Genomic DNA, 111229 nt, shown 5'->3' with positions numbered 1-111229 from the left:
GTAGCACGCCCGAAGATCGACACCGACACCTTGACCCGCGACCGGTCGAAATCGAGTTCCTCCACAATGCCGTTGAAGCTCGCGAACGGGCCGTCGAGCACCTTGACCGAATCGCCGATTTCGAAATCGACCTTGATCTTCTGCTTGGGCGCAGCGGCGGCGGCTTCGTCTTTGGTGTTGAGCATCCGCGCGGCTTCCGCCTCGGGGATCGCTTGCGGCTTGCCGTTCGGCCCCAGGAAGCCGGTAACCTTGGGCGTGTTCTTGACGAGGTGATAGACGTCGTCGTTCATGTTGAGCTTGGCGAGCACATAGCCCGGCATGAATTTGCGCTCGACCAAAATCTTTTTGCCGCGGCGCGCTTCGGTGACCGTCTCGGTCGGGACTTCGATTTGCTCGACGAGCTGGTCGAGGCCCATGCGGGTCGCCTCCGACATGATCGAATCGCGGACCTTGCCCTCGAAACCCGAATAAGCGTGGATGATGTACCAGCGTGCCATGGTGTTTTGGTCTCTTACTTTGCGAGGCTGAGCAGCAGGGCGATGACCGCCTCGAAGCTGGTGTCGATCACGAAGAAGAACAGGCCGAGAATGGTCGTCATGATGACGACCATGATGCCCGTCGTCAGCGTCTCACGCCGCGTCGGCCACACGACCTTCTTGGTCTCGGCCTGAACCTGACGGAAGAATTCGAGGGGGGTCGTCTTTGCCACGGTGCCTGCACTCTTGTTGTAACGCTTGTTCCGGACATGGGCCCGCCGCCCGGACCTGCCAAGGCCCGATGACGAAAATTCCCGATGTCGGAATGGATACGGTCTAACAGGGGGCCGTGATGGGAGCAAGTCCCATCACGTCGGACGGCCCAGGGGCCGCCGCCCGGCCTTGCGGCGTCTCGCGGGTCAGCTTCGCTGATCGCGTGCGCCTTCAGGCCTGGCAGGGGAGCTCGGACTCGAACCGAGGGCCTTCGGTTTTGGAGACCGACGCTCTAACCAACTGAGCTACACCCCTATCAGCGGCGTTCGTTAGCGTGCCGCCGCGTGGCCCGCAAGCGGCTTTACGCAGCGGCGCGGTCGCTCCAGTCGCGCTGTGCGAGGCTGCGCGCTTCGGCGACGGGGAGCGGGCGGCCGAAATAATAACCCTGCACCTTGGTGCAGCCGAGATCCTGCACCATGCGGTGCTCGTCCTCGGTCTCGACGCCCTCGGCGGTGGTGGCCATGCCGAGGCTCTGCGCGAGCGCGACGACGGCGCGGATGATCGCGATCGCCTCGGGGACTTTCTTCGACGCGCCGATGACGAAGCTGCGGTCGATCTTGATCGTCGAGAATTTGGTGCGGCTGAGATAGCCGAGCGAGGAATAACCGGTGCCGAAATCGTCGAGGCTGAGGCGGACGCCGAGGCCGAGAATGCGCTCGAGCACCTTCACCGCGCCGGTATCGTCGCGCATGAACACGCTCTCGGTCACTTCGAGCTCGAGCCGGCTGGCGGGCAGGCCGCTGTTCGCCAACGCCGAGGCAACGATCGCGACGAAGCCGGGATTGTGCAATTGTTCGGGCGAGACGTTGACCGCGATGCGCGTTTCGCCGGGCCAGGTTGCGGCCTCGGCACAAGCCGAGCGCAGCACCCATTCGCCGATCGGCGCGATCAGCCGCGCATCCTCGGCCAGCGGGATGAACTTGGCAGGGGAGATCGAGCCGAGTTCGGGATGCGTCCAGCGTACCAGCGCCTCGAACCCCTTCAGGCTGCCGGTGCCGGCATCGACGACGGGCTGATAATGCACGTCGAGTTCGTCATTGCTGAGTGCCTTGCGCAGGGCTTGTTCGAGGATGCGGCGTTCCTCGGCGGCGACGTGCAATTGCGGTTCGTAACAATGATACATGCCGCCGCTCTGATCCTTCGAGCGATACAGTGCGAGATCGGCCGAGCGGATGAGCATTTCCGCGGTCGCACCGTCGCGCGGGCCGAATGCCACGCCGACGCTGGCACCGGTATAAAGCGTGTGCTGATCGAGATCATAGGGCTTGGCGAGGGCATCGACGATTGTCTGGGCGAGGCGTTCGACGCGCGCGCCGTCGCCCGCATCGCGCACGACGACCGCGAATTCGTCGCCGCCAAGCCGCCCGATCAGCTCGTTCTCGCTCATCAGCGCAGTGAGCCGTTCGGAGACGCGGCCGAGCAAGCGGTCGCCGATCGGATGGCCGAGCGAATCGTTGACCGCCTTGAAGCGATCGAGGTCGATCATCATGAAGGCGCAGCGGCTGCCCCATTTGGTGGCATCGGCCATTGCGCGCCCCAGCGTTTCGTTGATGTGCAAACGGTTGGGCAGGCCAGTTAGCGTATCGAAACGCGCCATGCGGTTGATCTTGTCGGCCGATTCGCGCTGTTCGGTCACGTCCGATCCGACACCGCGAAAGCCGATGAACGCACCGCGTTCGTCGACGCGCGGGTTGGCAGCGATTTCGAACCAGCGTTCGGTGTCACCGACCCGCACCGGCAGCAACACGCCGCTGAACGCCACGCGTCCTTTGAGGTGCTCGCCAAGCGTGCGCAGGCCCGCCGAGAAATTGCCGGCCTCCCAGGTCGGGCCGGCCAGCACTTCGAGCAGCGCCTTGCCGTTGATGCTGACAGGATCGAGCCCGACCGAATGCGCAAAGCGCGGCGAGGCGCGCACGATGCGGCGTGCGGCATCGGTTTCCCACAGCCAGTCGGCACTATGATCCTGCGCCTCGCGCAGCAGCAAGCTGATCGTTTCGTCGCGTTCGGCGAGCGAGATTTCGCCGGCGCGGATCACCACCAGCGCGCGCGCGCGGGTGAAGCAGCCGATCATCAGCAGCGCGGTAAACAGCAGGATCGAAGCCGCCAGCACCGGCCCGCCGACGAGGAAGAGCATCGCCGCGATCGCCGTGCCGAGGATGCCCAAAAAGCTGAGCGTCGCCAGCGGAAGCGCTGCCATCGCAACGGCCGAGGCGGTCATCAGCACCGACAGCACGATCCACAGGCCGAGCGCGGTGGTGCTATCGGCGGTCGCGCCGAAGGCGAGCGGCGGCACCGACCAGACGGCCGCGAGCGCGATCCCCTCCAGCACCGTGTCGCGCACATCACCCAGTGTGGCGCTGCTGGCGGCGCGGTGGCGCGCGGCAAGACGACGGAAAGTCACTGCCACCGCCACCGCCGCGACGACCGCGCCCCAACTCGCCATCGCCCACAACGGCGCGGCGTGTTCAAGCAGGAGCGTCACCAGCGCCGCGCCGATGAGATTGGCGGCAAGCAGGAAAAAGGCGAGCTGGCTGCCGGCATGCAATTGCGCGGCGCGGATCGGCGCCCAATCGGTCGTGTCGGCAGGATCGTACAGGCCGAGCAAGGCTCTGGCGTCGATTCGCGGCATGGCGAATTGCGAGGTCGGTTCGGTGCGCACGATGCCGGGCTTAGCGTAGAAGCGTTAGCGGATCGTTATAGCGGGCAGCGATGCCTGAAATTCGAATGCGCGCCGACACCATCGATCATGTCGATCAAGCGAACGTGATCGGCAGCCTTAGAAAAGTCCTTCCGGACGGCGATTCGGGTGGCAGCGCGCCGGCGCGGATGTTGACTTGCAGCGACGGCAGAATCAGCGTTGGCGCGGCCAGCGTCTTGTCGCGCGCTTCCCGCATTGCGACGAACGCATCCTCGTCGGTGTTCCCAGAAAGATGGATGTTGCCTGCCGCTTCCGCAGCTACGGTCGTCTCCCACTGGTACTCCGCGCGGCCAGCGGGGAGATAATCATGGCCCACGAAGATCCGCGTCTCAGGCGGCAACGCCAGAATTCGCTGGATCGAGCGATAGAGCGTTCGCGCATCGCCGCCGGGGAAATCGGCCCGCGCGGTGCCATAATCCGGCATGAACAGCGTATCGCCGACAAAGGCGGCATCGCCGATCAGATAGGTGTTGCAGGCCGGTGTGTGGCCGGGCGTGTGCAAGGCTCGAATTGTCAACGTGCCCAGCGTCAGGCAGTCGCCCTCGCGCAGCAGGATATCAAACTGGCTGCCGTCGGTTGCCACGTCGTCGGCGTCGAACATCGGCGCAAACACCTTTTGGACATCGGTAATGTGCGCGCCGATGACCAGCGCGGCAGCCGTTTTGCGCCGCAGATAGTCGCCTGCCGACAGATGGTCGGCATGGGCATGCGTTTCCAGAATATAAGCGAGCGTCAGCCCCTGGCGGGCAATCACGTCCAGCAGCGCATCGGCCGAGGTGGTCGCCAATGTCCCGCCTTTCGGCTCGAAATCGAGCACGGGATCGATAATCGCGGCCGTTCCGGTCGGGGTGTCGACGACGAGGTGGGTTGCGGTGAAGGTCGCCGGATCGAAAAAGGTCTGGACGCTGGGGTTCATCAGGAAGCTCCTATCTCCAGTAATATAAGAACTTGCTAAATTAGATTCAATGCATATATTTGCAATATGGTCGATCTCGCCGCCTTTGACGTGTCCCGTTTTGAAGAGAGCGCTGCGGCGGCGGCCCGCCTGCTGCGCGCGCTCGCCAATGAGCGACGCTTGATGATTCTGTGCCAATTGTCGGCGGGTGAACGGTCGGTGGGCGCATTGCTCCCGCTCATCGGCCTGTCGCAATCGGCGTTGTCGCAACATCTGGCGGTATTGCGCAGCGACGGGCTGGTGGCGACCCGGCGCGACGGTCTCGCAATTTACTATCGGATTGCCGATCCTGCCGCGGCCCAAGTGATGGCGACGCTCGCCGCGATTTTCTGTCCCGATGATGTGGAGACATCCAATGTCCAAGACCCTGATCGCGCTGACACCTGATGCCGTCGAGGAGCGGGTTCGGCAGGGCCACGCGCTGCTGATCGACATTCGCGAGGAGGACGAATTTGCGCGCCGGCATATTCCCGGAGCCGTGTCGCGTCCGCTGTCACGGTTCGAAGCGGTGGCGTTGCCGGAGATGGCGGGGACCGATGTCATCTTCACCTGCCGATCGGGCATGCGCACGGCCGCCAATGCGGATCGGCTGGCTGGCCGCATCGGCGGCAAAGCCTATGTCCTAGACGGGGGTCTTGATGGCTGGGCGCGCGCCGGATTGCCGGTCGCGGCCAATCGCAAGGCCCCGCTGGAAATGATGCGGCAAGTGCAAATTTTCGCGGGCTCGCTCGTGCTGACCGGGGTGCTTCTGGGGTGGCTGGTATCGCCCTATCTCTTCGGTTTGTCGGCCTTTGTCGGCGCTGGCCTGACCTTTGCCGGGATCAGCGGATTTTGCGGCATGGCCCGATTGCTCGGCTATCTGCCGTGGAACCGCTCGGTCGCGGCCTAGATCGTGGACGTTGCAAGCATATCCTATCCCGCCGCGATTGTCGGCGGCGCGGTCATCGGCCTGCTGCTGTCGGTATTCGGCGGGGGTGGATCGGTGCTGGCGACGCCGTTGCTGCTCTACATCGTCGGCGTGCGGGATCCGCATGTGGCGATCGGCACGTCGGCAGCAGCGGTTGCGGCCAATGCTGCGCTCGGCCTGTTGGTGCAGGCGCGCGCAGGTCGGGTGAAATGGCCCTGCGCTTTTGTGTTTGGCACCGCCGGCGTGACCGGATCGCTAATCGGCGCGCATGTCGCCAAGCAGATCGACGGTAGCCAGCTGTTGATCTGGTTCGCGCTGGCGATGGCGCTGGTCGGTGGATCGATGCTGCTGCCGCGTAAGGCAGATGGCGATGCGAGCGTCCGCTTGACCACGGCGTTGACCTTCAAGCTGGCGCCAGCGGGAGCGGTGACGGGGCTTGCCGCCGGATTCTTCGGGATCGGTGGTGGCTTCCTGATCGTGCCGGGGCTGATGGCGGCAACGGGCATGACGCTGGCAAACGCCGCGGCGTCGTCGCTGGTGTCGGTCGTGTTGTTCGGCGCTGCGACCAGCGCGAGCTATGCGATGTCCGGTTTGGTCGACTGGTCGCTCTTTGCCGCGTTGCTTGGCGGCGGGGCAATCGGATCGGTGATCGCCATTCCGGTCGCGCGGCTGCTCGCAGACCGCGCGGCGGCAGCGCGAACCGCTTTCGCCATCTTGGTGCTGGCAACCGCCGCCTATGTCACGTGGCGCGCGCTGACATAGGCGGGCAGCGCGACAGGGCGCCGAGGCGGCTTACGCCGCCAGATCGTACGGCTTGATATCTCCGTTCAAATACAGGTTCCGCGCCTTGGCGCGGCTTAGTTTGCCCGAGCTGGTGCGTGGCAGCGTGCGCGGGGGGATCAGTTCGATCACGCAATTCATGCCGGTGACCGAGCGAACGCGTTCGCGGATTTCATCGCGGAGGCGGACGCGTTCGGATTCGTCGGAGGTGCGGCACTGGACGAGCACGGCGGGGGTTTCCTCGCCGCCCGGCGTGGTGATCGCGAAGGCGGCGATGTCGCCGGCCTTGAAGCCGGGGAGCTGCTCGACCGCCCATTCGATGTCTTGCGGCCAATGGTTGCGACCGTTAACGATGATCATGTCCTTGGCGCGGCCGACGATGTAAATGTAGCCGTCGCTGAGATAGCCCATGTCGCCGGTATCGAGCCAGCCATCGACAAGGCACGCATCGGTCGATTCCGGATCGCGGAAATAGCCGACCATCACCGATGGACCCGAGCACCAGATCTTGCCGATCGCGCGCTCGGGCAGGGGGGTGCCGTCTTCTTCGCGGATCTGGACCTTCATGTCCTTCACCGGCTTGCCGCAATTGACGATCGCGCGGTAGCGTTGCGGGCGGTCTTCTCCCGCCGCGACACCGGAGAGTTGCGTTTCCTCGACCAATTCTACGCGGATGCCCTCGGTCGGCGGCATGATCGACACGGCGAGCGTCGCCTCGGCGAGGCCGTAGCTCGGCAGGAAGGCGCTGGCTTTGAAGCCGGCTTCCTCGAACGCATCGACGAAGCATTGCATCACGTCGGGGCGGATCATGTCGGCGCCATTCCCGGCAAGCCGCCAGCGCGACAGGTCGAAACGTTCGGACGCCTTGGTCTGGCTCGACATGCGGCGCGCGCAAATGTCGTAGCCGAAGGTCGGCGAATAGCTGATCGAGGTGCCGGGGTTGCGGCTGATCATGTCGAGCCACGCAAGCGGACGGCGGGCGAAATCCTCGGTCTTGAGGTAATCGGTCGACACCTGATTGGCGACCGGCGAGAGGAAGCAGCCGACCAGCCCCATATCGTGATACCAAGGGAGCCACGAGACGCAGCGGTCGCTGTCGATCAACTGCATACCGTGCGAATGCGCGGCGAGATTGTTGAGAAGCGCGCGGTGCGTGATGACGACCCCGTGCGGGAAGCGCGTCGATCCGCTGGAATATTGCAGATAGGCGATGTCGCTGCCTTTTGCCTGCGGCAGATCGACCGGCGGGGCGGGGCGAGTGACGAGTTCGGACCAGTCGACCCCGGTGACGCCCGCCGCGCGGGCGGCATCGCCGCCCATCTCTGCGAGTTCGGGCGGATAGATCAGCAGCGTGGGATCGCAGCTCGAGAGCTGCACGCGGAGCTGTTCGATATACGAATCGCGCCCGCCGAAGCTGGTTGGGAGCGGCAGCGGGACGGGCCAGGCACCGGCGTAGACGGTGCCGAAGAACAGAGCGGCGAAATCGGGGCTGGTTTCCGCGACGATCGCGATGCGATCCTCGGGCTTGATCCCGGCGGCGATCAGCCGTCGCGCCATCGCCAGCGCGTCGTCGCGCAAGGCGGCAAACGGATAAGCCCGCGACAGCGTGCCGCGCGCATCATGGAAGTTCAGCCCGCGCGCTCCGCTTGCCGCATAATCGAGCGCTGCCCCCAGCGTGTCGAAATCAGCGAAACGTCGTGCCAGCGTATCGGCGGTCGGGGTACCGACCACGTTCGGCGCGGCTGGCCCCGGTGTCGCCACCGAGGTCTTCCGCGTATCCGCTACATCCATCATCATCAGTGTTTGCGCCCTTGATCGCGACCGTTCGCCGACGGCCGCGCCTAATTTTTCGACATACACCCCTGCTTATGCCCCCAACCTGAGCTGGGCGTTCAAAATCGAGTTCGACTGTGGCACAATGATGGCGTCATGTTCCATCCAGCAAAGAACCGTTCGAAATCAAGAGAGATACGTGCCGTGCCGCCGTTGGATGCGGCAGCGCTTGATCGGCTTGCGCTGCGCTATGTCGAGCGGTTCTCGACAACGCGGAGTCGCTTGGCGCAGTATCTGGTGCGCAAGATACGCGAACGCGGCTGGGACGGGGACCCGGCGGACCCGGCGGCGCTGGCCGAGAAGCTGGCCGACCTCGGCTATATCGACGACCGCGCCTTCGGCGAGGCGCGCGCGGCGGCGATGGGACGGCGCGGGCTGGGCAAACGCCGCGTCACCGGCGCGTTGCATCAGGCGGGGCTGGTCGAGGAGGATCGCGAAGCAATCGTCCCGGCGGTCGAGGATCGCGCGTTGGAGACGGCCATGGCGTTTGCGCGGCGGCGGCGGATCGGTCCGTTCGCTTCCATCCGCGCCGAGCGCCCCGAGCGCGAGAAGCACATTGCCGCGATGATTCGCGGCGGTCATGATTTTACGCTGGCCCGGCGGATCGCGTCGCTCGGGCCGGGTGAAGCGCTGGAATCGAGCGACTGATACGTCCTCGTTTCGTGCGAATTGTGTGCCTATCGGCTGGGCCTGTATCGCTTTTTGCGTCCGTACATTGTCCATGCTAGCATCTTTGGCGGGGGATAATTCGTGATGCGGAACGAAGTCATTCCGGCGCTTGACGGCATCGACCGCGAGGGCGCAGCGGGTTGTGACGCGGCGGCGGCGGATTCGTCGGCGCGCGTTTACACCGGTATGCTCAAATGGTTCGATATGACCCGTGGTTTCGGCTTCGTCGTGGCCGATGATGCGACCGTCGGCGACATCCTGATCCATTTCTCCGTCTTGCGCCCGCATGGGCGACGCAGCTTGCCCGAGGGCGCGCGGATCGAATGTCTGGCGGCGGTGCGCGAGCGCGGACTGCAAGCCAGCGAAATCCTGTCGATCGACCTGAGCGACGCGGTCGAACCGCCGATCCGGTCGCGCAGCGATGGTGTGCGCGGCGATTCGGCAGCGTTGATCGAACAGGCGGGGCCGTTCGAGCCGGTGACGGTCAAATGGTTCAATCGGCTGAAAGGCTATGGTTTTCTGCTGCGGTCGAGCGATTCGAGCGATGTCTTTGTCCATATCGAGACGCTGCGCCGCGCCGGGATCGAAGACATCGAACCGGGACAAGCGTTTCAGGCGCGCATCGTCGAGCGCGACAAGGGGCCGTTGGCCGTGATCGTCGAAGACGAAGAAGGCTAAAGGCAGATGATGGCAGTTCGATATGCGGCTTTGCTGGCACTCGCCGCGCTCGCCACTACGGCGGGGTGTCGGGGTGGGACTGACACGGCAGCCGTCGCCGAAGCGCCGAGCGGCACGATCGCGCTGACCATCACCGGCAGTAAGGGCAAACACGCCTTCGCGGTTGAACTCGCGAAAACCGCCGATGAGCAGGAGCGCGGACTGATGTTCCGCACCGATATTCCGCAAGATGGCGGTATGCTGTTCGCGCCCTATCCGCCCGACGGCGGACCGCCGCGCGCGGCCAATTTCTGGATGAAGAACACGCCGAGCCCGCTCGACATCCTGTTCATCCGCCCCGACGGTACGATCGCGCGGATCGCGGAAAACACGGTGCCGCAGTCCGAAACGCCGATCCCCTCGGGCGAGCCGGTGAGCGCGGTGCTGGAGCTGCGCGGCGGGCGCGTGCTCGATCTCGGCATCGCCGAGGGCGACCGGGTAAGCTGGGCAGGGCGGCCGGGTTAGGCTCCTCGACTCGGGAATCGCGGTTGAAGGCGGCGCGGCGGCGCGCTAAGCGCGGTGCCATGGGCATCAACCTCAATCCCTTCACCTGGTGGAATGGCGCAACCATCGGCACGGCGTTCGGCCTGCGCGGCAAGGCGCGGGTCGGCGAAGACGCGCTGGGCAACGTCTATTATCAGGGCGGCAGCGACACGGCGGGCAACCCGCGCCGCTGGGTCATCTATAATGGCCCGAACGATTCGAGCCGGGTCGCGCCCGAATGGTTTAGCTGGCTGCACCATCAAGTCGATGACGTGCCCGACCGCGCGCTGCCTGCGGCGCGCGTGTGGCAATTGCCGGCCGAGCCCAACCTAACGGGCACGGTCGCGGCCTATCGCCCGCGCGGCGCGCTCGAAAAGGGTGGCGTCCGCGCCGCCGCCACTGGCGATTATGAAGCGTGGGTCCCCGACGCGTGATCCGGACAGGCTGGCGCACCGCAATGCTGGCCGCCACGTTGCTCGCCGCTGGTTGCGGGGCGACCAAGCCCGTTGCACCCGATGCGAAACCGACGCCGGTCACCGCGCTCGACGCCGACACTAGTGCGAGCAATATCGTGACGGTCGATCTTGGCGGCGGGGTCGATCCGAGCTACGGCGCAACGCCAATGGCGGAACGCGTCGCGACGCTCGGGTTGCTCAACAAGCGCAATGGCGCGGCGCGCGACGTCGTGTTGAAGCCGGGCAAGGCGATGCGGATCGGCGACGTCGTGGTGCGGCTGCGCGCGTGCGAACGGACCGCGCCGTGGGAGCAGGAGCAATATACCGGCGCTTTCGTACAGGTCGATGTGCAGGGCAGTGACGCGAGCTGGCGCCGGGCATTTTCGGGGTGGCTGTTCAAGGAACGCCCCGCGCTCAATGTCGTCCAGCATCCGATCTACGACGTGTGGATCAAAAGTTGCGCGATGACCTTCCCGCTCGGCGGACCCGATTCGGTCGCGGGTGGCGGTGCCCCCGGTTCCAACGACACGCCACGGTCGAGCGCGAAGAAATCGCCAGCCGCCGTGGGTGACGCCCCCGAGCCGACCACGCCCGAAATTGCTGCGGACAATGCGACGAGATAATCGGCGCGGCTGATCTCGATCGCGCCCAAAGAGGCGAGGTGCTCGGTTAGAAATTGGCAGTCGAGCAAGGTGAAGCCGCCAATACGAAGCCGGGCGACGAGCCATGCCATCGCGACCTTCGACGCATCACGCGCGCGGCTGACCATGCTTTCGCCAAAAAAGGCGCGGCCGAGCGCAATGCCGTAAAGCCCGCCCGCCAGCAGGTCGCCTTCCCACACCTCGATCGAATGCGCGAAGCCCATGGCGTGGAGCTGGTTGGTAACGCGTTCGATCGGCGCATTGATCCAGGTATCGGGACGGTTGGCGAACGATTGCGCGCAAAGTTCAAGGATTTGTGGAAAGGCGTGGTTGGCGGTGACGCGGAAACGGTCGCTGACGAGCGTCTTTCGTAGCGAGTGCGACAGATGGAAGCCGTCGAGCGGCAGGATCGCGCGCTCGGTCGGCTCGACCCAATAGACGTCCGCGGCATCGCGCCCGTCCGCCATCGGGAAGACGCCGACCGAATAGGCCCCCAGCACCAATTGCGGGTCGAGCGGGGGGATCGGGTCTGGGTCGTCTTCGGGCGGCGGCGTCACCCCTGCGGTCATTGGGCGATGCGACGCTCGATCGCTTGCCACAGCTGTGCGAACGCTTGCGCGCCGGCCGATCGCGCGGCGAAGCTGCCGACCGGGGCGCGGCGCGCGGTCACCTGTTCGATCAGGCTTGCCATCGGGATGACGGGCCAATCGGGGTGCCGCGCCAGCGCATCGGCATGCAATTTGCGCCGACGATCGACCATCGAGTGGACTGGCATAACCTGTGCCTTCGAGCCGAGATGCTTGAGCACTTCGGCGAGTGCGCGTTCCGAGAGCGGGGAGGGGATGACGGGGACGACGATCAGATCGGCGGCGCGCATCACCTGGTCGCTTGTTTCGGTCAGGCCCGGCGGGCAATCGAGCAGGATGCGATCATAATCCTTGCGCAAGCCGGTCAGCAGTTTTTGCAGCCGCTTTTTCTTATCGAGTTCGTGGAACAACAGGTCGAGCCCGCGCAGCGACGCATCCGCGGGCAGCAGATCGAGCCTTGGCGTCGCTGTCTTTTCGATCAGTTTGTCGGGTTCGACATCCTTGGCGAAGACCGACTGCGCCTGGTCCTTTGCTCTGGCTTCGGGTTTGGCCGCGAGCAGGAAGCTCGACGCGGCTTGCGGATCGAGATCCCACAAAAGGGTGCGCCGCGACGATGCCGTCGCGGCGACCCAGGCGAGATTAACCGCGAGCGTCGTCTTTCCAACGCCGCCCTTCAGACTGTAGATCGCGATCGTCGACACAAACGAACCCTTCTTTTACGAACGGCCAATGTGGCGGATGCCGATGCGCGGTGCAATCGGCGGAATTATCCGACCTTGCAGAGCTGTGCTGGCTTGCCCGGCTCGGTCAGCGTGACCGCCTTGGGATTGCCGGTCAGCTCATAGCCATCAGCCTTGAGCGGATCGCCGGCCTTTTCGGCGGTCAGCTTGACCGGGGTGCCGTCCTTGCTGATCTTGACCAGAACCTGCTTGTCGCCCTCGAAGAAGGTAACGAAGGCGAGGCTGTTATCCTTGCACCGCATGCTGACATCGGCCGTGATCGACGGCGGGAGTTCGACCGGCGCCTTGTTGGCAAGGACCGATGCCATCGGATCCGGCGCGACGTTCGTCACTTCAGTCGGCTTATTGTCACAGGCCGAGAGCGCGAGCAGCGCGACGGCGACGGCGGGGAGGATGCGGATGGTCATCCGATTTTCTTCGCTCACGCGGCATCGGGCGTCAAGACTGTAGCTTACCCTAGGGGCCCGGTTTTTTGCGTTGCAACAATTTTGTAACGTAACGGTCATCTTTGTTCACGGACTTGAAACGGTCCGGCAGGCGTGAAAGGCTGTGCCTCAAGATTTAGGGAGTGCGGGAATGGTGGCGAAAATTACCAGCTACGCGGCGTTCTGGCCTTATTATTTGCGCGAACATGCCAAGCGGGAAACACGTGCGGTCCATTATGCCGGGACCGCGCTGACCTTCGTGTTGCTGGCGGTGGCGATCGTGGCCGGAGGATATTGGTGGGCGGCGCTGCCGATCGCCGGATATGGTTTTGCCTGGGCCGCACATTTCGGGGTTGAGAAGAACCGTCCGGCGACCTTCACCTATCCTTTATGGTCGCTGGCGAGCGATTACCGGATGTTCTTTTTGTGGGCGAGCGGACGGCTGGGGCCGCATTTGCGCGCGGCGGGGATTGCCTAAAGCGCCTGCACGACGTCGGTGTGGGTGAAATCATCGCCTTTGAACAGCAACGGCTGGCTGGTCGCTTTGGCGAGCGCGTAGGAGAAACAGTCGCCCAAGTTCAATTGCGCTGGGTCGCCCGATCCGTGCCCATAGCGGCGATAAGCCGCGTGGCCGATCTGTCCTTGCGCGATATCCACAGGTTCGATGCCAATCTCAAATTCGCGCATGAGATCGTAAAGCGCTTCTGTTCGGTCGTCCTCGCGCCGGGTCAAGACGGCGGCGAATTCGATCCACGAGCCAGCAGAAATGCGGCAGTCAGTCGAGTCGAGTGTGGATCGGCGTGCAAAAAGGACCCCCTTAGCGGGGTGATCGGCGTCCAACAGGGACCCCTCATTTCGATGGTTTAGACAGCAGCCTGGGTATTCTCAGGCTGCGAGATCGGGATGTTGGTGGTGGAGACTGTGGTTCGGGTTCGGCGCGAGTACGCCGGCGGCAAGCCGATCAAAGCGATCGCACGGGATCTTCGATTGTCGCGCAAGGTGGTGCGTAAGGCGATCCGGGCACCGGAAGGTTCGTTCGATTATCATCGGTCGGTGCAGCCGCTGCCGCGGATCGGACCATTCCAGGCGCGGCTCGATACGCTGCTGACCGAGAACGAGGTGCGGTCGCGGCGCGACCGGCTGCGGATGACGCGCATCCATGATCTGTTGCTGCGCGACGGCTTTGAGGGATCGTACGATGCGGTCCGGCGCTACGCCACGCGCTGGGCTGCGGCGCGGCGCAAAGACCCTGGAGACGGCGTGGCGGCGTTCATCCCGCTGCTGTTCAAGCCTGGCGAGGCATACCAGTTCGACTGGAGCCATGAGGATGTAGAGATCGCGGGCAAGCCGATGCGCGTGAAGGTCGCCCATGTGCGGTTGTGCGCATCGCGGGCGGTCTACGTCCGGGCCTATCCGCGCGAGACGCAGGAGATGCTGTTCGACGCGCATGCGCGCGGCTTCGCCTTCTTTGGAGGTGTGCCGCTGCGCGGCATCTACGACAACATGAAGACCGCGGTGACGACGGTGTTTGTGGGCAAGGAGCGCGTGTTCAACCGTCGCTTCCTGGTGATGGCCGACCATTACATGGTCGAGCCGACCGCGTGCTCGCCAGCCGCCGGTTGGGAGAAGGGGCAGGTCGAGCACCAGGTGCAGACGCTCCGAGGTCGCCTCTTCAAGCCACGGCTGCGGTTCGCCAGCCTGGAGGAACTGAACGGCTGGCTGGAAGCCGAGTGCTGGCGCTGGGCGGAGATGCATGCGCACCCCGAGCACAAGGAGATGACGGTCGCGCAGGCCTTGGAGTTGGAACGGCCCGCGCTCCAGCCGATGCTCGCACCGTTCGACGGCTTCCACGAGACCCAGCATGCGGTGACCGGGACCTGCCTAATCAGCTTCGACCGCAACCGCTACTCGGTCGCTGCCAAGGCGGTGCGTCGTGCGGTCCAGGTCCGGGCCTATGCCGACCGGATCGTCGTGCGGATGGGTGACGAGGTGATCGCCGATCACCCCCGGTTCTTCGGTCGCGACCGGACGATCTACGACCCTTGGCATTATCTGCCGGTACTGGTGAACAAGCCTGGTGCGCTGCGGAACGGGGCACCGTTCCAAGGCTGGGATCTACCGCCCGCGCTCGCTCGGCTGCGCCGCAAGCTTGGCAGCAACGACGATGCCGATCGGCGGTTCGTCCGCGTACTTGCGGCCGTCCTCAGCGATGGACTGGATGCCGTTGAAGGTGCCGTTCGCGAAGCGCTCGACGCCGGCGCGGTCAGCGACGAGGTAATCCTCAACATCCTGTCACGGCGGCGAGAGCCGCCCCGGCCCGCATCCATCGTCACGCCTGAGGATCTGGCGCTGCTGCACCCGCCGATCGCCAACTGTGCTCGATACGACAGCCTGCGAGGTCTTCATGCAGCGGCATGAAATGATCGACGCGATGCGCGGGCTCGGCCTCAAAGGCATGGCGGGCGCGTTCGACGAGGCGGTCACCACCGGGGTCCAGCGCAAGCGCACCGCGATGGAGATCCTGAGCGATCTGTTGCGCGCCGAAGGCGCGCATCGCCACGCCGCTTCGATCCGCTACCGCATGACGGCTGCCAGACTGCCGGTCCTAAAGGACCTCGACGCGTTCGTGTTCGAGAACACCCCGATCAACGAAGGGCTGGTGCGCTCGCTTCACGCAGGCTCGTTCCTTCCAGGGCGCCGCAACGTCGTGCTGGTCGGGGGCACCGGCACCGGCAAAACCCACCTCGCCAGTGCGATCGCCGCCAGCGTCATCCGCGCCGGTGCCCGCGGTCGCTACTTCAACACCGTCGATCTGGTGACGCAGCTCGAGGAGGAGACGCGGATCGGCAAGGCTGGCGCGCTCGCGGCCCAGCTGCGTCGCCACGAGCTCGTGGTGCTCGACGAGCTTGGCTATCTGCCGTTCGCCCGCTCGGGCGGCCAGCTGCTGTTCCACCTGATCAGCAAGCTCTACGAGCACACCTCGGTGATCATCACCACCAACCTGACGTTCGGCGAATGGCCCAGCGTGTTCGGCGATCCCAAGATGACGACCGCGCTGCTCGACCGCATTACCCACCACTGCGACATCGTCGAAACCGGCAACGACAGCTGGCGCTTCAAGAACCGCAGCTGATCCCAGCACGGTCGGCAGAAAGAGCCGTTCGCGCTGCTCGCGCCTCCGGTCGGGCTACGCCCTCCCTAAGCCGCAAGCAGCGCGAATGTGCGCCCAGCATCGACGCCCGCAGCGCCATAAGGGGGTCCCTTTTGGACGCCGATCGGGGGTCCCGGTTCGACGCCTATTTACAGAGTCGAGTATCGCACCAACGAACGCCGGTCGCTCCGGCTCGTCGAGCAGGATCGCCATGATCGCCGACGGGTCGATGATCAAGCGAACGACCCATCCTCGTTGTAAATGCTATCCATGATTTCCTTGGACGTCTTGCCGACCCAGTCCGGCGGCAAGTTGCGCCCAAAGTCGCCGATGATGTCATCGATCCGACGAATTTTTTCCGCGCGCGCCGCGAGATGGTGCTGAAAGTCTCGCTGGAGCGCTCCCTTCACGACCCCCGTTACAGATTGGCCGGTGGCCTTCGCCAGATCCCGTGCCAACTGGACCGTTTCCGCGTCCTTGATGTTGAGTTGCACGCCCATTCTACCTCCGGGAGCACCGACTATACCATCGCTCGCGCTTGCTCGCAACAAAGCGAGTATGGCTTGCGGCGGGTGGCGCACCACGCCATCTGTCGCAAATGGCAACGCTTCCAAACACACTCGCCCTGATCGGCAACACACCGCTGGTTTTCCTCAAAGGTCCGAGCGACGCCGCCGGTGCCGAGATTTACGGCAAATGCGAATTCGCCAATCCCGGCGCCTCGATCAAGGATCGCGCCGCGCTCGGGATCGTCGAGGATGCCGAGGCGCGCGGGCAGATCGCGGCGGGCGGCACCTTTGTCGAGGGGACAGCGGGCAATACCGGGATCGGGCTCGCACTCGTCGCCAATGCCAAGGGCTATAAGACGATCATCGTGATGCCCGAGACGCAAAGCCGCGAGAAGATGGATACGCTGCGCGCCTTGGGGGCCGAACTCGTGCTGGTGCCCGCCGCGCCTTATTCAAACCCGGCCCATTTCGTCCACACCTCGCGCAGGATCGCCGAGGAAACGCCCAATGCAGTTTGGGCCAATCAGTTCGACAATATCGCCAATCGCAAGGCGCATATCACGGGAACGGCCGAGGAAATCTGGGCGCAGATGGATGGGCGGATCGATGGCTTCACGTGCGCGGCGGGCACTGGCGGGACGATCGCCGGGGTCGGCATGGGGCTGAAGGCCAAGGACGAGACGGTCTGCATCGCGCTCAGCGATCCATATGGCGCGGCGTTGTACAATTATTATGCGCATGGCGAGTTGAAAGCGGAAGGATCGTCGGTTGCCGAAGGGATCGGGCAGGGGCGGATCACCGCCAATCTGGAAGGCGCGCCGATTGATACGCAGTTCCGCATTTCTGATGCCGACGGGATGGGATGGGTGACGCGGCTGCTGGCGGAGGAAGGGCTGTGCCTGGGGCTTTCGTCGGGGATCAACGTGGCGGGCGCAGTGTTGCTCGCGCGGCATTTGGGGCCGGGCAGCCGGGTCGCAACGATCCTGTGCGACACCGGGTTTCGCTATCTCTCGACGCTCTACAATCGAGGATGGCTCGAGGCAAAAGGGCTGGCGGTGCCGCCGTGGCTGGCCTCGGCCTAAAGGCTGGCATCGACAATCGCATCTTAATGCGTTACATTTATGCCACAGCCTATGAAAATTATCGCACAGCACCCGCAAAGGGAAGCAGGCCAGACAACCCAGCGCGTTAAGGTCGGCATGATCGGCCTCGCTGCGGTCGTGCTCCTTATCGGTCTCGCGGCCGCCATTTTCGCGACGATGAACCACGACCGCGGTGTCGCCGCGATCGGGAGTGCCCGTCCCGAGGTCGTGTCGGCGATCGTTTCGGGCAATAGCGCCGATCCAGTCACCGCGACCAAGGAACCGCTCGCTGAGTTGGGCGTCGCGCCGAGCGCGACGACGACCAGCAATACCGCCCAACCGCAGCCAAACGCCACCACCACGCGGCAATGACCTCGAATCGGATTGGTTCGACGGGGATTTTGCGGGAAAATGCCCCGCATCGGACAGGTGCGGTCGGGTCGACGCGGGCTGGCGCTACGATCTCTTCGAACACACCGGGAACAAGTTGATATGTCGCGACAAAAATCGCGGGAGAATTTAAGGAATTAAACCTAGCTCCCCGTCATTCCCCGGCTTTCCCCTTGTATCCCCGGTAAATCACGTGTTAACTCTGCTTCTAACAGGGGCAGACTCATCTCGCCTGCGCGACAGTGCGCTGAGGTTCGCAACGGATGCGATTCTCGGGACGGGAGAGGTTTGCCCGGCAGTGCGGGGTGGGCGTGGACGAACGCAGCGAATATCAGGGAGACGGTCTTGGCCTTGTCGATGACAAAGGCCGGGTCGCAATTCCTGCCTCGCTGCGACAGGCGCTGGCGGCCAACTCCCCGCGCCCCGATGGCAAGGATGGTGGCACGATCATCGTCGGTGTCCATCCCAAGCAGACCTGCCTGCGCGCGTACGACCCCGCCTTCGTCAAGATCCTGAAAGCCAAGGTCGAGGCGCGCGAGGCGCTGCATACTGGCGAGGATGGCGAACCCAATTACAATTTCAAGCGGCGCGGCGCGAGCGGCGAGCAGGCGCCGTTCGACGGATCGGGCCGTTTCATCATGCCGCCTTTTCCGCGCGATTATGCCGGGATTGGCGAGCATGCGTTTTTTTGGGGCACGTTCGACTGGATCGAGATCTGGGACCCGGCGACGCTGATCGCGGCGACCGATGTCGATCCGGTGATGCAGGCCGCCTGCCGCTTCCATTGCAAGCAGAAGGGGATCGCGCTGTGATTCCCGCAAATCCTGTAAGCGACGCGCCGCATGTGCCGGTCTTGCTGGCCGAAGTGCTCGACGCGCTCGCCATCGCCCCCGGCGAGGTCCATGTCGACGCGACTTTCGGCGCGGGCGGCTATACGCAAGCGATGCTGGCGCGGGGCGCGCGCGTGTTCGCGTTCGATCGCGATCCCGATGCGATTGCAGCGGGTGCAGCGATGGTCGCCGGGGTGGACGGCGCGTTGACGTTGGTGCCCGCGACCTTTTCAGCGATGGACGCCGAACTTGCCGCGCGCGACGCCATGCCGGTGCAGGGCGTGACGATGGATATCGGCGTGTCGTCGATGCAGCTCGACCAGGCCGAGCGCGGCTTTTCGTTCCAGTCCGACGGTCCGCTCGACATGCGGATGAGCCAGGAAGGCCTGAGCGCCGCCGAGTTCGTCAACGAGGCCGACGAAGCGCAGATCGCCCATGTCATCAAGGAATATGGCGAAGAGCCGCGCGCACGCCGCGTGGCACAGGCGATCGTCTACAACCGCCCGATCACGCGCACCGGCGAACTCGCACGGATCGTACGCAAAGCGCTCGGCTATAAGCCACATGACAAGAAGGACCCGGCGACGCGGACCTTTCAGGCGATCCGCATCCATATCAACCGCGAGCTGGGCGAGCTGGCCGACGGCCTTGCTGCGGCGGAGCGCGTGCTCGCGCCGGGCGGTCGGCTGGCGGTGGTGACGTTTCACAGCCTCGAGGACCGGATGGTCAAGCGGTTCCTGCGCGAACGCAGCGGCGCGCTGCCGTCGGGATCGCGGCATTTGCCCGAAGTGGCGGCGGAGCACGCACCGAGCTTCGAGCTGGTCGGGCGCGGGGTACGCGCCGACGACGACGAGATCGCGCGCAACCCGCGCGCCCGATCCGCCACGCTGCGGACGGCAACGCGGACCGGTGCCGCCGCGTGGCCGGAAAAATCTGTGACAGAGGGAGCGATGTGATGCTGGGTCTGGCGTGGAAGAGTCTCGGATGGTTCTTGGCCGGCGTTGCCGTCGCGCTCGGCTTCTTGCTGGTGCCGCTGCAGGTGGCAGCCGAGCGCAAGAAGCTCGATCGTACCGCGAGCGAGATCCTGCGCGCCAAGCGCGATATTCGCGCGCTCGAAACCGAATTCGATACCCGCGCGAGCCTGGCGCAGCTCGACAAATGGAATGCTGAATCGCTCGGCATGGTGGCACCCGCCGCCGACCAGTTCGTTGCGGATGAGGCGGCCTTGGCCTCGATCGAGCCGACGGCAACCGGCGTTGGTCCGCAAATGGCGTCGTTCGTGCCGGCCGCGCCGGTTTATGCCGGAACCAGCCAAGCGCCGGTTGCGGAGTCAGCGGCCCCCGCTGCACCTGCACCTGCACCGCGCAGCGCCATGGCGGTGGCTGCCGAGCCTCAAGCACAGCCGGCGTCGCGGCCCCGTGTCGAGGCGCGCCCCCGCGCAGCGCTGGCGTCGCTCGACCGTGCGTTGCTCGATGACAGCGTGATCGGCGATTTGCGCAGCGGTGCCCGCGCGGAAATTGGGCATCAACGATGAATATGCTCGTCGCCCGCCCGATTTCGGCGCGCCGCTCGACCGATCAGCGCCACGCGCTGGTCGCGGTCGCGCATGTGCGGCTGATGATGCTGATGCTGCTGATCATCGCGGGTTTCCTGCTGGTCATCGGGCGGATCGCGTTGCTCGGTTTGCTCGGCACACCGGCGGGTGCGGCGACGCTGACGATCAATCCGGTGGTGCGTGGCGATATTCTCGACCGCAATGGCCAGCCGCTGGCGCGGACGATCGAAGCGTGGACGATCGGTGTTAGGCCGCCTGAATTGCTCGGCGACCGGCAGGCATTGGCCGGGCAATTGGCGGCGCTGATGCCGGCGCACGATTCAGCCTGGTATCTCGACCGCCTGAACATGAAGGGCAAGTTCACCTATCTGGAGAAGCACGCCTCGCCCGCGTTGGTGAATCAGGTCCATGCGCTGGGCGAGCCGGGGATTGTCTTCGCGCGCGAGCCCGAGCGGCTGTATCCGCAATCGACGCTGGCGGCACACGCGCTCGGCTATATCGGGCCGACGGCGACTGATCCCAGGATCCTCGGCCGGGCCGGAATCGAACGCGCGTTCGAGGCGCGGCTGACCGATCCGCGGCTGCGTGGCCAGCCAATTTCGCTGTCGATCGATTCGCGCGTGCAGGCGGCGATGGAGAGCGAGCTCGGCCGGGCAATGGTGTCGTTCAAAGCGAAGGACGCAACCGGCGTGGTGCTCGACGTGCGCACCGGCGAAGTGATCGCGATGGTGTCGCTGCCCGTCTACAATCCCAACAAATTGAGCGGCACCAGCATCGATGCGCTGCGCAACAATGTGACGCAATCGGTGTATGAGCTGGGCTCGACTTTCAAGCCGATCACGATGGCGGCAGCGATCGAGAGCGGCACGGTGACATCGATGGCGCGGCGGTTCGATGCCACCGTGCCGATCAAGGTCGGGCGCTTCACGATCCATGACGATCGCGGCGACGAGCAGAAGCGTTGGTTGAACATCCCCGAGACGCTGATTTATTCGTCCAACATCGCGACCGCGCGGATTGCGGAAGAGATGGGCAAGGACAAACTGACCGCGATGTTCACCGCAATGGGGTTTGGCGAACGCCCGTCGATCGAACTGCGCGAGCGGGCCGGGCCGATCTGGCCGACCTATTGGGGCAATACGACGCTGATGACGACGGCGTTCGGGCACGGCATTGCGGTGACCCCGCTGCATCTCGCCAACGCCTATGCGACCTTGGTCAATGGCGGCATCTGGCGGCCCACGACGATGTTGAAGGTCGCACCCGGCGCAGCACCGGCCGGGCGGCGGGTCCTCTCCGAAGCAACCAGCGCGCGGATGCGGCAATTGCTGCGGATGGTTGTCCTGCTCGGCACTGGCAAGAAAGGCGAGGCACCGGGCTACCGCGTTGGGGGCAAGACCGGCACCGCCGAAGTGGCGGGGGCGGGCGGCTATTCGAAAAAGGCCAACGTATCGACCTTCGCCGCTGCCTTCCCGATGGATTCGCCGCGCTATGTGGTGGTCGCCATGCTCAACTCACCGGTCGGCAATGCCGAATCGTTCGGGCTCACCACGGCGGCGTGGACCGCGGCACCTGTCGTCAGCCGGGTGATCGCGCGGACCGGATCGCTGCTCGGCGTGACGCCCGACATGAAGCGCGATATCGACGTGTCCGATTTGACGCCGCTGGTGTGGCACGGCGCGGGCGACCGCAAGAACGCGGAATGAGGCTCAAATGAAACTCGGTGCGCTGACCGGCGGGAGTGAAACAGCAACCGTGACGGGCTTCGCGATCGACCACCGCAAGGTCGCGCCGGGCGTGGTGTTCGGCGCGTTTCAGGGTGCGGTCGTCAATGGCGAGGACTTCATCCACGCGGCGGTGGCGGGCGGCGCGATCGCGGTCGTCGCGCGCCCCGAAGTGACGGTCGATGGCGCGGTGCACATGGCCGATGCCGTACCGCGCCGTAGATTCGCCGATCTTGCCGCGCGCTTCTTCGCGCCATTCCCGCCGGTAGCGGTGGCGGTGACGGGCACCAACGGCAAGACGTCGACCGTCGAGATGGTACGGCAATTGTGGCGGATGACCGGGTTTCACGCCGCCTCGATCGGGACGCTGGGCGTAACGACCGGCGACGATCGCGTCTCGACCGGGCTGACCACGCCCGATGTCGTGACGTTCCTGTCGAACGTCGCAGGGCTGGCGCGCGAGGGCGTGAGCCATGTCGCGTTCGAAGCATCGAGCCACGGCCTGTCGCAATATCGCACCGAGGGCTTACGCGTCTCGGCGGCGGCGTTCACCAATCTCAGCCGCGATCACCTCGATTATCACGGGACGATGGCAGCGTATCTCGAAGCGAAGCTGCGCTTGTTCAGCGAAGTCGTGGTCGATGATGGCGTTGCCGTGGTGTGGGCGGACGATGTCGTGTCGGCGCGCGTTGCCGAAATCGTTCGCGGGCGGGGGCTGCGCCTGATTTCGGTCGGGACCACGGGCGAGACGCTCAGGCTGGTGTCCCGCGATCCTACCTTGCTTGGGCAGGGGCTGGTGATCGCGGCCGAGGGCAAGACGTATAAGGTGAACTTGCCGCTGATCGGTGCCTATCAGGCGGCGAATGCGCTGACCGCGGCGGGGTTGGTGATCGCGGGCGGTGGCGATATCGCGGCGACGCTGGGCAATTTGGCGCGGTTGCAGCCGGTGCGCGGGCGACTCGAACGCGCGGTGATCGGGCAGAGCGGCGCGCCGGTCTATGTCGATTATGCGCACACGCCCGATGCGCTGCAGGCGGCGATCTCGGCGTTGAAACCGCATGCGGGCGGGCGGCTGATCGTGGTGATTGGCGCCGGCGGCGACCGTGACACGGGCAAAAGGCGCGCGATGGGCGCAGTCGCGGCGGCGATGGCAGACGTCGTGATCGTGACCGACGACAATCCGCGTTCCGAAGACCCGGCGGTCATTCGCGCGATGGTTCTGGAAGGCGCGCCGCACGCAACCGAGATCGGATCGCGGCGCGATGCGATCGGCGCGGCGATCATGCAGGCGGGGCCGCAGGATATCGTGCTGATCGCGGGCAAGGGGCATGAGCAGGGCCAGATCGTCGGCGATCTGGTCTTGCCGTTCGATGATGTCAGCGTGGCGCGGGAGATGGCGGCGTGAGTGGCCCCGTATTCCGTCACCCCGGACTTGATCCGGGGCCCATGCCGCGGCTTGATGCGCTGTTCGAAATCTCTGGTGCTGCGCTCGCGGCACGATGGGCCCCGGATCAAGTCCGGGGTGACGGTTATGTTTTGGGAGGGGGCGAATGACGCCTCTCTGGACCTCAGCCGACATCGCCGCCGCAACCGGCGGCACGGCCTCCTCGGCCTTCAGCGCCACCGGCGTCACCTTCGACTCGCGCGAAGTCGCACCCGGCGACCTGTTCGTCGCGCTGACCGGGGAGGCGACCGACGGGCATCGTTTTCTGACCCAAGCGTTCGATCGCGGCGCGGCGGGGGCGCTGGTGTCGCAGGACTGCGCGCATCCCTCGGTGCGGGTGCACGACACAATGGCCGCTCTGGAAAACCTCGCGCGGGCCGCCCGCGCGCGGACCTCGGCCAAGATCATCGGCGTCACCGGATCGGTCGGCAAGACGGGCACCAAGGAAGCGCTTTTCGCCGCGCTCGACCGTGGCGCACGCGGCGAAGCGCATCGCTCGGTCAAGAGTTACAACAACCATACCGGCGTGCCGCTGAGCCTCGCGCGGATGCCGGCCGATACGCGCTTCGGCGTGTTCGAGATGGGGATGAACCATGCGGGCGAACTTGCGCATCTGACGACGCTGGTGCGGCCGCACGTCGCGATCATCACGACGGTCGCGTCGGTGCATCGCGAATTCTTCGACAGCGAGGAAGCGATTGCGGACGCTAAAGGCGAGATCTTTCAGGGGTTGGAACCCGGCGGCGTTGCGATCGTGCCGTATGACAATATCCACCGCGACCGGCTGATCGCCGCCGCGGCGCCTCATGCCGCGCGCACCGTCACCTTCGGGCTCGAAAAAGGCGCGGACGTACGCGCGATCGAAACGATGCGAACCGCGAGCGGGGGCACGTTCGTTACGGCGCGCGTGGGGACGCGCGAATTGAGCTTCACGATCAGCCAGCCGGGGCTGCACTGGGTGTCGAACTGCCTCGCGCTGCTGGCCGCCGTCGATGCGGTCGGCGGTGATCTGGCACTCGCCGGGCTCGCGCTCGCCGAGCTGGGCGGATTGGCCGGACGCGGGGCGCGCTTTGCGGTGCCGGTCGGGACTGGCGAAGCGCTGATCATCGACGAAAGCTACAATGCCAACCCATCTTCGATGCGCGCGACGCTGGCGGTGCTGGGGGCTGAGCAGGCCAAGCGGAAAGTCGTCGTGCTCGGCGAAATGCGCGAGATGGGTGAGGAAAGCGACGCCTATCATGCGGCGCTGGCCGAGCCGATCCTGGCGGCGGGCGTTCGAGCGGGTATTTTGGTCGGTAAACGGATCGCGCCGCTTGCCAACGCGCTTGAGGGCGAGGGCGATTTCGTCCATGTGCCCGATGCCGCTGCGGCGCGCGTCAGCCTGTCCGCGATGCTGGCACCCGGCGACGCGGTGCTGATCAAGGGATCGAACGGCGTAGGGCTGGCGGCGCTCGTCGCGGCTTTGCAAGGCGGAACACTGTAATGCTTTACCTTCTGGCCGAATATCTGGGTTTTCCCGGGCTTTTGAACCTGATCCGGTATCAAAGCTTCCGCACCGGCGCGGCGGTGGCGACGTCGTTATTCCTGGGGTTGTTGATCGGCCCGCGTTTCATCGGGTGGCTGCGCGTGCGGCAAGGCAAGGGCCAGCCGATCCGCGCCGATGGCCCGCAAACGCACCTCGCCAAGCGCGGCACGCCGACGATGGGCGGGTTGATGATCCTCACCTCGATGGTGTTTTCGATCCTGTTGTGGATGGATTTGTCGAGCCCGTACGTGTGGGCGTGCACTTTCGTGACGCTGGGGTTTGGCGCGATCGGTTTCCTCGACGATTTCGACAAAGTGCGCAAAGCGAGCACGGCGGGCGTATCGAGCCGCTTGCGGCTGATCGGCGAATTCGTGATCGCGGGCATCGCCGCGACGCTGATCGTGCAGCAGAACGGCACGGAACTGTATTTGCCCTTCTACACCGGATCGGTGATCGATCTGGGCTATTTCTACATCGTGTTCGCGGCGTTCACGATCGTGGCGTTCGGCAATGCGGTGAATTTGACCGACGGACTGGATGGCTTGGCGACGATGCCGGTGATTATCGCGAGCGTTGCGTTCATGCTGATCGTCTATCTGGTCGGGCGCGCCGATTATGCGCATTATCTCGGCATCCCGCACGTGCCGCATGCCGGCGACCTGGCGATCTTCTGCGGCGCGATCGTGGGGGCGGGGCTTGCCTTCCTGTGGTTCAACGCGCCGCCGGCCGCCGTGTTCATGGGCGACACCGGCAGCCTTGCGCTCGGCGGGGCGCTCGGCACGATCTCGGTCGTCGCGCATCATGAAATCGTGCTCGGCATCATCGGCGGGCTGTTCGTGGTCGAGGCGATGAGCGTCATCATCCAGGTGTTCTTCTACAAGCGCACCGGCAAGCGCGTCTTCAAGATGGCGCCGATCCACCACCATTTCGAACAGCTCGGCTGGAGCGAGCCGACCGTCGTGATCCGGTTCTGGATCATTGCGTTCGTGCTGGCGCTGGCGGGTCTTTCGACGTTGAAACTGCGGTGATCGTCTCGCCCCTATGGCGCGGCAAACGTTACGCTGTGCTGGGGCTTGCGCGGTCTGGTGCGGCGACCGTGCGCGCGTTTTTGGCGGGTGGGGCGAGTGTGGTGGCGTGGGATGCCAAGAACGAGGCTCGTGACCGTTTGGCTTCCATGTTCCCCGGCGAAGGCCGGGGTCCAGGCGGACAGGTGCGGATTTTTGAGGGGGGCGGCTCCGAAGCCGCTGATGGGTCGCAACTGGACCCCGGCCTTCGCCGGGGAACGTTGGAAGTAGCGAACCTCGAAATGGATGACCTCGCTGAATTCGATGCGCTTGTCGTTTCGCCGGGCGTGCCGCTCAATACCGACCACGTCGCGTCGCTCGCTCGCGCCGAAAGCACCCCGATCATCGGCGATATCGAACTCTTCGCCCAGGCCCGCGCATCGCTGCCGCCGCACAAGGTCGTGGGCGTTACGGGCACCAATGGCAAATCCACCACCGTCTCGCTGATCCACCACATCCTGCAGACCGCAGGGATGCCGTCGCGGCTGGGCGGCAACATTGGCCTGCCGATCCTCGAGCAGGAGCCGTTGCCCGCGGGCGGGGTCTATGTGCTCGAACTGTCGAGCTATCAGATCGACCTGACGCAAACGCTCGATTGCGATGTCGCGGTGTTGCTCAACATCACGCCCGATCATCTCGACCGCTATGACGGGTTCGAGGCCTATGCCGCCGCCAAGGCGCGGCTGTTCGCGATGCAATCGAAGGGCCATGCGGCGATCATCGGGATCGGCGATGCCGCCTCGGCGCAGATCGCACGCAGCTTGTCGGCGCGGGGCGAGGACCTGACCAAGATCGCGCCCGGCGTATGCATGGTGCAGCCGCTCTCGCCGAGCCTGGCCGGGCCGCACAATTTGCAGAATGCGCTCGCGGCGATCAACGTCTGCGAGGCGCTGGGCGTGCCGCATGCGGCGATCGACGCCGGGCTGCTGAGCTTCACCGGCCTGCCGCATCGGATGGAGCGCATTGCCACCAAGCACGGCGTCGCGTTCGTCAACGACAGCAAGGCAACCAACCCCGAATCGACCGCGCCCGCGCTGGCGGCGTTCGATCGGATCCACTGGATCGTGGGCGGACAAGCCAAGAGCGACGATCTCGATTCATGCGCACCGAGCTTCGGTCATATCGTCCGCGCCTATACGATCGGGACATCGGGCGCGATATTTGCGGACATTCTGGGCGGGAAGGTGCCGGTCGAGGAAAGCGGGACGCTGGCCGCCGCCGTCGCCGCCGCCGCCGCGAACGCCCGGGCCGGGGACACCGTCCTGCTGTCGCCCGCGTGCGCCTCGTTCGATCAGTTTCGCGATTTCGAGGATCGCGGCGACCAGTTCCGCACTCTGGTGGAGGCGCTGCCATGAGCGCCCCCGCGCCGAAACTGTGGACGAGCATGAAGGGTCGCGGCGGTCGCGGGGATCGTACCGCGCTGGGCATGTGGTTCTGGGATATCGACCGGGTGCTGCTGCTGCTGACGCTGCTGCTGATCGCGGTCGGGCTGATCGCGGTCGGGGCGGCGTCGCCTGCTGCTGCGACACGCTATTCCGGCGGCAAGCATATCGTGCCGCCGCTCTTTTATTTGTGGTGGCAGTTGATCTGGATCGGCGTGTCGCTGCCGATCCTGCTGGTGGTGTCGATGTTGCCGGTTCCGCTTGCGCGACGCCTCGCATTGTTCGGGACGGTCGTCTGCCTGGTCCTGCTGATGCTGGTGCCGGTGATCGGGGTGGAGAAAAACGGCGCGACGCGCTGGATCAACCTTGGCATTTCGCTGTTGCAGCCCTCCGAGTTCCTCAAGCCCTGCTTCGTCGTGACGGTAGCGTGGCTGCTGTCGATGCGCGCGCAGGACGCGGCGTTGCCGGTGGTGACGATGACCGGCGGGATGACGGCCTTGGTCGCGTTTCTGCTGATGCTGCAGCCCGATTTCGGGCAGACCGTCGTGTTCTGCGCGGTGTGGATGGCGTTGCTGATGATTTCGGGCACGTCGCCCAAGGTGATGGCCGGGCTGATCGCGGCGGTTCCGGCCGGGTTGCTCGCGGCATACATGTTTTACGGGACGGCGCGGGCGCGGATCAACGCCTTCCTGTTTCCCGAGGCCGAGGGGATCGGCGCGGCCGACCATTTCCAGACCAATGCCGCGCACGATACGATCACGGCGGGCGGCTGGCGCGGGACCGGGCCGGGCGGCGGATCGATGAAATTCCGCCTGCCCGAGGGGCAAACTGATTATATTTTCTCGGTGATCGGCGAGGAGTTCGGGCTGATCGCGTGCATGATCATCGCGATGCTGTTCCTGGCGATCGTCGTGCGGGTGTTCGTCAAATTGCTTGACGAGCAGGATGAATTTCGGCTGTTCGCGGCCGCCGGGCTCGCCACGCAATTCGGCGTGCAGGCGTTGATTTCGATGGCGGTCAACACCGGCCTCGCCCCGTCCAAGGGCATGACCTTGCCGTTTATCAGCTATGGCGGATCCTCGCTGATCGCCTTGTCGATCGGCATGGGCTTGCTGCTGGCCTTCACGCGGCGCAATCCGTTCGTTACGCGCTCCAAATACATTGCGCATTCAGGGGCGCATCGGAGCGGCATATGACGGCGAAACATTTCGTATTGGCAGCGGGTGGGACCGGCGGCCACATGGTTCCGGCGGCGGCACTCGCGACCGAACTGATCAAGCGCGGGCATTATGTTGCGCTGGTCAGCGACGAACGCGGCGTGCGCTTTCCCGGCCTGTTCGAGGGGATCCAGACGCACATCCTGCCAGCGGGGCGACTGGGCGGCGGGCCGATCGGTTATGCCAAGGCGGCGTCGGCAATGCTCAAGGGCCGCGCGATGGCGATCCAGCTGTACAAAGGCTTCCGGCCCGATGCGGTGATTGGCTTTGGCGGATATCCCGCCCTTCCGGCTTTGCTCGGTGCGTTTCATCAGGGTATTCCGACGGCGGTGCATGAGCAAAATGCCGTGCTGGGCCGCGTCAACCGGCTGGTTGCGGGCAAGGTGAGCGCGATCGCGACCTCTTATGCCGACGTGCAGCGGCTGTGGCCGAAGCATCGCGGCAAGACGCATCTGGTCGGCAATCCGGTGCGCGATGCGGTGCTGGCGCTGCGCAGCAAGCCCTACCCGCTACTGGAGGAAGACGGCATTTTCCGCGTGCTGGTGACGGGCGGCAGCCAGGGCGCGAGCGTGCTGAGCCAAGTCGTGCCCGATGGCCTGTCGCTGCTGCCGGTCGCGTTCCGGCGGCGGTTGCAAGTGACACATCAGGCGCGGATCGAGGATATCGACGCGTGCCGCGCGAAATATAAGGAGCTCGATATCGCGGCCGATCTCGCGACCTATTTGCCGGACATGCCCGAGCAACTGGCGTGGGCGCATCTGGTGATCGCGCGCGCGGGTGCATCGACGCTGGCGGAACTGACCTGTGCGGGGCGACCGGCGATCCTGGTGCCGTTGCCAAGTGCCACTGACGATCATCAGACCGCAAATGCCAAGGAAATGACCTCGGCCGGGGGCGCGCGGACGATCGACCAGCGCGGCTTCACTCCGGTCGAACTCGCCAAGCAAATGCAGCGGCTGGGGCTCGATCCTGAAGCGCTGCAAAATGCGGCGGGGCGCGCGCGGGCGTGTGGGCGGCCCGATGCGGCGCGCGACTTGGCCGATCTGGTCGAGAGCCTGGGGGATACCGCCGGCGACATGCCGATTGGCAAGCCGCAACCGATCAAGGAAGCTTTCGCATGAGGGGCGTAGCAACCGACATCGGCACGATTCACTTCGTCGGCATTGGCGGGATCGGCATGTCGGGCATCGCCGAGGTGATGAAGAATCTCGGTTATACAGTGCAGGGCTCCGACGTGGCGGAGGGCTATGTCGTCGAGGGGCTGCGCGCCAAGGGCATTCCGGTCGCGATCGGGCATAGCGCGGACAATCTCGGCGATGCGGCGGTGATCGTCACCTCGACCGCGATCAAGCGCGGCAATCCCGAGGTGGAAGCCGCGCTCGAACGGCGGATCCCGGTGGTGCGGCGCGCGGAAATGCTCGCCGAGCTGATGCGGCTGAAGTCGACCGTCGCGGTCGCGGGGACGCATGGCAAGACGACGACGACCTCGATGGTCGCCGCGCTGCTCGATGCCGGCGGGGTCGATCCGACCGTGATCAACGGCGGGATCATCAACAGCTACGGGTCGAACGCGCGGCTCGGCGCGAGCGACTGGATGGTGGTCGAGGCCGACGAGAGCGACGGCAGCTTCCTGCGCTTGGACGGGACGATCGCGGTAGTCACCAACATCGATCCCGAACATCTCGATCATTATGGCTCGTTCGACGCGGTCAAGGATGCGTTCGTCGAGTTCGTTGAGAACGTGCCCTTCTACGGCGCTGCTCTGCTGTGCCTCGATCATCCCGAGGTGCAGAACATTATCCCGCGCGTCCGCGATCGCCGCGTCGTGACTTATGGTTTTTCGGCGCAGTCCGACGTGCGCGGGGTCAACGTTACCCCGATCCCCGGCGGCAATCGCTTCGAAGTGATCGTCCGCCACCGCGACGGGACGAGCCGCTCGATCGAGGGGATCGAGATGCCGATGCCGGGGCGGCACAACGTCCAGAACGCGCTGGCGGCGATCGGCGTGGCGCTGGAACTCGGCATTGACGATGCGACGATCCAGCAGGGCTTTGCCAAATTCGGCGGCGTGAAGCGGCGCTTTACGAAAGTCGGGGAGACCGGTGGCGTGACGATCATCGACGATTACGGGCACCACCCGGTCGAGATCCGCGCGGTGCTGTCGGCGGCGCGCGAGGGCGTCGAGAACCGTGTGATCGCGGTGGTGCAGCCGCATCGCTATTCGCGGCTCGGCGATTTGATGGAGGATTTCCAGGGCGCGTTCAACGATGCCGATATGGTGTTCGTGGCGCCGGTGTATGCCGCGGGCGAAGCGCCGGTCGAGGGCGTCGATGCGGCAGCCTTGGTCGATGGGCTGAAGCGCCGCGGGCATCGCTCGGCGACGACGATTGCTGGTCCCGAGGCGCTCGCCGTGGCGCTGGCGGGCGTGGTGCAGCCGGGCGATATGGTCGTGTGCCTTGGGGCAGGGGATATTACCAAGTGGGCGGCCGGGTTGGCAGCGGGTATTGAGGCGGCACGATGAACCGTGGCGCAACCTCTTCTTCTCCCCTCCCCTTCAGGGGAGGGGCTGGCGGTGGGGCCGTGCCTCAAGCCGAAGGCGCGATCGAGGCACCGCCCCACCCCAACCCCTCCCCTGAAGGGGAGGAGCTTGCGCGTGTCGAAGGCCGCCTCACACCCGGCGGCCCGCTCGCCCCGCTCGTCTGGTTCAAATCGGGCGGCAGCGCGCAGTGGTTGTTCGAACCCAAGGACGTCGCCGACCTCAGCGCCTTCCTCGCCGATCTCGATCCAGCAACTCCGGTGATGCCACTCGGCCTCGGCTCGAACATGATCGTGCGCGATGGCGGTGTCCCCGGCGTGGTGATCCGGCTCGGCAAGCCGTTCGCCAAGGTTGAGGCGACCGATGCGACCACCTTGCGCTGCGGCGGCGGGGCGAGCGGCATTTTGGTGTCCTCGACCGCGCGCGATGCCGGGATCGCTGGCGTCGAATTCCTGCGCTCGATCCCAGGCACGGTCGGCGGGTTCGTGCGGATGAATGGCGGCGCGTATGGGCGTGAGACCAAGGACATTCTGGTCGAGTGCGACGTGGTCCTGCGCTCGGGCGAGCGGCAGACGTTGCCGCTCGAAGCGCTTGGCTACACCTATCGCCATTCCACCTTGCCCGAAGGCTGCGTCGTCGTCGGTGCGACCTTCCGTGGTTCGCCGGGTGAGTCTGCCGCGATCCAGGCCGAAATGGACCGTATCGCCGCCGCGCGCGAGGAATCGCAGCCGCTGCGCTCGAAGACCGGGGGCTCGACCTTCAAGAATCCTGACGGCCACAAGGCCTGGGCGCTGATCGATGCTGCCGGGTGCCGGGGCTTGCGGATCGGTGATGCGCAGGTGAGCGAGAAGCATTGCAATTTCCTGCTCAACTTGGGGAATGCCACGAGCGCCGAGATCGAGGCGCTGGGCGAGGAAGTGCGCACGCGCGTGCTTGCCGCTTCTGGCGTGACGCTGGAATGGGAAATTCAGCGGGTGGGCGAAAATCTCCCTCTCCCCTTCAGGGGAGAGGGTCGGGGAGAGGGGCAGTCATGAGCGCTACGTCACAGACTGCCCCTCTCCCGACCTCGCTGCGCTCGGCCACCAGCGGCGGGTGAACCGTGCCCCGCACGGTTCAGGATCGTCCGGGGGACGATCCCGCCCGGCACTCCCCTGAAGTGGAGAGGGAGAAACTGCACGTCGCGGTCCTGATGGGCGGCTGGTCGGCCGAGCGCGAGGTTTCGTTGTCGTCGGGTGCTGGCGTTGCCGAGGCGTGCGAGAGCCTTGGCTACCGTGTCACGCGGATCGACATGGGGCGGGATGTCGCCGCGAAACTTACCGAAGCGGCACCCGATGTTGTGTTCAACGCGCTGCACGGGACGCCGGGGGAGGATGGGTCGGTGCAGGGCATGCTCGACCTGATGGGGCTGAAATACACCCATTCGGGCCTCGCAACTTCGGTGATCGCGATCGACAAACAGCTCACTAAGCTGCTGCTGGTCCCCGCCGGAATTCCCATGCCCGGCGGGCGGATCGTCAAGTCGGCGAGCCTCTATGCGGGCGACCCGTTGCCACGCCCTTATGTGCTCAAACCGGTCAATGAAGGCTCGTCGGTCGGCGTGGCGATCGTCACGACAGAGGGCAATTACGGCAATCCGATCGCGCGCACCACGCCGGGGCCGTGGGCCGAATTCGAGGAACTGCTCGCCGAACCGTATATCCGCGGGCGGGAACTGACGACGGCGGTGTTGGGCGACGTCGCACTCGGCGTCACCGAGCTCCGGCCCAAGACCGGCTGGTACGATTACCAATCGAAATATACCGACGGGATGACCGAGCATATCTTCCCCGCCGCCATTCCCGATGAGATCACTGCGGCGTGCCAGCGCATTGCGCGCGACGCGCATCGCTTGCTCGGCTGCAAGGGCACGTCGCGTTCGGATTTTCGTTGGGATGACGAAGCCGGACTCGAAGGCCTGTTCCTGCTCGAGGTTAATACCCAGCCGGGCATGACGCCGCTCAGCCTGGTGCCCGAACAAGCGCGGCATTGCGGCATTTCGTACCCGGAACTCGTCCAAAACATCATCGAGGAGGCCCTTCAGTGAGCGCCACGATCAAACGCGGCACCGCGCGCCGCCCGGTCCAGCCGAAACGGCGTGCGCCGCCCAAGGTATCGGCAATCGACCGGATGATCACGGCGCTGCCAGTGAGCGAAACAACGCTGCGGCGGCTCGCGACCTGGTCGATCATGGGCGTGGTTGGCGCGGTTACGCTGGCGACAGCGACAGTCTTCGGCGTTCCGGGGATGGTCGGATCGGCGATCGGCGAGGAGATTGGCCAGGCTGGATTCCGCGTGACCAATATCCAGATCACCGGGCTCAACCGGATGGACCACAATGTCATCTACAAAATCGCGGCGAACCAGCCGTCGATGGCGATGCCGCTGGTAAGCCTGGAGAAAATTCGTCAGGATCTGGTCGCGCACAGCGGCTGGATCGAGGATGCGCATGTCTCGCGACGGTTGCCCGATACGCTGATCGTCCATATCGTCGAGCGCCAGCCGTCGGCGATCTGGCAGAAGGATGGCAAATTGTCGCTGATCGCGGCGAACGGGACGTGGCTGGAGCCGGTCGACCCCGAGGCGATGCCCGATCTGCCGCTTGTGATCGGCGCGCATGCTAACGAACAGGAGCCGGCCTATCGGCAATTGCTCGACGTGGCGCCTGCGCTGCGTGGCCAGGTGAAGGCGGCGACGTGGGTCGGCAATCGGCGCTGGACGCTGACCTTCGAAAGCGGCGAGACGCTGGCCTTGCCGCAAGGGGACGTCGAGGCGAGCAAGGCGTTGATCAAATTTGCGCAGATGGACGGAGTGCGGCCCTTGCTTGGCAAGGGTTGGGTCGGGTTCGACATGCGCGATCCCTCGCGGCTGGTGGCGCGCAAGCCGGGGGTGACGACCAACAAGGCGATTACCGATCCGGCCGCCGATGCGAAACCGGCGGTGATCGAAGCAAAGCAGACCGGCGCGCAGGCGCAAGGGTAACAACCGGGTAACGAAGGTACAGACTATGGCGAACAGGGCACCCGAAGGATTGATCACCGCACTCGACATCGGGTCGTCGAAGGTCTCCGCCATGATCGCGCAAAAGGGCGATGGTGGCGAGCTGATCGTGCTCGGCACCGGCCAGCGCGAGAGCCGTGGTGTCAAACGCGGCTATATCGCCGACGCCGCCGCGACCGAAGTCGCGGTGCGCGAAGCGGTCGAGCAGGCCGAGCGAATTGCGGGCACCAATATCGAGAATGTGTGGGTGAGCTTTTCGGCGGGTGGGCTGGTGTCGGACGTCGCCTCGATCGAGTTCGAGCTGGGCGGGCACCGCGTCGAGCAGTCCGACATCGATGCCTTGCTCCAGGCCGGTCGGGACTCGATCGATCCACAAGGGCGGATGGTGCTGCACGCCCAACCGGCGCTCTACACGCTCGACGGCTTGACCGGGGTGAAGCGGCCCTTGGGACTCCATGCCGACCGGCTCGGCGTGCATATCCATGTCGTTGCCGCCGACGGATCGCCGGTCCGTAACCTCGGGCTGTGCGTGGCGAACGCGCATCTCGAAGTGAAGGCGATCATCGCGTCGCCCGTCGCGACCGGCATGGCGTGTTTGAGCGATGAGGAGCGCGAGCTCGGCGTTGCGCTGGTCGAACTGGGGGCGGGGATCACCAACGTCTCGCTGTTCGCCGGCGGGATGCTGGTCGGTTTGCTGTCGATCCCGATCGGCGCGCAGGATATTACCGACGACATCGCGTCGGCCTTCGGTACGCGTCGCGCGCAGGCCGAGCGGATGAAGTGCGTCCATGGCTCCGCCAACGCATCGCCACGCGACAATCACGAAATGATCGACGTTGCGCCAATCTCGACCGAGGATGATGCGAACGATGGTACGCGCATTACCAAGGCGCAGTTGATCGCGGTGATCCGCCAGCGGCTCGACCATTTGATCGGCGAAGTTGGCAAGGCGCTGGCCGAGCTGAAGTTTGAGGGACCGGTCGGGCGGCAAGTGGTGCTGACCGGCGGCGGCGCAGAGCTGAAGGGCATCGCCGATTATGCGCAGCAGGCGCTGGGGCGGTCGGTGCGGATCGGTCGTCCGCGCGGGCTGACCGGCATGCCCGAGGCGCATGCGACACCCGCTTTCACGACGCTTGCCGGGCTGGCTTTCTATGCCGCAGCCGACCCGGTCGACCTGCGCGCGCTGTCAAGCAAGCAGCAATTGGTGCACCGGCCGAAGGGTTTTGCGCTGTTTCGCCGTTTGATCGCGGCCGCCAGAGCAAATTATTAAAGAATTACGACAGGAATTGATTGTTGGCGCTGGAACGTCCGCTACCGATGGTGCAGAACAGCGTTACGTACATGTTAAGCGCCGGGGTATGGGGGCGCAATTGGAGACCGGATATGAGCATCGAATTTCTGCCGCCTGAAGTCGATGAACTGACGCCGCGGATCGCCGTGATCGGTGTGGGCGGCGCGGGCGGCAACGCCATCGCCAACATGATGCGCGCCGATGTGCAGGGCGTCGACTTTCTGGTCGCCAACACCGATTCGCAAGCGCTGAAGCAATCGACCGCTGGCCACAAGATCCAGCTCGGTGCGAAGATCACGCAAGGCCTCGGCGCGGGCAGCCGTCCCGAAATCGGTCGTGCGGCGGCCGAAGAAACGATCGAGCAAGTCACCAAGATGCTCGAAGGCGCGCACATGTGCTTTATCGCAGCCGGCATGGGCGGCGGCACCGGTACGGGGGCAGCACCGGTCATCGCCAAGGCGGCGCGCGACATGGGCATTTTGACGGTCGGCGTCGTGACCAAGCCGTTCGCGTTCGAGGGCAACCGTCGTGCGAAGGCGGCCGATGCGGGCATCGAAGAACTGCAAAAATATGTCGATACGCTGATCGTCATCCCCAACCAGAATCTCTTCCTCGTGGCCAATGCGAACACGACCTTCAAGGAAGCGTTCCAGATGGCGGACGAAGTCCTGCAGCAGGGCGTGCGCGGCATTACCGATTTGATGGTGATGCCCGGCCTGATCAACCTCGACTTTGCCGACGTCCGTTCCGTTATGCAGGAAATGGGCAAGGCGATGATGGGCACCGGCGAAGCATCGGGTGACAATCGCGCGATCGAGGCGGCGTCCAAGGCGATCGCCAACCCACTGCTCGACGGCGTCAGCATGAAGGGTGCCAAGGGCGTGATCGTGTCGATCACCGGTGGCGACGACATGCGCCTGCTCGAAGTCGACGAAGCCGCGAACCATATCCGTGAGCTGGTCGATGAAGATGCCAACATCATTTGGGGTTCGGCGTTCAACCCCGATCTTGAAGGCAAGATCCGCGTCTCGGTCGTCGCGACCGGGATCGAGGCAGAGAGCCGCCCGGTTGCCGCCGCGGCACCCGCATCGCGGGCGTTCAGCTTCGCCGCGCCGAAAAAGACCGAGGAAGCTGCCCCCGTGGTGATCGAAGCCACACCCGAACCCGTCGAGATCGCGGAGCCGGTAGCGGCAGTCGAGCCAGTTTCGGCCGATTCCGACGAACTGGTGCTCGGGAGCGAAGCCGCAATGGCTGAGCCTGCCGCCCCTGCCGCGGCGGAAGAGATTGCCGCGCTGCCTGCGCCCGCTGCCGACGATACGCCGAGCGAAGCGCCGACGCGTCGTCGCTGGCTGTCGCCCGGCGCTGCCCCGCTTGCCGAACAGGCAGCCGAGGCTCCAGTTGAGCCGGCGGCGCCCGCGCCCCGCGTCAAGCTTGGCGGAACCTTGTTCGAGCGGATGTCGAGCGTGTCGCGCGGTGCGGCACGCGACGAGGATCCGGCGCCCGACAAGGACCCGCTCGATATCCCGCGCTTCCTGCATCGTCAGAATAACCAATAAGCGGCGGTTCGGGCGGCGCGCCGGTGTTTCCGGGGCGCCGCTTGCCGTCGATGTGCGTCGTTTTGGCGCAGTCCAGCCGCGCGCGATATTGCCGGTTGCACCGCGAACGCGTCTAGGAAGCAGGATGCGTACTTTCCGTCTCGCCGGTTCGATCCTTGCGCTGTCCCTTGGCGGCGCGGCGGCGCACGGGCAAACGCCCGATCAAGCGGCACCGTCGCCCTATGGCGTCGTGGTCACCGTTCAGCCTTTGTCCGATGCCGATTTGCTGGCGAGCGAACTGCGCCTGCTGGCGGCCGATCCGCACAATGTACAGGCGTTGGTGCGTGCGGGCGAACTCGCGCTGAAGCTCGACGATGACACCGCTGCGGCGGCATTCTTCGCGCGCGCCGACCGAATCGATCCGCGCAATGCCAGGGTTAAGGCGGGCGAGGGCAGTCTGCTCGTCACGGCGGAGCGGCCCGGCGACGCTTTGCGGCATTTCGCCGAAGCCGAAACCCTGGGCGGCGATCCGCGCAGTTTCGCGGCCGACCGTGGCTTGGCCTACGATCTGGTCGGGGAGCAGGAGCGGGCGCAGCGCGATTACCGGCTGGCGCTGACGGCCGGCCCCAACGACGAAACGCAGCGGCGCTACGCGCTGTCGCTCGGCATTTCGGGCAAACGCGAGCTGGCGCTGGCGCAGATCGACCCGTTGCTCCGGCGCAGCGACCGCGGGGCATGGCGCACGCGCGCCTTTATCCTCGCGATGGGCGGCGACAAGGCCGGTGCCGAGAAGATCGCCACGAGCATGATGCCCACTGGCATGGCGGGAGGTCTGCAACCCTTTTTCGAGATCCTGCCGACGCTGCGTCCCGCCGACCGCGCCTTTGCGGTGCATTTCGGCGAAGTCCGCGTGACGGCGGAGCGGATCGCGGATGCGCGGCTGGTCCCGCCGCTTGCGGCGCTGGGACCCGATCCGGCCGCGCCGCTCGTCGTCGCGGCGGTACCGCGCCCGCTGGCGGTGGTCGACGCGCGCGAGGAACGACGCCGCGCGAAAGCGGCGCGAAAAGCGAGTCGGTCGGGCGGGCGTGCACAAATCGCCGCGCTCACCACGCCGCCGCCGCAACCCTTGCCTGCGCCGCCCGCGTATAGCGGGCAACCGGTGATGGCTGCGCCGGTGGTATTGGCGTCGAACGTCGTTCGCGTGCCGCCCGTCGCCGCGCCGGCGCCACAGCCGCCAAGCGCTCCGGTCGCGACGTTCGACCAGCGTGCCGCTCCGGTTGCCCGCGCGGAGGCCGCTGCCAAACCTTCGGTCGCGGTCGCGCGGACAACGCCGGCGATCGCCGTACCGCAGACCATCGTGCCGAAGGCCGCGACCGTGCCGCCTCAACAGCCCCTTACCGGGGTGCCTCTCCCCACCACCGCTTCCCCCGCACCCGCACCCGCGCCTGCGCCACCGTCACCGGCGGTTGCTGTGAGCCCGCCGTCACCGACCCCGGTGCGCAGCGAAGAATCGATCCTGGCGGCGATCATCGCCGACATCACGGTGCCCGGGACCGAGCAGGCCGCCCAGCCAGCAACCGTCGAACCGTCCGTCCCGCCGCCGGTCAAGCGTGTTGCCGCAAAGCCTGCCCTTCCGGAAAAGCTGCCGGTCGATCAGGTCGCGCTTGATAAAAAGGCCGGCGACAAGAAGGTGGCCGACAAGAAGATCGCGGCGGACAGGAAGGCAGCAGCCGACAAAAAGGCGACCGAGACCAAAAAGCTCGCTGACGCCAAGAAGGCGGCCGAGGAGAAGAAGAAAAAGGACCCGAAGGTCCTCGAACCGTCGCGCGTGTGGGTGCAAGTCGCGGGCGGCGCGTACGAGAAGGATCTGCCCAAGCAATGGACGAAAGTCCGCGCGAAATCCAAGGCGTTCGGCAGCAAAGGCGGCTGGACAACGCCGCTGCGCGCGACCAATCGCATCCTGACCGGACCGTTCAAGAGCGACGAGGACGCGCAAAGCTTCGTCAATACGATTGCCAAGGACGGGCTTTCAGGCTTCGTCTTTGTCAGCGATGCAGGGCAGAAGATTACCAAATTGGCGGGCAAGTGACGGGACCAGCACGACAATGACGACGCTTGCGCCCTGGGCATCGCACCCGGAGCGTTCACGCGGTCGGCTTCACGAAGAACAAAAGGGGAGCGAGTTCGATGCTGCGCGCGGCCCGCGCGATGCCTTTCAGCGCGACCGTGACCGCATTATCCACTCGATCAGCTTTCGTCGCCTGCGCCACAAGACACAGGTGTTCATGGCCCCCGATGGCGACCATTTCCGCGTCCGCCTGACGCACAGCCTCGAGGTGGCGCAAATCGCGCGCACCGTCGCGCGCGCGCTCGGCCTGAACGAAGATCTGACCGAGGCGCTCGCGCTCGCGCACGATATCGGCCATCCGCCCTTTGGCCATGCCGGGGAGGATGCGCTGCAAGCGGCGCTGGTCGGGCAGGGCGGGTTCGATCACAACGGCAACACGCTGCGCGCGCTGATGACGATCGACAGCCCGTATCCGCGCTGGAACGGGCTCAATTTGACGTGGGAAACGCTTGAAGGTCTGGCCAAGCATAACGGCCCGATTGTCGCGCCCGGTTGGGCGCTGGCAGAATGCGACGCGGCGTTCGCGCTCGACCTGATGCAATGGTCGAGCCTGGAGGCGCAAGTCGCCGCGATCGCCGACGATATCGCCTATGACAATCATGACATCGATGATGGCTTGCGCGCTGGGTTGCTGACGCTTGAGCAGTTGCTTGAGGTGCCCGTCATCGCGCGCGGATGGGACGCGGTGCGCGCGCGCTTTCCCGATGTCGCCCCGGCGCGGTTGGTGAGTGAGCTGGTCCGTTCGCAAATCGGCGCGATGGTGCGCGATTTGCTGACCGAGACGCAAGCCCGCCTCGCCGGGATTGGGGATCTTGCCGACGTACGCGCCGCCGGGCGATGCCTGGTCGGTTTCTCGCCCGAAATGCGCGAGGATGAGCGCGTGCTGAAGCGCTTTATGTACGCCAATCTCTATCACCATCCGCGGCAATTGGCGTCTGCGCGCGCGGCGGAAGGGATCGTGGCGGGGCTGTTCGCCGCCTATACGGCCGACCCCGCGCTGATGCCGGGCGATTGGCCCGAGCGGTTACCTGCGGAGGAGCCGTGGCGCAGCCGCCACATCGCCGACTTCATCGCCGGCATGACCGATCGCTATGCGGTCGCGCGCTATCGTGAGGCGGTCGGTCCGATCGATTTGCCTGAGGGATTTTAGCGCGCCGGGTTTGGCACAGTCTTGCGACACATCGGGTCCATAACGTGCCGGGCGCGCGTTGTAGGCGCGCAGGCAAGGACCGCGTCGATGAGTAAAGCCAGTATCGCCCTCAATCGCTTCGGACTCGGCGCGCGCGCCGATCAGCCAGTGCCGTCCGATCCCGTCGCCTGGCTGACCGGGCAATTCGCCAGATACGATCCCAAACCCGACGTGATTGCGAATGCGCCGACCAGCGCCGGGGTGTCAGCCGAACTCGCCGATTATTTCCGGCAGCAACGCGCGCTGCGCGCGCAGGCCGGCGCGCGTCCGGGGCCGCCCGCGACCGCAATGGCCGATGCGCCCCCCGGGATGCCGTCATCCCCGGCAATGACGGCATCAGTCGCGCCCGCGCAAAACGATGCCATCAAACAAGCCCGCCAGTTCGCGCAGCGCAGCGGGCGGGGCGATTACGCCGGCGCGGTTGGCGCACGCGCGACCAATGCGCTGATCACCGACACACCGTTCGTCGAGCGGCTGGTGCATTTCTGGGCCAATCATTTCGCGGTGTCGGCCGACAAACTGCAAGTGATCGGCCTGTCGGGCACAATGGAATTCGAGGCGATCCGCCCGCACGTGCTGGGCCGCTTCGGCGACATGCTGACCGCGGTCGAGCAGCATCCGGCGATGCTGCTCTATCTCGACCAAGCGGTGTCGGTCGGGCCGAATTCGCCGCTGGGATCGCGGATCGCGCTGCGCGGCAATCGCAAGGTCGGGCTGAACGAGAATCTCGCGCGCGAAATCCTCGAACTCCACACGCTTGGCGTGCGCACCGGCTATAGTCAGGCCGACGTCACCGAATTCGCGCGCGCGATGACGGGCTGGACGGTGGCAGGGATCGGGCAGGGACCGGGCGCGCGCGCCGCCGGAACCGACGGCCTGCCCGGCGATTTCGTGTTCGCGGCCCCGTTGCACGAACCGGGCGACCGGATGGTCATGGGAAAGCGCTATCCGGCGGGCGGCGTTGAACAGGCGCAGGCAGTGCTCAACGACGTGGCGATCGCGCCCGCGACCGCGACGCATATCGCAACCAAGCTCGCGCGGCATTTTGCGGGGGACACGCCGCCGCCGGCGATGGTGGCGCGGTTGCAAGGGGCGTTTCTGGCCTCGGGCGGCGATTTGCCGACGGTATATCGCGCGCTGATCGCGTCGCCCGAGGCGTGGGTCGAGCAGCCGCTGAAATTCAAGACGCCGTGGGAATGGACGATCTCGGCAATGCGCGGGCTGAACGTCAAGACCGCCGATCCGCTGGTGATGGTCGGCCTGCTTACACAGCTCGGTCAGCCAGTGTGGCGACCCGGACAGCCGGTTGGCTATGATGACATCGCCGCGAGCTGGGCCGGGCCCGATGCCGTGCTGCGCCGGGTTGAGGCGGCGGAGCGCTTTGCCAGTCGCGCGGCCAATGTCGATGCGCGCGCGCTCGCGCCGAAACTGCTGCCGGGCGCGGTCAGCCCTGCCACCACCAATGCGCTCGCCAATTGCGAGAGTCCGGCGCAGGGCCTCGCCTTGCTGCTGGTCGCGCCTGAATTCATGCGGAGATAGGCAAATGTACGATCGTCGCTCTTTCATCGGTTCTGGTGCCGCCGGCGCGCTGGCCCTCGCGCTCGCCCCACGCATGGCCTTTGCCAAAGCCGAGACCGACAAGCGCTTCGTCTTCATCATCCAACGCGGCGCCGCCGACGGGATGGGGATCGTGGCCCCGGTCGGCGATCCGGCGTTTGCCGCTGCGCGCGGTGATCTCGCGACCGATTTCGCGGGGGCGGCCCGGCTTGATGGCATGTTTGCGCTGCACCCGGCGATGACGACGCTCAACGGCCTGTACGGCCAACGCCAAGCGCTGTTCGCGCACGCCGTCGCCTCGCCGTACCGCGACCGCTCGCATTTCGACGGGCAGAACGTGCTCGAAAGTGGCGGGACCAGCGCGTATCAGGAGAAAGACGGCTGGCTCAACCGCTTGCTCGGCGTGCTGCCGCCGACTCAGGCCAAGGCGATCGCCGTATCGGCCACGGTGCCGCTTGCGCTGCGCGGGAAGTATGACGTGTCCTCCTATGCGCCATCGAACTTGCCGCAAGCCTCGGACGACCTGCTGCAACGCGTGGCGATGCTCTATCAGGGCGACAGCCAGCTCCATGCCTTGTGGAGTGAGGCGATGGGCACGCGCGCGCTGACCGGCGATTTGGCGGCAGGCGGGGGCGCGAATGCGGCGGCGACCGGTGCACTGGCGGCGAAGCTGATGGTACCCGCCAATGGCGCACGGATCGCAATGATCGAGACCGGCGGGTGGGACACGCACACCCAGCAACGCCAGCGTCTGGGGGTGCAGTTGAAAGGCCTCGATGCGATGATCGGCGCGTTGCAGGCGGGGCTTGACCCGCTGTGGAGCGACACGATGGTGCTGGTCGCGACCGAATTCGGGCGAACGGTTGCGGTCAACGGCACTGGCGGGACCGATCACGGTACCGGCAGTTCGGCGATGCTGCTCGGCGGCGCGGTGCGCGGTGGGCGGGTGCTGGCCGATTGGCCGGGGCTGGCGCCGGCGGCGTTGTTCGAGGGCCGCGATCTGCGCCCTACCATGCAGCTCGACGCGTTCATCGGCGGCGCGGTGGCGGGGCATTTTGGGGTGGAACCCGCGCGCGCGATGGCCGCATTGTTCCCGGCGAGCCGGGGAACGACGGCGGTTTCGGGGCTGGTGTAGGCGCTATTTGATTCGGGCCGGGGGCTTCTTGCCCATTTCGATCAGCAAACGCGTCAGGAGATACAGGCGCGGGGTGAGCGTCTGCAGGTCGAGATATTCGTCTTCGGTATGCGAGCCGGCGCCGACCGGCCCCAAACCGTCGAGCGCGGGCACGCCCTTTGCGTGCGCGAGCGCCGATTCGGACGCGCCGCCATTGCCGCCGCCAAGCGTGACGCCGCCGATGCGCGCGTAAATCTTGGTTGCCGTCTCCGCCAGCGCCTCGGTCGCGGGGTTGATCGGCAGCGGTGGGAAGGCGACTTCGCGCGTCACGGTCACCTTCGTATCGGGGATGATCGTATTCGTCGCGTTGCGGCGGAACAGCGCCTCGGTTTCATCGGCTTGGCGGCTCTCGCGCACGCGCACGCTGAACGTCGCTGAGGCATCCTCTGGGATGATGTTGTTGCGCGATCCGGCGCTCATCAGCGTCAGGTTCGAGGTCAGGCCATCGCCTTTGTTGGGCAGCGTGCTGGCGAGGTCGATCTGGTGGATCAGCTCGACTGCCGCGTTGCGGCCCATTTGCGGGGCAACCCCAGCGTGCGACGGGCGGCCCTTCACGTCGATGCGGAAGACGTTGCTGCCCTTGCGCCATACGGTGAGCAGATCGGGCACGTCGCCGGGCTCCAGATTGAGCTCGACATCGGCGTCGACCAGCAACCGATCGATCAGCGCGCGCGTGCCGGGCGAGCCGCGTTCCTCCGAGGTTTCGATCAGGAAGGTGATTGGCGCGAAATCGGTCTGCTTGAGGGTTTTCAGCAAGCGCAGCGCCATGATTCCCTCGACCACGCCGCCCTTCTCGTCGATCACGCCGGGGCCGTAGGCGCGGCTGCCGTCGATCCGGAACGGGCGCTTGGCGACGGTGCCGGGTCCGAACACCGTGTCGGTATGCGCGATCATCAGGATGCGGCCACCCTTGCCGACGGTGCCGGTGCCTTTGAGGGTCGCGACGACATTGTCGGGCAGTGTCGGGAGTTCGGCCGGAAGCAGGTCTACGCTCATGCCGAGCGCGCGCAGTTCGGTGGCGACGAGTTCGGACGCCTTCTGCCCGCCGACCTTGTCGCCGGTGCCGGAGTCGATGTTCACGAGCGTCTTGAGCAGCTTGAGCTGATCGGCGCGCGCAGCTTGTGCTGCCTTCAGCACCGGATCGGCGGGGGCAGCGAGCGCTGGGGCGGCGGCGAGTGCGACAAACGGCAAGAAAAAGGTCATTCGGCGCATCGGTGATCTCCAGGCAAGCGGTCGTCGGCAATCGCGCGGAGCCACCGCGATCTGTCAAGCCCGGAGCGCGGCTGTGCGAGGCGGCGTTCCGCACTATGGTTCGGATCGGACGGCGAGGGATGGCGTGTGCACATTGGATTGATCGGCGGCATTGGGCCTGCGGCGCAGGATTATTACACGCGATGCCTGATTGCGCTGTTTGCGGAGGCGGGAGCGCTGCTCGATATGACGACGGCGCATGCCGACACGCCGACCTTACTCACTAATCTCGCCGCAGATCGCCGAGTGGCGCAGGCCGAGATTTTCGCTGGATTGACCGACCGATTGACGCGCGCGGGGGCGGGGTGTGTTGCGGTTACGTCGATTGCCGGGCATTTTTGCCGCCACGACTTTGCCGCGCGATCCTCGCTCCCGGTGGTCGACATGATCGGTGCAGTTGCGACGACAGTGTCTGCGCTGGGGTTTGCGCGGATCGGAATCCTCGGCACGCGGACGGTGATGAAGTCGCGTTTCTATGGCGGGATAACGAACGCTGAGGTGGTCGCGCCACCCGAAGCGGAGCTCGGCGAAGTCCATTCGGCCTATGCCGCGATGGCGACGGCCGGCGCAATCACCGCCGAGCAGCACAGCGTGTTCGAGCGCGCCGCGCTAGCGATGATCGACAAAGGGGCCAGCGCGATCCTGCTCGGCGGGACCGACCTGGCGCTTGCCTTCGACGCGGCGACCAGCGCTTTCCCCGTGATCGATTGCGCCGCAATTCATGCCCGCGTGATTGCCCGGCATGCGTTGGGCGATCATTCAAGCCGCATCTGACCCCTCGTTTGCGTGGGCGCCACGCACACATTCGCCGCGGCCTGCGCGCGCTTTACCCTTCGAAGTCGACACGATTCGCTAAACGGAACGCTATCCGCGAAGCGCTTCCTTGTAACTATCGCGGCGACGGGCCGGGGGGCAAAGCAGGCAAGCCTGCTGACGACGTATTGACCCATCCTACGCTCGAAATCGGGCCCACCGAGGGCGGCGCATCAAACCGATCTAGAAAATTGATTCTGAGATTTTGCAGGCGGACACGCTGCACGGACCAAGATTTGACGGCATCACCGCTGCTATTTTTGGCTGGCTGAAACGCAGCACGGCTTGCAACTGCCGTACAGGTCGCACGATCGATCTTGCTCGACCCCGAACTGCCGACCACGCGGCAATCGGCGATACGCCCTTCCGAGTCGACCGCCAGCAACAAGGTCATGACGTTTAGCGTGCCGTCATAACCGGGGTCTGCCGGACGCTCCCAATATTCGAGCCCCAGTTTCCCGGTTGCCGCGATCGCGACCTGCGCCACCGAAGCGTCGTCGATTCCCCACGTCTGTCGCAGGCTGGCACGGCATGTGTCGGCTGCCTTCACCGCGTCGGCAAGGCCATCCGACGCTAATGTTACAAGCTGTCCATCCTTGGACTCCAAGGTGATCGGAGAATCTGATGTCATGGCAGCGAGCTTCGCCGCTGGGAGAAGAACACGCGTCACGCGCGCGTTTCTCTGGCCCACCGCGACTTGGGAAAGCGCAACAGCGGCCTCACCGGTGGCGACATCAGGGGAGATCGCCACCGTCGTGCGGGCATCGCCCGATCCAAACTGACGCGCCATAACGCAGCGCGAGTCGATCGTCGTAACCCGCCACTGGCCGGCTGGGTTCAGCACATCGTGTTGTGCAATATTGGGGGCAGCCAGCAGGCTGATGATTGCTGTCGAGAAGGCGATTCCCGTCACTAGACCTCTCCGATCGAAGACCTCGTGCAATATTGTCATTGATTATGAAGGACTGTGCCGTTCATTGCAACTGCCGCGATTTGAGTGTTCGGCCATCGTCCGCTAAGGCCCGCGCTCGCTTTACACGACCGGACAACCCATGACCCTTTACACCCGTTTCGCCGCGCATCTGAATGCGGCGCTCGATGCGCTTGTCGCTGCTGGCGAATTGCCTGCCGATCTCAACCGCGCGAACATTACGGTCGAGCCGCCGCGCGACGTGACGCACGGCGATCTGGCGACCAATGCCGCGATGGTGCTGGCCAAGCCCGCAGGGCTCAATCCGCGCGCGCTGGCGGAGAAGATCGCCGCCGCCTTGGAGGGGCTCGACGAGGTGGCGAGCGTTTCGGTCGCGGGGCCGGGGTTCATCAATTTGTTCCTGACCGACGATACATGGCGCGCCGAACTGTCGGCGATCCGCGACGAAGGCGACGATTATGGCCGCTCGACGCGGGGCGCGGGGACGACCGTGAATATCGAATATGTCTCGGCCAATCCAACGGGGCCGATGCACATGGGGCATTGCCGTGGTGCCGTCGTGGGCGATGCGCTGGCGGCGCTGCTCGAATTTTCCGGCCACAAAGTGATCCGCGAATATTATGTCAACGATGCTGGCGGGCAAGTGGACGTGCTCGCGCGCTCGGTGCATTTGCGGTACCGCGAGGCGCTTGGCGCGACGGTGGAAATTCCCGAGGGACTCTATCCCGGCGATTATCTCGTCCCGGTCGGGCAGGCGCTCGCCGCCGAGTTCGGCGACAAATACGCCGACGCGCCTGAAAGCGACTGGCTCGTGCTGTTCCGGACCCGGGCTGTCGCGGCGATGCTGGTGCTGATCAAGGACGATCTCGCGCTGCTCGGCATTCATCACGACCTGTTCTCGTCCGAGGCGGAATTGCGGGCGGCGGGCAAGCCCGAGGCGGCCGAGCATGATTTGCGCGCGCGGGGGTTGATCTACGACGGCCTGCTTGAGGCGCCAAAGGGGCAGGAGCTCGAGGATTGGGAACCGGTGGTGCTGCCGCTGTTCCGCTCGACCCAGTTCGGCGATGATCAGGACCGGCCGATCAAGAAATCGAACGGGCAATGGACCTATTTCGGGGCCGATCTCGCTTACCACTATCAGAAGGCGCAGACTGCCGATGCGCTGATTGACATTTGGGGTGCGGATCATGCCGGCACGGTCAAGCGGATCGTCGCGGCGGTGGCGGCGCTGACCGGGGGCAAGACGCGCTTCGACGTCAAGCTCGTGCAGATGGTGCGGCTGATGCGCAACGGCGAGCCGATCAAGATGTCCAAGCGCGCGGGCAATTTCGTGACGCTCGCCGATGTCGTGCGCGAAGTCGGCAAGGATGTCGTGCGCTTCACGATGCTGACGCGCAAATCCGATGCGCAAATGGATTTCGACTTCGCCAAGGTGGTCGAGGCGTCGAAGGACAATCCGGTGTTTTACGTCAATTACGCGCACGCCCGCGTCGCGTCGCTGCACCGGCGTGCGGCGGAGGCGGGAATCGTGTGCGACGCGGTCGATCTGTCCCAGCTTGATACGGAGGACCTGGCGCTGGTAAAGCTCGCCGCACAATTCCCGCGCATCGTCGATACCGCGGCGGCGGCGCGCGAGCCGCACCGGATTGCGTTTTATCTCTATGACTTGGCAGCGTCGCTCCACGCGCTGTGGAACGTTGGGAATGATCGACCCGATCGGCGTTTTCTGCTACCGGACAGCCCGGCGATTACGTGCGCGCGGCTGTTCTTGGCGGATGCGCTCGCGCAGATTATCCGCAATGGTTTGGGGATTATGGGCGTCCAGGCGGTCCAGGAGATGAACTGATGGCGACGGGCGAATATGAAATGCGCGATGAAGATCGCCTTCCCTGGCTCGAAACGGTCGAGGATGATTACGACGACGGCCCGTCCGTCCTGCGGATCGTGCTGCTCGTCGTGCTTGCCCTGGCGATCGTCGCGGCGGCGATCTTCGGCTACCAATATTACAAGAAGCATCAGGGCGTGGACGGCAATGGCGCGCTGATCGCGGCGCAGGACGGCGATTACAAGGTGAAGCCCGATGACCCCGGTGGCCTGAAGGTTGAAGGCGAGGGCGATACCGCGATTGCGACCAGCGACGGTGCGGGAATGAGCAATGCGGCGATCGACCTGAAGGCGGCACCGGAAGCACCGATTGTCGGCAAGACGGTCGCGCCGCCGACGGTCGATGCGGGCGCCAGCAAGGTGGTTACGTCGATTCCATCGTCTCCGGCGGCGGTATCGGGCGGCGCGTTGGTGCAATTGGGATCGTTCGGCAGCGAGCGCGAGGCCGATGCGAGCTGGGCAACGGTTTCGAAGAAATATGCCTATCTCGCGCCGATGGGGAAATCGGTGCAGGCGGCGCAGGTGAACGGCCAGACGGTGTACCGGCTGCGCGTCAATGCCGGTGGTGCGGGTGCTGCGACGAGCCTGTGCGCGAAGCTGACGGCGGCCGGACAGGCGTGCTTCGTTCCGCGGTCGTAAGCTCTACATTTTCGGTTCGTTGTAATCCCCGCGAAAGCGGGGACCCAACTCCTGCGACAGGTGATGGGTCCCCGCTTTCGCGGGGATTACAACAGCGAGGGGATGACAAGATGATGCGTTGGGGATGACAGCGGCGCGTGGCGCATTGTAAGCCGCGATGATGAAGCCCGTCATCTTCGGCCTGTCCGGCCCGACCCTCACCCCCGATGAACGCACCTTCTTCGCGGAGGCCGAGCCGGCTGGCTACATCCTGTTCAAACGCAATATCGCGACGCGTGCGCAAGTCCGCGCGCTGACTGACAGCCTGCGCGCGGTGTCGGGGCGCGACGATGTGCCGATCCTGATCGATCAGGAGGGCGGGCGCGTCGCGCGGATGGGGCCGCCGGAATGGCCCGCTTTCCCGGCGGGGCCGGCCTTCGATGCGCTGTACGAGGTGGCACCAATGTCGGCGATCGCGGCGGCGCGCGCCAATGCCGAAGCGATCGCGCTGATGCTGAGCGAGGTCGGGATCAACGTCGATTGCCTGCCGCTGCTCGACGTGGCGCAGCCCGACACGACCGAGGCGATTTCGACGCGGGCGCTCGGGTCAGAGCCGCTGCGCGTGGCGGCAATGGGGCGGGCGATGCTCGACGGACTGCGGCGTGGCGGCGTGGTCGGCGTGGTCAAGCACATGCCGGGGCATGGCCGTGCGAAGGTCGACACGCATTATCATTTGCCGACGGTGACGGCGTCTGACGAAGAACTCGAAATCGATCTGCGACCCTTCGCCAGCCTGAAGGATGCGCCGATGGGGATGACCTCGCACATCGTGTTCGAGGCGTGGGACAACGAACGACCGGCGACGCTGTCGCCTGTGGTGATCGAGCGGATCATCCGTCAGCGCATTGGCTTTGACGGGCTGCTGATGACCGACGACATCGACATGAAGGCGCTGTCGGGCAGTGCTGGCGACAAGGCAGCGAGCGCAATTGCAGCGGGGTGCGATCTGGTGCTCGATTGCTGGGGGCGGATGGACGAAATGACCGACATTGCCGATCGGCTGGGCGAAATCTCGGCGTTGTCACGCGCGCGGCTGGAGCGGGCGATGGCGACGGTTGCGGGGGTGCATGCCGGGGGCGACATGGCGGCGCTGATCGCCACGCGGGATCAGTTGCTGGGGCTGGTGTGAGCGGTGTCTGCCACCGTCGTCACCCCAGCGAAAGCTGGGGTCTCATGGTCGCAAGGCGTCGCGCTCTCCCCCACGAGACCCCAGCTTTGGCTGGGGTGACGGTTGGGTGTAGGGTCGCACGGTGACCGAAAACCCCGAAACCCTCACGATCGATCTTGACGGCTGGGAAGGCCCGCTCGACCTGTTGCTGACGCTTGCGCGAAGCCAGAAGGTCGATCTCAAGGCGATTTCGATCCTCGCGCTGGTCGATCAATATTTGCAGTTCGTCGAGCAAGCGCGGGCGATCAAGCTGGAAGTGGCGGCGGATTATCTGGTGATGGCGGCGTGGCTGGCGTACCTCAAATCCGGGTTGCTGCTGCCACGCGACCCCGAGATCGAGCCGAGCCCCGAGGAACTGGCGCTGCGGCTGCAACTGCGGCTCGAACGGCTGAACGCGATGCGCGAGGCGGGCGCGCGGCTGATCGCGCGCGACCGGGTGGGCCGCGACGTGTTCCAACGTGGGAGCCCGGAGGGTCTCCGCACGCAGCGCAAGGCGGTGTGGCAAGCTGAAATTTACGATCTGATCGCGGCGTACGGCGTCATCACGGCGCGCACGCGGCCGGTGATGCACGTCGTCGCGCACCGCGCGGTGATGACGCTGGAGGCGGCGCTGGAGCGCGTGGCGCGGCTGCTCGGCACGGCGGTCGACTGGGACGTGATCGAGCATTTCCTGCCTGAATCGGCGACGGGTCCGTTCCGCAAATCGGCGCTTGCGTCGAGTTTCGTCGCGGCGTTGGAACTTGCACGACAAGGCAAGGTTGAATTGCGGCAGAAATCGCCCTTCGCGCCGCTCTATCTGCGCGCCCCGTCATGAACGCGCCCGACGATATAACCCGCGCGGTCGAAGCGGTGCTGTTCGCGGCGACCGAACCGATGACCCTCGAGGCGATCCGCACCCATTTGAACGGGGCGGAAGTCCGCGCGGCGCTGGCGGCGTTGCAGGCCGATTACGCCGGACGCGGGATCGAATTGGTCAAACGCGGCGAGCGCTGGCATTTCCAGACCGCCGCCGACATGGCGCATCTGTTGCGACGCGAGCATGAAGAGGCGCGCAAGCTGAGCCGTGCCGGGATCGAGACGCTCGCGATCATCGCCTATCACGAACCCGCGACTCGGGCGGAGATTGAAGCAATTCGCGGCGTCGGCATCTCTAAGGGCACCTTGGACGTATTGATGGAAGCTGGGTGGATTCGCCCCGCCGGACGGCGCGAGGTGCCGGGGCGACCGTTGCTGTACGCGACGACGCCCGCGTTCCTCGCGCATTTCGGGTTGGCAAGCAGGCGCGATCTGCCCGGGATCGATGATTTGCGGGCAGCGGGACTGCTCGATCCGGTCGATCTCGCCTTCGCGCGGACCGATTGGGACGCAGATGCGGCGGATGACGGCGATGCGGAGGTGGAAACTTTCGACGAGACGCACTAGATACCAACGACATCAGGAGATCAATCATGGGTGGTTTTAGTCTTGTTCACTGGCTGATCTTCGGCGGGATCGCGATCCTCGTCCTGGGTGGCGGTCGCTTTTCGAACATGATGGGCGATGTTGCCAAGGGCATCAAATCCTTCAAGAAGGGCATGGCCGAGGACGACGAGGCGGCCAAGGGTGTGGCGCGCGAACCGAGCCGGATCGACGCCAAGGCAGCGGCCGAGCCGGTGTTCGACCGCGACGGCAACCGCATCCGCGACCACGAAATCTGATAGCGGCCAAGGCACCGCCATGTTCGACGTCGCATCCTCCGAGGTGATCCTGCTCGGGGTCGTGGCCTTGCTTGTCATCCCACCCAAGGATTTGCCGAAAGCGATGCGCGTTGCCGGGCATTGGATCGGCAAGGTGCGCGGTGTCGCCAACCAGTTCCGATCGGGCTTCGACACAATGCTGCGCGAATCCGAGTTGCAGGAAATGGAAAAGAAATGGGCGGCGGAAAACGACCGCATCATGCGCGAACATCCGTCCGAACCGGTGCAGATGCTGCCGATGGCCGGACCGCCAGCGGAGGCGCATGCGGCTGAGGATGCTGGAGATGCGCCAGCGGTGCTGGTCGAGCAGCCGATGGTCGCCGCGCCCGAGAGGTCCGCTGACGCAGTGGCGGTTGATCAGCCCAAGCCTACCGCTGGCACGCTCCTGTGAACGCACCCGTTGACGACCTTGAAGCAAGCCGCGCACCGTTGCTCGATCATTTGGTCGAACTTCGCAAGCGACTGTTTTTCTGCATCGTTTCGGTGTTCATTACGCTGATCGGCACGTATTTTTATTCGCGCGAAATTTTTACGGTACTGGTCCACCCGCTGCTCGAGGCGGGGCAGAAACGGATTGTGACGATCGGTGTGTTCGACGGATTCTTCGTGCAGTTGAAGGTCGCTTTGTTTGCCGCGCTGATGATCTCGTTTCCGATCATCGCCAACCAGCTCTGGGGCTTTGTATCGCCCGGGCTGTACCGCAAGGAAAAGCGCGCGCTGCTGCCGTTCCTGTTCGCGACGCCGGTGTTGTTCACGATCGGTGCGATGATGGCGTATTTCGTGGCGATTCCTTCGGCGCTGAAATTCTTTCTGAGCTTTCAGGGGAGCCTTGGCGGGGTCCAGCAGGAGGCACTGACCTCGGTCGCAAGCTATCTCGATTTCGTGATGCAATTCTTGTTCGCGTTCGGCATCGCCTTCCTGTTGCCGATCCTGCTGATGCTGGTTGAGCGCGCCGGGCTGGTAACCCGCAAGCAGCTTGTGGCGGGGCGGCGCTACGCGATCGTCGGGTGTTTCGCGGTTGCGCTGGTTTTGGCACCGCCGGATGCGGGTTCGATGATCATGCTCGCGATCCCGCTGGTCGCGCTTTACGAGCTCGCGCTGATTGCGATCTGGTTCACCGAGCGCAAGCGCGTGAAGGACGAATCGACCGATCTGGTCGAAAGCTGATAGCAAAAGAGCCGCGCCGGCGGCCCGGTGCGGCTCTCGTCGCGATCTGAATTTCGGTGGCTTATTTCGCGCCGTCGGCTGTCTTGGCGACGGTATCACCGGCCGACCGTACATCCTTGCCAACACCCTCGACCGTATTGCAGGCGGCGATCAGCAGCGTTGCGGTGGCGATGGCGAGGGTTGTGATCTTACGCATTGCATAGCTCCTGAGAAAGGCGCGCGGATCGAGGTCGACCGCGCTGCCTGTCCAATGCGCGAACACCCGGTTCGTTCCGCGCAGCGCAGCGAGGACGTCGACCGGTCTTTACATCTGATGGGAAATTGGACCCGGACGCACCATCGGGGGGGGAGGATGGTGCGACCGGGACCATGTTCTGGATAGCGAGAGCGGGGGGGCATAAATTCGCTATCCAAAAGATAAAACGGTCCTTGTGGCGTCCAGTTCCAGAAAAAAAGCGACTTCCCGTAAATTTTTTTAAATTGTTATAATTCAGTCGCATCCGGTAACCGCGACGGAGATCTCATAGGCGCCGACCAAGGGATCATAATGGAGTTTAGACCGTAACTGCCGCGACAACCCTTCGATGACGCGACCATAGCGTTCCGCAACCAGCGTGCGCATTCGGTCGTCATCGATCAGCGCCGGTGAATTAACCCGCAATACTGCACGCGCGTCGCTCTCGTCGGGTCCGACCGAGATCCTGATCTGTGCGGTCGGGCTGACGTTCATGGCCAGCTCGACGATTTCGGTGAGCAGAAAGGCGATGGCGATCGCGACGTCCTGATTGACCAGATACGGCAGCACGTCGAGCGCGATACCGATCGGCGCGTTGTCGGCCGCGGTCGCGCGGAGATTCGAGGCGAGTTCGCCGAGCACGGAGCGCAGCGAAAGCCCACGATTTTCCTCGAGTTCGGCAAAATGGTTGCGATGGACGACCGCGAGCGCGTCGACGCGCCGCTGGATCGAGGCATAGGCGTTGGTCGCCTCGACGCTGCGCGCGGCGCGGGCGTGGAAATTGATCAGGCTCGAAATGACCTGAAGGTTGTTCTTCACACGATGATGGACTTCGCGGGTCAATTTGGTCTGGCGGACCAGCCCGGCGGCCAACCCAGCCTCATGCGCAGCGACGGTGCGGGTAATCGCGCGGAAGGTCTCGCCGAGATCGCGGATTTCCATTGCGGGCAGCGTGCGCATTGTGCCGGGATCGACCTCTTCGCCCGGCACGAAATGCGCAACGCTGGTGCGTAATTGCCGCAGCGGGCGGATCAACAGGCGGTCAACGACAAACCAGCCAATTCCTGCGGCGGCGGCCCACATGATGATCGGCAGCATCAGCGCCACCAGCACCGGCGAGGTGATCGGCACGCTGCGCACCCGCGTCATCAGCATGACGTCGCCGACGCCGATCGCCATGCCGAGCGTCGCACTGCGTTCGAGCGGGCCGGTGGCGGGAAGTTCGTTGAGCGACAGCACATCCTGATCGAGCGCGAGCCGCGCTTCATACGGTGGCGCATAGCCGCTTGGCTTGGCGGTTGCGGCGAGCACGGTCGCGGGGAAGAATGCCGCTGCTCGGGTTCGGCCCGTCGTGCTCGTCGTTGCAAGCGTCAAGCCGCGCCCAGGGTGCAGCCGTGCCGCGATGGGGGCATCGGCGCTCGATTCCGCGGGCCAGGCGGCGACGGGAAGTTGTTGTCCACAGATGATGCGGCCGCGCGAATCGGTAATAGAAAAGCGTGTGCCAGCGGCAGCTTGGGGGGCGAAGACGCCTTGCGCGCGGGCGCAACTGGGCGCGTCGGCAGGGTCCGCCTCGAGCGCGTTGAGCGCAACGCGGAGTGCTGTCATGTCGCCGACGAGCTCGATCGCCAGTTTGCGCGCACTTTCGGTGGCGGTAACGCGCATTTGCGTGCGCATCGCATCATCCGCCATCGCGGCGGTCTGCAACGTCGCAAAAAAAGCAATGATCGCAAGCGGTAACAAGGCTGCGCTCAAGATCAGAAAAACTTTGGCACCGGTTGGAATGCTGCCGAACCGGTCGGATAACGCACGTGCGGCGGGCGGATCGCCAACCATTTCGGTCATGCGACGATCAGTCCAGCTTGCCGAGCAGATCCAGCATTTCCGGCGGAATCGCTTCTTCGACGGTGCGTTGATACACCGTCCGCAATGCCGCGCCCATGTCGCGGTCTTTGCCTTGAGCCTTCGCGCCGGTTCCAACGGTACGTGCCGTGCCCGGCTTTTTCGAAGAATCGTCGCCCGAACGCAATGCCGTCCCCCTGGATATCCGGACATGCCGGATAGAGTTAATGTGCCACCGTAACAACCGCCATATTCGCGGGAATGCAAAGAGATTGCGCAGGCAGCGATTGGAGCATGAAACCAAATAGCGCTTTGATTGTTCCATGTGCGATGCGAAATAAAGTCCCGGCGGTTTCGGGGCCACAAACGCGTTGCATAAGCGGGGGGCCGCTTCCACAAGGTCCCTCAATTCATTTCCAAGGGAGACCCCGACAGTCATGTCGCTAGGACAGCAGCTTGCCCCCCATCTTCCGTTTCTCCGTCGCTATGGCCGCGCCTTGACCGGGAGCCAGACGCATGGCGACCGTTATGTACGCGCCACGCTCGAAGCAATCGTCGCGGCACCGGAAGAATTCCCGCGCGACGTCGATCCGCGGCTCGGTTTGTATCGCACCTTTCACGCGATCTGGAACTCAACCAATTATGACGAGACTCCGGAGAATATGGCGGTTGGCGACGGCGATGGGCAGGAAGCAATCGCTCGGGCGCGGCTAGCGCGGATCACGCCGCTGTCGCGTCAGGCATTGTTGCTGACCGCGATGGAAGGGTTCACGCCCGAGGATGCCGGTTACCTGATCGACGTCGATGTCGCCGAGGTCGAGGCGCTTGTCGCCGAGGCCTTGACCGAGATCGAGAAGCAGACCCGCGCGCGCGTGCTGATCATCGAGGATGAGCCGATCATCGCGATGGACATCGAGACGATCGTCCGCGACCTGGGGCATGACGTGACCGGCGTTGCCGTGACGCGCGACGAAGCGGTCGCGCTGGCGATGGAGGATCGTCCCGGCTTGGTGCTCGCCGACATTCAACTCGCCGATGACAGTTCGGGAATCGATGCGGTGAAGGACATCCTGGCCGAGTTCGAAGTGCCGGTGATCTTCATCACCGCTTTCCCCGAGCGTTTGCTGACGGGCGAGCGCCCAGAGCCGACCTTCCTGATTACCAAGCCGTTTCAGCGATCCACCGTCAAGGCCGCGATCGCACAGGCCTTGTTCTTCAATCAGGCGACCGTTCCCGCCGCTTGAGGGAACCGTTTCACGCCCCCGGGGGTTGGGGTTCCATACGATACGGAACCACAACGACAGTGTTACACCCGGGGGCATGTATGGCGGACGAAGAACGCATCAAAATTACGGCAGAAGAAGCGCGCGGCGGGGAAACACCGCATGTTACGCGCTACGTCCTCGGTATTTCGCTGGCGCTGGTCGTGGTGATTTTTGCGGTATTGCTGATCTTTTTCCAACGTTGAACGCTGACATGGACGGATTGGTGGACTTTGATGTCCTCCATCCCCATTTTCTTTATGCACCTTTGCGAGACCGGATTTGATGAGCGACGCACGCGATCACGATGAAGACGATGTTGCGCCCGAGGTCGTCGAGCATGTTTCGCTCTCCGATCCTGAGTTCAAGACGCAATTGGCGCAAGTGATTCCGCATCTGCGCGCGTTCGGTCGCTCGCTATCGGGTAATCGCGATCTTGCCGATGATCTCGTGCAGGAAACGCTGATGAAAGCATGGGCGGCGCGGCTGCGGTTCCAGGCGGGCACCAACATGCGTGCCTGGACCTTTATCATCCTGCGCAATCTGTATCTCAGTCAGATGCGCCGGGCACGTTTCAAGGGCGAATGGGACGATCTGGTCGCCGACCGGATTCTCGCCGCGCCTGCCAGCCAGGACAAGCATGTCGAATTGGGCGACATGCAACGCGCGCTGTTGCATTTGCCGCAGCCGCAACGCGAGGCGCTGATTCTGGTCGGCGCTGGTGGGTTTGCTTATGAAGAGGCCGCTGAAATTTGTGGTGTTGCCGTCGGCACGATCAAGAGCCGCGTGGCGCGCGGTCGTGTCGCGCTGGAAGCGGTGATGAGCGATAATACGCTCGCTTCGCGTAGGACGCACAGCAATGAGCCGGGAATGTCCGCGCTCGACACGATTATGGGCGAGGTCGACGAACTGAGCCGCAATCGTGGGTAATCAGCGCGGGATCGGTGTGGCGTCGATCATTTCGAGCTGACTGATCAGGTCCGAGAATTGCGCACAAGCAGCGGGTTCGACTCCATATGCTGCGCGCAGGGTGCCCGACAAGAAATCGGTAATCTGTGGCGCCACGACGACATAGTCGCCGGTGCAGCGAGTTTGTACAACAGGAGCGGAGCGCATTGACATAAAGCCCCAACGGACGAAGACGCTGCTCGTTGCTTAAGTATTGTCCCGCATTGGCCGAAAGCCGTAGCGTCCTGTGAAAAACACGGTTTACGATCAGGATGTTGCCGACGCCGCGGCGCGCGCTCGGCGCTATTCTCCCTTTCTGGCGCTGTTGCTCGATCGCGAACCCGCGCTGGCGGCGGACTTTGCGGCGGGAGTGTTGCCGGCACTGTCCGCGCTGGACTTGGGCGAGCCCGATGCCCCCGCGCCGCGCCGCTTGCGGCTTGTCCGTCGGCGGCTCGCGCTGCGGGTAGCGATCGGCGATCTGGCAGGCCGGGACGATTTGAGTGCCGTCACGCGTGCGTTGTCGGATTTCGCCGATCATGCGCTCGACACCGCGATCCGCACGGCGATCGCGGAGCGGACACCGGACGCGGAGCCGCGCGGGTTCACCGCGATCGCGCTGGGCAAGCAGGGCAGTCGCGAACTCAACTATTCCTCCGATATCGATCCGATTTTGCTGTTCGACCCCGCCACCCTCCCGTGTCGCCCGCGTGAAGTGCCCGAGGAAGCGGCGGTGCGGATCGCTCGGCGCGTCGTCGAAATCCTGCAGACGCGCGATGGTGATGGGTATGTGCTGCGCGTCGATCTGCGCCTGCGCCCCTCGCCCGAAGTCACGCCGATTGCCCTGTCGGTGGATGCGGCGATCTCTTATTATGAATCGCTGGCGCTGCCGTGGGAGCGTGCCGCCTTCATCCGCGCGCGCGCGGCGGCGGGGGATGTGGCGCTGGGCGGACGATTTCTGGAGGCGGTGGCGCCGTTCGTGTGGCGGCGCGCGCTCGATTTCGGTGCGATCGGCGAGATTCGCGGCATTTCGCGGCGAATTCGCGATCATTACGCGCAAGGGCAAGCGTTCGGCCCTGGGTTCGACCTCAAACGCGGGCGCGGCGGCATCCGTGAAGTCGAGTTCTTCACCCAAATCCACCAATTGATCCACGGTGGCCGCGATCCGGCGCTGCGTGTGCCCGATACGCGCCATGCCCTGTCTGCGCTGTCGGCGGCAGGGTGGGTCGATCCCAGCGAAGCGGTGGCACTGCGCCAAGCCTATACGCTGTACCGCACGATCGAGCACCGCGTGCAGATGATCGAAGATCGTCAGACGCATACGCTGCCAAGCGGCGCTGCGCTCGATGCGGCGGCACAGCTTCACGGCGTGGCCGATGGCGCAGCCTTGCTCGATCTGTTGCGGCCGCATGTCGTGGCGACCGCGCGCAGCTATGACGCGCTCGACCCGGATGAGGGCGATGCGCTGTCGTTCGATGCCGACCATCTCGCGGGGCAGCTCGCCGCAGCCGGGTTTGATGCGACCGATGTCGCGGCGCAGCGGATCGCGCAGTGGCGCGGCGGGGCCTATCCCGCGCTGCGTAGTGCGCCTGCGCGCGCGGCGCTGGAGGCGGTTCTGCCGGGCCTGATCGCGGCGCTCGGGAGTTCGCCCGATCCGCAGGGCGCGATCGTCCGGCTCGACCGGATGCTCGCGCGGCTGTCGAGCGCGGTCAATTTTTTCCGCCTGATCGAAGCGCGCCCGGCGCTGGGGCGCTTGCTCGGGCTGATCCTGAGCCATGCCGTGACGCTTGCCGAGGACCTCGCGCGGCGGCCCGAATTGTTCGACGGGCTGATCGATGCGACCGCGCTCGATCCGGTCGGTGACGTCGGGGCGCTTGCGGCCGAGATGACCAGCCGCGCGGATTATCAGTCGCAACTCGATTACGTTCGCCGCGTGGTGGGGGAGAAGCGGTTTGCGCTCGGCACGCAAATCATTGCCGGCGCGGCCGATCCGCTCGACGTGTCGGCCGGCTATGCGCGCGTTGCGGAAGCCGCGATTTGCGTGCTGGCCGAAGCAACGATCGCCGAATTTTCCGTCACGCACGGCCGGGTGCCGAACAGCGAACTGATCATTCTCGCGCTCGGGCGGATGGGCGGTGGCGCGCTGACCCACGCCTCCGATCTCGACCTGATCTATTTGTTCACCGGCGATTATCTGGCGGAATCCGACGGGCGCAAACCGCTCGGCGCGGTGCTCTATTACAACCGGCTGGCGCAACGGATCAGCGCTGCACTGTCGGTACCGACCGCATCGGGACCGCTGTACGAGATCGACACGCGCTTGCGCCCGTCGGGCACGCAAGGGCCGCTGTGCGTGTCGCTCGACGGCTTCGCGCGCTATCAACGCGAAAGCGCGTGGACGTGGGAGCATATGGCGCTTGCGCGGGCGCGGCCGGTTTATGGGTCGGCGGAGGCGCGGGCTGCGGTTGCAACGGTGATCGACGCCGTGCTGCGCGGCGACCGACCGGCGCGCAATATCACCGCCGAGGCGAGCGCGATGCGGGCGGAGATAGCAGTCCATAAGCCGCCGCTTGGTCCGCTCGACGCGAAATTGCTGCCGGGCGGTTTGGTCGATCTCGAATTCGCGGTCCACATGGTTCAGCTGGAGAGCGGGCATGGGCTCGATCCCGATTTGCGCGTCGCGATCACGGCGTTGATCGCCGCGGGGAAGGCACCGCCCGAATTGGCGGGGGCCTATGATTTGCTCGCGCGGCTGCTTGTCACGCTGCGGCTGGTTGCGCCCGATGCGCAAGTGCCCGGTGTCGCGACGCAGGATTTGATCGCGCGCGCGCTTGGCATGGCGGATTGGCCGACAGTGGTTGCGTCGCTCGACACGAATCGGCAGGACGTTTCGCGGTGGCTGGCACAGGTGGAGGGGATCGCGGCATGAAGATCATCGACGAAGGCGCAGCGTTGCCCGCGATCGACCTCGCCACGCCCGACGGCGGGCGGATCAACCTTGGTGACTATGTCGGCAAGCCGTTCGTGCTGTATTTCTATCCCAAGGACGACACGTCGGGCTGTACGCGCGAAGCCCAGGATTTCAGTCGCTTGCTGCCCGAATTCCGCGCGCTCGGGGCCGATGTCCTCGGTGTATCGCGCGATACGCCGATCAAGCACCAGAAATTCATCGCCAAATACGATCTGACTGTGCCGCTTGCCACCGACGATACCGATGCGGCGATGCAGGCGTTCGGCGTGTGGGTCGAAAAGAAGCTGTATGGGAAAACCTATATGGGGATCGATCGCGCCACCTTCCTGTTCGATGCGAACGGCATTCTGGCGCGGAGCTGGCGTAAGGCGCGCGTGCCGGGCCATGTCGTCGATGTGCTGGAGGCAGTGCGCGCACTTGCTTGAGCGAAATCGGGCCGTTTTCGGAGAATTTTCCGAATCGGTGCAGCGGTTAATCGCCCGTTCAACGACTCGCCGTGCCGATCAGCCGCTTCGACGCGCCGCGCCGCACAAAGGCTTGCTTGCCCGCTACAGTATCCCTCACACACTGTTCGTCCGGATGCAGGGGGCTGCATGCGGGCGATAGAGGGGCGGGCGCTGGCATCATCCGGCAATCGCGTAAAGGTCGCCGGGGTCACATGAACTCATTTTCGATTGCGTCGGGCGTGCGACTGGTGTCGCGGCTCAAGACCTACTTCAAGACCCGCGATTTCATTTTTCACGATGGGCGTGATCTCCAGCGCTTCAGCCTCGGTGCGCGGTCGCAAGCCGTGATGGCGGGGGTCGCCAGCATTACGTTGTGCTTTTCGGCGTACGGCGTGGCGCAGGCCGCAGTCGGCGCGGTCGCGCTGAGCGGAATCGTCGATGCGCCGCTCTCGCCCGAAGCCAAGGTCGCGCAGATGCAAGTGCGCGTCACCAAGATGCAGGCCGATGTCGCAACGATCAAACACGCCGCGCAAGTTCGCGCCACGCGCGTTGAACAGCGTCAGGCGCCGCTGGTCGCGGTCGTATCGGGCAAGGCCGATATCGCGTTGCTGTCGCGACCGACCCCGAGCATCGATCCAAAATCCGATGCGCTTGCCGCCGATGTGGTCGCGCCGCTCAAGAAGGTCGAACAGCAGCAGGTCGCCGCGATCGGGCAGGCGCGCCGCGTCGCCGATCAACGGTTTGCCCGTGCGCTTGCGCATGTGCGCAGCCTCGGCATCACGCCCGAACGCCTGTTGCCGCAGCAGCCGGCGATGGGCGGCCCGTTCGAAGCTGTCGACAGCGCCGCGGCGGAGGCGGATCTGCGCGCCGATACGCAGTTCCGCTCGCTGTTCATGACGTGGAAGAAGCTCGACACGCTCGAACAGGGCGTGATCGCGATTCCTTCGGCGCAGCCGGTCGACCATATGGCCTATACCAGCAATTACGGCATCCGCTCCGACCCGTTCCGTGGCACTGCCGCGATGCATGCCGGGGTCGATATCCCCGGTCCGGTCGGCACACCGGTCTATGCCACCGCCGATGGCATGGTCGATCGGGCCGAGCGTTCGGGGGGGTATGGCAATATGGTCGAGCTCGATCATGGCAAAGGCATCCAGACTCGCTACGGCCACCTCTCCAAAATCCTCGTCGAAGCCGGAACGCGCGTTCACCGTGGTCAGCTGATCGCGCTGATGGGGTCAACCGGGCGTTCGACCGGGCCGCATCTGCATTATGAAGTGCGGCTCGACGGCCATGCGGTGAACCCAGTGCCGTTCCTGCAAACCGCCGATTATCTGTTGGCGTCGCAGGATAAAGCGGTGCGGGTTATCCCGGTCGGCGTGGGTGGCCCGGCGGCGGATTGATCGGACGCGCATTGCCGACACGGCCGTAACCTCCTATCTTTCTGTAATGGCCACCCTTGCTCCCCAAATCGCACTGACCCCTTCTGCCGCCGCGCGCGTCGCGGCGATTGCGGCGAAGCAGGGCAAGCCGGCGATTCTTCGCCTTTCGGTCGATGGCGGCGGATGTTCGGGGTTCCAGTATAAGTTCGGTTTTGCCGATGCCGTCGATCAGGACGATGCCGTTGCCGAGCAGGACGGCGTGCGGCTGGTGGTCGATTCGATCAGCCTCGATCTCGTGCGCGGGTCGGCGGTCGATTATGTCGAGGAACTCGGCGGCGCGGCGTTCAAGGTGACCAACCCCAATGCCGCCTCGGGTTGCGGTTGCGGTTCCAGCTTCGCGGTGTAAACCGACCCGGCAACAGGGGTCGCCCACGTGAAGATCGTCACCTTCAATATCAATGGCATCAAGGCGCGGCTGCCGCGCCTGCTCGAATATCTCGCCGAGCAGCAGCCCGATGTGGTGTGCCTGCAGGAGCTCAAGACCAGCGACGAGACCTTTCCCGAGGGCGATATCCGCGCCGCGGGTTATGGCGCGATCTGGCATGGCCAGAAGAGCTGGAACGGCGTCGCTGTGCTGGCGAAGGGGCAGGACCCGATCGAGCGGCAGCGCGGGTTGGCAGGCGAACCCGAGGACGAGCACAGCCGTTATCTGGAAGCGGAGGTCGACGGCGTAACGATCGCGTCGCTGTATTTGCCCAACGGCAATCCGCAGCCGGGGCCGAAGTTCGAGTATAAACTGCGCTGGATCGACCGGCTGCGCGCCCGTGCGCTCGAACTGCTTGCCGAGGAAACGCCCGTGGTGCTGGCGGGGGATTACAATGTCATCGCCAATGACGACGATACCTATTCGGTGCGCGCGATGCAGGACGATGCGCTGATGCAGCCCGAGAGCCGTGCAGGCTTCCGCGCGCTCGTCGCGCAAGGCTGGACCGACGCGCTGCGCACCCGCTATCCGAGCGGTGGCGTGTGGACCTTCTGGGATTATCAGGCGGGCGCGTGGCAGCGCGACGCCGGGTTTCGGATCGACCATCTCTTGCTTTCCCCGATCGCGGCGGATCGGCTGGTCGATGCCGGCGTCGACAAGGAGTATCGCGCGCGCGAAAAAGCGAGCGATCATGCGCCGACCTGGGTGATGCTACGGTGATGCGGTGGATCGCGGCGAGCGCGCTGGTATTGGCGGCAAGTCCGGCCTTGGCCGAAGATCGCGACTATTGCCCGACGCGGCCGGGGCTGGGCACCACGCCGTGCACGATCGCGCCGAAACATGTCTCGGTCGAAACCGCGCTGACCGACTGGACGCTCGACGATCAACCCGATCAGCGGACCGATACGGTGCTGATCGGCGACACCTTCGTCCGTGTCGGGCTGACCGACACTATCGAGGCGCAGCTCGGCTGGACGCCGTACGGCCATGTTCGCACGCGCGACAAGACGACACAGGCGGTCGATACGGCGGGGCGCGTCGGTGATGTGACGCTGGGGATGAAAGCCAATCTGCTCCATCCCGACGGGAGCGGCCTGTCGATTGCGCTGCAGCCGTTTGTCAGTGTTCCGGTTGGTCGCGCCCCGGTTGGGGCGGGAAATTGGGGGACTGGGGTCGTGGTGCCGGTGACCTATGATCTCAGCACGACGCTCAATCTGGCGACCACGAGCGAAATCGATGCGGCGGTCGATGCCGATGGCAGCGGACGGCATCTGGCTTTTTCTGAAGTGATCGGGCTGGGCGTCAAGCTGTCGAAGGTTCTCACCGTGACCGTCGAAGGCGCAGTGCTGCGCGATGAGGATCCGAGCGGCAAGACCACGCAAGATCTTGCCTCGGCATCGCTCGCCTGGGCGGCGAAAGACGATCTGCAAGTGGATCTCGGCGCGGTCGCGGGTCTCAATCGCGCTGCTCCGGATGTCGAGCTTTATTTCGGTGTTTCGCGCCGCTTTTAAGCCATGACGGCCTGCCGTAAAATGGTGTGAAAAGCCGAAGATTGGTGGCCGTCACCATTCATCACTCGTTCAAAAATCTCACTATCCCTCTGAAAAACAACCTTTCTTGTGTTTGGCATGACTAATGCAGTAACACGGTTGCGGGTTGAGACACCCGCAGGTTTCCAGCGGAGGATATCATGACCAAGCTGTTCGTACTCACCACGGCCGTATTGCTGAGCGTCGCGGCTTCGCCTGTTGTCGCAAGCGATACGCGCCCAACCGCGGCACCGACCACTGAAGCACCGCAGGTCGCGCAGGACGGCGCGCGCGTCCCAAACGCGAAAACCAAATATTGCATCGTTGATTTGGTCACCGGGTCGCGCATTCCGGTCAAGACCTGCAAAACGCGCGAGGCCTGGCTCGAGCAAGGCTTCGACCCGCTCGCCAAGTAGTAAGCGCAGACTATTCCAGGGGCGGTGCCGCGCTCACCCCGCGACATCGCCACCCTACCCGGCGCTCGGTCAGAGCGTCTTTTCGAAAATCCAATAGCGCTTGTTGATGTCGCAGTTGATCGCCTCGGCGATCGAATTCATTCCCTGATTGTCGTCGAGGATCCAGCCGATCTCGCCGCGGGTCGCGCCGTAATGGGCAACAGAGGCGTCCTTGATTTCTTGAATCAGCATGAAGGCGAGCTGGCTCGCCAGGCGCGACGCCTGCAACTCCTTCAACACGCCCATCAATGGCACGCGCATCGTCTTCACGCGCGGTTTGCGCAGCCATAGCAACAGTTTCGCCCAGCCGAACGGGAAGAGATTGCCCTTTAGCGGCGCGATCGCTTCGTTGAGATCGGGCAACGTGATCATGAACGCGACGGGCTTGCCGTCGAGTTCGGCGATCCGGATCAGGTCGTTGAACACAATCGGCTTCAGCTTGACGCCGACATCGGCGATTTCGGGCGGAGTCAGCGGCACGAATCCCCAATTGTCCGACCAGGCATCGTTGAGGATGGCGAGGATCGTCGCGGCTTCCTCCTCGAACTTGGTTTTGTCGACATTGCGGATGCGGATACGCGGATTTTTGTTACCCGATGCGATGATCCGCTGAAGCAGCGGCACGAAATCCTTGGTGATGTCGAGTTCATAGGTCACCAATTCCTTGACCTTGTGATAGCCGGCCGCCTCGATCCAGCCGCGATATTCGGGCTTGGCATGGCCCATCATGATCGTGGGCGGATGATCGAACCCTTCGACCAGCAACCCGGGCTCCTCCCAGATCGACATGCTGATCGGGCCGAGCACGCGGTTCATGCCCTGGCCGCGCAGCCAGCCTTCGGCGGCATTGATCAAGGCTTTGGCGGTATTGGCATCCTCGGCATCGAACAGGCCGAATTGCCCGCAGCCGGGGCCGAAACCCTTGGCCGGGTCCATCTCCAGTGCGAGCGTGTCGATATGCGCGGAGATCCGCCCGACGACCGCGCCGTCGCGCTCGGCGAGGAAGAGCTGCGCCTTGGCGTGGCTGAACCAGCCATTTTTTTCGGGCGTGATCAGGCCGAGTGCCTCGCCCTTCAGTGGCGGGACCCAGTTCGGATCGTCCTGGTAGAGGTGGAAGGGGAGATCGATGAAGCGCTTGCGATCGGCCTTGCTGCTGATTGGGCGAACGGAAAGCGAAGCAATGGCCACGGGTGCGGTCCCTCCAGAAAAGTGCGCGACACGTCCCGCGTACGCGCGCCGCTGTCAAGCGCGTGCGACGCAGACGGGTGGACCGGGACGCCCCCCTTTTGCTGCCACCGTCTAGCCACTATCTTCTTGCAATGGCCCATTCCATGGACATTTCGCTAACGCTAGAGCGGCGCGACGCCGCCTCCGCCGGAGACGCCTTGCGCGGCCGCTTGTCGAGCATCGCCGACGACAAGTCGATGCTGCGCGCGGCGGCCGAGCTGACGCGTGACCTCAACCCGCCAAGCGCCGCGGTTTACTGGACTGACCTGCTGCTATCGGCGGGGATCGGGTATGCCGCGTTAGCGCTGGCAATGACGCTTGGCTCGGTTGGCTGGGCGGTCGTGGCGAGCGTGGTCGCTGTGCTGGCACTGTATCGCGCAGGCAGTTTCATCCACGAAGTCACGCATATCCGGCACGCGTCGCTGCCGGGTTTTCGTTTTGGATGGAACGTGATTGCGGGCGTTCCGTTGCTGGTTCCGAGCTTCATGTATGAAGGTGTCCATAACCTCCACCACGCGCGCACGCGCTACGGCACGATTGAGGATCCCGAATATCTGCCGCTGGCATCAATGAAGCCGTGGACGCTGCCGTTGTTCATCCTGACCTCGATCCTCGCGCCGTTCGCGTTGATCGTGCGCTACGGCGTGCTGACCCCGCTGTCGCTGGTCGTGCCGGGGATGCATCGTGTGCTGGTCGAGCGTTATTCGTCACTGTCGATCAATCCCGCCTTCCGCCGCCGTCTGCCGGAAGGCGAGGCGGCGCGGCTGTGGTGGATGCTGGAGGGCGCGTGCAGCGTCTGGGCGGTCACGCTGATCGCGCTGGTCGCGACCGGGATTTTCCCGCTGCGGATGGTTGCGATTGCGTTGGCGATCACCTCGGGCGTGTACGTTCTCAACCAGATTCGGACGCTCGTCGCGCATCTGTGGGATAATCACGAGGGCGACACGATGAGCGTCACCGCGCAATATCTCGACACCGTCAACGTCCCGCCACCGGCCTTCCTGCCGGTGCTATGGGCACCGGTGGGCTTGCGCTATCATGCGCTCCACCACCTCCTGCCGGGTTTGCCATACCACTCGCTGGCGGAGGCGCATCGGCGGTTGTCGAAGGCGCTGGGGACGGAGTCGCCGTATCACACGGCGAGTTATCCGGGGTTGCCGGGTTTGGTGGCGCGGTTGGTGCGTTCGACGATGGGGAAGCGCGGCTAACGCTGCTCCCGCGATAGCGGACTGATCGTTTCTGGCGGAACCGTGGTCGCGATATCTCTTCGCGCTCTTCGCTCCTTCGGGCTCTTCGCGTGAAATAAGAAGATTGGTTCACGCGAAGGGCGCGAAGATCAGAGATGAATCGAAGCGCTTCCATTTGGGAAGGTCGGTGGCTCCGCCGCGCGGGCTATTCTTCCGTGCGTATCAGCACGGCCTCGCCGATCATGAAGAACAGCAGGAACGGTGCCCACGCCGCGAGGAAAGGCGGGTAGGCGCCGAGATTACCCATCGCCAGCGCGAAATTGTCGGCGACGAAGTACAGAAATCCCAGCATCATCCCGATCACGGCGCGCACGAACAGCTTGCCCGATCGCGCCAGCCCGAACGCCGCGACCGCCCCAAGCAGCGGCATCAGAATCGACGAAAGTGGCCCCGATAATTTGTGCCACATCGCGCCTTCCAGCGCCTTGGTCGGACGGCCCCCGGCCTTCAGATCGGCAATGGTCGTCGATAAGGCTCTGAACGACAGGCCGTTTGCATTCACGGACGCCAAAGTGAACTGATCGGGCCGCACGCCGGACGCGATCACGGTCTCACCAACCTGCGTCAGCTTCCCGCTGGCGACATCGAAGCGCGTCGCGGGGCCGACTTTCCAACCGTTACCCTGCCGGACGCCGCTTTTGGCCGAGACGATTGCGACCAAATTGCCGCCGCTCCGATCGAACATGGTGATGCCGGTCAGCTTCGTTGCGTCCCCGCGCCCGCTGATATGATCGACTTGCAACAGATCGTCGCCGTTGCGGACCCACACATTGCTGCGGTCGCCGCGATCGACCGGAACCGGGCCGTATTCGAGCTTCTGCCACTGATCGAGCGTCGCGGTCGCGCGGCTGACGATGCGTTCGTTGAAGGCGAAGGAGATCAGCGCCACGCCGAGCGCGGTGATCAGCAGCGGCGCCAGCACTTGGTGCGCCGACAGGCCCGATGCCTTGAGCGCGACCACTTCGCTATTGCCGTTGAGCGTCGACAGCGTGATGATCGTGCCGAGCAGCACCGAAAACGGCAGGAATTGCGCGACGATCTCGGGAATGCGCAGCGACACATAGCGCAGGATCTCGGGCTGGCCATTGCCCGGGTGCGCCAGGATGTGACCCGTTTCGCTGAGCAAATCGAGCGCCTGCAGGATCAGCACCAACATCGCCAGCACCGCGAAGGTGCGCACGAGAAACATCTTGCCCATGTAGAGCGAAACGGTCCGTGAGGGGAAAAGCTGGAACGAGATCATGCCGCCGCGCTCTTGTCGCGCCGCCACGGCAGCAACTTTCCGATCGCCTTGCTCAGCTTGGAGAAAACGCGTTCGAGCGCGCCGATCGGCTGCCCGCCCGGAACATAGGCGATCGTATAATACATCCACAGCGTCAGCCCGGCGAACACCGCGAACGGGATCCAGATCGCCAGGAACGGATCAATCTTGCCAAGGCCGCCGACCGCCTGCGCATATTCGTTCACCTTGTGATAGGCGACGATCATCACGATCGCGAGGAACACGCCGAGCGCCGAGGTCGAGCGTTTGGGCGGCACGCCGAGCGCGAGCGCCAGCAGCGGCAATAACAGGATCGATAGGACTTCGGCGGTGCGGAAGTTGAAGGCGGCCTGACTGGTGGTTCGCGCCTCTTTGCTGGCACCGCGATCGCCGCCGATCCGGACGAGTTCGGGCAGCGTGCGTTCGAGATTTTCGGCGCCGCGCATTCGGAAGTTTTCGGTCTTGGGCAACGGGATCGGCAAATCATTGACGCTGAAGCGCAACACGCGTGGCGTTGCCACATTCGCCTCGGTGCGGATCAGCGTGCCGTCGGTCAGGCGGAAAATGATCTCGTCGAGATTCTCGGTCGCGAAGAACTGTCCGCTTGCCGCGGTGACGGCGATCGAGCCGCCCTTGCCATCGTCGCGGCGCAGGAAGATGCCCGACAGACGACGGCCCGAATCGTGGCTCTGCTCGATCCGCAGCGTCATGTCCTTGCCGAAATGCGTGAACTCGCCGACCTTGATCGATGCGCCGAGCGCGCCGGTGCGCAATTCGAAGCGCAGTTTTTCGTAATTGAAGCGCGCCTCGGGCTGAACGAACCCGACGATCGCGAGATTGATCGCGCCCAGCGTGAGTGCAAACAGATACGGCACGTACAGCATCCGCGTATAGCTCATGCCCACCGCGCGCATCACATCGAGCTCGGACGATGTCGCCAGTTTGCGGAAGGCGAGCAACGTGCCGAGCAGCAGGCCGACCGGAATGCCCAGACCGAAATATTCGGGCAGCAAATTGGCGAGCATTCGCCACACCACGCTGACCGGGCCGCCTTCGGTCGCCACGAAATCGAACAAGCGCAGCATGCGATCGAGCACCAGCAGCATCGCGAAGATGACGAGGGTCGAAAACAGCGGCACTGCGATCAGCCGGGCCATGTAGCGGTCGATGGATTTCATGGTGTGGGGGAGGAGGCGTCCGGCCGGAGGGGAGGGGCGTTCGACGGCACTGGCCGTATCGTCGCTATATCGGCGTGAAGCGACTTCGTCAGCTACGAAATCATTCCGCCGCAATGCTGTCGATTCCGTCACCGGGGCGACCCATGGCGTCGGTCGCCGCCGCCGCGACGGCGCGCTCCAGCGCGGCAAGCGTAAAGGGTTTGCGCAACACGTGATGCCCGCCAAACTCGGCCGCTCCGCCCGCTTCGCCGGCATAGCCCGTCACGAAAAGAACAGCGATTTCAGGCCGCCGTTGCAACAGGTTAGCGATCATTTCCGGGCCGGTTTGACCCGGCATCAGCACGTCACTCACGATCAGATCGACCCGGCCGAGGCGATCGAGCGCGGCGGGTGCGGCGAGCGGATCGTCGCACGCGACCGGGCGGTGACCGAGCTCCTCGAGCGCGCCCATCGTCGCCGCCAGGACCCTTGGGTCGTCCTCCACCACGAGAATATCGAGCGCTCGATGTTCGAATGAAGCGGGTGCTGCGGAGGCGGCTTTTTCATCCGTCGCGGGCGCGTCGGCGACGTAGCGTGGGAGATACAGCGTGACCGTCGTCCCTTCGCCGACCACCGATTTGAGCCTGACCTCACCATCGGCTTGCCGGACGAAGGCGAACACCTGGCTGAGGCCGAGGCCGGTACCCTTACCCGCCGGTTTTGTCGTGAAGAACGGTTCGAACACGCGCTCTAGCAGATCGGGCGACATGCCGCAGCCAGTATCCGCGACCGACAGCGCGACATAGTCGCCGGCTTGGCAGGTCCCGACCGCGCCCTCCGCCAGCGTCACGCCGACGGTGGTAATGGTAAGCTTGCCGCGTCCTTCCATCGCATCGCGCGCATTGACGGCGAGATTGAGGACGGCATTTTCAAGTTGGTGTTGGTCGGAGCGAACCAGCCAGCTATCGTCCTCGGGCGCATGGACATCGACTTCGATCGTGTCGCCGAGCGTGCGATCGAGCAGGTCGGACATGCCGAGCACCAGCGCGACCGGCTCGATCGGTTCCGAGCGCAGCGCCTCCTCGCGCGAGAAAGCGAGGAGTTGCCGGGTCAACGCCGCGGCGCGATTGGCCCCTTCGGTGGCATTGTCGATGTGACGCTGCGCCGCCGCCGGATCGGCCTCGACCTGGCGCTTGGCCAGTTCAAGTCCGCCGAGTACGACCGCCAGCATATTGTTGAAATCATGCGCGATACCGCCGGTCAATTGCCCGACGGCCTCCATTTTCTGGACTTGGCGAAGCTTGCTTTCCTGCGCCAGCAAGACGGCGGAGGCGCGCTCGACCGCCGCTTCCAATTCGGTCGCGCGATCGCGTTCGGTCGCGGCTTCGGTGCGGGCGACAGCCCGTTGCCCCAAGGCCGTCACGGTCAGCCAACCAAGCGCAACCGCGCCCGCCGCGAGCAGCATGCCGAACACCGAAAGCGTACTCGCCACCCCGGTCGACCGTGCGACGGACTTCATCGCAATGCCGGTGCGCTTTGCCAGAACCGTGCGCTCCTGCGCGCCAATCTGATCGAGCACGCGGTCGATCTCGGCGCGGGCAGGGGCCGAACGCGCTTTGTAAAACAGCGCCAGCGCCTGATCGTTGCGTTTGTAGAGGGTGTTGAGCACCACGGTGCTGAGTTCGTCGCCGCGCGCCGCCATCGCGCGCTGCAATTCGGTGGTCAACGCCTGTTGTTCGGCACTGTCGCGCGTGATCAGGTCGAGCCGCGCGAGTTGCTGGCTCGCGAGTGTCCAGTCGGCCGAATAGGCCTGGCCCAATTCCTTGTCGGCACTGATCACATAGCGCCCGAGCGACGCCTCGGCATGCGCGATCGTCCCCGACAGTGTGGCCGAGAGGATCATCACTTCGTAACTGTGCGTTTGCAATTTCAGCGCACGGTCGCGTTGGCGATTGGCCTCGCCCAGCGTCAGGTTGAGTGCGACGAGCACCGCCACGCCGAGCGCAGCCATGACGAGCAGCGCTACCGTGTGCCAGACAGTGCCGGCTCGATCCGTGCCGGTCGCATCGGGCTGAGGTCCACTCATGTCAGCACCTTACCGCACGTCGCGACTCGTGGATAGAGTCGCGCCGCTCGCGTCAGCCGATCGCACCGGTTGCCCGGCCCGCGGCTTCGAACATCTGCAGGACGCGCGCGATTTGCGCCGGAGTATGTTCGGCGCACAGCGAGCAGCGCAGCAGATAGGTGCCCGCTGGCGTCGCCGGAGGGCGCGCCATGTTGACGTAGAGACCGCCATCGAGCAGCAACTGCCACATCGCCACCGCCTGGGTTTGATCATCGAGGATGATCGCGATGATCGCGCTGTCGGGCTTTTCGGTGCCGAGCTTGAAGCCGAGCGCCTTGAGGCCGCTGTGCAGCGACCGGGCGTTTTCCCACAATTGGCGGCGCTTGCCGTGCGCATGCTTCAGCTTGCGGATCGACGTGGCGGCGGTCGCGACGACCGAGGGCGGCAGCGAGGCGGTGAAGATATAGGGGCGGCAGACGAGCCGGATCGCTTCGAACTTCGGATGGTTCGACACGCAAAAGCCGCCGACTGTGCCGACCGATTTGGAGAAGGTGCCGATGATGAAATCGACATCGGCTTCGCAGCCTTGCTCCTCATACACGCCACGGCCATTGGGGCCGTAAAAGCCCATCGAATGGGCTTCGTCGCTGAGCACCATCGCGCCATGCTGCTTGGCGACGGCGACCATTTCCTTGAGCGGCGCGATATCGCCGAGCATCGAATAGACGCCCTCGAGCACGACCAATTTGCCGGGTTCCTTGGGCAGGCGACCAAGGCGCTTGTCGAGATCCTCGACCGAATTGTGGCGGAAGCGCACGATCTCGGAATTGCCCTGCTGGCAGCCGTCATAGATCGAGGCATGGCTGTCGGCGTCGAGGATGACGTACTCGCCCTTGCCGGCGAGCGTCGAAATCATGCCGAGATTGGCCATGTATCCGGTCGAAAAGACGATCGCGCCCGACACGTTGTAGAAATCGCGGAGTGCATCCTCGACCTCGATATGGTCGCGGAAGGTGCCGTTGAGCATGCGGCTGCCATTGGTGCCCGAGCCATATTGGTCGAGCGCGTCCTTGCCCGCCTGGATCACGTCGGGGTCGAACGTCATGCCCATGTAATTGTAGGTGCCGAGCAGGATCGTGTCGCGACCGGCGATGACCGCTTCGGTCGGCGATTTTACGTGCTCCATCACGATCGCGAACGGATCGGTGACGCCGGTGTCGATCAGCGCCTGGCGTTCGGCGATGATCGGGTCGAATTTCGACATGAGATCGCGTTCCGGCGCGACCACGGGTGGATCGAAAACAAGCTTTTCGGGGGCGAGGCCAGCGTCACTCATCGGATCAACCCTTCAACTTTTCGACCGCATCGACCAATTGGCCGACGGTTTCGATTTCGGCCTGCATGTTCATCGTGATGATGATTTCGAATTCGTCCTCGATCGCGGCGACGAAATCCATCACAGTCAGGCTGTCCCATTCGAGGTCGCCCTGAAAGGTCGTGGCATCGCTGAGCGTCACGCCTTTTTTGTTGAACGGCTCGATTTGCGCGGTGACGGTGTCGTAAATGTGTTGGCGGTCGGTCATGCTCGGTCCTTGAAGGGTCGTGACGCTGTGCCGGACAAATGCGGCGGCTTTATAGCAAGCCTATAACAAGCCGTTTGCGCGATACCATGCTGCGGTTGCCGCGAGGCCATCGGGGGTGGCGATCCTAGGCTGCCACAGTTGCGACGGCGGGCGTTTGGCGGGGTCGACCGTCCAGTCGGGGTGGCAGAGATAGCCGACACGGTCAGGGGTGAGCTTCGCGCCCGCGCCGCGAAACGTTTTGTCGGCGTGCGCGATCAGCGTCAGCAACGGCTTGGGCAAGGCGATCGGCAGCACCCTGCGCCCGACCGCGACGCCGATCGCGCGGATCAGCTCGGCATGGCTCCATCCGCCCAACCGCCCGTCATCGGGTTCGAGGATCGACGCGGGCATGTCAGCGGTGGCGAGCGTCAGCAATAAGCTTGCGATGTCATCGACATGGATGACCGATACGCGGCCACCGGGGGGAAGGGCGGCAAAGCCCGATTTCGCCATGCGGAACAAGTCGCGCATTTCCATGTCGCCGGGGCCGTAGATCGCTGGCGGCCGGACGATCGACCAGTCGAGCCCGGAGGCGGCGACCACCGTTTCGGATTCGGTTTTGGACCAGCCATAGGCCGACAAACTTGGCTCGCGCGCGGCCAGCGAGGAGACGTGGACGACGCGGCGCACGCCCGCGTTGCGCGTCGCGTCGAGGACTGCTTGCGTGCCCGCGATGTTCCCGGCGGCAAATCCGGCGCGGTCGGGCGCGTTGACCACGCCCGCAATGTGCAGCACCGCGTCGGCGCCGTTGACCAGCCGATCGAGCGGCTCGGGCGTGTCGAGTGCGCCTTCGATCCAGCTGACGCCGTCGCGCTCCGGCTGCGGGCGGCGGGTGAGGGCGCGGACGCTGTGTCCTGCGGCGAGCGCGAGGTCGATCGTGCGCTTCCCGACGAAACCGGTGCCGCCGGTGATGGCGAGGATGGTCATTTACCCTCTCCCTTTGGGAGAGGGTCGAGCCGCGAAGGCGGCGAGGGGTGAGGGTGAGGCGCGCGTCATCCTCACCCTTCCGCCGCTTTGCGGCTCCCTCCCTCTCCCATAGGGAGAGGGAAATTCAGAGAATTCTGCCATCATACCAGTGCCATATGGTTGCGGTGGACCAAAGCGGCACGTGGCGCATAGCCGAGGATTTCCGCCTGTTCGTCACTACGCTTGCCCGTCAATGCCGCTGCCTCGCTCGCGTCATATTCACTCAAGCCCCGCGCGAGCGTCCGCCCGTCCGGCCCGATCACTGCGACCAGATCGCCGCGAATGAAGCTTCCCGCCACGCGCGTCGCGCCCGCTGCGAGCAAGCTCTTGCCGCTCGACAATGCCTTGGCCGCGCCCGCATCGATCATGATTTCGCCCTTGGCGGTGAGGCCGCCCGCCAGCCACGCTTTGCGCGCAGGCGCCGCACGTTCCGCGACGAAGAGTGTGCCGCGTCCACTCGCGTCATAGGCGGCAAGCGGATGCTCGATATGCCCCGATACGATCGCCAGATGCACGCCCGCGGCGGTCGCGATCCGCGCGGCGGCGATTTTCGATACCATCCCGCCCGATCCCATGCCCGAGGTTGATCCGCCATCGGCCATCGCCTCGATCGCGGCATCGATCCGTTCGACGCGGGCGATCAGCGTCGCCTCGGCGTTGGTATTGGGGTTGGCGTCGTACAGGCCAGCGACATCGGACAGCAGGATCACGCCGTGCGCGCCCGCGGCTTGCGCGATGCGCGCGGCAAGCCGGTCATTGTCGCCAAAGCGGATTTCTTCGGTGGCGACGCTGTCATTTTCGTTGATGACGGGCACGACGCCGAGCGAGAGCAAGCGCCCGAGCGTGGCGGAGGCATTGAGATAACGGCGGCGATCCTCGAGATCGTCGAGCGTCACCAGCATCTGCGCGGCAGTCAGGCCCTCGGCACCGAGCAATTCGGCCCAGATTTGCGACAGCGCAATTTGCCCGGTCGCGGCGGCGGCCTGCGCATCCTCGAGGCTGGCGCGGCCGCCTTTGGGAAGCTTCAGGCGCCGTGCGCCGAGCGCGATCGCGCCCGAGGAGACCACGGCGATCTCCTGGCCGGAACGCACGCGTGCGGCGATGTCGGCGACGAGGCTGGTCAACCAATCGCGCCGCACCGTGCCATCGGCGGCGACGAGCAGCGATGATCCGACCTTGACGATCAGGCGGGGACAGGCGGCGGGGGTAAAGGCGGACATTGCGCCCGCGTTAGCGCGTGGCGGCGCTTGCGCCAATGATGCTTAGTCGCGCGCGAAAATCTCGGTGTGGGGGATCGAGAGGTTGAGTGATGGCAAAATCACATCGATCGGCATGTCATAGGTGGTGTCGGTCCAGCCTTTTGGGCCGGTCCGCTGGACGATGCGCAATCCCTCTGTTGCAATGTCCACGAAGACAATCGTGTCTACGGTCTGCAACGCCTTATATTCGTCCAGCTTGACGCCGAGATCGGTGCGAGCGGTGCCAGCCGAAAGAACTTCAAACACGGCGCGTGGATCGTCAAAGGCTTTTTTCTCGTCATCCTTCGCTTCGTCCCGCCCGCAATAGACAGATACGTCGGGATAGCGGACCGAGCGATCTCGAGTTCTCGCTGCCATGTCGGAATTATACGGTGTGCATCCGCTGCCGCGCAGCCGGTTTGCAAGGGCAACATAAATGTTTCCTTGGACTCGGGCATGACGCGCGGTGCCGCCTGCCATCATGCGAATCACGCCGTTATCGAGTTCGGCCTTGCGATCGCCGAAATCGATTTCGAGGAATTCCTCGGCAGTCAGCAGGGGATAGACAATCTGAGTCGCCATGGTGGTTTTATACCATATCGGGCTGGTGCCTCAAACCGGCGACCATTCCCCAGGGGGGGTATCGTCGTCGCGCGCGGGGGCGCCTTCGGCCGGGCCGATCGCCTCGATCAGGCGATCGACCACCGCTTCGACCCCGGTACCGCCAGCGCCCGAGAGCGGCATGACCTCGGACTTGCTCGCGCGCTTCAGCTTGGTGACGAGCTTCTTCACGTCGGCGGGGTCCAGCGCGTCGATCTTGTTGAGGCCGATCACTTGCGGCTTATCCACAAGCCCGCCGCCATAGGCATCGAGTTCTCCACGCACGATCCGGTAGTTACCCACAGGATCCTCCTCGGTTGCATCGACCAGATGGAGCAGCACTTTGCAGCGTTCGATGTGGCCGAGGAAGCGGTCGCCGATCCCGGCACCGTCGGCCGCGCCCTCGATCAGGCCGGGAATGTCGGCCACGACGAATTCGCGATTGTGGCGGCTGACAACGCCCAATTGCGGGCGCACGGTGGTGAAGGGATAGGCGCCGACCTTGGCCTGCGCATTGGTGACGGCGTTGATGAAGGTCGACTTGCCGGCGTTGGGCAGACCGACCAGCCCGGCATCGGCGAGCAGCTTCAAGCGCAGCCACACCCACATTTCCTGATACGGCCAGCCGGTGCCGTGCTGGCGCGGCGCGCGATTGGTCGAGGTCTTGTAGGTGGCATTGCCGCGCCCGCCATCGCCGCCGCGCAGGAATACGATTCGTTCGCCGGGAACGGTGAAATCGGCGAGCACTTCGTCTTTGTCCTCGCTCAGCACTTGCGTGCCGACGGGGACGCGGATGAGGAGATCGTCGCCGCCAGCACCGGTACGGTTCGAGCCCGACCCGCCATGCCCGCGCGGCGCGCGGAAATGCTGCGTGTAGCGAAAATCGATCAGCGTGTTGAGGCCGGGCACGGCTTCGAAGATGATGTCGCCACCCTTGCCGCCATTGCCGCCGTCGGGGCCGCCATATTCGATGAACTTTTCGCGCCGAAAGCTGACGGCACCGGGGCCGCCTGCGCCCGATCGGACGAAGATCTTTGCTTGGTCGAGGAAATGCATGGCGCGATGCCTAGCGCTTTAGCGCAGCTAAAGCCACACCGGCATCGCGCCCGGCCGGCCTTGCTACGGCAAGGACCGACGACGTGGCTTTGCCACGGCGCTTTTCCTCAAGCCGGGAGGATCGTCCGCGAGGCCATCAGCGCCCGCGTCGCGATCGTTCGCGCGGCTTCGGGCGGCAAGCCGAGTCCCTTGGCCATCGCGCCGCCGAGCAAGGCGTCGCCCATCGCCATCAACACCAGTTGCAACGTGTCCTCATGGATGTGCTTGCCGGTTTCCGCATCCTCGGCAAGATCATCGACCAGCCGGTGGATCGCGCTAAGCACGGGATCGAGCGCGTCATGATTGCCCGACAGGATCATCCACGCCGCCATCGCGCCCGCGCCGTTGACGAAGGCATCGAAGGTCAGATCCACCACTTCGCGCGGATCGGCATCGCCGAGCCGCGCGCGCTTTGCTGCCGCGCCGATCTCCTCGGTAATCGTGTCGGCCAGGTGCGTGATCAGCGCCTTTTGCAGGTCCGCCGCCGAGCCGAAATGGTGGAGCAGATTGGCATGCGTCCGCCCGATCCGCGCCGCAACCGCCTTGAGCGTGACGGCCTGCGGGCCAGCCTCGACCAGCAAAGCCCGTGCTGCTTCGATCGCGGCATCACGTGATTCTACCGGGCTGAGTCGTTTGCGGACTATTGACATTGATGTAAGTAGCGCATAATTCGAACCTGTTCTTTTTGCTGTTCGGAGGTTTTCATGGCGAAAGCAACCACTCCCGCCGATTTGACGATCGTTCCGCGCGACCTGCGCTTTGGGCGCGGCACGCAGATGCGCCGTTGGTGGCTCAACAATGATCCGTTCGCGACCGCCTTCTACAACGCGCTGTCGGTGACCTTTCCCAAGGGCGAAGGCTTTTTCGTCGATAGTGTGCGCACTTTCCGCGAGGGCACGCCGCCCAGGCTGCACGCCGAGATCCAGGCGTTTATCAAGCAGGAAGTGATCCACACGCGCGAACATGTCGCGTTCAATCGCCATGTCACCGATCAGGGCTATGACGTGTCGCGGCTCGAGCAGCATATCGACGATGCGCTGGCGCTGACCAAGGGCCACCCGCCGATCGCGAGCCTGGCCGCGACGATGGCGCTTGAACATTTTACCGCGATGCTGGCGCATCAATTGATCGCCAATCCGCGTCATCTGGCCGGTGGCGACGAACAGGCAGCCGCGCTGTGGCGCTGGCATGCCGCCGAGGAAATCGAGCATAAAGGTGTCGCTTATGACACTTGGCTGCACGCAACGCGCGATTGGACGCGGGCGAAACGCTGGAAGATCAAGGCGATCGTTATGCTTGGCACGACGGTGAAGTTCTTCGCCGGACGTTATAAGGGTATGCTCGAATTGCTGCGGCAGGACGGGATTATCGGCGCGCGGGCGCATTTCGGGATCCTGTGGTACGCACTCGGGCGGCCGGGGATGGCGCGGAAGATTCTTGGTGCGTGGATCGCGTTTTTCCTGCCCGGCTTCCATCCGTGGAACCATGACGATCGAAAGCTGATCGCGCGTGCCGAGAGCGACTATGCGGCGGCGGTGCTGCCCCGCGAGGCGCTGGCAGCTTGAGGGACTGACCTTACTTCAAGCGGCACCACCCCGGCGGAGGCCGGGGCCCAGTTGCGGTGTGGTTTGTGTAGCGCGCCGAACGCGACACCTTTGGCCTTCGCGACTGGGCCCCGGCCTTCGCCGGGGTGGTTCAGGGCGAAGGGAGAGCGAAAATGCCGCCCGTCAAAACACCGGCTCTTCCCCCGGCTTTTCCGGCACATGAATCCCGCATTCGACCTTTTCCCAGCCGCGCCAGCGTCCGGCGCGCGGGTCTTCGCCAGGCAACACCTTCGAAGTGCATGGCGCGCAGCCGATCGAGGCATAGCCTTCCGCCTCGAGCGGATGGCGCGGCAAGTGGTGCTCGGCGAAATAGGCGTCGAGCGCGGCCTTGTCCCAATCCGCCAGCGGGTTGAGTTTCAGCCGACCCTCATCCTCTTCGAAACGCGGCAACGCGTCGCGTGTCCCCGCCTGGAAACCCTTGCGACCAGACACCCACGCATCGAACGGCGCGAGCGCCCGGCGCAGCGGCTCGACCTTGCGCAAATCGCAGCAACCGTCGGGATCGTAATTCCAGCGCAGACCAGTCGCATCCTTCGCCGCGAGCAAGCGCGGGTCGGGGCGGAACACGCGCAAATCGGTGAAGCCAAGCGTTTCCGAGAGCGCGTCGCGATATTGCAGCGTCTCGCCGAAAATCTTCTGCGTATTGAGGAAGATGACCGGGATATCGCGGTCGATCTGCGCGATCAGGTGCAACAGCACCGCACTTTCCGCGCCGAACGACGACACCGCGGCGACGCGACCTTTCAGCTCCCCGGTCAGCAAATCGTCGAGCATGTCGCGCGTGCCGACTTCGGCATAGCGCGCCTCCATCGCCGCCGCGTCGGCGGGCGAGAAAGGCGCAACGTCGATCAGGTCGAGCTTGCGTGCTGCATTAGCCATGCCGTAATTTCCAAATCGGCACGCGCCCGTCAGCAGCCTTTTGATAGACATTCTCGTAGCGCGTCAGCGAGGCCTCGAGCGTGGCCGGGTCGATCTCGCTTTCGGGGGCGAAACTGTCGAAGCCGCAGCGTTTCATCAGCGGCATCTGATCGACCAGCACATCGCCCTGCGCGCGGAGTTCACCAACATAGCCGGCTTCGCGCAGGATGCGCGCGGCGGAATAGCCGCGCCCGTCGCGGAAGCTCGGGAAGCTGACTTCGACCAAGGCGATGCGATCGAGATAGGGCAGCAGCGCGCGCGCATCATCGCCCGCCTCCAAGCGGACGGCGGTGGCGTTGGTCTGGGTATCGAGGAACGCGTCTAGCGTGACCGCGGGTTCGTCGTGCTGCACGTCACCCATAAAGCGCCTCCTTGAACGGTTCCATGCCGACGCGGCGATAGGTGTCGAGGAAGCGTTCGCCATCCTCGCGGCGCTCGAGATAGACGTTGGTCACCGTCTCGACCGCATCGACAATGCCATCCTCATCGAAACCGGGACCGGTGATTTTGGCGAGGCTGACATCCTCCGCGCCCGACCCGCCGAGCGAGAGCTGGTAATTTTCGGTGCCCTTCTTGTCGACGCCGAGGATGCCGATATGGCCGGCATGGTGATGCCCGCAGGCATTGATGCAGCCGCTGATCTTGAGCTTCAATTCGCCAAGGTCGCGCTGCCGCTCGGGCGAGGCGAAGCGCTCGGTGATCTTCTGAGCGACCGGGATCGAGCGGGCATTGGCGAGGCTGCAATAATCGAGGCCGGGGCAAGCGATGATGTCGCTGATCAGATCGAGGTTGGCAGGCGCCAGGCCGGTCGCGTCGAGCGCTTTCCAAAGATCGTAGAGGTCGGCCTGATGCACATGCGGCAGCACGATGTTCTGCGCGTGCGTGACGCGCAGTTCGTCGAAGCTGTAGCGTTCGGCCAAATCGGCGAGCACGTCGATCTGCTCCGCGCTGGCATCGCCCGGAATGCCACCGGCGGGCTTCAGGCTGACCGTGACGATCATGTAGCCGCGCTGCTTGTGCGCGGCGGTGTTCTGATCGATCCACACCGCGAAATCCGGGTCGCTGCGGTCAAGCGCAGCGACGGCGGCGGTGCGGAACGCAGGCGGGGCGAACATCGCGGTGATGCGGTCGAATTCGGCCTTGGGCGGATCGAGCCCGAGCGCCTTGACGCTTACGAACTCTTCCTCGACCTGGCGGCGATACTCGTCGGGGCCGATTTCGTGGAGCAGGATCTTGATCCGCGCCTTGTAGATATTATCACGGCGACCGTAGCGATTATAGACGCGCAAGCACGCCTCGACATAGCTGAGCAAATCGTCGGCGGTGACGAAATCGCGAATCTCGTGGCTGATCATCGGCGTGCGGCCCATGCCGCCACCGACGAAGATCTTTCCGCCAAGCACGCCGTCGCGCTCCAGTAATTGGATGCCGATGTCGTGCAGCCGCATCGCTGCGCGGTCTTCCTCGGCGGCGATCACCGCGATCTTGAATTTGCGCGGCAAATAGCTAAATTCGGGGTGGAAGGTGCTCCACTGGCGCAGCAATTCGGCCCAGATGCGCGGATCGGCGACTTCGTCGGCGGCGGCCCCGGCATATTGATCCGACGAGATGTTGCGGATGCAATTCCCGGAGGTCTGGATCGCGTGCATCTCGACCGTCGCGAGTTCGGCGAGGATGTCGGGCGCCTGATCGAGCTTGATCCAATTATATTGGATGTTCTGCCGCGTGGTGAAATGGCCATAGCCGCGGTCATATTTGCGCGCGATGTGGGCGAGCATGCGCATCTGACGGCTGTCGAGCGTGCCATACGGGACGGCCACGCGCAGCATGTACGCGTGGAGCTGCAGGTACAGGCCGTTCATCAGCCGCAGCGGCTTGAACTGGTCCTCGGTGATTTGCCCGGCGAGGCGGCGTTTCACTTGATCGCGAAACTCCTCGACGCGGGCGTCGACGATTTGCTGGTCGTATTGGTCATATTTATACATTGTGATTCTCGCGGAGACGCGGGGAGGCGGGGAAGGCGGAAGGGTGTTTCACGCGAAGGCGCGATGGCATGAGGGAAGAAGAAGTTTGATTCGCGCGGAGACGCGGAGACGCGGAGGGGTTGTGCGGGTGGTGAGGATGCGCGTCAGCGCAAACCATCACTCCTGCTGCCCGAATGTTCGAGGCCCGCTGCGCGGCATGCGAAACATCTCCGCGTCTCCGCGTCTCCGCGTCTCCGCGTGAACAATCATATCACCCAGCTCCCGGCCGCGGGATCGGCGGGTTTCAGCGTCAGATCGGCGCGCACCGTCGGCCCGAGCGCGCGGACGCGGTCCTTGATGTGGGCGGGGCGGGGGCCTTCGGGGGTGGCGGTCGCGTCGATTACGTACGGAACGTTGACGCGGCGCGCGCCTTCCTCGGCGCGGGCGATGCTTTCGCCTTGATCGCCGACATCGCCCGCATCCTCGACATGCCGCGACCAGCTCGAGCCGGTCCACCAGATCACATCACCGCTCGGCAAATCGCTTCCGGTCAGCAATCTCACGCCACACTCTCCGCAATTCTTGCCCAGCGGCCCAATTTATCCTCGGCATCGGACAGATTCACGACCTCGCCGACGACGATGATCGCCGGACTGGCGACTTTCTCGCGTTCCACCATCTGCCCGAGATCGGCGAGCAGCGTCTTGATCGCGCGGTGCCCGTCGAGCGTGCCGCGTTCAAGCACCGCGACCGGCATTTCGGGCGCGACGCCGTCGCACATCAATTTGTCGGCAATGTCGGTCGCGGTCGCGACGCCCATGTAGATGACGAGCGTGCGGCCCTTGCCCGCGAGCCCCGACCAGTCCTGATCGGCGAGGCCCTTGCACTGGCCCGCGACGAAGCTGACCGCGCTCGAATAATCGCGGTGGGTGAGCGGGAGCATCGCCTCGGCCGCACAACCGAGTGCCGCCGATACGCCGGGGATGACCTCCACGGCCAAGCCCGCCGCGCGCACCGCCTCGACCTCTTCGCCGCCGCGCCCGAAGACGAACGGGTCGCCGCCCTTCAGCCGTACGACGATCGCGCCGGCTTTAGCGTGCGCGACGAGCAGCGCGTTGATCGCTTCCTGCGGCAGCGTGTGGCGCGCGCGCTGCTTGGCAACCGAGATGCGCTGTGCCTGCGGGGGGGCAAGATCGAGCACGCGCGGGTCGATCAGGCCGTCATGCACGACGATGTCGGCCTGCTTCAGCGCCGCGACCGCGCGCACGGTAAGCAAGCCGGGATCGCCGGGGCCAGCGCCAACAAGGATGGCGCGCCCTACCTTTGAGGAGATGGGCGCGGTCGGATCAAGGAGTGTTGCCATCGCTGTCAGATGGGCTGGACCAAGCGCTTCCGCAATTCAAGGATGCTTTGTGGTCGGGTAGGTCAGCTTTTGTCGAGCGCCTTACTCGACAATATGAAAATCAGGGTTCGCCGGGTCGACATAGGCGCTTTGCAGCGTGAGGATGCTGCACCCGGTGCGCGATTCGTGCGGCCCGTGGACGACGCCGGTGGGGTGCGTCACGAAGGCGCCCGGCCCGAGCGTTTCGCCCGCATTGATGAAGTCCCCGCTCAGCACGTAATGCGCTTCCGGCCCGTCGTTGTGATAATGCACCGGGATCCGCGCGCCGGGCGCGATATGGATGATCGTGGTGACGAGACCGCGCGCGGCATCGATATTGACCAGCGTCGCGGTCACGCCATCGGGCGGGGTGGTGCCGGGAATGGGAAAGGGGACGGGGGCGAGCGTATCGGTCTGGACGACGATCGATTGACCTTCGACTTGCATGATTCGCTCCTCTCGTAACACTCCGCCGCGCTGCATCTGCGCCTGACGTGAATATACCGCGTGCGATCAGCCGAGCAAGGCCGCGATTTCGTGCGACAGCCTTTCAAACAAACCGACGATCTCGGGCGTGTCGAGTTTATGCGGCTGGGGATCGATCGCGCACAGCGTTCCGAAAAAACTGCCATCGGCGCGGACGATTGGAAAAGCGATGTAGCTTTGAAAGCCGTACAGCACCGGGGTCGGGTGCGTGCGCCAATCCTGATCAGCCGCGACATGATCGATGATGACCGACTTGCCGTGCCCACGGATTTCATTGCAAATCGTCGTCTTGAGGTCGAGTTCGTCGCCGGCGTCGAGCCCGAACTCGATCCGGTCGAGCACCTGGCATGCCACCCACCGCGAATCGGTGACGCGGACGATGGCGGCGAAGCCCATTGCGGTGGTTTCGCAAATCTGGACGAGCATCGCCTTGATCGCGGCGTCGTGCCGCAAGGCTGCGACACTGGCGTCCAGATCATTCATCCCGCAAACCGACCCCGATGCTCGCGCGCGCCTGGTCGGCTTCGCTCGATACCACGGGATAGGCGCAATAATCGGCGGCGTAGTAGGCGCTCGGACGGTGGTTGCCGGACCAGCCGATGCCGCCGAACGGCGCTCCGGACGACGCACCGTTGGTCGGCTTGTTCCAATTGACGATCCCGGCGCGCGCATTGGCCCAGAACTGGTCGTAGAGCGCGGGGTTCTGGCTCAGCAAAGATGCCGACAGTCCATAGCGCGTGTTGTTGGCCTCGGCGATCGCATCCTCGAAGCTCGATTTGCGGATCACTTGCAGGATCGGGCCGAACAGCTCGATGTCGGGCCGGTCGTTCATCTCGGTCGTGTCGATCAGCGCCGGGCGCAGGAACGGGCGGTCGGGCAAAGGCCGTTCGAGATGGCGGATCGCGCGTCCGCCGCGCATCATCAGTTCGAGGAAACTCTCGGTCAGCAGATCGGCGCTTTCATTGTCGATCACCGGGCCCATGAACGGGGCCGGGTTGGCATGCGGTTCGTCGACGATGATGCGAGTGACCAATTTGGTCACTTCGGCCATCAGCGGATCGTACAGCTTTTCATCGACGATCAGCCGGCGCGCGGCGGTGCAGCGTTGCCCCGCGCTGGTGAAGGCGGATTGCACGATCAGGACAGCGGCGGCGTGGAGATCGGGTGAATCCCACACCACGATCGGGTTGTTGCCGCCCATCTCCAGCGCGAGGATCTTCTCGGGACGAGTCGCGAACTGGCGGTTGAGCGCGATGCCGGTGTGGGCGGAGCCAGTGAAGAGCAGCCCATCGATCCCGTCATGCCCGGCGAGCGCCTTGCCCTCGGCGGCGCCGCCGATCAGCAAGCGGACACAGCCTTTCGGCATGCCGCTGGCGTGGAAGCACTCGACCAGGAACGCGCCCACTGCTGGCGTCTTCTCGGATGGCTTGAACACCACGGCATTCCCGGCGAGCAAAGCGGGGACGATATGGCCATTGGGCAAATGCGCCGGGAAATTATACGGCCCGAGCACCGCGAGCACGCCGTGCGGCTTATGCCGCAGCGCCATGCGTCCGCCCATTTGCGTATCGAGCCGGCGTTGCGGCGTGCGTTCGGCATAGGCGCTGACCGAGATATCGACCTTGGCGATGACCGATTCGACCTCGGTGCGTGCTTCCCATAACGGCTTGCCGGTTTCGCGCGCGATCAGATCGGCAAAGTCATCAGCGCGCGCGCGCACGACATTGGCGAAACGGCGCAATGCTTCGATTCGGTAGGCCAGCGGTTGCGCTGCCCACGGGGCCCAGCTTTCGCGGGCGGCGGCGACCTCGGCATCGACATCGCCGATCTGGCCGCGCCACAGGATGGCACCGGTGGCGGGTTCGTAGGAAAGGAGCTCTGAGGACATTGCGGGGGTGTTTGCCTTAGTTTTGTGGGGGAATCCACACTTTGCTCCCCTCCCTGGAAGAGAGGGGCTGGGGGGAGGGTTGGTTCGTAGTCTGGCGCGCCGCCTGCCCCACACCGACCCACCCCCAACCCCTCCCTTCCAGGGAGGGGAGGATTCACATTAGCGCTTCGCCCATTTCTCTGATCGCGGTGATCTTGGCGTTGAACGGGCCCCAATCATCGCTTTGGTCGATCGCGGCCCAGATCGCCTCGACCTCGTCGATCAGCATCGAACAGGGTTCGCCCGACCAATATGCGTGGTCGCGGGTTGTGCGCGGGGCATAGGCCGCTAAGGCCGAACGCGACTCGTCGAAGGGCGCGCCTGTGGGCGCAGTGCCGCCGAACGCATCGAAGTAGAAGCGGTCGAGCCCGAGTTTGCTCGCCACCAGCCCGCGTTCGACCGCTTGCACCAGCGCACGGTCGCTGAACGGGTCCTGCGGCACTACGCCGAGCCGCCACAGGATCGCCTTGGAGACCGCGCGCTGATAGCGTTCGGCGAAGCTGTCGAGCACCGCGATCAGCGGTTCGGCGTCGCTGACGGTGCGCAGCGATACGGCGAGCTGCATCGCATTCCAATGAATCGCCTCGGGCTGGCGGCCAAAGGCATAAAGGCCGTGATGGTCGAAATAGGCGGCGGTGAAGCTCGGGTCCCAAGTCGGCGCGAAGCGCCACGGGCCGTAATCGAAACTCTCGCCGGTCACGTTGATATTGTCGGTGTTGAGCACGCCGTGGACGAAGCTTGCCGCCATGTAGCTGGCGGCCAGCGTCGCGGTGCGATCTACGACGAGATCGAGCAGCCGCGCCGCTGCATCCTCGCCAGGGTCCTCGCCATAAAGGTTGCGGAGGACATAGCCGATCAGCCGCTCCATATTCTCGGCATCGCGCAGGTAAGCGAGGCGCTGGAAGGTGCCGATGCGGATATGGCCGTGGCTCAGCCGGACCAATACCGCCGAGCGGGTGGGCGAGGGCTCGTCGCCGCGTTCGAGCGCTTCGCCCGTTTCGATCAGCGAGAAGCTGCGCGAGGTGTGGACGCCCAGCGCCTGGAGCATTTCGGTGGCGAGCACTTCGCGTACCCCGCCTTTGAGTGTCAGGCGACCGTCGCCGAAGCGGCTCCACGGCGTCGTGCCCGATCCCTTGGTGGCGAGGTCCATCAGGCGCCCGCGCGTGTCGCGCAATTGCGCAAACAGGAAACCGCGTCCGTCGCCAATCTCGGGATTATACTGGCGGAACTGGTGGCCGTGATAGCGCAGCGCAAGTGGCTGTTCGAGGCTGTCGGGCAGCGGTTCGAAGCGACCGAAATGCGCCAGCCACGCGGCGTCGCCTAAGTCCGCCAGCCCGACTTCCGCTGCCGCCCGATCGTTGCGGAAGCGCAACACCGTCTGTGGAAAGCGCGCGGCCTCGACCGGATCGTAGAGGGCGTCACCCAGTTCGAGAATGCGGCGCTGCGGGACATAGGCTTGCGGGGGGGGGCTCATGCGTGGATATGGAGGCGCGCACCCGCGGGACGCAACCCCAAGCCCAAACAGGGACCGATCCATGTCGCCTTATGAAAATCGATATTGGTGGTCGAATGATGGGATTCGGCTGCATTATCGCAATTATCCGGGCGATTCGGCCAAGCCGCCGATCGTCTGTCTGCCCGGGCTGACGCGCAATGCGCGCGAATTCGACGAGGTCGCGCGGCGACTGTCGCCCGACTGGCGCGTGATCGCGGTCGACCTGCGCGGGCGCGGCGACAGCGGCTATGCCAAGGATCCGATGACCTATGTCCCGCTCACCTATGTGCAGGATGTCGAGGGGTTGCTCGGCGAGCTTGGCGTGGACCGCTACATCGCCTTTGGCAGCTCGCTTGGCGGGATCGTGTCGATGCTGCTTGCGGGGACGGGGCATGCGCGGCTGGCGGGCGTGCTGCTCAACGATGTCGGACCCGATATCATGCCGCAGGGGCTGTCGCGGATCCGCAGCTATGTCGGGCGGTCGAACACCTGGCCGACCTGGATCCACGCCGCGCGCGCGGTCGCCGAAGCGAATGGCGATGTCTATCCGGGTTTTGCGCTGGAAGATTGGCTGGCGATGGCGAAGCGGCTGTACCGGCTCAACAGTGCGGGGCGGATCGTGCTCGATTACGACATGAAGATCGCCGAGCCGTTCCGCGTCCCCGGCAATGAAGCGGGTCCAGACATGTGGCGCGCGCTCGATGTGTTGAAGGCCGTGCCGACGCTGATCGTGCGGGGCGACAGGTCCGATGTGCTGTCGGCGGCGACGGCGGCGCGGATGGCGGAGACGCTTGATGCTGGCGAAGTGGTCACGATCGCCGATGTCGGCCATACGCCGACCTTGAGCGAACCAGAGGCGATCGCCGGGATAGACCGCTTGCTCGCGCGGGTGGCGATTTAGCGAATCATGCCGCCGCGGAAGCGGTTTTCGATGACAGGGTGCACTCGCGTCACCCTGCATCGGTTAAGGCGCATACGCCACCGTATCCCAAGGAAATCACGCATGACCTTTTCGCACGATGCGCTGATCTTCACCCCCGGCGATATCGACCTCGCCCAGTCGCCGCTCGCCGGGAAGGTCGATGCCGAAACCTATGTGCTCGGCGCGTTTAATCCGGGCCTGACGCGGCTGGCGAATGGGAATTTGCTGATGATGGTGCGCGTGGCGGAGGCGCTGCGCACGCCGATCCATGACCAGCATATCCATGCGATTCGCTGGTTTGATGGCGGCTATTGCCTCGACGCGTGGCCGCTCGATTTCGTCGACACCGCCGATCCGCGCAAATTCATGATGCGCGCGGCCGGGTGGAAGATCATGGCGCTGACCTCGCTGTCGTGGCTGCTGCCGGTCGAACTCAACGCCGCGGGCACCAAGGTCGAGCAGGTCCATTACGACAAGGCGATTGCGCCGCGCGCCTCCTACCAATGTTACGGCGTCGAGGATGCGCGGATCAGCAAGGTGGGTGACCGCTATCTGATGACGACTTGCTCGGTCAGCCCCGAGCGGCATTCGACCACGCTCTACACCTCGGACAATGCGCTCGACTGGACGCTCGAGGGGATCGTGCTCGATCATCAGAATAAGGACATGCTGATTTTCGAGGGGTTGGTCGGCGGGAAGTATTTCGCGCAGACGCGGCCGCTCGGCGATCTGTATTTCGCCTATCCGCCGGGGAGCGAGTGGCGCAGCGGGCCGTCGATTAACCTCGCTTCCTCGCCCGATGCGCTGCACTGGAAACCCTATGACAGGCCCGGCATCCGCCCGCATGCCGCGACGATGGCGACCGCGCGGATGGGGGGTGGAGCGCCGCCGATCCTGACGCCCGATGGGTGGCTGTCGCTGTGGCACGGGGTGGAGCCGGCGGGCGTGGTCGGCATTTACCGAACCTATTGGTCGATCCTCGACCGCGATGATCCGAGCGTGGTGCTGCGCACGTCGGACGCGCCGCTGATCGAGGCGAATACGGCGCTGACCGATCCGATCAAGGAACTGATATATCTCGACAATGTCGTGTTCACGACGGGGATCGTCGATGCGGGGGATCACTATATCGTGGCCAGCGGCGAGGCAGATCTGGCGTGCCGGGTGACGTGGGTGGCGAAGGGGGTGTTTGGGTAGTTTCCCCTCCCGCAAGCGGGAGGGGAGTAAGACACCAGCGGGGCCCGTTACTGCTCGCGCTGCCCCATCAGCCCAAGCAGCAGCTGGAACAGGTTGATCAAGTTGAGATACAACGAGAGCGCCCCCATGATTGCGAGCTTTTCCGCCGCCTGCGTGCCGGCATACGCGAAATATTCACTCTTCAGCCGCTGCGTGTCCCATGCGGTCAGGCCGGTGAACACGACCACGCCGACGACCGAGATCAGGATCTGCAGCAGCGACGATCCGAGAAACACGTTGACCAAACTCGCGCCGACCACGCCGATCAAGCCGACCATCAGGAAGGTCGACATTTTCGACAGGTCGCGCCCGGTGGTATAGCCCCACAGGCTCATGCCCGCGAACAGGATCGCGGCGGTAAAGAACGCCTGGGCAATGCTTTAGCCGGTGAAGACCAGGAAAATGCTCGCCATCGATACGCCCATCACCGCGGCGAAGGCGAAGAAAGCGGTGCGCGCGGTCGCGGTTGTCATCCGGTCGATCCGGAACGAGAAGAACATCACGAAGGCGAGCGGCGCGAACATCGCGACCCATTTCAGTGGCGTGCCGAAGATGAGCGAAACCAGCGCCGGGGTCGACGCCACGCCCAGCGCGACAGCGCCGGTGATGGCCAGGCCGATCCCCATGTTGCGATAAATGCCGAGCATATATTTGCGTAAGCCCTCGTCGCGCGCGGCGACGGTGCTTTGGGTTGTGCGATAAACATTGGGTTGCACGGGGTGGTTCCTCGTTAAGCGGTTACGATTCCGCGCACGAGTGCGCGGTGAATGCGGTCCTTGATCGCCAGCCGACGCTTTTTCAGCGCGCTGATGCGGATCGGGTCGGGTATAAGATGGCGGCGCTCGCGCTGCACGGCATCGTTGATCGCACGGTGAAGTGTAATCAGGCGGTCGATAAGTCGGGTCATAACAGGCTCCTGGTCGATGGGTCGATCGATCGGGCTGCTTGGCTGGGGAGGTGGCAAAAGGGCCGTCCTTGCACCGAGCTAGCTCGATGCGGTCCGACATCACGTGGGCTTTTCAGCCCTCGCCAGAGGGGCCCGGTCCGCAACACAGACATATTGCGTGCCCGATCGACTTTCAAGAGGAGATGACGTGCGGCGTATTTCCGGGTAACCGGCCCGACAATGCCGCGCCCCGTCAACATCCTGCACCTCCATTCCAGCTTCTCGCTCGGGGGCAAGGAAGCGCGCGCGGTGCGCCTGATGAACGTCTTTGGCGATCGGGCGCGGCACACGATCGTGTCGGGGATGGAAGGGCAATATGGCGCCAGGGATGCCATCGCGACGGGGATCGATTACGAGATCGCGCAGAACGCGCCGCCGCTGACCGGTAACCCTTCGGTCACGCGCTATGAGGCGATTGCCGCCTATATGCGCCGCTTCGATCTGGTGCTGACGTATAATTGGGGGGCGATCGACGGGGCGATGGCGCGGCGCGTTGCGTCCAAAGGCGTGCCGCCGCTGATCCACCACGAAGACGGGTTCAATGCGGATGAGGCCAAGTGGCTGAAGCCGCAGCGCAATATCTACCGCCGCTTGGCGCTGACCAAGGCGGCGGCGTTGGTGGTGCCATCGGAAACGCTGGAAGACATCGCGCTCACCATTTGGAAGCAGCCGCGCGCGCGCGTCCACCGCATCGCCAACGGCATCGACACCGCGCTGTATGCCAAAAAGCCCAAGTTCAACGCCATTCCGGGGTTCAAGCGCAAGCCGGGCGAGGTCGTGATCGGGACGCTGGCGGGCTTGCGCGAGGTCAAGGATTTGCCGATGCTGGTGCGCGCCGTCGGCGGCATGTCGACGCGCGTTCGGCTGGTGATCGTCGGCGAGGGACCCGAGCGGCAAGCGATCCTCGACACGGCCGAGCGCATGGGGATGGGGGATCAGCTGGTGATGCCCGGCTTCCTTCCCAACCCGCACGCGTATATCGGGCTGTTCGACATGCTGGCGTTGTCCTCGAAGAGCGAGCAATTCCCGATTTGCGTGATCGAGGCGATGGCGGCGGGGCTGCCGATCGTCTCGACGCCCGTTGGCGACGTGCTGCGGATGGTGGTGCCCGAAAACCGCGCCTATATCGAGGATCGCACGCAGGAAGTGCTGCTGCGCGACGCGCTTGAGGCGCTGGCCAAATCGCCCAAGGAGGGGCGTTCCTGGCTTGGCGAGAAGAACCGTGCCAAGGCGGTCGCCGAGTATGACGAAGCAACCATGATTGCGCGTTATGCCGCGCTCTATGGCGGCGTCATCGGGCGACCGGATGCGTTTTCCTAAATGCGATTTGCGGCGGGACGCATCCAAAGCCTATATCAAGCGTACTTGTTCCTCGGAGGTCTGTCGCGTTGTTCAAAGGTCTGAAGCCCATCGTTTATGGCGGCCGTGAGGTTTGGCCGATCGTCGAGGGCGGCAAGGGAGTCGCCGCGACCAACCACGCAAGCGCGGGGGCATGGGCCGCGGCGGGCGGAATCGGCACCGTTTCGGCGGTCAATGCCGATAGCTACGACCCCGACGGCAAGATCATCCCACAAGTCTACAAGGCGCTGACGCGGCGCGAGCGGCATGAAGAGCTGATCGAATATGCGATCGAGGGCGCGGTGCAGCAGGTCCGCCGCGCGTTCGACATTGCCGGTGGCAAGGGTGCGATCAACATCAACGTGCTGTGGGAAATGGGCGGGGCGCAGCGCATTTTGCACGGCGTGCTGGAACGTACGCGCGGGCTCGTCTCCGGCGTCACCTGCGGCGCGGGGATGCCGTACAAGCTGTCCGAAATCACCGCATCGTATGAAGTCAGCTATCTCCCGATCGTCAGTTCGGGGCGCGCCTTCCGTGCGTTGTGGAAGCGGGCGTATTCCAAGGCGTCGGAATGGCTGTCGGCGGTGGTGTATGAGGATCCGTGGCTGGCCGGCGGGCATAACGGGCTGTCCAACGCCGAAGACCCGCTCGTGCCGCAGGACCCCTATCCGCGCGTGAAGGCGCTGCGCGAGACGATGCGCGAAGGCGGGATTTCGGACTCGGTGCCGATCGTGATGGCGGGCGGCGTGTGGTATTTGCGCGATTGGTCGGACTGGATCGACAATCCCGAACTCGGCACCATTGCCTTTCAATTCGGTACGCGACCGCTGTTGACGCAGGAAAGCCCGATTCCCGAAGGCTGGAAGGCGAAGCTCACCAATATCGAGGAAGGCGAAGTGCTGCTGCACCGCTTTTCCCCGACCGGTTTTTATTCGAGCGCGGTGCTCAACCCGTTCCTGCGGCATTTGCAGTCGCGCTCGGAACGGCAGATCGCGTTTTCGACGCAAAGCGCGGGCGATCACACGTATCAGCTCGATGTCGGGGTGAAGGGCAAGAATTTCTGGGTGACACTCGGCGATTTGATGCGCGCGCGGCAATGGTATGGCGCGGGCTTTACCGATGCGCTGAAAACGCCCGACAACACGCTGGTGTTCGTAACGCCTGCGGATAAGATCGTGATCCGCAAGGATCAGGCGGAGTGTATGGGGTGCCTGAGCCAATGCGCCTTTTCGAGCTGGTCGGACACCGAAACCAATTCGACCGGACGCCTGGCCGATCCGCGCAGTTTCTGCATCCAGAAGACGCTGCAGGACATCGCGCATGGCGGCGAGATCGAGCAGAATTTGATGTTCGCCGGGCACGGCGCGTATCAGTTCAAGCGTGATCCGTTTTATTCGAACGGCTTCGTGCCGACGGTGAAGCAATTGGTGGACCGCATCCTGACGGGCGACTGAGCCGCGGCTTAGCGCTTTCTTCACGCCCGCACGATAGGTCCCGAGGGATGTCCGCGCCGATCGTCCTTACCCGAGACGCCGAGCCGCTGCCGCTGCGTTTCCAGATTGGCGCGCGGACGATCGCGGCGGTGCAGCGCCAATTGGTACGCGTGCCGCTGTCGCTCGACATGGTTCTGGACGGTCGGCTGCCGACGCTGCCACCGCTCGCGCGGTCGGCGCATGGCTATGCGATCACGTCGCTGCCGCTGGCCTTGGGCAGTGCGATGGCAGCGGCGGGCAGCGGGATGATCGCGCATGTCCGGCAAGGCTACACGCGGCATTATGCGGATCTGACGATCGGTTTCGACGGCTATCAGGCGGCGCTCTCGGGCAACACGCGCTCGGGCATGAAACGCAAGGCTAAGCGCGTGATGGAGGTGTCGGGCGGTGTGCTCGACGTGCGGCGGTTCCGCACCCCTGAAGAGCTGAACATCTTCCACGACGCTGCGCGCCGGATTTCGCTGCGCACCTATCAGGAACGGTTGCTCGGCGGCGGCTTGCCCGACGATCCGGCGTTTCTGGCCAGCATGTATGCGCTGGCGGCGGCGGGCGCGGTGCGCGCATGGTTGCTGTATGTCAGCGGGGAGCCGGCGGCCTATCTCTATTGCCCGATCGAGAATGGCACGGTCCGGTACGACCATGTCGGGCACGATCCGGCGTTCAACGATCTGTCGCCCGGTGGCGTGCTGATGCTGGAGGCGATGCGCGACTTGTATGCCGAACCGGGCCTGCGCTGGTTCGATTTCACCGAAGGCGACGGCCAGCACAAGCGTAGCTTTGCCACGCACGGGGCGGAATGCCTCGATTTGCTGCTGCTGCGCGCTTCGCTGGCGAATCGCGCGACGCTGGCCGCGTTGGGCGCGTTCGACCGGAGTGCGGCGTGGGGCAAGCGCACGGTCGCGCGGTTGGGGCTGGCCGGGCTGGCGAAGACGCTGCGGCGCTGATTTCCTAAATGTGCCTGGTCCCGGCTATGGGGCACAGATGCATCTGCGCGCCGAAGCCCTGATCCTTGCGATCCGCCATCATGGCGAGCATGGTGCGATCGTGCGCGCCCTGACTGCCGAGCACGGGCTTCAGGCGGGTTATGTCCGGGGCGGGCGGTCGCGCCGGATTCGGCCGATCCTGCAACCCGCCAACCGCGTGATCGGCGAATGGCGCGCGCGCACCGATGAGCAGCTCGCCAGTTTGAGCGTCGAACTCGTCATCAGCCGTGCGCCGCTTTATGCCGAGCCGCTGCCCGCGCTTGCGCTCGATTGGGTGACGACGCTGACCGCCGCCGCCCTGCCCGAGGCGCAGCCCTATCCGCGGCTCTACGCTGCGCTCGACGGCACGATCACCGCGATCGAAGCAGCCCCCGCCGCGCGCGGGTGGGCGCTGGCGCTGGCGCGCTACGAATTGCTGGTGCTGGCGGAACTTGGATATGGGCTGGAGCGCGAGACGTTGCCACTTGCGCTGGCGAGCGGGGTCGCGCCGGAATGGCCGGAAATCCTGGAGGCGCTGGCGATTACGGGCGAGGCGCTGGCCGCGCAAATCCTGGTCGAGCGCCGTGCCGTCACGCTCGATGCGCGCGCGCGGCTGGTCGATCGGCTGAAAAGGGCGGTTGCGTGAAGCGCCGCGTCTCGGCATGTGCCAAGGATTGAGGGGAACAGACCTTGGCACTAATTGCAATTCTCGCTGGTGACGGCATCGGACCGGAAGTGACGCGCGAGGCGCGGCGCGTGCTCGAAGCGCTCGACCTTGGCCATACCTTCGAAACCGCGCTGATCGGTGGCACCGCTTACCGCGCGACCAGCCATCCGCTGCCGCCCGAAACGCTGGCGCTGGCCAAGCGCGCCGATGCGATCCTGTTCGGCGCGGTCGGCGATCCCGAAATGGACGGGCTGGAACGCGCGCTGCGGCCCGAACAAGCGATCTTGGGCTTGCGCAAAAGCCTCGGCCTGTTCGCCAATCTGCGCCCGGCCAAGCTCTTTCCGGGCCTCGAGGATGCGTCTGCGATGCGGCCCGAAATTGCGCGCGCGATCGACATGGTGATCGTGCGCGAGCTGACCGGCGACGTCTATTTCGGCGACAAGGGCCGCGGCATCACCAATAAGGGCTTGCGCGAAGGCCATGACATGATGCGCTATGACGAGGTCGAGGTGGCGCGGATCGCGCGTGTCGGCTTCGAAATGGCGCAGCGGCGCAAGCGCATCATTACGTCGGTCGACAAGGCCAACGTCCTTGAGACTTCGCAACTGTGGCGCGAGGTGGTCAACGAAATCGCGCTCGATTACCCCGAGGTCAAACTGACCCACATGTATGTCGACAATGCGGCGATGCAGCTGGTGCGCAATCCCGGTGCGTTCGACGTGATCGTGACGGGCAATCTGTTCGGCGACATCCTGTCGGATCAAGCGAGCATGTGCGTCGGGTCGATCGGGATGCTCCCGTCGGCGTCGCTCAACCAGTGGCAGGGGACGTGCGGACTGTACGAGCCGATCCACGGTTCCGCGCCGGATATTGCGGGACAAGGCAAGGCCAATCCGTGCGCGGCGATTCTGTCGGCGGCGCTGCTGCTGCGGCATTCGCTGGCAGACGACGCCTCGGCATTGCGGATCGAAGCGGCGGTGATTGCCGCGATCGGTGGCGGCGCGCGCACGCCCGATCTGGGCGGCACACTGTCGACCGCGGCGATGGGCGATGCGGTGCTGGCCGCGCTTGCATGAGTGAGACTCTCGAACTTGCCGTCGTCATTCCGACCTTCAATGAGTTGCGCAATGTGCCGCTGTTGATCGCGAAGCTCGACGCGGCACTGGGCGGGCGCGGGTGGGAAGCGATCTTCGTCGATGACGACAGCCCCGATGGCACCGCGCAGGCCGCGCGCGACATCGCGCTGACCGACCGGCGCGTGCGCGTGATCCAGCGGATCGGGCGGCGCGGGCTGTCTTCGGCCTGTATCGAGGGCATGTGCGCGACGGCGGCGCCGGTCGTCGCGGTGATCGACGGCGATTTGCAGCATGACGAGACGATCCTGCCCGCGATGCTCAATGCGTTGCAGGCTGATGCCACGCTCGACGTGGTGATCGGCTCGCGCTTCGTCGCGGGCGGCGGGACGGGGGAGTGGGACCATGATCGTGTGGCGAAATCCGCTTTAGCCACAAGGATTTCACGGCGGGTGCTGAAAGCCGATCTTAACGACCCGATGAGCGGGTTTTTCATGATCCGCAGCGCGATCGTACGCGCGATGATCCCCTCGCTGTCGGCGATCGGCTTCAAGATCCTGCTCGACATCATGACCGCGAGTCCGCGCCCGCTGAAGTTTCTCGAACTGCCCTACACGTTCCGGCTGCGGACCGAGGGCGAGAGCAAGCTCGATTATGTCGTGGCGATGGAATTCCTGATCGCGCTGTACGACCGGATGTTCGGGCGGATCGTGCCGGTGCGTTTCGTGATGTTCTCCGCGATCGGGGCGATCGGCGCGGTGGTGCATCTGGCGGTGCTGTGGGCGCTGTTCCGCGAGAGCGGGCTGGAGTTTGTCGCGGCGACGATCGTCGCGACATTGGTCGCGATGACGTTCAATTTCTTCCTCAACAATGCGCTGACCTATCGCGAGCGGCGGTTGAAGGGCGCGCGGGGGCTGTTCGACGGATGGGTGTCGTTCTGCCTCGTCTGCGCGGTCGGGGCGGCGGCGAATGTCGGCGTGGCGGCGTTCCTGTTTGAGGTGCAGCACGGCGCCTGGGCGCTGTCGGCGCTGGCCGGGATCGTGGTGGCGGCGGTGTGGAATTACGCGCTGTCGTCGCGCTTCGTGTGGGGGCGGTATTGAAGCGATAAACGATCGGCGATGATATGCCGACGTCTTGGATCAATTGGGGATAGCCCGGATGGACAAGAATACGTTGCTGCCGTCGAAGCGCGTTGCGCGCGAAGCGACGGGCGCGGTCGCGACCGGCGCACCGGCCACCGGCGCAACGGCGCTGGGGGCGGTGGTGCTGAGTGCGGTTGCGCTCGGTGCGGTTGCGGTGGGCGCGCTGGTGGTCGGTCGCTTGATGATCGGGCGGCTCTCGATCCGCAGCGCTCGGATCGAGGAGTTGCATATCGGACGGCTGATCATCGACGACGTGACGATCGACAAGCGCTGACGGCGTCTGAATTACACCCAGCTTGGGAACCAGGTCCAGAAATGGAAGGCGTTCGGTCCGGACAAAGGTGCCGCCGAAAGCACCGGATAGAAAAGCACGAACAGCCCGAGCACGACGATCAGCACCGCTTCATCCCAGCGTTTGCCGCGCTTGAAATGGTCGAGCGCGACGGCGAGCGCGATGCACAGGAAGATGCTCGGCAGATAATAATAATAGAAAAAGCCGATCGACTTCGGAATCACCGCCCAGACCGCATAGCTGCCAATCCACAACCCCGCTGAGGCGAGCAGGACCGCGCTGCGGTCACGCCACCAGCCGAAGAGGCACGCCGCCACCGCGGTCAACCCGCCATAGAGGATCGCAAGATTGCCGATCAGCAGCACGCCGCGTTGCGCCCCGTCGGCGGGTTCATACAAATACCAGATCGGGCGGACCATGAATGGCCAGCTCCACCACGGCGATTGATAGGGATGCGACGGCAGGACTTGGGTTTGCTGGGCGTACATCCTGGCCTGGAACGGCAGCAGCTTGCCCAGCGTCATCGGGTCGAGATGATAGAAAAAGGCCGGTGCGAAGGTCAGGAAATAGGCGGTCACGCTGACTGCGCCGAGCGTGAGGATCGCCGGAACCGCCGCCATCCCCGGCCAATGGCGATGCCCGCCCGCGTTGAGTGCGGCATAAACCGATCGGTCGCGCGCCCGCGCATCGTTCAGGCGCACTGCGACGAAGGCGATTCCGGCATAGGCAACAAACGGCGCGGCACTCCATTTCGCCGCGACCGCCAGCCCGAGCAAAATGCTCCCCAACAGCCAGCGCGACCACGCCGTCCGCGTGGCGTCGGCGCGCATCGCCCATAACAGGCTGGCGATGCCGAGCAGCGTGAACGCCGCCATGAAGCCGTCGAGCATCGCGATCCGCGCCTGCACGAACAGCGTGAAGTTGAACAACGCGAACAGCGCGCCGAACACTGCCGGGCGCACCCGGCCGAGCATCAGCCACAGAACCGCGAACACCCCCAGCACGGTCGCCGTGCCCGCGAGCGTGGAGAAGAAGCGCCAGCCCAGGGCGTTGTCGCCGAACAACAGGATGCCACCCGCGATGATTTCCTTCGCCAGCAAGGGATGCTCGATATTGCTTGGGCCGACCAAGCCGATCAATTTGCGCGCCGCCGGAACGTAATGCACTTCGTCGAACATCAATTTCGACGGGATTGTAAGGCGATAACAGAACAGGGTCTGCGCCAGCAGCGCGAGGATCGCAGCGGCGCGATAAGGGCTGGGCTGAGGATGCGTCACAGCGCCTCTATTCCCGCTCATGCCATTCCTTTCAAGCGCGTGACCGCATTCCCATTGACGTAAGCCGCGCGCTCCCGGCAAAGCGTGCGATATGAAACGCCGCACCGGACAAGATCAGAGCATCACGCGCGCATGGCGCCCCGCAACGCAAGCGGTCCGCGGCGGCACCGCGCGCAGCGAATGGGGGGAAACCTCCGAGGCGCTGTTCCTGACATCGGGCTATGCGTATGATTGCGCCGCCGATGCCGCCGCGCGCTTTGCCGGCGAGCAGCAAGGCATGACCTATTCGCGGTTGCAGAACCCGACGGTCGAGATGCTTGAAAACCGCATCGCCTTGCTCGAAGGGGCAGAGGCCTGCCGCACGATGGCGACGGGCATGGCGGCGATGACCGCCGTGCTGCTGTGCCAGCTCCAGACCGGCGACCATATCGTCGCCGGACGCGCGGCGTTCGGGTCGTGCCGCTGGCTGACCGATACGCTGCTGCCGAAATTCGGGATCGAAGTGAGCATCGTCGACGCGCGCGACCCGCAACAGTTCGAAGATGCGTGCAAGCCCAACACCAAGCTGTTCTTCTTCGAAACGCCTGCCAACCCGACGATGGACATCGTTGATCTCAAAGCGGTTTGCGACATTGCCCGCGCCCGTGGGATCATCTCGGTGGTCGACAATGCCTTTGCCACGCCAGCGCTGCAGCGCCCGATGGAATTCGGCGCGGACGTCACCGCCTATAGCGCCACCAAGATGATGGACGGGCAGGGTCGCGTGCTGGCGGGCGCGGTCTGCGGCACGCAGAAATTCATCGACGACACACTGCTGCCCTTCACGCGCAACACCGGGCCGACGCTGAGCGCGTTCAATGCGTGGGTCGTGCTCAAGGGGCTCGAGACGCTCGATCTGCGGATCCGCCGTCAAAGCGAAAATGCGGTGAAGGTCGGCCGAATGATCGAGGCGCGCGTGCCACGCATGCTCCACCCCGGCCTGCCGAGCCACCCGCAGCACAATCTCGCGATGAGCCAGATGGAAGCGTGTGGCCCGATTTTCGCGTTCGAAGTGGAAGATCGCAAGCAGGCGCACGGCCTGCTCGATGCGCTGCAGCTGGTCGATATCTCGAACAATATCGGCGATTCGCGCTCGCTGATGACGCATCCTGCCTCGACCACGCATTCCAGCGTTACCGAGGAAAAGCGGCTGGAAATGGGCGTGACCGAGGGGCTGATCCGGCTCAATGTCGGGCTGGAAGATGCGCAGGACGTGATCGAGGATATCGATCGCGCGCTGACCGCAGTGGGGCTGTGAGCGACGCGATGAAGGCGCTGTTCCCCTATGCGGCGGAGACGCGCGGGGTGGTCGTGCGCGTCGCGGTCAGCTTCCTGCCCGAACAGTCCGAGCCCGAGCGTGGGCGGTGGTTCTGGGCCTATCACATCCGGATCGAGAATGCCGGGGCGATGGCGGTGCAATTGCTCACCCGCCACTGGATCATCACCGATGGGCGCGGTGCGCGGCATTCGGTCGAAGGCGAGGGCGTGATCGGCGAGCAACCGCTGATCGCACCGGGCGACAGCTTCGATTACGTCTCGGGCTGCCCGCTGTCGACGCCGAGCGGCGCGATGCTCGGCAGCTATCACATGATGGGCGAGGACGGGTCGGGCTTCGACATCGATATTCCGAAGTTTGCACTGCTCGCTCCGGCGGTCGGGGCTTGATATTCCCCTCCCGCTTGCGGGAGGGGTTAGGGGAGGGCATGACGACATGATGTCCACTCGTCGTCAGGCCCTCCCCCAGCCCCTCCCGCAAGCGGGAGGGGAGTAAGAATGAAACGCACGCATCTCCCGTTGAACGGTATGCGCGTGCTCGATGCCGCCGCGCGGCATTTGAGCTTCACCCGCGCCGCTGACGAGCTTGCGGTCACCCCGGCGGCGGTCGGGCAGCAAATTCGTGCGCTCGAGGATACGCTTGGCGTCGTGCTGTTCCGCCGTACGACCAAGGGGCTCGAACTGACCCCGGAAGGGGAAAGCGGCCTTGCCGCGCTGCGTCAGGGGTTCTGGCAATTCGAGGAAGCCGTCCGCGCGATGCAGGCGGGGCAGACGTCGAAATCGCTGACGATCGCGGCACCGCGCGATTTAACCGAAAAGTGGCTGATGCCGCGCCTCGCCGAAATTGCGCGCAGTGATGGCGAGTTGCGCTTTGTGCTGATTTCGGCGGACGAGACGATCGATTTTACCGAAGCCAATCTCGATCTCGCGATCCGCTGGGGTGACGGGCCGGGCGAGCATGAGGGCGAGGCGATCGAATCGGCCGGGATGATCACGGTCGAGCGCCCGGGCGGCGGGGCCGATACGCGGATTTCCTGGCCGGGATGCCTCAACGACGAAGCCGTATCGCTGGTGCGGGTGGGCGATGCCGGGCTCGCGCTCGATGCGGCCGCCGCGGGGCTTGGGCGGGCGACCGTGCCCGAGCTGCTCGCCGCGAGCGATATCGCGTCGGGGCGCGTGGTCGCGGTTGGCGAGGCCAAGCCCTACCGGCTCGGCTATTGGCTGGTCGCGCCGTTGCCGCAATGGCGTCAGAAGAAGGTCAAGGCGCTGGTCGCCGCGCTGACCGCATGACAGTGCCGTTCGAAAGCGCGCGGCTGGTGATGCGCGCGCAACGCGTCGATGACGCCGACGCACTGTATGCGGCGTTTGGCGACGCAGCGACGATGCGGTGGTGGAGCAGCGCGCCGCATGGCGACGCTGCGGAAACGCGGGCCTATCTCGCCGCGCGCACCGATCAACCCGGACAGCGCGGTTGGGTGATGACGATCAAGGGTAGCGATCGGGCGATCGGTACGCTGTGGGCGGGGGAGCGCCGCACGGGCGTCAGCGAGATCGGCTATATGCTCGTGCCCAGCGCCGCGCGGCACGGCTATGCCAGCGAAGGCGTCACGCGCTTGCTCGATCTGCTGTTTCGCGAGGAGCGCCATCGCCGCGTCTTTGCCGATACCGATCCGGACAATGCGCCCTCGAACGCGCTGCTGAAGCGTCTCGGTTTCACGCTTGAGGGCCGGTTGCGCGCCGAATGGGAGACGCATATCGGCGTGCGTGACACGTTGTTGTGGGGCTTGCTCGCCAACGAATGGACCACCCGATGACCCCCAAATCGACTGGCGAACCGACTGCCAAGGCGCCACCGCCCGATCTCAACGATCCGGTCCAGCGAGCTGCCTACTCCCGCGAACTCAAGATGGTTGCGCGACCGATCCGCTATCTGGGCCTCGCGCTGGCGATCGGTGCAGCGATCCTTGCCGGATTGCGCGCGCGCTACTGGCCGAATTTGCCGATGATCCTGCCGCTGTTCCTGCTCGGCGTCGCGGCGCTGCACCTGTTCGCCGGGATCGTCATCCGCGCCAAATATCATCAGGCGCGAATGCGGGGTTGATCAGGAGGCAGGCGCGGTCGAGGAATCGCGCGACAGATCGACGACTTCGATCCGCGGTATGGGCGAGCGGACTCGAATGTTGCTGCCCGTTTCCGTCCTCCATTCGGATGTCAGCGTGTAGCGTTCAACCCGCAGCAAGTCCGGGGTCTGGGCAGCGAGGGGCGCATATCGCCGCCCCGCGACCGCCGCGAGGATCGGCTTGGCCCAATCGGCGCGCACTTTCGGGCTTTGGCGGAGCACTTCGGCGTCGGTAACCTTGCCGTCGGCACCGATCACGAAGCTGACGTCGATCCACTGATTGTCGAAATCGTAAAACGGAACCTGGTTGCGCGGGTCGCCGCCCGCCCCTTCGACACCAGAGAGTTGGCGCAACTCGACCTTAGGGGCGTAGAGCAGCACCGGGACCGTCGCACCGGCACCCGCCTGACGATATTCGGTGACGAGCCGGTCCATGGCGCCTGGGGTTCCAGCCTTCACCGCTGTCGTCAGGCGCAGCAGTTTGGCCGCCTGCACGAAGGGCGCCATTTCCGGGTTCGGATCGCGGATGAGGTCGTCGGTCGCGTCGATCGCCGCTTGCGCATAGGCGTCGCGGCGGCGGATCGACAAAGCGGAATAGAGCAATGCCACGCGCAGGCGCGCGAAACCCTCCGTGCGTGGCAGGGCCGCCGCATGCGCCTCCTTCGCAACTTGCCGGTAACCGAACAGTGCTGCCTCGATCTGGCCGGTCTTGGCGAAGCTGTCGGCGACTTCGATTTGAGCGCCAAATATGCGCGCGTCGCCCTTCGGCAGGCCGGCGCGCAAAGTGCGCAACATGCTGATCGTGCCGACGCGATACGCCTCGGTTTCACCCAAATGTGCCGCCACGCGCGCATCGGCGCGTAACAGGTCCGATACGGGAACAGGATAGGTCTTGCCGTAACGGCGATTGCGGCCGAGCGACTTGAGCATTGTGGCGCGCGCTCCGGCATAATCGCCGGCGACGAATTGCGTTTCCGCCACCGCCAGCGTCGCGTCGATATCCTTGTCGGGCGGACATTGCCGCGCGATGCACGCCGCGAGTGCAGCCTTGGCATCTTTCAGCGTCATTCCCGTCACGACGATGTCGGGGCCGGTGGTCGCCGGGTCAGGCGATTTTTGCTGGGCAAAGGCGGGTGTCGTCGCGAGTGCCGCGACAAGAGCAAGCGCCTTCAATCGAAGCATGGTTCCACTCCTTAGTACATCGGTGCCCAGAGATTTTAAGCGTCGATCGCGGCTTCGTCCATCCGTGCCGCATTTTCCTGGATGAAGGCGAACCGATGTGCGGGATTCGTGCCCATCAGGCGGTCGACCAGATCCTTCACGACCGCGCGCTCCGCATATTCCTGCGGCAATGTAATGCGCAGCATCGCGCGCGATTTCGGGTCCATCGTCGTTTCGCGCAGCTGCATCGGGTTCATCTCGCCCAGCCCCTTGAAGCGGCCGATTTCGACCTTCTTGCCCTTGAACTCGGTCGCTTCGAGCAGTGCGCGGTGCGCATCGTCCATCGCATAGAGGCTTTTGGTGCCCGAGGTCAGGCGGTACAGCGGCGGCTGCGCGAGATAGACATGCCCCGCGCGCACGATCTCGGGCATTTCCTGGAAGAAGAAGGTCATCAGCAGCGTCGCGATGTGCGCGCCGTCGACATCGGCGTCGGTCATGATGACGACGCGCTGATAGCGCAGGTTTTCCGACCGGCACTCCTTGCGCGTGCCGCAGCCGAGCGCCTGAATCAAATCGGCGATTTCGGAATTGGCAGAAATCTTGGCCATCGTGGCCGAGGCGACGTTGAGGATTTTGCCGCGGATCGGCAGGATCGCCTGCGTCTTACGGTCGCGCGCTTGCTTGGCCGAGCCACCGGCCGAATCGCCCTCGACGATGAAGATCTCGGTGCCCTCGGGCCCGGCTGACGAGCAATCGGTCAGCTTGCCCGGCAGGCGCAGCTTGCGCGCGCTGGTCGCGGTCTTGCGCTTGACCTCGCGCTCGGCTTTGCGCGCGAGGCGTTCGTCCATCCGTTCGAGGACATAGGTCAGCAGGCCCTTGCCGCGCTCCATATTGTCGCTGAGGAAATGGTCGAAGTGGTCGCGTACGGCCTTTTCAACCAACGTCGCGGCCTCAGGCGAGGTCAGCCGGTCCTTGGTCTGGCTCTGGAATTGCGGCTCGCGGATGAAGACGCTGAGCATCAGCTCGCTGCCGGTCATGATATCTTCGGCGGCGATGTCCTTCGCCTTCTTGTTGCCGACGAGATCCCCAAAGGCGCGGATGCCCTTGACCAGCGCGGTGCGCAAGCCCGCCTCGTGCGTGCCGCCATCGGGGGTGGGGATGGTGTTGCAATACCAACTATACGACCCGTCGCTCCACAGCGGCCAGGCAACGGCGCATTCGACGCGACCCGCTTCGCTCGGGAAATCCTGGCGCGTGACGAAGAAGTCGCTCGTCGCGCATTCTCTCGCGCCGATCTGCTCGCGCAAATGATCGGCCAGGCCGCCGGGAAATTGGAACACCGCTTCGGTGGGGGTGTCGTCGTTAATGATCTCGGGCGCGCATTTCCAGCGGATTTCCACGCCGGCAAACAGATACGCTTTGGACCGCGCGAGCTTGTAGAGCCGGGCGGGCTTGAAGCTCATGTCGGGGCCGAAAATCTCGGTATCGGGAACGAAGCTGACCGAGGTGCCGCGCCGGTTGGGGGCCGCGCCGACATGCTCGAGGACCCCAAGCGTCGCACCGCGCGAAAAGCGCTGGCGGTACAGTTCGCGGTTGCGCGCGACCTCGATGATCGTGTCCGACGACAGCGCATTGACGACGCTGACGCCGACGCCGTGCAAGCCGCCGCTCGTCGCATAGGCTTTGCCGTCGAACTTGCCGCCCGAATGCAGCATCGACATGATCACTTCGAGCGCCGATTTGTCGGGAAATTTCGGATGCGGATCGACCGGCATACCGCGGCCATTATCGACGATCACCAGCCGGTTGCCGGGGTGCAGTTCGATCTCGATCCGGGTCGCGTGACCCGCGACTGCTTCGTCCATCGCATTGTCGAGCACCTCGGCGGCGAGGTGGTGATAGGCGCGCTCGTCGGTGCCCCCGATATACATGCCGGGGCGGCGCCTAACCGGCTCCAGTCCTTCGAGCACTTCGATCGAGGAGGCGTCATAATCGCCGGTCGGTTTGGCGGTGGCAGCGAACAGATCGTCGGACATGCCACCGCTATAGGGGCGCGCGGGGTCGGATGCCAAGCCGACCTGCGCGATACCGGGTGTGGCATCGATGCCACACCAATTTCAATTTTGCGGTCGGCGGCAGCAAAACCGGGGAAGCAACGTTCTGCCAGTCCACGATAGATTTTTCTGGGAGTTTTCATGGGTATCCAGTCTGTTTTGATGACGTCCGCGGCATTGGCCGCCGCCATGTTCATGACACCTGCGCTGGCGCAGTCGACCGACGATGATCGTCCGTTCCAGGGGCTCTATGTCGGTGCCAGCGGCGGATATGATTTCCAGGGCAATGATCCCGGCGAAAGCGTGTCGTTCGATCGTAACCTTGACGGAACGTTTGGCGATACCGTCCTGACCACGGCGAATGCCAATGCCTTTTCCCCCGGCTTTTGTGACGGTCGCGCGCAAGGCACTGCGCCGTCGGCAAGCTGCGAAAATGACCGCAGCCGCCTGAGCTACAACGCGCGGGTGGGGTATGACCTGCAGCTCAATCACGTCGTCATTGGCGCCGTCATCGAAGGCGGTCGGTCCAACATCAGCGATTTCGTGAGCGCCTTCAGCACCACGCCGGCGAGCTATACCTTCACAACCAAGATGGACTTCAATGCCAGCGCGCGCGGTCGTCTCGGCTATGCGTTCGACAAGACCCTGTTCTACGGCACGGGCGGTCTGGCCTATGCCAAGCTCGATCAGCGCTTCGAAACTTCGAACACGGCGAACAGCTTCGCCGGTCGCGGCAAGCGCGATGCGTGGGGCTACACCGCGGGCGGCGGCGTCGAGCAGAAGATCGCCAAGAACATCTCGTTCACAGCCGAGTATATCTACAACGATGTAAAGGCCGACCGCTATATCGTTCGGGCGGGGCCGGGCACCGCGCCTGCAACCAACCCGTTCCTGCTGGGCAATGCAAGCGGGACCGATCTTACCCGAGGCGACCGTCGCTTTCGCTGGCACAGCATCCGTGCCGGTCTGAATTTCCGGTTCTAAAAAAATGATTCCTGCCCGCCATCGTCGCATCGGCGACGGTGGCGGGCAGGGGTTCAGCCGACCCGGCGCAGCATCAGCCACACTTTCAGCCGACCGCTCGGCTTGGCGACGCCGTCGAGCCGAATCGCGCGGAGAATCGGGATCGGGCGGGCCATCATTTGTCCCTTGAACGCGCCATCGCCGCCCGGTCGCGTCGGTACGGCGAGCATGCGCTTCACCACATCCATCCCCGCAATCACATGTGCGAACGCCGCATAGCCGGGCCAGCCAGGTCGCGCGTCGAGCGACGGGTTCGGCCCGAGCATGATCGAAAAATTGCCCGTACCCGAATCGGTGCGATCGTAGCGCGCCATTGAAACGGTCGCGTCGAGGTGCTTGATCCCGGTGAGATTGGTCGGCTCGAGCGGCAGGCGATCGAGCATGCGGTGCGAATCGGTGCCGATCCCGCCTTGTACGAAGCCGCTGCCCGGCGCGGTCTTGCGACGCGATGCGCGGTAGAAGAACGTGCCGTCGAGCCGGCCGTCATCGACATAAGCGAGGAAATTGGCGCTCGTTTTGGGCGCGCGTCGCATGTCGAGCGCGAGCACGATCGGCCCCGCGCCCGTTACCAGCCGGACGCGGACGATCGGCGGCTCGGGCGCGGGGGCGGCGCCGAGCAGCGCGCGGCACATGGCGGCAAGCGTAATCGAACGTATCATGGCAACGTGCCTTTGTGGCGTTGCACTACCGTCACCCGTTCGCCCTGAGCTTGTCGAAGGGCGGGTGGCCAACGCGTGCCGCTCGCATGCTGCACGCTGTGCTTCGACAAGCTCAGCACGAACGGATTTGCATGCGCCGCGCGCTGGCACGATTTTCCTCGGACCGTCGCGTGGCCGAAATCAGCGCGCGCGCGGGCCGCCAAAGGGGAGCGGCGGCGGCGGGCGACGGTCGCGGCGGGGTAGCTGCGCCTGATACGCATGGCCGCAATGCCCGACGCAATAGGGGAAGCCTGGGTTCACCTTCTCGCCGCAAAAGTGGAAATCGGGCTCGCCGGGATGACCGATCGGCCATTTGCAAATCTTGTCGTTGAGATCGAGCAGCGTCGTCTTGCCCGCCATGTCGGCGGATGGCTTGGCGGGGACGAGCCGGCGTGGCGGGGCCGGGGTGATCGGTGCCTGTTGCTCGCCCGGTGCCTGGCGCAAGAAACCGCCGGGGCCAACCGAGCGCAGGATCGGCGGGGCCGGGCGGGGGGGTGCGACGGGGGCGTCGGCCTCGACCTCGGTGTCATCCTCAACGTCGTCTTCAATTTCCACAGCTGGCGGTGCAGCGGCGACCACGACGGGCGGGATAACGCGCTCGACCGGCGGGCGTGGGGGCGCGGCGACCGGTGCGGCGGCGACAGGCGCGGCAGGCTTGGGCGCGGGCGGCGCTGCCGCTGCCTTGGCGGCGGCGGGTTCGTTCGGTTTGACCGGCGACGGGCGCGACTGCAGCCCAAGGCGATGCGCCTTGCCGATCACGGCATTGCGGCTGACGCCACCCAGTTCCTCGGCAATCTGGCTCGCGGTCTGCCCCGCTTCCCACATGCGGCGCAGCGTATCGATGCGTTCGTCGGTCCAGCTCATCGTCATTCCAATCGTATCGTGCCGACCGATTCTATCGGTTGCAGGCGGCGGCGGCAGTCTTTAGCGACGATGCCATGAGCAGCCAGCCCCCAATCGGCGAAATCCGTGCCTTAATGAACGCACCCGGCGTTCCGGTCATCCGGAACGTCAATTGGGGCGGTCTTCGAACGCTCTATATCAAGGAGGTGCGCCGGTTCTTCAAGGTCCAGCTGCAAACGGTGTGGGCGCCGGCGATCACGACGCTGCTTTTCCTGGTGATCTTTACCGTCGCGACCGGCGGAAAACAACCGGTTCATGTCGGCGGAATCAACGTTCCCTTTGCCGATTTCATCGCGCCCGGGCTGATCGTGATGAGCATGTTGCAGAACGCGTTTGCCAATGCGAGCTTCTCGCTGCTGGTCGGCAAGATTCAGGGGACGATCGTCGATTATCTGATGCCGCCGCTCTCGACTGCCGAATTGCTGGTCGCGATGGTCGGTGGCGCGGTGACGCGCGCGGTGTGTGTCGGGGGCGCGGTGTGCCTCGCAATGGCGCTCTGGCCGGGTGTGCATCTGTATCCGGTGCATCCCTTTGCGATCCTGTGGTTCGGCTTGCTCGGATCGGCGTTTCTCGCGCTGATCGGGGTGCTTACCTCGATCTGGGCGGAGAAGTTCGATCATGCCGCCGCGGTGCAGAATTTCGTGATTGCCCCGCTGACCTTGCTGTCGGGCACCTTCTATTCGGTCGACAAGCTCGCGCCTGCGTTCCGCGCGTTCAGCCATGCCAACCCGTTTTTCTATATCATCTCGGGCTTTCGTTACGGCTTTCTCGGCACCGCCGATTCGCCGGTGCTGCTGGGCGGCGTGGTGATCCTGGTGATCGACGCGGCACTCGCCACGCTGTGCTACGCGCTGCTGCGCTCGGGCTGGAAGATCAAGAATTAATCAGTTTTCATTTGATACCTAATCGCGTATCGCTCCCGTAACGGGAGAGCGGAATGCGGGGTCGAATCGTCGTCAGTCTTTGCATCCTGCTCGCGGCGTGCGGCAAGGCGGCACCCGAGCAGGGCCCGGCGCCGAGCGCACCGCAAGTCCGCATTGCACAAGTCGGCGGCGCCGCCGGTGTGGCGACGGTCAGCGGCGTCGGCACTGTGGCACTCCGCCGCGAAACCTCGCTCGGCTTTACCAGCGCGGGGCGGATCGAGCGGCTCGGTGTCAATGAAGGCGATACGGTGCGGCGCGGGCAAATCCTCGCCGCGCTCGACACCACCACGGTCGCCTCCGACCTGACCCGCGCAACCGCCGAGCGTGAGCGCGCCCGCGCGGAATATGCGCGCAGCGACGGGTTGATGAAGCAAGGTTGGATCACCCGCCCACGCCTCGAGAGCGCGCGCGCGGCGTTGCTCGCGGCCGAGGCGCAAGTGCGCGCGGCGGGGTTTCAGCGTGCCAATGCCACGATCGCCGCACCCGGCCCGGGTACGGTGCTCGCGCGACTCGCCGAGCCGGGGCAAGTCGTTGCGGCGGGGACGCCGGTGCTGGTCATCGGCGAGGAAGCGAGCGGCTATATCCTGCGCTTGCCCTTGTCCGACCGCGATTCCGCGCGCCTGACGCTCGGCGCGCCTGCGCGCATCACGCTGGCAGCGCTCAACGATGACGTGATCGTCGGCCGCGTGATCGAGATGGCCGGCCGCGCCGACAAGGCGACGGGCACCTTCGCAGTCGAAATCGCGCTGCCCGACGACAAACGTCTGCGCTCGGGCCAGATCGGCAATGCGACGATTACCGCCAGCGGCGTCGGCGCGACCACGCTCGCCGTCCCGCCGAGCGCGGTGTTCGGCCCGCGCGCGGGCGAGGCGTTGGTCTATGTCGTCGACCTCGCGACGTCGCGCGTCCATCTGCGCAAGATCCGCATCGGTGAGGCGAATGACGAGGGTATCCGCGTGATGAGCGGTATCAAACCCGGCGAGTGGGTCGCGCTGTCGCGGGTCGATCGGCTGACCGACGGCATGAAGATCGCGCCACTCGGCTCCGCGCAATGAATCTGACCGCCTTTGCGGTGCGGCGCTGGCAAGTGACGCTCGTCGCCTTCCTGTTGCTCGCGCTGCTGGGCGTGTCGGCCTTCCTGACGATCCCGCGCTCGGTCGATCCGCATTTCCCGATCCCGACCGTCGTGGTGACGGTGATCCTGCCCGGTGCCGACGCCGCCGATATGGAGGAAACGGTCGCCAAGCCGCTTGAGGACGTGCTGCAGGGGCTCGATAATATTGACGAGATCCGTTCGACCAGCACCGATGGCACCGCGGTCATCTCGGTCAATTTCGAACATGGCACCGATGCCGAACAATCGCTCGACCGCGTGGTGCGCGAAGTCGGGTCGGTGCGCGACCGGCTGCCGCAGGGTATTCAGCGGATCGCTTTCCGTCGGCCGCGCACGACCGAGGCGGGGGTGTTGCAGCTCGCTTTGGTCAGCGACACGGCGAGCTGGCGGCGGATGGCGAAGTTCGCCGACGATATTCGCGACCGGCTGAATGTCGTTCCGGGCGTGCGTTCGACCAGCATCGACGGGGCTGCCAGCCCCGAGGTGCGCGTCGCGATCGATTCGGGACGGTTGGCCGAGGCGCGCATTCCCGCCTCGGCCGTCGCCACTGCGATCCAGCAGGGCGGGGTCGATCTGCCCGCCGGAACGCTCAATGCGGCGGGGCGGCGTTACAATCTCGACGCGGGCGGGGCGTATCGCGATGTCGATGCGATCCGCGCGGTGCCGGTACGCGCTAGCGACGGGCGGCTGGTGCGCGTCGGCGATATCGCGAGCGTGGAATGGAGCGAGGCCGAGCAGACGCATATCGCGCGCTTCAATGGCCACCGCGCTTTGTTCATCACGGTGCGGCAGAAGGACGAGGCCGATGCCGGAACGCTGCGCAACAATCTGGTCGCGGCGATCGATAAGGTCCGCGCGGGGTTGCCGCCCGATGTGAAGCTGGAGGTCGGGTTCGACCAGAGCAACGATATCCAGCGCAAACTGGCGCAGCTCGCGCGCGATTTCGCGATTTCGCTGGCGCTGGTGCTGGTCACGATCCTGCCGCTCGGCTTCCGCCCGTCGCTGATCGTGGCAATTTCGATTCCGCTCAGCCTCGCGATGGGCGTGCTGCTGCTCGCCTTGCTCGGCTATTCGCTCAATCAGATCAGCATTTCGGGATTCATCCTGTCGCTTGGTCTGCTGGTCGACGATTCGATCGTCGTGACCGAGAATATCGAACGTCACATCCGCGACGGCGACACGCCGAGCGATGCCGCGATCAAGGGCACCAATGAAATCACCGCGGCGGTGATGGGGGCGACCGGCGTTTTGCTCTTCGCCTTCCTGCCGCTGACCTTTCTGCCCGAAGGCGCGGGGGATTTCGTGCGCGGCCTGCCGATGGCGGTGCTGGTTACGGTGGCGAGCTCGCTGGTCGTATCGCTGACGATCATCCCGTTCGTCGCGAGCAAGCTGCTGCGCCCGCACACGGGCGAGGGCAATGCGCTGCTGCGCGGCATCATGGCGGGCATCCACCGCGTCTATGCCCCGATCCTGCACCGCGCGCTCGATCGGCCGCGGACGTGGTTCTGGGCGGCGATGGCGCTGTGCGTCGGCGCGTTCGCGCTCGTGCCGGTGCTGGGCTTCAGCCTGTTCCCGGCGGCCGAGACGCCATACTTCATCGTTCGCGTCGAATCGCCCGAGGGCGGCACGATCGCCGCGACCGACCGCGCGGTGAAGCAAGTCGCCGCGATCCTCCGGCGCGAGCCTGCGGTGGTCAACATCATGGAAAATGCCGGGCGCGGCAATCCGCAGATCTTCTACAACATCTTCCCCCGTGAGGAGCGCGCGCGTTACGGCGACATCTTCGTGACGATGAACGATTGGGACGTCAGCGAAAGCCCCAAGCTGCTCAAACGTCTGCGTACCGCGCTTTCCGGCTATCCCGATGCGCGCGTGACCTTGGTCAATTTCGAGAATGGCCCGCCGGTCGAAGCGCCGGTCGCGGTGCGGATCAGCGGCCCAGATCTCGCGGTGCTCAAGACGCTGTCCGATCGTGTCGGTGTGGCGCTGGGCGAGGTGCCGGGCCTGCGCGACATCGACAATCCTTTCGCGTTCGACCGCGTCGATATGGATCTGGGGCTTGATGCCGCCAAGGCGAGCTTGCTCGGCGTGGCCCCTGGCGAGGCGCGGCGTGCGGTGCGGCTCGCGATCAGCGGCGAGCAAGCGAGCCGGTTGCGCGACAATGAGGGCGATACCTGGCCGATCA

113 protein-coding genes, 1 tRNA gene and 2 pseudogenes (2 of these 116 only partly in view) are annotated in these 111229 nt (G+C 64.8%); 72 read left to right on the top strand and 44 right to left on the bottom strand.

From position 1 onward, the window contains the following. The 5 genes from nusG to IEV62_RS05030 form a co-directional block, all read right to left on the bottom strand. Positions 1-497 carry the 5' portion of a transcription termination/antitermination protein NusG gene (gene nusG, locus IEV62_RS05050; protein WP_188445768.1) on the bottom strand. It extends 43 nt beyond the left edge of the window, so the window shows 497 of its 540 coding nt (coding positions 1-497); its start codon is at positions 495-497; the stop codon falls past the left edge of the window. Positions 498-511: 14 nt separating this feature from the next. Next, positions 512-709 (bottom strand): preprotein translocase subunit SecE, encoded by a 198-nt coding sequence (gene secE / locus IEV62_RS05045; RefSeq protein WP_188445767.1) that lies wholly within the window; start codon positions 707-709, stop codon positions 512-514. A 218-nt stretch (positions 710-927) separates the two neighbouring features. Next, positions 928-1004: transfer RNA gene (locus IEV62_RS05040), tRNA-Trp, on the bottom strand. 46 nt (positions 1005-1050) lie between these two features. Further along, positions 1051-3378, bottom strand: coding sequence for a putative bifunctional diguanylate cyclase/phosphodiesterase (locus tag IEV62_RS05035; RefSeq protein WP_188445815.1), 2328 nt, complete (start codon positions 3376-3378; stop codon positions 1051-1053). 124 nt (positions 3379-3502) lie between these two features. Beyond that, positions 3503-4363: an MBL fold metallo-hydrolase gene (locus IEV62_RS05030; RefSeq protein ID WP_188445766.1), complete on the bottom strand. Its 861-nt coding sequence runs from the start codon at positions 4361-4363 to the stop codon at positions 3503-3505. 66 nt (positions 4364-4429) lie between these two features. Between IEV62_RS05030 and IEV62_RS05025 the strand changes: the two genes are divergently transcribed. From IEV62_RS05025 to IEV62_RS05015, 3 genes are read left to right on the top strand one after another with little or no spacing between them, the layout of a single operon-like run. After that, on the top strand, positions 4430-4789 hold the full coding sequence (locus IEV62_RS05025) for an ArsR/SmtB family transcription factor (RefSeq protein ID WP_188445765.1): 360 nt from the start codon (positions 4430-4432) through the stop codon (positions 4787-4789). Next, the gene (locus IEV62_RS05020) at positions 4758-5291 is read left to right on the top strand and encodes a rhodanese family protein (RefSeq protein ID WP_188445764.1); all 534 of its coding nucleotides are present in this window, start codon (positions 4758-4760) and stop codon (positions 5289-5291) included. The genes IEV62_RS05025 and IEV62_RS05020 overlap by 32 nt, the downstream gene beginning before the upstream one ends. 3 nt (positions 5292-5294) lie before the next feature. Then, entirely contained in the window at positions 5295-6071 is a 777-nt protein-coding gene (locus tag IEV62_RS05015) for a sulfite exporter TauE/SafE family protein (RefSeq protein WP_229732823.1), read from the top strand. 30 nt (positions 6072-6101) lie between these two features. Here the strand turns inward: IEV62_RS05015 and IEV62_RS05010 are convergent, their stop codons facing one another. Next, the gene (locus IEV62_RS05010) at positions 6102-7886 is read right to left on the bottom strand and encodes a fatty acyl-AMP ligase (protein WP_188445763.1); all 1785 of its coding nucleotides are present in this window, start codon (positions 7884-7886) and stop codon (positions 6102-6104) included. Between the two features lie 180 nt (positions 7887-8066). Here IEV62_RS05010 and IEV62_RS05005 point away from each other — a divergent pair, with 180 nt between their 5' ends. The 5 genes and pseudogenes from IEV62_RS05005 to IEV62_RS18385 form a co-directional block, all read left to right on the top strand. Continuing rightward, positions 8067-8570: a regulatory protein RecX gene (locus tag IEV62_RS05005; protein WP_373868546.1), complete on the top strand. Its 504-nt coding sequence runs from the start codon at positions 8067-8069 to the stop codon at positions 8568-8570. A gap of 105 nt (positions 8571-8675) precedes the next feature. Next, positions 8676-9269, top strand: coding sequence for a cold-shock protein (locus IEV62_RS05000; protein WP_373868549.1), 594 nt, complete (start codon positions 8676-8678; stop codon positions 9267-9269). Positions 9270-9278: 9 nt separating this feature from the next. Continuing rightward, the gene (locus IEV62_RS04995; RefSeq protein ID WP_188445812.1) at positions 9279-9773 is read left to right on the top strand and encodes a DUF192 domain-containing protein; all 495 of its coding nucleotides are present in this window, start codon (positions 9279-9281) and stop codon (positions 9771-9773) included. A gap of 59 nt (positions 9774-9832) precedes the next feature. Then, positions 9833-10225 (top strand): NADH:ubiquinone oxidoreductase subunit NDUFA12, encoded by a 393-nt coding sequence (locus tag IEV62_RS04990; protein WP_188445761.1) that lies wholly within the window; start codon positions 9833-9835, stop codon positions 10223-10225. A 23-nt stretch (positions 10226-10248) separates the two neighbouring features. Beyond that, positions 10249-10647, top strand: a pseudogene (locus tag IEV62_RS18385) (DUF2155 domain-containing protein); the annotation flags it as partial. A gap of 35 nt (positions 10648-10682) precedes the next feature. Here the strand turns inward: IEV62_RS18385 and aat are convergent. The 3 genes from aat to IEV62_RS04970 all read right to left on the bottom strand — a co-directional run bounded on the left by aat (position 10683) and on the right by IEV62_RS04970 (position 12621). After that, positions 10683-11444, bottom strand: coding sequence for a leucyl/phenylalanyl-tRNA--protein transferase (gene aat, locus IEV62_RS18195; RefSeq protein WP_308510563.1), 762 nt, complete (start codon positions 11442-11444; stop codon positions 10683-10685). Positions 11445-11452: 8 nt separating this feature from the next. Further along, positions 11453-12175, bottom strand: coding sequence for a ParA family protein (locus tag IEV62_RS04975; protein ID WP_188445759.1), 723 nt, complete (start codon positions 12173-12175; stop codon positions 11453-11455). A 65-nt stretch (positions 12176-12240) separates the two neighbouring features. Then, positions 12241-12621 carry a hypothetical protein gene (locus IEV62_RS04970; RefSeq protein WP_188445758.1) on the bottom strand — a complete coding sequence of 127 codons (381 nt, stop codon included), beginning with the start codon at positions 12619-12621 and terminating at the stop codon, positions 12241-12243. A 169-nt stretch (positions 12622-12790) separates the two neighbouring features. Here IEV62_RS04970 and IEV62_RS04965 point away from each other — a divergent pair, with 169 nt between their 5' ends. After that, entirely contained in the window at positions 12791-13117 is a 327-nt protein-coding gene (locus tag IEV62_RS04965) for an Mpo1-like protein (RefSeq protein ID WP_188445757.1), read from the top strand. Here IEV62_RS04965 and IEV62_RS04960 read toward each other — a convergent pair. After that, on the bottom strand, positions 13114-13479 hold the full coding sequence (locus IEV62_RS04960; RefSeq protein WP_188445756.1) for a type II toxin-antitoxin system VapC family toxin: 366 nt from the start codon (positions 13477-13479) through the stop codon (positions 13114-13116). The genes IEV62_RS04965 and IEV62_RS04960 overlap by 4 nt on opposite strands. Positions 13480-13542: 63 nt before the next feature. Here IEV62_RS04960 and istA point away from each other — a divergent pair, with 63 nt between their 5' ends. After that, complete coding sequence (istA, locus tag IEV62_RS04955; RefSeq protein WP_188445755.1) at positions 13543-15057, top strand: IS21 family transposase; 1515 nt, start codon at positions 13543-13545, stop codon at positions 15055-15057. Further along, positions 15044-15772, top strand: a complete 729-nt coding sequence (gene istB / locus IEV62_RS04950) for an IS21-like element helper ATPase IstB (protein ID WP_188445754.1) — start codon at positions 15044-15046, stop codon at positions 15770-15772. Before istA ends, istB begins: the two co-directional genes overlap by 14 nt. A 251-nt stretch (positions 15773-16023) precedes the next feature. On the opposite strand, the gene IEV62_RS04945 is transcribed toward istB, so the two are convergent. Then, positions 16024-16290 (bottom strand): type II toxin-antitoxin system VapB family antitoxin, encoded by a 267-nt coding sequence (locus tag IEV62_RS04945; protein WP_188445753.1) that lies wholly within the window; start codon positions 16288-16290, stop codon positions 16024-16026. Positions 16291-16388: 98 nt separating this feature from the next. On the opposite strand from IEV62_RS04945, the gene IEV62_RS04940 reads away from it, so the two are divergent. From IEV62_RS04940 to IEV62_RS04835, 22 genes are all read left to right on the top strand, one after another. Then, positions 16389-17381 carry a cysteine synthase A gene (locus tag IEV62_RS04940; RefSeq protein ID WP_188445752.1) on the top strand — a complete coding sequence of 331 codons (993 nt, stop codon included), beginning with the start codon at positions 16389-16391 and terminating at the stop codon, positions 17379-17381. A gap of 117 nt (positions 17382-17498) precedes the next feature. Next, a complete protein-coding gene (locus IEV62_RS04935) occupies positions 17499-17753 on the top strand; it encodes a hypothetical protein (RefSeq protein WP_229732822.1) in 255 nt (84 codons plus the stop codon). Positions 17754-18082: 329 nt separating this feature from the next. Further along, positions 18083-18583 (top strand): division/cell wall cluster transcriptional repressor MraZ, encoded by a 501-nt coding sequence (locus IEV62_RS04930; protein WP_188445750.1) that lies wholly within the window; start codon positions 18083-18085, stop codon positions 18581-18583. Beyond that, positions 18583-19557, top strand: coding sequence for a 16S rRNA (cytosine(1402)-N(4))-methyltransferase RsmH (rsmH, locus tag IEV62_RS04925; RefSeq protein WP_373868547.1), 975 nt, complete (start codon positions 18583-18585; stop codon positions 19555-19557). Before IEV62_RS04930 ends, rsmH begins: the two co-directional genes overlap by 1 nt. Further along, positions 19557-20135, top strand: coding sequence for a hypothetical protein (locus tag IEV62_RS04920; protein ID WP_188445748.1), 579 nt, complete (start codon positions 19557-19559; stop codon positions 20133-20135). The genes rsmH and IEV62_RS04920 overlap by 1 nt, the downstream gene beginning before the upstream one ends. Continuing rightward, entirely contained in the window at positions 20132-21862 is a 1731-nt protein-coding gene (locus tag IEV62_RS04915) for a peptidoglycan D,D-transpeptidase FtsI family protein (RefSeq protein ID WP_188445747.1), read from the top strand. Before IEV62_RS04920 ends, IEV62_RS04915 begins: the two co-directional genes overlap by 4 nt. 7 nt (positions 21863-21869) lie before the next feature. Next, positions 21870-23285, top strand: a complete 1416-nt coding sequence (locus IEV62_RS04910; RefSeq protein WP_188445746.1) for a UDP-N-acetylmuramoyl-L-alanyl-D-glutamate--2,6-diaminopimelate ligase — start codon at positions 21870-21872, stop codon at positions 23283-23285. Between the two features lie 145 nt (positions 23286-23430). After that, positions 23431-24807, top strand: coding sequence for a UDP-N-acetylmuramoyl-tripeptide--D-alanyl-D-alanine ligase (locus tag IEV62_RS04905; protein ID WP_188445745.1), 1377 nt, complete (start codon positions 23431-23433; stop codon positions 24805-24807). Next, entirely contained in the window at positions 24807-25877 is a 1071-nt protein-coding gene (gene mraY, locus IEV62_RS04900) for a phospho-N-acetylmuramoyl-pentapeptide-transferase (RefSeq protein ID WP_188445744.1), read from the top strand. The genes IEV62_RS04905 and mraY overlap by 1 nt, the downstream gene beginning before the upstream one ends. After that, complete coding sequence (gene murD / locus IEV62_RS04895) at positions 25874-27268, top strand: UDP-N-acetylmuramoyl-L-alanine--D-glutamate ligase (RefSeq protein WP_229732821.1); 1395 nt, start codon at positions 25874-25876, stop codon at positions 27266-27268. The genes mraY and murD overlap by 4 nt, the downstream gene beginning before the upstream one ends. Further along, a complete protein-coding gene (locus IEV62_RS04890) occupies positions 27265-28491 on the top strand; it encodes an FtsW/RodA/SpoVE family cell cycle protein (RefSeq protein WP_229732820.1) in 1227 nt (408 codons plus the stop codon). Before murD ends, IEV62_RS04890 begins: the two co-directional genes overlap by 4 nt. Then, complete coding sequence (murG, locus tag IEV62_RS04885; protein ID WP_188445743.1) at positions 28488-29633, top strand: undecaprenyldiphospho-muramoylpentapeptide beta-N-acetylglucosaminyltransferase; 1146 nt, start codon at positions 28488-28490, stop codon at positions 29631-29633. Before IEV62_RS04890 ends, murG begins: the two co-directional genes overlap by 4 nt. After that, positions 29630-31033 carry a UDP-N-acetylmuramate--L-alanine ligase gene (gene murC, locus IEV62_RS04880; RefSeq protein WP_188445742.1) on the top strand — a complete coding sequence of 468 codons (1404 nt, stop codon included), beginning with the start codon at positions 29630-29632 and terminating at the stop codon, positions 31031-31033. The genes murG and murC overlap by 4 nt, the downstream gene beginning before the upstream one ends. A gap of 59 nt (positions 31034-31092) precedes the next feature. After that, a complete protein-coding gene (gene murB / locus IEV62_RS04875; RefSeq protein ID WP_373868544.1) occupies positions 31093-32082 on the top strand; it encodes a UDP-N-acetylmuramate dehydrogenase in 990 nt (329 codons plus the stop codon). Between the two features lie 137 nt (positions 32083-32219). Further along, positions 32220-33131 (top strand): D-alanine--D-alanine ligase, encoded by a 912-nt coding sequence (locus IEV62_RS04870; protein WP_188445809.1) that lies wholly within the window; start codon positions 32220-32222, stop codon positions 33129-33131. Continuing rightward, entirely contained in the window at positions 33128-34066 is a 939-nt protein-coding gene (locus IEV62_RS04865; RefSeq protein WP_188445740.1) for a cell division protein FtsQ/DivIB, read from the top strand. Before IEV62_RS04870 ends, IEV62_RS04865 begins: the two co-directional genes overlap by 4 nt. Positions 34067-34091: 25 nt before the next feature. Beyond that, entirely contained in the window at positions 34092-35354 is a 1263-nt protein-coding gene (gene ftsA / locus IEV62_RS04860) for a cell division protein FtsA (protein ID WP_188445739.1), read from the top strand. A 113-nt stretch (positions 35355-35467) separates the two neighbouring features. After that, positions 35468-36931 carry a cell division protein FtsZ gene (ftsZ, locus tag IEV62_RS04855; protein WP_188445738.1) on the top strand — a complete coding sequence of 488 codons (1464 nt, stop codon included), beginning with the start codon at positions 35468-35470 and terminating at the stop codon, positions 36929-36931. 124 nt (positions 36932-37055) lie between these two features. Further along, positions 37056-38999 (top strand): SPOR domain-containing protein, encoded by a 1944-nt coding sequence (locus IEV62_RS04850; RefSeq protein WP_188445737.1) that lies wholly within the window; start codon positions 37056-37058, stop codon positions 38997-38999. A gap of 16 nt (positions 39000-39015) precedes the next feature. After that, the gene (locus IEV62_RS04845; RefSeq protein ID WP_188445736.1) at positions 39016-40188 is read left to right on the top strand and encodes a deoxyguanosinetriphosphate triphosphohydrolase; all 1173 of its coding nucleotides are present in this window, start codon (positions 39016-39018) and stop codon (positions 40186-40188) included. 87 nt (positions 40189-40275) lie between these two features. Further along, entirely contained in the window at positions 40276-41766 is a 1491-nt protein-coding gene (locus tag IEV62_RS04840; RefSeq protein WP_188445735.1) for a DUF1800 domain-containing protein, read from the top strand. Between the two features lie 4 nt (positions 41767-41770). Continuing rightward, complete coding sequence (locus tag IEV62_RS04835; RefSeq protein ID WP_188445734.1) at positions 41771-42919, top strand: DUF1501 domain-containing protein; 1149 nt, start codon at positions 41771-41773, stop codon at positions 42917-42919. Positions 42920-42922: 3 nt separating this feature from the next. Here the strand turns inward: IEV62_RS04835 and IEV62_RS04830 are convergent, their stop codons facing one another. Next, the gene (locus IEV62_RS04830) at positions 42923-44161 is read right to left on the bottom strand and encodes a glutamate carboxypeptidase (RefSeq protein WP_188445733.1); all 1239 of its coding nucleotides are present in this window, start codon (positions 44159-44161) and stop codon (positions 42923-42925) included. Positions 44162-44296: 135 nt separating this feature from the next. Between IEV62_RS04830 and IEV62_RS04825 the strand changes: the two genes are divergently transcribed. After that, the gene (locus tag IEV62_RS04825; protein WP_188445732.1) at positions 44297-44983 is read left to right on the top strand and encodes an aspartate/glutamate racemase family protein; all 687 of its coding nucleotides are present in this window, start codon (positions 44297-44299) and stop codon (positions 44981-44983) included. 115 nt (positions 44984-45098) lie between these two features. Here IEV62_RS04825 and IEV62_RS04820 read toward each other — a convergent pair whose 3' ends face one another. After that, entirely contained in the window at positions 45099-45935 is an 837-nt protein-coding gene (locus IEV62_RS04820) for a TonB family protein (RefSeq protein ID WP_188445731.1), read from the bottom strand. A 139-nt stretch (positions 45936-46074) separates the two neighbouring features. Here IEV62_RS04820 and argS point away from each other — a divergent pair, with 139 nt between their 5' ends. The 8 genes from argS to tatC all read left to right on the top strand — a co-directional run bounded on the left by argS (position 46075) and on the right by tatC (position 52586). Further along, entirely contained in the window at positions 46075-47799 is a 1725-nt protein-coding gene (gene argS, locus IEV62_RS04815) for an arginine--tRNA ligase (RefSeq protein WP_188445730.1), read from the top strand. Further along, entirely contained in the window at positions 47799-48476 is a 678-nt protein-coding gene (locus IEV62_RS04810; RefSeq protein ID WP_188445729.1) for an SPOR domain-containing protein, read from the top strand. Before argS ends, IEV62_RS04810 begins: the two co-directional genes overlap by 1 nt. Before the next feature lie 160 nt (positions 48477-48636). Continuing rightward, positions 48637-49644, top strand: a complete 1008-nt coding sequence (locus IEV62_RS04805) for a glycoside hydrolase family 3 N-terminal domain-containing protein (RefSeq protein WP_188445808.1) — start codon at positions 48637-48639, stop codon at positions 49642-49644. Positions 49645-49765: 121 nt separating this feature from the next. Then, positions 49766-50497 (top strand): segregation and condensation protein A, encoded by a 732-nt coding sequence (locus tag IEV62_RS04800; RefSeq protein WP_188445728.1) that lies wholly within the window; start codon positions 49766-49768, stop codon positions 50495-50497. Beyond that, positions 50494-51105 carry an SMC-Scp complex subunit ScpB gene (gene scpB, locus IEV62_RS04795; protein WP_188445727.1) on the top strand — a complete coding sequence of 204 codons (612 nt, stop codon included), beginning with the start codon at positions 50494-50496 and terminating at the stop codon, positions 51103-51105. Before IEV62_RS04800 ends, scpB begins: the two co-directional genes overlap by 4 nt. A gap of 26 nt (positions 51106-51131) precedes the next feature. Further along, positions 51132-51380: a twin-arginine translocase TatA/TatE family subunit gene (locus tag IEV62_RS04790; RefSeq protein WP_188445726.1), complete on the top strand. Its 249-nt coding sequence runs from the start codon at positions 51132-51134 to the stop codon at positions 51378-51380. Positions 51381-51399: 19 nt separating this feature from the next. Then, positions 51400-51810, top strand: a complete 411-nt coding sequence (gene tatB / locus IEV62_RS04785; protein ID WP_188445725.1) for a Sec-independent protein translocase protein TatB — start codon at positions 51400-51402, stop codon at positions 51808-51810. Beyond that, positions 51807-52586: a twin-arginine translocase subunit TatC gene (tatC, locus tag IEV62_RS04780; protein ID WP_188445724.1), complete on the top strand. Its 780-nt coding sequence runs from the start codon at positions 51807-51809 to the stop codon at positions 52584-52586. Before tatB ends, tatC begins: the two co-directional genes overlap by 4 nt. Positions 52587-52647: 61 nt before the next feature. Here tatC and IEV62_RS04775 read toward each other — a convergent pair whose 3' ends face one another. The 3 genes from IEV62_RS04775 to IEV62_RS04765 all read right to left on the bottom strand — a co-directional run bounded on the left by IEV62_RS04775 (position 52648) and on the right by IEV62_RS04765 (position 54847). Beyond that, on the bottom strand, positions 52648-52782 hold the full coding sequence (locus tag IEV62_RS04775; RefSeq protein WP_188445723.1) for an entericidin A/B family lipoprotein: 135 nt from the start codon (positions 52780-52782) through the stop codon (positions 52648-52650). Between the two features lie 294 nt (positions 52783-53076). Beyond that, positions 53077-54663, bottom strand: a complete 1587-nt coding sequence (locus tag IEV62_RS04770; RefSeq protein WP_188445722.1) for a sensor histidine kinase — start codon at positions 54661-54663, stop codon at positions 53077-53079. Positions 54664-54670: 7 nt separating this feature from the next. After that, entirely contained in the window at positions 54671-54847 is a 177-nt protein-coding gene (locus IEV62_RS04765; RefSeq protein WP_188445721.1) for a NepR family anti-sigma factor, read from the bottom strand. A 250-nt stretch (positions 54848-55097) separates the two neighbouring features. Between IEV62_RS04765 and IEV62_RS04760 the strand changes: the two genes are divergently transcribed. The 3 genes from IEV62_RS04760 (at position 55098) to IEV62_RS04750 (ending at position 56852) form a co-directional block, all read left to right on the top strand. Then, positions 55098-55904, top strand: coding sequence for a response regulator (locus IEV62_RS04760; RefSeq protein ID WP_188445720.1), 807 nt, complete (start codon positions 55098-55100; stop codon positions 55902-55904). A gap of 80 nt (positions 55905-55984) precedes the next feature. Then, positions 55985-56128 carry a hypothetical protein gene (locus IEV62_RS04755; RefSeq protein ID WP_188445719.1) on the top strand — a complete coding sequence of 48 codons (144 nt, stop codon included), beginning with the start codon at positions 55985-55987 and terminating at the stop codon, positions 56126-56128. A gap of 79 nt (positions 56129-56207) precedes the next feature. Beyond that, positions 56208-56852: a sigma-70 family RNA polymerase sigma factor gene (locus IEV62_RS04750; RefSeq protein WP_188445718.1), complete on the top strand. Its 645-nt coding sequence runs from the start codon at positions 56208-56210 to the stop codon at positions 56850-56852. Here the strand turns inward: IEV62_RS04750 and IEV62_RS04745 are convergent, their stop codons facing one another. Continuing rightward, a complete protein-coding gene (locus IEV62_RS04745; RefSeq protein WP_188445717.1) occupies positions 56853-57038 on the bottom strand; it encodes a hypothetical protein in 186 nt (61 codons plus the stop codon). A 79-nt stretch (positions 57039-57117) separates the two neighbouring features. On the opposite strand from IEV62_RS04745, the gene IEV62_RS04740 reads away from it, so the two are divergent. From IEV62_RS04740 to IEV62_RS04710, 7 genes are all read left to right on the top strand, one after another. Beyond that, positions 57118-59796, top strand: a complete 2679-nt coding sequence (locus tag IEV62_RS04740) for a [protein-PII] uridylyltransferase family protein (RefSeq protein WP_188445716.1) — start codon at positions 57118-57120, stop codon at positions 59794-59796. Then, entirely contained in the window at positions 59793-60263 is a 471-nt protein-coding gene (locus tag IEV62_RS04735) for a peroxiredoxin (RefSeq protein ID WP_188445715.1), read from the top strand. The genes IEV62_RS04740 and IEV62_RS04735 overlap by 4 nt, the downstream gene beginning before the upstream one ends. 233 nt (positions 60264-60496) lie before the next feature. Further along, the gene (locus tag IEV62_RS04730) at positions 60497-61687 is read left to right on the top strand and encodes a M23 family metallopeptidase (RefSeq protein WP_188445714.1); all 1191 of its coding nucleotides are present in this window, start codon (positions 60497-60499) and stop codon (positions 61685-61687) included. 46 nt (positions 61688-61733) lie between these two features. Next, positions 61734-62072 (top strand): iron-sulfur cluster insertion protein ErpA, encoded by a 339-nt coding sequence (erpA, locus tag IEV62_RS04725; RefSeq protein ID WP_188445713.1) that lies wholly within the window; start codon positions 61734-61736, stop codon positions 62070-62072. Positions 62073-62099: 27 nt separating this feature from the next. Next, positions 62100-62870 (top strand): exodeoxyribonuclease III, encoded by a 771-nt coding sequence (gene xth / locus IEV62_RS04720; protein ID WP_188445712.1) that lies wholly within the window; start codon positions 62100-62102, stop codon positions 62868-62870. Next, positions 62870-63661: a transporter gene (locus IEV62_RS04715; protein ID WP_188445807.1), complete on the top strand. Its 792-nt coding sequence runs from the start codon at positions 62870-62872 to the stop codon at positions 63659-63661. Before xth ends, IEV62_RS04715 begins: the two co-directional genes overlap by 1 nt. Before the next feature lie 179 nt (positions 63662-63840). Next, positions 63841-64095 (top strand): hypothetical protein, encoded by a 255-nt coding sequence (locus tag IEV62_RS04710; RefSeq protein WP_188445711.1) that lies wholly within the window; start codon positions 63841-63843, stop codon positions 64093-64095. Between the two features lie 69 nt (positions 64096-64164). On the opposite strand, the gene IEV62_RS04705 is transcribed toward IEV62_RS04710, so the two are convergent. Then, positions 64165-65322 (bottom strand): N-acetyltransferase, encoded by a 1158-nt coding sequence (locus tag IEV62_RS04705; protein ID WP_188445710.1) that lies wholly within the window; start codon positions 65320-65322, stop codon positions 64165-64167. 143 nt (positions 65323-65465) lie between these two features. On the opposite strand from IEV62_RS04705, the gene IEV62_RS04700 reads away from it, so the two are divergent. Then, positions 65466-66569: a fatty acid desaturase family protein gene (locus tag IEV62_RS04700; RefSeq protein ID WP_188445709.1), complete on the top strand. Its 1104-nt coding sequence runs from the start codon at positions 65466-65468 to the stop codon at positions 66567-66569. Between the two features lie 184 nt (positions 66570-66753). Here IEV62_RS04700 and lptG read toward each other — a convergent pair whose 3' ends face one another. From lptG to IEV62_RS04650, 10 genes are all read right to left on the bottom strand, one after another. Further along, complete coding sequence (gene lptG, locus IEV62_RS04695) at positions 66754-67851, bottom strand: LPS export ABC transporter permease LptG (protein ID WP_188445806.1); 1098 nt, start codon at positions 67849-67851, stop codon at positions 66754-66756. Beyond that, entirely contained in the window at positions 67848-69047 is a 1200-nt protein-coding gene (locus tag IEV62_RS04690; protein WP_188445708.1) for an LptF/LptG family permease, read from the bottom strand. The genes lptG and IEV62_RS04690 overlap by 4 nt, the downstream gene beginning before the upstream one ends. 100 nt (positions 69048-69147) lie before the next feature. Beyond that, complete coding sequence (locus IEV62_RS04685; protein WP_188445707.1) at positions 69148-71112, bottom strand: ATP-binding protein; 1965 nt, start codon at positions 71110-71112, stop codon at positions 69148-69150. Between the two features lie 52 nt (positions 71113-71164). Further along, positions 71165-72427, bottom strand: a complete 1263-nt coding sequence (gene spt, locus IEV62_RS04680) for a serine palmitoyltransferase (protein WP_188445706.1) — start codon at positions 72425-72427, stop codon at positions 71165-71167. 4 nt (positions 72428-72431) lie between these two features. Next, entirely contained in the window at positions 72432-72674 is a 243-nt protein-coding gene (locus IEV62_RS04675; protein ID WP_188445705.1) for an acyl carrier protein, read from the bottom strand. A 60-nt stretch (positions 72675-72734) separates the two neighbouring features. After that, positions 72735-73640: an NAD-dependent epimerase/dehydratase family protein gene (locus IEV62_RS04670; RefSeq protein WP_188445704.1), complete on the bottom strand. Its 906-nt coding sequence runs from the start codon at positions 73638-73640 to the stop codon at positions 72735-72737. A gap of 140 nt (positions 73641-73780) precedes the next feature. Continuing rightward, on the bottom strand, positions 73781-74899 hold the full coding sequence (gene proB / locus IEV62_RS04665) for a glutamate 5-kinase (protein ID WP_188445703.1): 1119 nt from the start codon (positions 74897-74899) through the stop codon (positions 73781-73783). A 42-nt stretch (positions 74900-74941) separates the two neighbouring features. Further along, a complete protein-coding gene (locus tag IEV62_RS04660) occupies positions 74942-75499 on the bottom strand; it encodes a Uma2 family endonuclease (RefSeq protein WP_188445702.1) in 558 nt (185 codons plus the stop codon). A gap of 30 nt (positions 75500-75529) precedes the next feature. Then, on the bottom strand, positions 75530-76573 hold the full coding sequence (obgE, locus tag IEV62_RS04655) for a GTPase ObgE (protein ID WP_188445701.1): 1044 nt from the start codon (positions 76571-76573) through the stop codon (positions 75530-75532). Positions 76574-76680: 107 nt separating this feature from the next. Continuing rightward, positions 76681-77262: a TetR family transcriptional regulator gene (locus IEV62_RS04650; RefSeq protein WP_188445700.1), complete on the bottom strand. Its 582-nt coding sequence runs from the start codon at positions 77260-77262 to the stop codon at positions 76681-76683. A gap of 54 nt (positions 77263-77316) precedes the next feature. Here IEV62_RS04650 and IEV62_RS04645 point away from each other — a divergent pair, with 54 nt between their 5' ends. Then, the gene (locus IEV62_RS04645) at positions 77317-78177 is read left to right on the top strand and encodes a metal-dependent hydrolase (RefSeq protein WP_188445699.1); all 861 of its coding nucleotides are present in this window, start codon (positions 77317-77319) and stop codon (positions 78175-78177) included. Between the two features lie 162 nt (positions 78178-78339). Here IEV62_RS04645 and IEV62_RS04640 read toward each other — a convergent pair whose 3' ends face one another. From IEV62_RS04640 to IEV62_RS04600, 9 genes are all read right to left on the bottom strand, one after another. Then, positions 78340-79095, bottom strand: coding sequence for a phosphoadenylyl-sulfate reductase (locus IEV62_RS04640; RefSeq protein ID WP_188445698.1), 756 nt, complete (start codon positions 79093-79095; stop codon positions 78340-78342). Continuing rightward, positions 79088-79495, bottom strand: coding sequence for a DUF934 domain-containing protein (locus IEV62_RS04635; RefSeq protein WP_188445697.1), 408 nt, complete (start codon positions 79493-79495; stop codon positions 79088-79090). The genes IEV62_RS04640 and IEV62_RS04635 overlap by 8 nt, the downstream gene beginning before the upstream one ends. Continuing rightward, complete coding sequence (locus IEV62_RS04630; RefSeq protein ID WP_188445696.1) at positions 79488-81119, bottom strand: nitrite/sulfite reductase; 1632 nt, start codon at positions 81117-81119, stop codon at positions 79488-79490. The genes IEV62_RS04635 and IEV62_RS04630 overlap by 8 nt, the downstream gene beginning before the upstream one ends. Before the next feature lie 245 nt (positions 81120-81364). Beyond that, positions 81365-81661 carry a DUF2849 domain-containing protein gene (locus IEV62_RS04625; protein ID WP_188445695.1) on the bottom strand — a complete coding sequence of 99 codons (297 nt, stop codon included), beginning with the start codon at positions 81659-81661 and terminating at the stop codon, positions 81365-81367. Next, on the bottom strand, positions 81658-82461 hold the full coding sequence (gene cobA / locus IEV62_RS04620; RefSeq protein WP_188445694.1) for a uroporphyrinogen-III C-methyltransferase: 804 nt from the start codon (positions 82459-82461) through the stop codon (positions 81658-81660). The genes IEV62_RS04625 and cobA overlap by 4 nt, the downstream gene beginning before the upstream one ends. Positions 82462-82542: 81 nt before the next feature. Beyond that, a complete protein-coding gene (locus IEV62_RS04615) occupies positions 82543-82926 on the bottom strand; it encodes a cupin domain-containing protein (protein WP_188445693.1) in 384 nt (127 codons plus the stop codon). A gap of 66 nt (positions 82927-82992) precedes the next feature. Continuing rightward, complete coding sequence (locus IEV62_RS04610; protein WP_188445692.1) at positions 82993-83448, bottom strand: GAF domain-containing protein; 456 nt, start codon at positions 83446-83448, stop codon at positions 82993-82995. Next, positions 83441-84853: a succinylglutamate-semialdehyde dehydrogenase gene (gene astD / locus IEV62_RS04605; RefSeq protein ID WP_188445691.1), complete on the bottom strand. Its 1413-nt coding sequence runs from the start codon at positions 84851-84853 to the stop codon at positions 83441-83443. The genes IEV62_RS04610 and astD overlap by 8 nt, the downstream gene beginning before the upstream one ends. Positions 84854-85007: 154 nt before the next feature. Beyond that, on the bottom strand, positions 85008-86366 hold the full coding sequence (locus tag IEV62_RS04600) for a protein adenylyltransferase SelO family protein (protein WP_188445690.1): 1359 nt from the start codon (positions 86364-86366) through the stop codon (positions 85008-85010). Between the two features lie 61 nt (positions 86367-86427). Between IEV62_RS04600 and IEV62_RS04595 the strand changes: the two genes are divergently transcribed. Continuing rightward, positions 86428-87288: an alpha/beta fold hydrolase gene (locus IEV62_RS04595; RefSeq protein WP_188445689.1), complete on the top strand. Its 861-nt coding sequence runs from the start codon at positions 86428-86430 to the stop codon at positions 87286-87288. A gap of 102 nt (positions 87289-87390) precedes the next feature. After that, on the top strand, positions 87391-88506 hold the full coding sequence (locus IEV62_RS04590; RefSeq protein ID WP_188445688.1) for a glycoside hydrolase family 130 protein: 1116 nt from the start codon (positions 87391-87393) through the stop codon (positions 88504-88506). 47 nt (positions 88507-88553) lie between these two features. On the opposite strand, the pseudogene IEV62_RS04585 reads toward IEV62_RS04590, so the two are convergent. Further along, positions 88554-89192 (bottom strand): annotated as a pseudogene (locus tag IEV62_RS04585) (Bax inhibitor-1/YccA family protein). Between the two features lie 83 nt (positions 89193-89275). After that, a complete protein-coding gene (locus tag IEV62_RS04580; RefSeq protein ID WP_188445687.1) occupies positions 89276-89452 on the bottom strand; it encodes an HP1242/YdcH family protein in 177 nt (58 codons plus the stop codon). Between the two features lie 219 nt (positions 89453-89671). Between IEV62_RS04580 and IEV62_RS04575 the strand changes: the two genes are divergently transcribed. The 7 genes from IEV62_RS04575 (at position 89672) to IEV62_RS04545 (ending at position 96440) form a co-directional block, all read left to right on the top strand. Beyond that, a complete protein-coding gene (locus tag IEV62_RS04575) occupies positions 89672-90811 on the top strand; it encodes a glycosyltransferase family 4 protein (RefSeq protein ID WP_188445686.1) in 1140 nt (379 codons plus the stop codon). A gap of 68 nt (positions 90812-90879) precedes the next feature. Further along, positions 90880-92283 (top strand): NAD(P)H-dependent flavin oxidoreductase, encoded by a 1404-nt coding sequence (locus tag IEV62_RS04570; RefSeq protein ID WP_188445685.1) that lies wholly within the window; start codon positions 90880-90882, stop codon positions 92281-92283. Between the two features lie 47 nt (positions 92284-92330). After that, on the top strand, positions 92331-93266 hold the full coding sequence (locus IEV62_RS04565; protein ID WP_188445684.1) for a GNAT family N-acetyltransferase: 936 nt from the start codon (positions 92331-92333) through the stop codon (positions 93264-93266). Positions 93267-93303: 37 nt separating this feature from the next. After that, positions 93304-93930 carry a DNA repair protein RecO gene (gene recO, locus IEV62_RS04560; RefSeq protein ID WP_188445683.1) on the top strand — a complete coding sequence of 209 codons (627 nt, stop codon included), beginning with the start codon at positions 93304-93306 and terminating at the stop codon, positions 93928-93930. 44 nt (positions 93931-93974) lie between these two features. After that, positions 93975-95027 carry a 3-isopropylmalate dehydrogenase gene (gene leuB, locus IEV62_RS04555; protein WP_188445682.1) on the top strand — a complete coding sequence of 351 codons (1053 nt, stop codon included), beginning with the start codon at positions 93975-93977 and terminating at the stop codon, positions 95025-95027. Continuing rightward, positions 95024-96124: a glycosyltransferase gene (locus IEV62_RS04550; protein WP_188445681.1), complete on the top strand. Its 1101-nt coding sequence runs from the start codon at positions 95024-95026 to the stop codon at positions 96122-96124. The genes leuB and IEV62_RS04550 overlap by 4 nt, the downstream gene beginning before the upstream one ends. A gap of 58 nt (positions 96125-96182) precedes the next feature. Then, the gene (locus IEV62_RS04545) at positions 96183-96440 is read left to right on the top strand and encodes a hypothetical protein (protein WP_188445680.1); all 258 of its coding nucleotides are present in this window, start codon (positions 96183-96185) and stop codon (positions 96438-96440) included. Positions 96441-96451: 11 nt separating this feature from the next. On the opposite strand, the gene IEV62_RS04540 is transcribed toward IEV62_RS04545, so the two are convergent. Then, the gene (locus IEV62_RS04540; RefSeq protein WP_188445679.1) at positions 96452-97756 is read right to left on the bottom strand and encodes a phospholipid carrier-dependent glycosyltransferase; all 1305 of its coding nucleotides are present in this window, start codon (positions 97754-97756) and stop codon (positions 96452-96454) included. A gap of 70 nt (positions 97757-97826) precedes the next feature. On the opposite strand from IEV62_RS04540, the gene IEV62_RS04535 reads away from it, so the two are divergent. The 5 genes from IEV62_RS04535 (at position 97827) to IEV62_RS04515 (ending at position 101150) form a co-directional block, all read left to right on the top strand. Beyond that, positions 97827-99032 (top strand): trans-sulfuration enzyme family protein, encoded by a 1206-nt coding sequence (locus IEV62_RS04535; protein WP_188445678.1) that lies wholly within the window; start codon positions 97827-97829, stop codon positions 99030-99032. An 8-nt stretch (positions 99033-99040) separates the two neighbouring features. Further along, positions 99041-99439 carry a Co2+/Mg2+ efflux facilitator ApaG/CorD gene (apaG, locus tag IEV62_RS04530; RefSeq protein WP_188445677.1) on the top strand — a complete coding sequence of 133 codons (399 nt, stop codon included), beginning with the start codon at positions 99041-99043 and terminating at the stop codon, positions 99437-99439. A 108-nt stretch (positions 99440-99547) separates the two neighbouring features. Next, complete coding sequence (locus IEV62_RS04525; RefSeq protein WP_188445676.1) at positions 99548-100339, top strand: LysR family transcriptional regulator; 792 nt, start codon at positions 99548-99550, stop codon at positions 100337-100339. Next, a complete protein-coding gene (locus tag IEV62_RS04520; protein ID WP_188445675.1) occupies positions 100336-100863 on the top strand; it encodes a GNAT family N-acetyltransferase in 528 nt (175 codons plus the stop codon). Before IEV62_RS04525 ends, IEV62_RS04520 begins: the two co-directional genes overlap by 4 nt. Then, a complete protein-coding gene (locus tag IEV62_RS04515; RefSeq protein ID WP_188445674.1) occupies positions 100860-101150 on the top strand; it encodes a hypothetical protein in 291 nt (96 codons plus the stop codon). Before IEV62_RS04520 ends, IEV62_RS04515 begins: the two co-directional genes overlap by 4 nt. On the opposite strand, the gene IEV62_RS04510 is transcribed toward IEV62_RS04515, so the two are convergent. Beyond that, on the bottom strand, positions 101151-102350 hold the full coding sequence (locus IEV62_RS04510) for an energy transducer TonB (protein ID WP_188445673.1): 1200 nt from the start codon (positions 102348-102350) through the stop codon (positions 101151-101153). A 35-nt stretch (positions 102351-102385) separates the two neighbouring features. After that, entirely contained in the window at positions 102386-104365 is a 1980-nt protein-coding gene (gene parE, locus IEV62_RS04505; protein ID WP_188445672.1) for a DNA topoisomerase IV subunit B, read from the bottom strand. 159 nt (positions 104366-104524) lie between these two features. Here parE and IEV62_RS04500 point away from each other — a divergent pair, with 159 nt between their 5' ends. Continuing rightward, positions 104525-105367: an outer membrane protein gene (locus IEV62_RS04500; RefSeq protein WP_308510538.1), complete on the top strand. Its 843-nt coding sequence runs from the start codon at positions 104525-104527 to the stop codon at positions 105365-105367. A gap of 53 nt (positions 105368-105420) precedes the next feature. Here IEV62_RS04500 and IEV62_RS04495 read toward each other — a convergent pair whose 3' ends face one another. After that, entirely contained in the window at positions 105421-106065 is a 645-nt protein-coding gene (locus IEV62_RS04495; RefSeq protein ID WP_229732819.1) for a peptidylprolyl isomerase, read from the bottom strand. Positions 106066-106245: 180 nt separating this feature from the next. Further along, complete coding sequence (locus IEV62_RS04490) at positions 106246-106968, bottom strand: GcrA family cell cycle regulator (protein WP_188445671.1); 723 nt, start codon at positions 106966-106968, stop codon at positions 106246-106248. Positions 106969-107042: 74 nt separating this feature from the next. On the opposite strand from IEV62_RS04490, the gene IEV62_RS04485 reads away from it, so the two are divergent. The 3 genes in view from IEV62_RS04485 to IEV62_RS04475 are tightly spaced (at most 53 nt apart) and all read left to right on the top strand, a layout consistent with a single transcriptional unit that may run on beyond the window. Then, entirely contained in the window at positions 107043-107891 is an 849-nt protein-coding gene (locus IEV62_RS04485) for an ABC transporter permease (protein WP_188445670.1), read from the top strand. Positions 107892-107944: 53 nt separating this feature from the next. Beyond that, positions 107945-108985, top strand: coding sequence for an efflux RND transporter periplasmic adaptor subunit (locus IEV62_RS04480; RefSeq protein ID WP_188445669.1), 1041 nt, complete (start codon positions 107945-107947; stop codon positions 108983-108985). Beyond that, positions 108982-111229, top strand: the 5' portion of a protein-coding gene (locus IEV62_RS04475) for an efflux RND transporter permease subunit (RefSeq protein ID WP_188445668.1). 815 nt of this gene lie beyond the right edge of the window; the window shows 2248 of its 3063 coding nt (coding positions 1-2248); it begins with the start codon at positions 108982-108984; the stop codon falls past the right edge of the window. The genes IEV62_RS04480 and IEV62_RS04475 overlap by 4 nt, the downstream gene beginning before the upstream one ends.

Source organism: Sphingomonas psychrolutea, assembly GCF_014636175.1.
Taxonomy (GTDB): Bacteria; Pseudomonadota; Alphaproteobacteria; order Sphingomonadales; family Sphingomonadaceae; genus Sphingomonas; species Sphingomonas psychrolutea.
This window is presented reverse-complemented; position numbering and strand designations above follow the sequence as displayed.

What these genes read in the sequence shown, in the direction of transcription:
- IEV62_RS05035 (WP_188445815.1), bottom strand. Translation starts at nt 3,378, where the DNA reads ATGCCGCGAATCGACGCCAGAGCCTTGCTCGGCCTGTACGATCCTGCC.
- IEV62_RS05030 (WP_188445766.1), bottom strand. Translation starts at nt 4,363, where the DNA reads ATGAACCCCAGCGTCCAGACCTTTTTCGATCCGGCGACCTTCACCGCA.
- IEV62_RS05025 (WP_188445765.1), top strand. Translation starts at nt 4,430, where the DNA reads ATGGTCGATCTCGCCGCCTTTGACGTGTCCCGTTTTGAAGAGAGCGCT.
- IEV62_RS05020 (WP_188445764.1), top strand. Translation starts at nt 4,758, where the DNA reads ATGTCCAAGACCCTGATCGCGCTGACACCTGATGCCGTCGAGGAGCGG.
- IEV62_RS05010 (WP_188445763.1), bottom strand. Translation starts at nt 7,886, where the DNA reads ATGATGATGGATGTAGCGGATACGCGGAAGACCTCGGTGGCGACACCG.
- IEV62_RS05000 (WP_373868549.1), top strand. Translation starts at nt 8,676, where the DNA reads ATGCGGAACGAAGTCATTCCGGCGCTTGACGGCATCGACCGCGAGGGC.
- IEV62_RS04995 (WP_188445812.1), top strand. Translation starts at nt 9,279, where the DNA reads ATGGCAGTTCGATATGCGGCTTTGCTGGCACTCGCCGCGCTCGCCACT.
- IEV62_RS04990 (WP_188445761.1), top strand. Translation starts at nt 9,833, where the DNA reads ATGGGCATCAACCTCAATCCCTTCACCTGGTGGAATGGCGCAACCATC.
- IEV62_RS04970 (WP_188445758.1), bottom strand. Translation starts at nt 12,621, where the DNA reads ATGACCATCCGCATCCTCCCCGCCGTCGCCGTCGCGCTGCTCGCGCTC.
- IEV62_RS04965 (WP_188445757.1), top strand. Translation starts at nt 12,791, where the DNA reads ATGGTGGCGAAAATTACCAGCTACGCGGCGTTCTGGCCTTATTATTTG.
- istA (WP_188445755.1), top strand. Translation starts at nt 13,543, where the DNA reads ATGTTGGTGGTGGAGACTGTGGTTCGGGTTCGGCGCGAGTACGCCGGC.
- istB (WP_188445754.1), top strand. Translation starts at nt 15,044, where the DNA reads ATGCAGCGGCATGAAATGATCGACGCGATGCGCGGGCTCGGCCTCAAA.
- IEV62_RS04945 (WP_188445753.1), bottom strand. Translation starts at nt 16,290, where the DNA reads ATGGGCGTGCAACTCAACATCAAGGACGCGGAAACGGTCCAGTTGGCA.
- IEV62_RS04940 (WP_188445752.1), top strand. Translation starts at nt 16,389, where the DNA reads ATGGCAACGCTTCCAAACACACTCGCCCTGATCGGCAACACACCGCTG.
- IEV62_RS04935 (WP_229732822.1), top strand. Translation starts at nt 17,499, where the DNA reads ATGATCGGCCTCGCTGCGGTCGTGCTCCTTATCGGTCTCGCGGCCGCC.
- IEV62_RS04920 (WP_188445748.1), top strand. Translation starts at nt 19,557, where the DNA reads ATGCTGGGTCTGGCGTGGAAGAGTCTCGGATGGTTCTTGGCCGGCGTT.
- IEV62_RS04915 (WP_188445747.1), top strand. Translation starts at nt 20,132, where the DNA reads ATGAATATGCTCGTCGCCCGCCCGATTTCGGCGCGCCGCTCGACCGAT.
- IEV62_RS04910 (WP_188445746.1), top strand. Translation starts at nt 21,870, where the DNA reads ATGAAACTCGGTGCGCTGACCGGCGGGAGTGAAACAGCAACCGTGACG.
- IEV62_RS04905 (WP_188445745.1), top strand. Translation starts at nt 23,431, where the DNA reads ATGACGCCTCTCTGGACCTCAGCCGACATCGCCGCCGCAACCGGCGGC.
- mraY (WP_188445744.1), top strand. Translation starts at nt 24,807, where the DNA reads ATGCTTTACCTTCTGGCCGAATATCTGGGTTTTCCCGGGCTTTTGAAC.
- IEV62_RS04890 (WP_229732820.1), top strand. Translation starts at nt 27,265, where the DNA reads ATGAGCGCCCCCGCGCCGAAACTGTGGACGAGCATGAAGGGTCGCGGC.
- murG (WP_188445743.1), top strand. Translation starts at nt 28,488, where the DNA reads ATGACGGCGAAACATTTCGTATTGGCAGCGGGTGGGACCGGCGGCCAC.
- murC (WP_188445742.1), top strand. Translation starts at nt 29,630, where the DNA reads ATGAGGGGCGTAGCAACCGACATCGGCACGATTCACTTCGTCGGCATT.
- ftsA (WP_188445739.1), top strand. Translation starts at nt 34,092, where the DNA reads ATGGCGAACAGGGCACCCGAAGGATTGATCACCGCACTCGACATCGGG.
- ftsZ (WP_188445738.1), top strand. Translation starts at nt 35,468, where the DNA reads ATGAGCATCGAATTTCTGCCGCCTGAAGTCGATGAACTGACGCCGCGG.
- IEV62_RS04850 (WP_188445737.1), top strand. Translation starts at nt 37,056, where the DNA reads ATGCGTACTTTCCGTCTCGCCGGTTCGATCCTTGCGCTGTCCCTTGGC.
- IEV62_RS04845 (WP_188445736.1), top strand. Translation starts at nt 39,016, where the DNA reads ATGACGACGCTTGCGCCCTGGGCATCGCACCCGGAGCGTTCACGCGGT.
- IEV62_RS04840 (WP_188445735.1), top strand. Translation starts at nt 40,276, where the DNA reads ATGAGTAAAGCCAGTATCGCCCTCAATCGCTTCGGACTCGGCGCGCGC.
- IEV62_RS04835 (WP_188445734.1), top strand. Translation starts at nt 41,771, where the DNA reads ATGTACGATCGTCGCTCTTTCATCGGTTCTGGTGCCGCCGGCGCGCTG.
- IEV62_RS04830 (WP_188445733.1), bottom strand. Translation starts at nt 44,161, where the DNA reads ATGACCTTTTTCTTGCCGTTTGTCGCACTCGCCGCCGCCCCAGCGCTC.
- argS (WP_188445730.1), top strand. Translation starts at nt 46,075, where the DNA reads ATGACCCTTTACACCCGTTTCGCCGCGCATCTGAATGCGGCGCTCGAT.
- IEV62_RS04810 (WP_188445729.1), top strand. Translation starts at nt 47,799, where the DNA reads ATGGCGACGGGCGAATATGAAATGCGCGATGAAGATCGCCTTCCCTGG.
- IEV62_RS04805 (WP_188445808.1), top strand. Translation starts at nt 48,637, where the DNA reads ATGAAGCCCGTCATCTTCGGCCTGTCCGGCCCGACCCTCACCCCCGAT.
- scpB (WP_188445727.1), top strand. Translation starts at nt 50,494, where the DNA reads ATGAACGCGCCCGACGATATAACCCGCGCGGTCGAAGCGGTGCTGTTC.
- IEV62_RS04790 (WP_188445726.1), top strand. Translation starts at nt 51,132, where the DNA reads ATGGGTGGTTTTAGTCTTGTTCACTGGCTGATCTTCGGCGGGATCGCG.
- tatB (WP_188445725.1), top strand. Translation starts at nt 51,400, where the DNA reads ATGTTCGACGTCGCATCCTCCGAGGTGATCCTGCTCGGGGTCGTGGCC.
- IEV62_RS04775 (WP_188445723.1), bottom strand. Translation starts at nt 52,782, where the DNA reads ATGCGTAAGATCACAACCCTCGCCATCGCCACCGCAACGCTGCTGATC.
- IEV62_RS04770 (WP_188445722.1), bottom strand. Translation starts at nt 54,663, where the DNA reads ATGACCGAAATGGTTGGCGATCCGCCCGCCGCACGTGCGTTATCCGAC.
- IEV62_RS04760 (WP_188445720.1), top strand. Translation starts at nt 55,098, where the DNA reads ATGTCGCTAGGACAGCAGCTTGCCCCCCATCTTCCGTTTCTCCGTCGC.
- IEV62_RS04755 (WP_188445719.1), top strand. Translation starts at nt 55,985, where the DNA reads ATGGCGGACGAAGAACGCATCAAAATTACGGCAGAAGAAGCGCGCGGC.
- IEV62_RS04750 (WP_188445718.1), top strand. Translation starts at nt 56,208, where the DNA reads ATGAGCGACGCACGCGATCACGATGAAGACGATGTTGCGCCCGAGGTC.
- IEV62_RS04745 (WP_188445717.1), bottom strand. Translation starts at nt 57,038, where the DNA reads ATGCGCTCCGCTCCTGTTGTACAAACTCGCTGCACCGGCGACTATGTC.
- IEV62_RS04735 (WP_188445715.1), top strand. Translation starts at nt 59,793, where the DNA reads ATGAAGATCATCGACGAAGGCGCAGCGTTGCCCGCGATCGACCTCGCC.
- IEV62_RS04730 (WP_188445714.1), top strand. Translation starts at nt 60,497, where the DNA reads ATGAACTCATTTTCGATTGCGTCGGGCGTGCGACTGGTGTCGCGGCTC.
- erpA (WP_188445713.1), top strand. Translation starts at nt 61,734, where the DNA reads ATGGCCACCCTTGCTCCCCAAATCGCACTGACCCCTTCTGCCGCCGCG.
- IEV62_RS04715 (WP_188445807.1), top strand. Translation starts at nt 62,870, where the DNA reads ATGCGGTGGATCGCGGCGAGCGCGCTGGTATTGGCGGCAAGTCCGGCC.
- IEV62_RS04710 (WP_188445711.1), top strand. Translation starts at nt 63,841, where the DNA reads ATGACCAAGCTGTTCGTACTCACCACGGCCGTATTGCTGAGCGTCGCG.
- IEV62_RS04700 (WP_188445709.1), top strand. Translation starts at nt 65,466, where the DNA reads ATGGACATTTCGCTAACGCTAGAGCGGCGCGACGCCGCCTCCGCCGGA.
- lptG (WP_188445806.1), bottom strand. Translation starts at nt 67,851, where the DNA reads ATGATCTCGTTCCAGCTTTTCCCCTCACGGACCGTTTCGCTCTACATG.
- IEV62_RS04690 (WP_188445708.1), bottom strand. Translation starts at nt 69,047, where the DNA reads ATGAAATCCATCGACCGCTACATGGCCCGGCTGATCGCAGTGCCGCTG.
- IEV62_RS04685 (WP_188445707.1), bottom strand. Translation starts at nt 71,112, where the DNA reads ATGAGTGGACCTCAGCCCGATGCGACCGGCACGGATCGAGCCGGCACT.
- spt (WP_188445706.1), bottom strand. Translation starts at nt 72,427, where the DNA reads ATGAGTGACGCTGGCCTCGCCCCCGAAAAGCTTGTTTTCGATCCACCC.
- IEV62_RS04675 (WP_188445705.1), bottom strand. Translation starts at nt 72,674, where the DNA reads ATGACCGACCGCCAACACATTTACGACACCGTCACCGCGCAAATCGAG.
- IEV62_RS04670 (WP_188445704.1), bottom strand. Translation starts at nt 73,640, where the DNA reads ATGACCATCCTCGCCATCACCGGCGGCACCGGTTTCGTCGGGAAGCGC.
- proB (WP_188445703.1), bottom strand. Translation starts at nt 74,899, where the DNA reads ATGTCCGCCTTTACCCCCGCCGCCTGTCCCCGCCTGATCGTCAAGGTC.
- IEV62_RS04660 (WP_188445702.1), bottom strand. Translation starts at nt 75,499, where the DNA reads ATGGCGACTCAGATTGTCTATCCCCTGCTGACTGCCGAGGAATTCCTC.
- obgE (WP_188445701.1), bottom strand. Translation starts at nt 76,573, where the DNA reads ATGCATTTCCTCGACCAAGCAAAGATCTTCGTCCGATCGGGCGCAGGC.
- IEV62_RS04650 (WP_188445700.1), bottom strand. Translation starts at nt 77,262, where the DNA reads ATGTCAATAGTCCGCAAACGACTCAGCCCGGTAGAATCACGTGATGCC.
- IEV62_RS04645 (WP_188445699.1), top strand. Translation starts at nt 77,317, where the DNA reads ATGGCGAAAGCAACCACTCCCGCCGATTTGACGATCGTTCCGCGCGAC.
- IEV62_RS04640 (WP_188445698.1), bottom strand. Translation starts at nt 79,095, where the DNA reads ATGGCTAATGCAGCACGCAAGCTCGACCTGATCGACGTTGCGCCTTTC.
- IEV62_RS04635 (WP_188445697.1), bottom strand. Translation starts at nt 79,495, where the DNA reads ATGGGTGACGTGCAGCACGACGAACCCGCGGTCACGCTAGACGCGTTC.
- IEV62_RS04630 (WP_188445696.1), bottom strand. Translation starts at nt 81,119, where the DNA reads ATGTATAAATATGACCAATACGACCAGCAAATCGTCGACGCCCGCGTC.
- cobA (WP_188445694.1), bottom strand. Translation starts at nt 82,461, where the DNA reads ATGGCAACACTCCTTGATCCGACCGCGCCCATCTCCTCAAAGGTAGGG.
- IEV62_RS04615 (WP_188445693.1), bottom strand. Translation starts at nt 82,926, where the DNA reads ATGCAAGTCGAAGGTCAATCGATCGTCGTCCAGACCGATACGCTCGCC.
- IEV62_RS04610 (WP_188445692.1), bottom strand. Translation starts at nt 83,448, where the DNA reads ATGAATGATCTGGACGCCAGTGTCGCAGCCTTGCGGCACGACGCCGCG.
- astD (WP_188445691.1), bottom strand. Translation starts at nt 84,853, where the DNA reads ATGTCCTCAGAGCTCCTTTCCTACGAACCCGCCACCGGTGCCATCCTG.
- IEV62_RS04600 (WP_188445690.1), bottom strand. Translation starts at nt 86,366, where the DNA reads ATGAGCCCCCCCCCGCAAGCCTATGTCCCGCAGCGCCGCATTCTCGAA.
- IEV62_RS04595 (WP_188445689.1), top strand. Translation starts at nt 86,428, where the DNA reads ATGTCGCCTTATGAAAATCGATATTGGTGGTCGAATGATGGGATTCGG.
- IEV62_RS04590 (WP_188445688.1), top strand. Translation starts at nt 87,391, where the DNA reads ATGACCTTTTCGCACGATGCGCTGATCTTCACCCCCGGCGATATCGAC.
- IEV62_RS04580 (WP_188445687.1), bottom strand. Translation starts at nt 89,452, where the DNA reads ATGACCCGACTTATCGACCGCCTGATTACACTTCACCGTGCGATCAAC.
- IEV62_RS04575 (WP_188445686.1), top strand. Translation starts at nt 89,672, where the DNA reads ATGCCGCGCCCCGTCAACATCCTGCACCTCCATTCCAGCTTCTCGCTC.
- IEV62_RS04565 (WP_188445684.1), top strand. Translation starts at nt 92,331, where the DNA reads ATGTCCGCGCCGATCGTCCTTACCCGAGACGCCGAGCCGCTGCCGCTG.
- recO (WP_188445683.1), top strand. Translation starts at nt 93,304, where the DNA reads ATGCATCTGCGCGCCGAAGCCCTGATCCTTGCGATCCGCCATCATGGC.
- IEV62_RS04550 (WP_188445681.1), top strand. Translation starts at nt 95,024, where the DNA reads ATGAGTGAGACTCTCGAACTTGCCGTCGTCATTCCGACCTTCAATGAG.
- IEV62_RS04545 (WP_188445680.1), top strand. Translation starts at nt 96,183, where the DNA reads ATGGACAAGAATACGTTGCTGCCGTCGAAGCGCGTTGCGCGCGAAGCG.
- IEV62_RS04540 (WP_188445679.1), bottom strand. Translation starts at nt 97,756, where the DNA reads ATGAGCGGGAATAGAGGCGCTGTGACGCATCCTCAGCCCAGCCCTTAT.
- IEV62_RS04535 (WP_188445678.1), top strand. Translation starts at nt 97,827, where the DNA reads ATGAAACGCCGCACCGGACAAGATCAGAGCATCACGCGCGCATGGCGC.
- apaG (WP_188445677.1), top strand. Translation starts at nt 99,041, where the DNA reads ATGAAGGCGCTGTTCCCCTATGCGGCGGAGACGCGCGGGGTGGTCGTG.
- IEV62_RS04525 (WP_188445676.1), top strand. Translation starts at nt 99,548, where the DNA reads ATGAAACGCACGCATCTCCCGTTGAACGGTATGCGCGTGCTCGATGCC.
- IEV62_RS04520 (WP_188445675.1), top strand. Translation starts at nt 100,336, where the DNA reads ATGACAGTGCCGTTCGAAAGCGCGCGGCTGGTGATGCGCGCGCAACGC.
- IEV62_RS04515 (WP_188445674.1), top strand. Translation starts at nt 100,860, where the DNA reads ATGACCCCCAAATCGACTGGCGAACCGACTGCCAAGGCGCCACCGCCC.
- IEV62_RS04510 (WP_188445673.1), bottom strand. Translation starts at nt 102,350, where the DNA reads ATGCTTCGATTGAAGGCGCTTGCTCTTGTCGCGGCACTCGCGACGACA.
- parE (WP_188445672.1), bottom strand. Translation starts at nt 104,365, where the DNA reads ATGTCCGACGATCTGTTCGCTGCCACCGCCAAACCGACCGGCGATTAT.
- IEV62_RS04500 (WP_308510538.1), top strand. Translation starts at nt 104,525, where the DNA reads ATGGGTATCCAGTCTGTTTTGATGACGTCCGCGGCATTGGCCGCCGCC.
- IEV62_RS04495 (WP_229732819.1), bottom strand. Translation starts at nt 106,065, where the DNA reads ATGATACGTTCGATTACGCTTGCCGCCATGTGCCGCGCGCTGCTCGGC.
- IEV62_RS04490 (WP_188445671.1), bottom strand. Translation starts at nt 106,968, where the DNA reads ATGAGCTGGACCGACGAACGCATCGATACGCTGCGCCGCATGTGGGAA.
- IEV62_RS04485 (WP_188445670.1), top strand. Translation starts at nt 107,043, where the DNA reads ATGAGCAGCCAGCCCCCAATCGGCGAAATCCGTGCCTTAATGAACGCA.
- IEV62_RS04480 (WP_188445669.1), top strand. Translation starts at nt 107,945, where the DNA reads ATGCGGGGTCGAATCGTCGTCAGTCTTTGCATCCTGCTCGCGGCGTGC.